This window comes from Muricoccus harenae, from assembly GCF_009848505.1.
GTDB lineage: Bacteria > Pseudomonadota > Alphaproteobacteria > Acetobacterales > Acetobacteraceae > Roseomonas > Roseomonas harenae.
The window spans coordinates 1-106,511 of the sequence record NZ_WWDL01000019.1; the positions used below are offsets into that span (position 1 = coordinate 1).

A 106,511-nucleotide genomic window follows, 5' to 3' on the forward strand; every position below is an offset into this window, starting at 1 on the left:
CGTAGCGCAGGTCCGCGTGGTGTCCAGGGCTGGCGATCAGCCGCAGGACCCGGCCTGCACCATCGGCGCAGGCGTGCAGCTTGGAGCAGAGCCCGCCACGACTGCGGCCAAGCGCCTCGGCCGAAGGCGTGCTTTCCACGGCTCCACTCGCGGCGCGGTGGGCCTTGCAGGTGGTGCTGTCCAGGAGCAGCAGCCCGTCCTCGGGCAGGCTCGGGCGGAGCGCCTCGAAAACCAACTCCCACCAGCCGCGCAGGCACCAGCGCCGCCAGCGGTGGTAGACGCTGGACCAGAGGCCCAGCCCTTCGGGTAGGTCACGCCACGGCGCCCCGGTCCGGCCGATCCAGAGCGCGGCTTCCACAAAGCGGCGCAGCGCTCCTTCGTCATGCTTCCACGCGAGTGGAATCCGCTGCACCACCAGCATCAGCGCCACCCATTGGGCGTCGTCCAGGCTCGTCCTGGTCATGACCGTGCCACCCTGAAAGCCCTGAGAACGTCCAAGCTGGCGCGTCCGCAGACCAGATCAGCGCCGAAAGGGCCTGTCAGGCAGTCCAGTCACAGACCCTAGGTCCCTCTCCCTTCAACCACATCGGTCAGGTGACTTCTTCATCACGGGCGCGTTGGCGCGAGAAGAGGACAACCGATGGAGGGCGAGCATTCCCGATCCTGCCGCACCCGTCCGGGTGAACCGGGCTTCCGTCCTGCCCCTCTGGGCAGCGATCGTAGCAGGGCGCCTGGGGCACCCGCCCGATACCGCCCTAAGCCTCGCGAGCTATGCCGCGGGGACCGCTGCACGCGCTAAAGCCCAACGCCTCGGCATCGCCGAGGACGGCGACGATGCGCAGACGAAGGCTAAGAGGCGTGCGACGAGGAAGCGCGAGACGGTTCGGCTGCTCGGACGGGACATACCACTGGTCCATGACGAGGATGGCGTCGTGCTGGCCGACGGGGGCGATGGCAAGCCGCAGCATCTTGGCCACCGTCTTGGCGTCAATGCCGAACACCCGCGCCGCCTGCCGCTGGCTCATCCCTTCCACATGGCGGGCTCGCCGTACCCGCGCATACAGATCCACGATCTTCATCCCCAAGGCCTTCCGTCAGCCAAACTGCCGAAAGGCTAGGCAGCGCACCTATTTCTCGCCGCCACAGCCAGACTACCCAGCCGCTCCCTGAGGGACTTTCACTCCGACGTTCTCACCTGGACCGGCTCGGCAAGAGCCATGGATGCCTACTCGCCGCCGAAACCAGCTGTGAAGCGCGGAATCTCCACTTGGACGGCGCCCTACTCGTGAGCACTGTAGGAACCGAACGGGCGGGCTTTTTCGACCTAACTTCGACGTGGCGCTCGAAACGTCTCCTCCTGCACGCTGTGCGCATAAAGCCGGCCCCCTCGAGCCAAACCCCTAACCTGCCCCAGGGATCAGCATGCGTCTCTCCCCGCCGCGTTCTATCTTCCCCGGCAGATTGCCCAATGCCGTTCGGGCTCCGCCTCTCCCGCTGGCGACGAAGGAGTTCCCGTTGATGAGGATCCCAATGAGCGCCCTGCTCGCGCTCACGCTAGCCAGCCTCCCGGCCCAGGCGCAGCGGATCGGTCCCGACCAGGACGTGGAGTTCAACATCACGACGAGCAAGGCCTACGACACCTGCATGGAGGCATCGGGCGGTCGAGACTTCGACATGGCGGGCTGCTCGATGGCCGAGACAAGGAGGTGGGACGCCCGGCTGAACGCTGCCTACTCCAAGCTCCGCAACCTCCTCCCGAAGAACGACTTCGCGGCCCTGCAGGCGTTCCAGCGCCTCTGGATGTCCGATCGCGACGCGACCTGCCGCGACGACGGGCGGAGCGGGACCTCCGGCAGCCTCGCGGCGGCTGGATGCGTCCTCCGCATGACGGCCGTCAGGACAGCCGAGCTAGAGATGCGGGCCGCGGCAGCTGAGGAGCGCCGACGGGATTGAGGCTAGGCGCCGCCGGATTGGCGCGCCGTCTCAACCAGCGGCCACGGCAGCAGGTCGCGACGGCGGGGATCCTGGCCCGGCAGGGCCGCGCCAGGAGGTCGATTCCGACCGTCTCAGCGCTGGCCCATAAGTGAGCCTCGGACGGCGCCTTGGAGCGCACTAGCCATCCTCTCCTCCCCCTGCGCTCCAAGGAAGGCGTCGCAGTCCATGGGTGCCGTGTCGCCCGCCGGCAATCTCATCGCACAGTGCGATGGAAGCATCGCAGGTGAGGATTCGCTGGACAGAGGAGCGATCAACTCAGAATATGCCAGGGCCGAGGCGGCTCCGCACTTCTATCGCGGGGCTGTAACAGAGGCAGTGCGCGAGAACGCGCTCCACGAGGGTCCGGCGCCATGCCGGCAGATGGAGGCTGCTCGCGTGACTTCATGTCCTGAAAACGATTCCGAAGCCGCTGACCTCGGCAGCCGCATCCGGCACAACCTCGCGGAAGGCTGCGCGGTCCGCCTGGCAGGGTCGGAGGCACGGACGCGCTCGTCCTACTTCGTCACGTCCTCGGCCATGCTGACTTATGAGGTGCTCCGGGCCTCTGTCGAGGATGGTGAGCCGTCGTCGGCGAAAGCAGCCGCCATCCTCTCCGAGTTCGGCTTGTCCCTGCCAAAGAGCCGAGCCCTGGCCACGAGCCTGGCGAAGGTGGTCATGGGCAAGGGTATCGGCGGCGACCGTTTGCACCGCGCGGCTTATGCCGCCCAGGAGCTTCTGTACCACGGCGGTGCGAACCCAGAAGCCTACCTGCAGGAGAATGGAGGGGCATCCGGATTGTGGGCGCGATGGAAGCGTCGGCTCCAGCCGCAGGCGGATACTGCAGAGCGTGTGGAGCCCGCGCGCGAGGGCGGACCGGCGCACCATATTCTCGTCCGCGTAGGGCGTGGTGTGAGCACCGATGATCAGCGCATCATCGACGAACTGTCGTACCCGGACGCCGGGGATCAGTCGGGCACGGCGCGCATCCTTCCTCTCGGACCCGATCTCATGGCGTTGATCATCGGCAAGGCCGTCACTCCTCTTCGGCAGGCAGCGGATCCCAGGGAGTTGGTGGACGGCCTCGGGGTCGTGGAGAGCCGGAGGGCGCCGACACCGCGCGCCTTTCCTCTTGAGTCGTCCGGCGACTTCCAGCAGGACGGACTTCCCTTTTGAGGGAGGCCTCGTGCCTACTTGGCCGAGCTCATGCGTCCTGACCGGCTTTTGAACATCCCGGCCGCTTCAAGCTCGAGCAACGGATGCCGTCCCGGAGCCCATCCCCCGCTCGGCCGCTTGCGCGGCGGCATCCTGCGAGGACCGCTGAAGCATGTCCTGATCGCGCTCCCATTCTGTCTCGATGGCGTACTCCCGCACGTTTGCCATGACGGAGCGGTCAGCCGGCATCCGGGTCACATCTAATGCCCGCTCGACCCGCGAGTAGAGCGACTTGGCTTCCCGCGGTAGCGATGGAAGCCAGCAGACCACATTCTTAACGCGATGCGCGAGACGGCTGATCGTCAACCTCACAGCCTGTGGGAAGCCCCCCAATGCGGCAGCTCGCTTGACCGCACCGGTGGCGGTCGTCTCTAGGCTTGCAACACCTTCGACAACGGCCGCGTGGAGCCTCATCAGGTCTGGAGTTGTACGGCATAGGGTCGCGAAGAGTTCCTCGCTGAGGCGGGGCTCCCATCTGTCCGCGAGTGCCGCCTTCCTCAGGTGCGGGTGGGCCGCCGCGAGACTATCCACCGCATTGATGACGCGCTCAGCGGCCTCGGTCAGGTGACCCGTGATCTCGGTGAACCCCGCCTCACGCTCCTTCGGGCTCGGCATGGAATGGCCCGTCAGGCTCCTGGCTCGGTCATAGGCATACTCCGCATCTGACCAGAGGGCGTTTACGCGCTCACGCTTCTGGGCAGCCTCAGGGCCCGGTCGGGCAGTTCCGAGGATGGCCATCGCTTCCCGCCCAGGCGGCATAGCCCTGACGTCCAGCAGGGCGGTGGCCTGATCGGCTATAGTGGTGAGGGACCCTGGCTCAGGTGGAATCCAGGCCGTGGCCGCTCGGACCGATGCCTTAATGGCGGAGATTTCCATCCAGTACGGCGGGCTGATGCCACGGTTCTCCTTCGCCACTGTGCAGGCAAGCCTCACCGCAGGTTCAACGCCGGTCATAGCGCACCCAAGCGAGGCCATGGCGTCCGCAACGCCCGGATCCTTACGGCGAAGGCCGTCGAAGGCAGCCACCGCTTCGGCGGTTCGTGCTGCACTGAACTCGAAGACATCGTGCTCCGCTGCCAGGTCCGTCACGCGTTGGCGGAAGAGGGGCGCGGCGTTTGCCAGACGGCCAGCGGCCTCGATAACAGCCTTCGCCGCCGTCTTGATCTCTCGGACGGCGCTGTTGAGGCGAATGGCTCGGATGACGTCCGGGGCGCGCTTCCAATCGTGGGTCCGGGCATGGACCTCGCCGACCAGATCAAGCCCGCGTTGGAGGTGCACCCGTTCCCGAGGATCCTGAGTTGCCTTAAGCGCCGCCAGGGTACTGCGGCAGCGCAGCCGGATCAGACTTCTCGGCTCGGCGAGTAGCTTCTCATGGAGCGCAGTCACGACCGCAGTCGGCTCGTCGGGAGAAAGGCTGACGGCCTTGGACAGGTCCACGGACCCTGACGAGCCACGCGAATGCCGCCTCTCATCTCGGTCGCGCACCGCATGCCCCGTGTCCTCGCGGCTCATGTTCACGAGAATGGGGCGGCTTTCAGCGGCTAGTGATGCAGTTCCGGTCACCTGGGTAGCAGTCGCTGGACCATGCTTTGCGGGCGCGACGATGGGGGCATCCGGCAAGCTCGTTGGTGCGGCCACCGGTGTCGGCGTTGACCCAGTGCGAGGCATAGCCGCATGCGCCGACACACCTCTGACGGCCCGGTCGTCGGTGGGGCAAGCCTCAGACCCAACTACATCAGCTCGGGCCGGCGAGGTGCACTCGGATTGAGAACTCGGCACGGGAAGCGGCAGCGCGCCGCCGGTTCGGTGCCCGCGGTCGATCACGACATCGGCTGCGGCCGGAGGCGCCTTGATATGGTGCGGAACGGTAGCCGAGCGAGCGACGTCATCTGCGCGCGCCGACAATACGGGAGACGGTGAGGTCGACGGGTCGGCGTGGATGTCCGGTGCTCTGGCTTGATTTCCGCTCCCCGGCGCTTTCACCCCTGATGGGGGCGATCCACCTGTCATGCGCGGCGATGCGGTCGCAGGGAATCGAATGATTGTTGCCGCGGTCTCGATCCTGATGCCCGCTTTTGGAGCTGCCGCTTCCGGTTTGATTTCGGCTGGGGGTACCACGTCGTGGCGGCTCTGCTCCGGAGTCTCCGGCGCGGCAGCCTGAACCTTAACTGTGGTCCGATCTGCCAGCTTGATTTCCTGACCTGCCGCACCCGGCAATATCTGCGCAGCGTTGTTCCCCGGTGGGTGGCCCAAGGACGGGGTTGATTCGGGGGTTTCGGCGCTGCTCGGTTCGGACCTGAGTGGCACCACCTCCTTTTTCACAGAGCGGCTTGCCGGGCTGGCTGCAGAAACGGGCGGCGTTGCTGGCCTGATGTCGGCTGGGTCAACCGCCTCCAGCCTGATGGGCCTGCTCCCGTCGTCCTTATCCAACACGACCGGTGATGTTGGAGGCCGCTCGACGAGAATCGGCCGCAGATGGTCGTCCGCCTTGATCTCGTTTTGCCGAGGTTGGTGATTGACGGCCGGTTGCTCCGTGCTCCTCTGAGCCTCCTTCCTCAGGAGGTCATTCACGCGGCTCTGCTCCATCTTCCAAGCCGCAACGCGGTCGTCGCGTCTGGCCTTGATTGCCTCCTCCACTTCATGGTCAGCGTTCCGGCGCCGTCGGGTAAGGGTCTCGCGCTCTGCCAGGGTGTCGATGGCCTCTTCCTTCATGCCCCTGGCCCGGAGGTCGTCTCGGGCGCGCTTGTCGTTGGCTCGGCCAACCGAAGTCGCGACGCCGGTGGCCTCCAGGGCCGCACGTCTGGTCCCGAGATGCTGGCTCGGAACCGCGTCTATGCCGAGGCTCCGGTAGCTGCCGGGCCAATAGCGCTTCTTGAAACCTTCGCGCTCCAGCTCGGTGTTGCACGCCTCGCACCAAGCGGTCCGAAGCGCCAGGATGAAGCCCACATCGTGCGCGGCAAGGCTGGCAGCAGGTGGCGGAGTGGCGGCAGCGCCGGGATTGGCGCTGACCCACTCCGTGACCTGGGCCAGCTGCGCCGTCCAGCTCGACCGGTCGTCCGCAGCGATCACACCGCGCCCAAGCTGCTTCGTCAGGCGCTTGCGCCGACTCTCGGGGCTCTCCGTTCCCCAGGGGAAGCGCTGGCGTGACTTGGTGTTGATGCTGTTGCGCCCGGCTTCGCGCCGCAGGAGGCGCACTTGCTCCTTGATATTGGCGGCCTCCATCCGCTGCGCCTGCCAGACGTGGACGACATCGCTGTCCCGCGACTGCGAAATCTGCTGGTCCAGCCGCTTGATACGGTCCCGCGGCCGTTCAATTCCCCAGGGATAAATCCCGGTCAGAAGGCGGCAATCATCCTCGTTGAACCCGGGTACCTCGGCCTTGAAGACCCAGCTGCCGTCCACGCGCCTTCCTGGACGGCCGTAGAAGAGGATGTGAGCGTGGTAGTTCCGCAGGTCATTCCGAAGATCGGGCTGATGCGCGGAAGCCCAGAAGGGGTAGCCACGTGCGGCGAGTTGGTTAAGGCAGAAATCGGCTTTGATCCGCAGCCTGGCGCCCGCCGAAACCTCGTGGGGAAGCTCCGCGATGATCCGATACTGAAGGATGCCGTCCACTTTCTCGAGCTTCTCAACACCTCGCCAGAAGGCCCGGCGACTCTCTGCTGAAGAGGCAAGGGTCCCGAAGCTGGCCAGTGCCGTTTCGCTCCTCACCTGGACGAAGAAGTTTTCGGCAGGATAAAGGCCCGTTGTGGCGAGCAGCTCCAGGGTGACCTGCTCAACCGCCTCCGGCCTCTCGATGTAGGCTTGCTGAGCGGCCGCCCGGTCACCACTGGACCTTCTCCGGGTGTATCGCTTGAACTCAAAATGAACAGGCTGCAGCCCGTCCTTCGACCGCCGGGTCGGACGAAGCAGCGGTTCGGGCGACGCCGCCGCGGCGCGCACGATCCCCTCCCTCGTCCTCTGTCCTCGGCGTGCCATGGGGAAAGAATAGAGCGAGAGGTCGACCGCGGATCGTCGGACGGCTGAAATCGGTGCCGCATTTGCAGAAAAATGTGGAGTTCACGCTGTCGTGAAAATGGTGGTGCGTGGAGCCTTCAGAGGGGCAGGTCTCGCTTGATTGCGCGCTCTGCTTCGCATCTGTTTGCCAATTGCGCCGACCGAGACTCAGACGGGGAAAACCACTCGCAGGGCATCCAGTTGTTTGGTGGCCGAGCTCATCAGATTGCCTGCCCTTGAATGTCTGGCCTTGGGAATCCGCGGCCCAGACGGGGGTGAGGCTCCGCACGTTGAGTGAAAAAAGAAGAGCTGTCGGGTAGCCCTGCTGCATGCCGCGGACGGACGCCAAGAGTGGTGAGACCGGGTTGCGCGGCGCTGCTGAAGGATGCGGAAGATGGCGTCGAATGTGAAAGACCAGCCGGAGGACAAGAAGCCGGGCGGACATGGTGGCAGGCGACCGGGGGCGGGCCGCCCTCGCGGTAGTTCAAACCGGGTCAAGGACCCGCCCGCGGAGGTGAGCATCGCACCCGCGCAGAACCTGACCCGGCTTACTGCCCGCCTCGACGGGATGGTCGGTGAGGGTGGAGAGAACCTGCCGTTTCTCATGCGCTACTGGATGCGCCCGATCACAGCGGAACTTCTGGAGTTCGCGCGCGAGCTCAAGAGGATGCAGTACCTGCTGTGTGAACACCTGCGTCGCATGGCCAACCAAATCGCCGGCCTTGAGGCTCAGCTGGACGAACAGGCCGAGATGCTGATGGCCGTCCGCGAGGAAGTGGCGGACGCGAGGCGTGCGGGCGACGAACGCGCCGTGGCCCTCCAGGCCCGCATCTCCGCCCTGGAGGCCGAGGTAGCCGGCACGCGCCAAACGATGGAGGCGAACGACAGGAAGATCGATGCCCATTTCCAGCGCGTTGCGGGAACGGTCCGCACGGTGAAGAGCGAGGTTCCTGCCCAGGCGATCAAGGAGGGTGTTCTCGCCGGCACACGGGAAGCGGTTCTGCAGGCCATGCGTGAAGGACTGATACCACCGAGCCTTCGTCCTGACCCATCCAGGACCGACGGCTTTGAGGCGGCCAAGTCCCCCACTCGCCAAGCTCGCGCAGCACCTCGTGTGCCAGGACAGGGGCTCGGCAGTATGGTGCGGCCGCCTCCTCCACCCCCGTTTCCTCCCCGTCCACCGGTACCGCCAAAGGTCCCCGAGCCGAAAGCCAGGCCAGCGGCCGCCCACTAACACGTTTTCAGCCCTGACGACTGGATGACAAGGCCCGGCCCGCCGGGCCTTTTTTTGGGTGGATCTCATCGGGTCTGGGCGGGGCCGAGCCGTGTCCACGCACGCCCCTTAAGCTCAGACCTGGGGCGTAGCGCCCCTCCGCTTTTGTCGTGAGGGATGGAATACAAGGCTCATCGCGTGGAGCGGCCTCCTGTTCGCGGCAGTTTGCCAATTGCGCCGGAGAAGCAAGGCCACCTTCTGGCTCCTCTGGGCAGCGACTTCGAGATCTGAATATCAATATGGCCGATTTCAAAAAGGACGGGTGCGATAGAGCTGAGGCGCGCATCGAACCTTCAGCCGGGTGCAGGACATTCACAGTGAATCATGTGTAGGCCCCGCACCCGATTTGCAGAACGGGCGTGGCGGCCCGTTCACAACCAGCGTCGTCCTTCAAGACCAAGCGCCGCGGAACACGCCAGTCGAAGCCGAAGACCGCAGTTGACCACCACGGTACGGCCGCTTCGCCGAAGGCCCGTTTCACAGCCGCAATCACGGCCGTGAGCCACCGCCGATTCTTGTCTGCCTCCGGCAACTTCACCCCGACCCTGTTGATGATCGCCCGAGCGCGGTCCGGCGCGCAGTGAGGTGGACGTCGGCTTCATGAGTCCTGCTTCAGCTGTCTCCAAATCGCTGTTGATGCGGATCCGCCACAGAGAACCAGGCGCGGCGGCCCCAGGCCGGCGTCTTGCCCGCCTTTTCCCCCCACCCTGGTGGAAGGGGACCTGTGATCAGTGCGGCGTTTCCCAGGAAGGACACCGCCCCTGTGCCGCTGCGGCCTCGGCCGTCCGGCGTGCATAGGCCTGGGCGGCAGCGGACGGCATGCCTCTTGCCCGCTCCCCCGCCAGCAGCACCGAGACGACCTCCACGACCAAAAACCCGCGGCTGACCAAGCGCCGCGCGATTGCGTAGTCGGCTCTCGAGCGGTCGAGCGTCACGCCCGGAGGCAGCGACGCGATCACCCGCTCCAGGCCAGCCGCATGCGCCTCAGCCGGCGGGCGCTGGAGTTGGGCGGAACCCGTGAGGGGCGCGGGATGCGTGAGAGGGCTGGGCGACTTAGCCAAGGCTTCCCTCGCCTCTCTCAGCAAGGCGGCTCCACCCGGGTCGATGATGGGACCATCGTCGCGGAGGAGGAGCGCGTATGGAAAGAGGCCCGTTCCGCCAGCCTGGTGCTTCGGCTTTCGGTTCGTAAAGCCGGCGATGCGGCCCGGCTGAGACGCCCGTGCCGCGCACAGATCTCCGCCGTACCGCGCGGCCAGGATTTTAGCGGCGGCGTCGGCCAGGGCAGGCACAATGGGGGTGTCCGACAGCGTGAGCCAGGCCTGCAGGCTGCCCGGCGAGGAGGAGACCACGGCCGCGGGGCGGTGGTGGCGGCAGAGGGCGGTGAGCGCGTCGGGGTGCAGGTCGTCGACGAGCACGTGGCGCGGGTCGATCGGCCGGCCGACGATGTGATGGCCGGTGGAGTTGAGCCGCCGGAGCCAGGATAGGGCGCCCTCCAGTTCCTGGAGGTTCCAGCACCGCCGGTGGGTGGCGGTACCAACAGATCTGTCGGCGGGAATGGCGGTGATGGCGTACTGCGCGGCGGGAAGGGCGGCGGCCCAGCGCAGGACGGATGAGCGCGTGCGGTCGGCGCCGCGGCCCGGCGGGCCGAGGGTGAGGGGCATGAGGGGAGATCCAGGGAGAGAGGGGAGGGGCGGCCGGAGGTGCCCGGCCGCCGAGATGGTCAGGCTGCGGCCTGGCCAGGGGAGCGTGCGGCCCGGAGCGCGCCGACCCAGCCACCCGGGGGCGGCTCCAGCACCACCGGCTCGCGCGAGCCCGGCGGCATCAACTCGCGGAGAAGGGCGACGCAGCGATCCCTCGATGGGCAGGAGCCAGCCGCGAGTGGCGCGAAGGCGAGGATGACCTCGCGCGGCGGATGGGCGGTGACGAGGGCGGTGAGCGCCTTATCTGCGCCCCGGGACCAACTCCCGCTTGACGCGGCGAAGGTGGTGTTGCGGTGCGCATGCGGTTTGAGGGCGGCCAGGCAGATCGCCTGCACCGGGCCATCAACCAGGACCAGCCGCGGGCGGCAGGGACCGGGAGTGCGGAAGAGCGACCGCGTGCCGCCGGGGGTAAAGGAGAAGCCCCGCTCCCCGGCATGGATGAGCTCGCACCCGGTCTCGCGGCCCTCGCCGTCACGGTGGCTGGCCGAGATGCCGCGCGGCGAGAACGAGACGGCGGCGCCAAAGGGGGTGAGGTCAGAACTAAAGAGCGGGATGTGCTCGAAGCCGCGCAGCAGGGAGGGACGGGAGATAGAGGAGGCCGGCGTGGGCTGGATGCGCTTGGCAGGATCGTAGGTCATGGAGATGTCCGCTTTTTTGGTGCCTCCGCCCCCTTCACCTTCTCCACCCGGCTGGGCGGCGGTGGGGGGCGGCCGCGAGCGGCCCGCCCCCGCCGACGCCAGCCGGGTGGCATGATCAGACCCTCGGGGGCTGTGCCCCCGTCATCCCTGCCGGCGTTGCCGGCGTTCTCTCCTCGAGACCCGTGGTGGTGATCAGGGTAATGGTGGTTCCGGCAGGAAGCGGGTCACGCCCATGGCCCCGCGCCCGCGGGTGAAGCTCACCCCCGCCTCCGACAGTGCTGCCAGGATCCGCTCGATCGTGACGGGCCGGCCGGGAAGGGGCTCCAGCTCGGCGGCCAGCTCCATCGCCTTGATGGTTCGCAGCGACACGCCGGAGGCCTCGGCGAGGTCCGCTTGGCTCCACCCGAGCAGGCCGCGGGCGGCGCGGAGCTGGGCAGGGGTCGGGAATTTACTGACGGCCAAGGCGAAGCCCTCTTGACGGCGGAACGATTGGTTGCACTTATAGTGCATATTTCCGGTGTGCCATAGCCAGCGATTCGCGGCGGCCCACCCCCTTTCCCCCTTCGAACCAAATTCTCTGGAGTACGAGCATGCCCTCCAGCATGGCGCGCATCCCCGTGCGCAACACCGCCCCCGAACTCGCCCTCCGCGCTGCCCTGTCGCGACTGGGCGTGCCATCACCCGAACTCGACGTCGCCCGCCTGCCGGGACGGCCGGACGTTGTCCTGCCGCCGCAGAAGGTCGCGGCCTTCGCGCATGGCTGCTTCTGGCACCACCACGACGGCTGCCGGCACGGGCGCCTTCCGGTCACCGCCTATCCCTGGGCGCGGAAGTTCCAGTGCACCCGCGCCCGCGACCTCTCCGCGCGCTCCGCCCTGAACGCCGCTGGCTGGCGGGTTCTTTGGGTCTGGGAGTGTGCGCTGCTCGGCGCCAGGGCACTGCCGAAACAAGGGCTGGACGAGGCCGTCGCGGCCTTCCTCACTCGGAAGCAGCCCTTCCTGCAGATCGAGGGCAGGGGCATCGCCAGATCCCTAGACCAAGCCAACGCCGCTTGATTCAGGAGGCCGCTGACCGCTCCAGGCGGTCAGCGGCTTTCCCCTGACAACAACGCCCCAGAACAAGGAGCGGCCCCATGGCGCTCGCCATAGACGGACAAAGCCGGGTGCCGATCCCCGCCGACATCGTGGAACAACTCGGGCTGCAGCCCGGCATGGAAATGGACGTCAGGGTTCGCGGCAAGTGTATCATCGTAAGCAGGGCAGGGGACGACGCAGGCTGCGCGCTCACCTGGGACCGCCCGACTGACGGCTTCATCGCCAGCGTTGCCCGGCTTGCCGGCGAGGACCTGGAAGGCCTGGCGACATTGGTAGACCAAGCGGTCAAGCAGTTCACGGCGGGCTTCATCGAGGACCTGCGGCGGGGCCTGGCCGCCCATGCCGACGTTGCCGCCCGGCTTGACCGCGTCATCGCGCTGACACTCAAGAGCTTCCGTGATCCCGAGGTGTCGCGAACCTGGCTGATGCGCCGGCATCCGATGCTGGGGTGGATGTCCCCCCTGGCCATTGCGGTCACGGAGGACGGTGCCCAGGAGGTCGAGGGCGTTCTCTTCAGGCTCAGGTCCGGCGGCGCAGTCTGAAAAATGAGGACACCAGTGCCGGTACCCATCTCCTTGGAGGTGGGTGGGCCGGCTCTGGGCGCGCGCCCAATCTGCGTCGACCTCGCCGTTCCACGGCCAGCAGCCGGCGTAGGCGCGGGCTCATTGGGCTCACCTTCAGCGGCATAATTTGGCCGGGAGCGGACGGGCTGCTTCATCGGCTCGACGATGCAGAAACAGACGTTCGTTGTTCGCCGGACGAACGGCAAGTTCCGGCCCCGTACAATGTTCGCTCTGGCCGGGTAGGCTAACGCGCCACCCGGCCCCAGACGGTCCTTCGCCGTTGGCCAGTGTTGACCCGGAGGACGGGCGCTAAATCCCGGCTCGACCACGGCACGGCGGGGTGGGTTGCCGTGAGTGAAAGAACGGGTCATCGCCTCAGGTTGCCCTGCCGTCGCCAGTGCCGTCTGCCCGTGACTGGGGGCCAGATCGCAGTGCGGCCGGCCCTGCAAAGTGCTGGACGGCGGGTTCCCGGCCTGGTTGATTCTGCAGGGGCAGGTCCAGCTGCTGCCCGCCGCGGCGCCGGTCGAGGGTGGCCATGGTCGGCGTTACCGTCGTGCCGTGCAGGAACACCGAGATGAGGACGACGGTGGTGACCGTTGCCCAGAGGGTTCCGGCGCCCTGGAGCTCCGCGTGCCCCAAGGCGAAGGCCAAGTAGTAAAAGGAGCCGAGGCCACGAATCCCGAAGAAGGCGATGGTTGCCCGCTCCTCGGGTGGACGGCCGGTGCCCCACAGGCCAATCCAACCCGCGAGCGGACGCACAACGAAGATCGCGACGGCCGCGAAGGCGACGACCCGGGCGTCCGCGTCCCGCAGCAGCCCGCCCGCAGCCACGGCACCGCCGAGCAGTACGAGCAGCGCCATCATCAGCAGGCGTTCCAGTTCCTCAGCGAAGTCGTGCAGCTTTCTGTGGTACTCGTGCCCGGGCTCCGAGGCGCGGAGCCCGAGGGCGGCGACAAAGACGGCGAAGAAACCGTAGCCCCCAATGAGTTCTGTGGCCCCGTACACCAGCAGCGTTATGCCCAACGCGACAAATCCCGCTCCGGTGCGGGACAGCTTCGCCCGGTTTGGCATGTGGAACATCGCCCAGGCTAGGCCACGGCCAAGCAGGTAACCAACCACCGTGCCCGCCACAATCTTCCAGACCACGGCGTAGGTGAACCAGCCCCACCAGCCCTCGCCGCCGCGGTCGCCGCCTGCAAGCATCACGGCGAGCAGTACGAAGGGGAAGGCCAGCCCATCGTTCAGCCCAGCCTCTGAGGTCAAGGCGAAGCGGACCTCATCCTCCTCTCCAGAGCGCGGCGGCCCGACCTGAATGTCGCTGGCGAGCACCGGGTCGGTCGGTGCGAGGCACGCGGCCAGGAGAACGGCGGCCGCGGCGCCCAAGCCGAGCAGCAGGTGCGCGGCGATCGCCAGCAGCGCGATGGTCAGCAACATCCCCGGCCCCAGTAGCCGCCAGGTTATCGTCCAACTCCGCAGAGCGAAGGGTCGGTCAATTTTCAGCCCAGCCCCCATGAGGGAGATGACGACGACGAGTTCCGTCAGTCGCTCAGTAAGCGCGCGGTTCTCCACGGGGTCCGGCGGGAGCCCAGGGATCGGCAGCAGCCCAAAGATCGCCGCCCCGACGATCACGCAGACGATGGGCAGCGAGAGCGGGGCCTCCTTCAGCAGCATCGGCAACCAAGCCGTGAGGAGGATAAGGACGCCGAGGCCAGCGAGGACGAGGATGTAGGGTTCCAACGGTGCCTCCCGCGCGGTGGGCTCGGGATGGCCCGCACGACACGCAAGGCGGGGCGCCCGGGCTGTGGTCCTTAACGCAGAGCAGTCCGGATCGGCTGGCCCCAGTGCGTGGTGATCGCGCCCAAGCTCCTTGTCGCTCTTTGTGGCCGCACCGCCTCCAGCAGCGCGTCAAAGGCCGTCGTGAACCGCCCCGGATCTCCGGAGGCCAGTCCGGCCAGGTGCGCGATTATGGCTGCGGATTGCAGGAGCGTGCCGGGCGGTTGCGGTCTCGCCCGGCACCGGGTGTCCCGCTACTTGCGGGCGCGCTTGGCAGGGGTCTTGGCCGGTGCGCCCTCTTGCTCACCCTCCTCTTCTTCTTCCTCCTCCTCCATGGCGGCAGGCAGGATAGCCGAGCGTGTCACCTCGGTAAGCCTCTCGTCCTGTGCCTTTTCCTCGGCCAGGGTTTGGCCCAGCAACTCGGCCACCTCGTTCTCGCCCATCGCCCTGGCCAGTTCCGCCATGGTGCCATAGGCGGCGATCTCGTAGTGTTCCATGCGTTGCTGAGACGCCACGATCACGAGGTCCATGACCGGACCCTTTTCGTCCTGTTCCTCGAGTTCATGCTGAGCTTCCTCGACCAGGCCACGCATGGCCTCACACACCTTGCGGCCAGGCTTAGCGCCTAGCTTCTCGAGCGCCTGCTCTACCCGGGTGCGCTGCTCCTCGCTTTGCGCCACATGCGCTTCCAGCCCTTCGCGAAGTTGCGGCTCAGTGGCCTTCTTCGCGATGCGCTTCATGGCCTGGATTGCTTGCCGCTCGGCGCTGTGTGCGTCCTTGAGCTGGTCGATTAACATTTGTTGCAGCTGGCTCACGTGTCTCTCTCCGAAGGTCCGATGCGGATGCTGCACCCGGGAAAAGCACAAACGGGTGGCGGCGCGGTGCAGTTGCCGCTTCACTTTTCAGGAGGTCGGCAGACACGGATAGGGCACCACCAGTTCCGAGATCGCGGCCGATGGTGGCCCCTTGAGTTGCAGCCAGCCTAGCCGCTCAGCGTTGTTACCAATCTGCGAGGTGCCTTACAGGCCCTTGAGGTGTCACTTCCCGCCATGGTGGTGGGGCTGGCAGTAGCGGGACCTGGGATGCTTGATTTCGCGAGGATAATGCTGCGACAGCAGGTGCTCGCTGACTTCGGTGAGTTCGCCTTGCGATCCCAGGACCTCGACAAGATCCTGGCGGAGGCGTGCCGTCTCGTGGGTGACGCCCTCGGAACGGGGCGCTCCAAGATCCTCGAGATCCAGCACAAGGAAAGGTCACTGCTGGTCCGTGCTGGCGTGGGATGGGATCCCGGCATCGTCGGCCAACTGCGCATGCCCATGGAGGAGCACTCCTCCGAGACCTTCGCGATTGAGGCTGGCGAGCCCGTGGTCACGCAAGACATCAGCAAGGAGGAGCGCTTCGACGTCCCGCCCTTCATGAAGGAGGCCGGGGTGGTGGCCCTGGTGAACGTGCCGATCCTCCTGCCCGGCGGACGGGCCTATGGCCTTCTGCAGGTGGATGACCTAAAGGTGCGAGACTTCGGCGAAGACGAGACGCAGTTTCTGCGGACCTACGCCGCGATCCTGGGTCCGGTGATCGACCGTCTGCTCATGGCCCGTACCCTGTACTCATCCGAGGAGCGCTTCCGCCTCACCGTTGAGGCCGCACTCGACTATGCCATCTTCCTCTCCGACCCGCAGGACCGGATCACCGACTGGCTGCCGGGGGCGCAGGCCGTGTTCGGCTGGACGGCGGAGGAGGCGGTCGGGCAGCCCAGCGCCATCATCTTCACCCCCGAGGACCGAGAGAGGCGCCAGGACCAGTGGGAGATCGAGACGGCCTGTCAGGAGGGTGTTGCACCGAATGTCCGCTGGCACGTCCGGAAGGACGGCAGCCGCGTCTTCATCGAGGGATCCACCCGTGCTCTGCGCGACCCGGACGGCACGCTGCGCGGCTTCCTCAAGATCGGTCAGGACGTGACTGAGCGCCGCAGGTCGGAGGAGCAGTTGCGCGAGAACGCTGCCCGGCTGGAGGTGCTGGTGGCCGAGTTGCAGCACCGCAGCCGCAACCTCCTCGGCGTCATTACCTCGGTTGCCTACAAGACCCTGGGTGAGGAGGGGCCCGCCGCAGGCTTCCTGGCCCGGCTCCAGGCCCTCAGCCGGGCACAGGGCCTGCTCAGCGAGTTCGGCAGCGACACCGCCGAGGTCGGGGCGCTGGTTCGTGCGGAGCTGGAGGCCCACACGGAGATCAGCCCGCCCAAGGTGGCGCTCTCCGGCCCCAGGGTGCTCCTCACGGTTCGCCAGGTGCAGAACTTCTCGCTGGCCATCCACGAGCTGGCGACCAATGCGGTGAAGTACGGGGCGCTTCGGGACGGCACAGGGCAGCTCTCGGTCACTTGGACGGTGAGCCAGGACGAGACGAGCCAGCGCCGCCTGTTCCTCGACTGGACCGAGAGCGGTGTCGATGTGCAGCCCGGTAAGGTAATCCGGCGCGGGTACGGGCGGCAGTTGATCGAGAGGGCGCTCTCCTATGCACTCCACGCAAAAACCGAATTCGTGCTCGGGGAGGATGGCGTCCTGTGCCGCATTCAGCTTCCTCTGGAGTGACCCAGGTTGTGGCGCTCGCCCGAAGGGGCCGCTATGTCCACCTACCCATCTCTGCAGCCTGAGGTCTGATGTCCGAAGCCACTGGGCTCCTGGTCGGCCGCCGTATCCTCCTCGTCGAGGATGAGTTCATGATTGCGGACACAATGGAGGAATGGCTTCGCCGGGCAAGCGCCGAGGTCATTGGACCGGTGCCCAGCGTGAAGCAGGCGCTTGAGCTGATCGAGGGAGAGGCGGAGGCGCTGGACGGGGCCGTTCTGGACGTGAACCTGGGGCGTGGCGAGACAGCCTACCCGATTGCTGACAGGCTGAACGAACTCGGTGTGCCGTACCTGTTCGCGACCGGGGACGTGCGGATCATCGATCGTCCCACGCATCAGGGGCGTCCACGCCTCAACAAACCGATCTCGCGGGCGCAACTGCTGAGGGCGGTCGAGAGCCTGCTGGCCAGCCGCTTGCCGCCTGCTCGGTGAAGCCGAGTACTGGGCAGGAACAGCGGCCAAAAGCTCACCCGCCGCTTCTCTGGCCACGGCCGATGGCCAGGAAGCCTGCGGTTCGCACGATCCGGTCAGCCAGAGCCGGAAGCGCGTTACCCGCTTCTGAGGCGGCGGCAGCGGCTGGCCAATGACCGCCGTCGGCGCCGAGCAGTCGTAGCGTTGATACCCCGGAGGACGTAGCCTGCGGGCCACAAACACAAGAACGTTCGCGGAGGAGACAGGTATGGATCGTCGAACCCTTTTTACCTTTGCCGGCGCGCTTGCGACGCCGAGGATCGCGCGCGCGCAGGGCGGCTATCCCGACCGGCCGGTCCGCCTCATCGCCCCGTTCCCTCCCGGCGGGGGCACCGACATGATTTCGCGCGAGATCGGCACGCGCGTCGCGGCCGCGACCGGCTGGACCGTCGTCGTGGAGAACCGCCCGGGGGCGGGCGGCAACATCGGCCTTGACGCCGTGGCGAAGGCCGCGCCGGACGGCTACACCATCGGCATGGGCCAGACGGCGAACCTCGCCATCAACCCCGCTCTCTACCGCAGCATGCCCTATGACGTGCTGCGCGACTTCACGCCGATCGGGCTGGTCGCGCAGCAGCCCAACCTCATCGTGGTCGCGAAGCAGTCGCCGGTGCGAAGCCTCCCCGATCTTTTCGCAGCGGCACGGGCCCGGCCGGGTCAGCTCTCCGCTGGGCATCCGGGCAACGGCACCGTCGGTCACCTCTCCGGCGAGGTGCTGAACCGCCAAGCCGGCGTGCAGATCGTCCAGGTTCCCTATCGCGGCGCCGGCAACGTGGTCACCGATCTCCTGGCCGGGCGGCTAGATGTTTATTCAGCCAATCCCCTCTCGGTGAAGGGCGTGCTGGAGGCGGGCGACGTCCGCGCCATCGCCGTGACATCGGCAGCGCGCGCCCGCGCGTTCCCAGACGTGCCGACGGTGGCCGAGCAGGGCTTCCCCGGCTTCGAGGCCATGAACTGGACTGGCCTAGTCGCGCCCGCCAAGTTGCCGGAGCCGATCCTCACGCGATGGAACGAGGAGATGCGCCGGGCCCTCTCTGGCCCCGAGATCGGTGCCCGTCTTGCAACGGAGGGCAGCGAGCCGGTCGGATCAACACCTGCCGAGTTCCGCGCCAGGCTCGCGACAGAGATCACAAAGTGGGCGCAGATCGTTCGCGAGGGTCAGTTCAGGCTCGATTGACGCGACCGGGGCGGAGGAGTGGCAACCTGCCTCCGTTCGGCGTCGTCCTCGAAACCGTAGTGACCAAAGCTGGCCGGAAGCGGAATGGCTGCTCTTGAGGGCCACGGGCGCCAAAGCCGCCGCCTCCATCATCGGCAGACCCCGCTTCCGCAGCCGAAGGCATTCAGAACCTCCCCAAGGATCTGGACGCCCCGGGCAATGGTCCGCGGATCGAGACTTGCGTAGCCAAGCACCAGTCCTGCGGCATCGGGCCGGTTCGTTGCCGGAGCAGGGGCATAGAGAGGGGTAACGGGGTACACGCCAAGGCCTACCGCGCGTGCCCTGGCGATCAGGTGTTCCTCCTGGTCTCTTGGCACGCCGTTCAGCCAGACGACCACATGCAGCCCGGCCTCAACACCGATCACCGTCACCGCATTACCTAGTGTGGCCGACAGCGCGGCGAGGAGCGCCGCCCGGCGTTCACCGTTCCGGCGACGGACGCGGCGGACATGCCGCTCGTAGGCACCGCTCTCCATGAACTCGGCAAGAGCCTCCTGCTCCAGGCTCGGCGCGTGCCGGTCGGCCAGCCGCTTGGCCTTGGCAAAGGGAACTGACAGCGCCTCCGGCAGGACGGCGTAGCCAAGCCGCAAGGTTGGCGAGAGCGTCTTGGACACGGTGCCGAGATAGATGACCCGCCCAGCGTCATCCATGGCCTGGAGTGGCGGGATCGGCGCGATGTCGAAGCGGTATTCGCTGTCGTAATCGTCCTCGATGACATAGGCACCGGAGCGCTGCGCCCAGGCAAGGAGTTCCCGCCGACGGCCGACCGACATGACCGCGCCGAGTGGGAACTGGTGGGAGGGCGTGACATAGGCCAGCCTTGCCGCAGGCAGACCTTCCGCCCGCATGCCTTCCCGATCCACGTTGACGGAAATCACCTCCGCTCCGGCCGCGGTGAAGACCTGGCGCGCCAGACTATAGCCCGGTTCTTCCATCACGGCTCGGTCGTCCGGGTCGAGCAGCAGCCGCGCGCAGAGGTCGAGACCCTGCTGCGAGCCGTTCACCACGATGATCCGCTCCGGTTCGCAGCGCAGGCCGCGCGCCCGCCACAGGTAGCCCTGCAACGCAGTCCGCAGACGAAGTGAGCCGCAGGGATCGTCGTACCGGAGACGTGGCTGTCGGCGCAGGATGACGCCGGTGACCGCTTTCCTCCAGGCAAGTGCGGGAAAGTCTGCCGCCGACAAGTCACCATAGCGGAAGTCGGCCACAAGCGAGGGCGAGGTGGTGCTGGAGGGCAGCGGGAACTCGGCCAGTCGCCGTCCGAAGGCTGAGAGGTGGCGGGTGGTCGTCGCGGGAGCGGGGCGGGGCAGTTGGCTGGAGAGGCCAACGCCCCGCGCCACCTCAGCCCGGGCGCCTTGGCGTGTCTCGACGTATCCCTCTGCGATAAGTTGCTCGTAGGCAGCGGTTACTGTTGTCCGGGAGACGCCCCACTCGGCGGCCAGCGAGCGGGTGGAGGGCAGCTTATCGCCAGGCCTGAGCAGCCCAGAGGCTATCTGGGCCTTGATGGTGTCGCAGATCCTCTGGGTGACCCGGGCCTGCGCGGATGCGTCCGACGCCATGCCAGAACTGGCCCTCTACAACGCGTGAAAACTGGACGTTCCTTGTGGGCCAGGCGCCGGGCACCGTCCAGTCCGATCGAGGAGCCCTTCTGATGTACGTCCCGCCGGCCTTCCGTGAGGAGGATATCACTGCCCTGCACGGGACAATGCGCGGCGCACGCTTGGCAAACCTTGTCACAGCCACGGCGGAGGGCCTGCTCGCCACGCCGCTGCCACTCTTCCTCGCGCCCGATGAAGGCCCTTACGGAACGCTCTACGGCCATCTGGCGCGCGCGAACGGTCAATGGAAGCTGCCGCCCATGGGCGATGCCATGGCCCTTTTCATGGGTCCGGACGCCTATGTCAGCCCCGCCTGGTACCCGTCCAAGCAGGAGCACGGGAAGGTGGTGCCGACCTGGAACTACATCGCCGTCCACGCTTATGGCCCTGCGGAGTTCTTCGAGGATTCCGACCGCCTGCTCCAGGTCGTGACGCGGCTGACGAACCTGCACGAGGGACCCCGCCCTGAGCCCTGGGCCGTGACCGACGCTCCCGAGAGCTTCATCCGGGCACAGCTCAGGGGGATCGTCGGCCTTCGCCTGCCCATCACCCGTCTCGATGGCAAGCGGAAGATGAGCCAGAACCGAAGCGTCGAGGACCGGGCGGGGGTAGCCGCCGGGCTTGGAGCGAGTGACCGGCCCTCCGACCGCGCTGCTGCGGCCCTGATTCCGACCTGAGCTTTCCACGCCGTCGTCAAGGTTCCTCATTGTGCCAGACCTGACCCAACTCGCACTCTACTTCGCGGCCGCCCTGCTGCTCGCCGTCACGCCTGGTCCAGGCATTTTCTACGTCGCGGCTCGCACTCTCGCCGGTGGTCGCGCTGAGGGCGTGGCTTCCAGCTTGGGAACGGGGCTCGGTGGCATGGTCCATGTGCTCGCGGGAAGCCTGGGCGTCTCCGCCGTCGTGCTTACGAGCGCAGAGCTGTTCACCGCCCTGAAGCTGGTCGGTGCCGCCTATCTCGTCTGGATTGGGTTCCGCACCATCCAGGCCGCTCGCAAGGACGCATCGGCCGCCGCCACGGGCGGTACCGCCGCCTCGCCGATCGGACCCCGCCGCGCATTCCGTGAGGGTGTGCTGGTTGAGGCGTTGAACCCGAAGACGGCGGCGTTCTTCCTCGCCTTCGTTCCGCAGTTCGTGGAGCCGGCCGCCGGTCCTGTGGCGCTGCAGTTCATGGTGCTTGGCTGCGTGTCAGTCGCCCTCAACACCCTTGCGGATGTCGTGGTTGCCTTTGCGGCGGGCGGCATCCGGGACGGCGCAGCGGCGCGTCCCGCGCTGATCCGCCGCCTCAGGGAGGGGTCGGGGGCAGCGATGATCGCCCTGGGCGTCGGGCTGGCGTTGGCGAAGCGCCCTACAGGCTAACCAATGTCCACTCACCATCCGACCCGACCTTTGGACCTTCGGAGAGCAAGGTCCGCTTGCGGGAAGTCGGGAGACACCGCCTCACGACCGCCATGGGCGCGAAGCTGCCAACCTTGCCATAGCTGAACGCAAGGCCGCCCCGTTCCCGGAACCGGACCTCGGTGGGCCAAAGTTAAGGGTCTGACGAGGATCGAACATGCGATGTACTCGGCGGTGGCAACGCGACTGCCCTGCCGATCGCGCACGCCGGCACTGGACTATCGTGCCTTGCGACCCGCTGCAGGCGCCCGCTGGGCCCGGACTGGTTGGGTTTCTGCCGAGGGCGGTGGCGCACAGGCTTGGTCAACTCGAGGATCGGCTTCTTGTAGAGCGCCCTCCCCGGCTCCCAGGTCGTGCGCAAGGTCGGCGCTGTAGCAGGAGGTTGGATGCCGCCCCACATGGGGCGCGCCGATCAGGATCCCGTCACGTGCCGGTCCACATCCCCTCTTGATCCCTGAAACTCGGGCACCTAGCTCGTTTGCGCCGAGCGCCTGTGAGGGTTCGGCGGAGGGGGTGCTGACCACCCCCGAAGGATCTTGTGTCCATGTTGCTCTCAGGAGGATATGGCTATGAGAACTTACGATTTCTCCCCGTTCGCGCGGTCCAGCATCGGCTTCGACCGTATGTTCCAGGCGCTGGAGGACTCGCTCCGGTCGTCGAACACCGAAAACGCCTGGCCCCCTTACAACATCGCGAGAACCGGGGATGGAGAGTACCGCATCGAGCTAGCGGTCGCGGGTTTCAGCCCGGAGGAACTGTCAATCACGGCACAGCAGAACGTCCTCGTCGTCGAGGGCAAGAGGGCCGCAACGCAAGGTCCCGAGTATCTGCACCGCGGCATAAAGGGCGACACGTTCGTGCAGCGCTTCAACTTGGCCGACTTCGTCAAGGTGCAGGATGCTGACTACGCGCACGGGGTTCTGTCGATCAACCTGGCCCGAGAAGTTCCCGAGGAGGCGAAGCCGCGCCGGATCAGGATTGGCTCGGGTTCGGCGTCTCGCCCCGAAACGCTCGAACATAGAGCAGCATAAACCTTCGGGCGCGCCGGTACCGCCATTGAGACAGCGACGGCGCGCCGCTTTCCCTTACCCTGACCTGACGCCACGGCTCTGAACCCGGGGGCTCTGTCATGATCGAGACAAACAGCCGCTTCTCTAATCTACCCGTCCCCAAAGAAGCCTCGCTGCGCGAGCTGATTAGCGCGGTCAGAAGCAAGCCTCCTACCTCTTCCAGGGACGGGGATGGTCCACCGGAGCCTGAAGATCCCTGTCCTGTGCTGAGCAGTAGGCCTGGGCCTCGCTGGAACGCGGGCGGAGCTGCGGCAATGTTGATCGCTGCGGAGTAGGCCTCGGCCTCTGCTTGATCGCTGGGACCGGGGGCGGATTCCTGTTCTGCATCAGGTCATCGGAACTCGAGCCGGGCCCTGCCGGGGATCATGCATCGCGCCGCGAGATAGCGCACCCTGCACAAAGCTGGCGAGGCCGCTACCCGCTCCGGCTTTTCAAGGTGAGGTGGATGCGAACCCTCTGCACCCTTTCCCGGAGGCATGGTCTGGCCGGGAGCGGACCGGCCGCTTCCGTGCGGTAAAGGGACTGAGACTGACATTGCCGGCAGCCAGGCAGGTCGGCTGCTGTCGGCCATCTGCACACGCCCAGATTTGGACTGGAGGCTCGGCGCTCACCCAAACCTTCTGTTCTCTTCCTGATCCTGTTCAGACGAGGCCTAGCCGCCACTGTGACCGCTCTTTCTGACCTTCAGACCGCGCCATCTCGCGGGACCGGGTGAAGGGCAGGGCCAGGCTGTGGGGTGAGGCATGTGGCGGCAAATTCCGCAATGGCGGCGTCATAGCGTTCGCTGCGCTCGAGGAAACCCGGGTGCCCCGCCGGAGACACCTGGATCAACTGCGCCTGTGGGATGGTCGACGCCATCGTGCGGCTCGCCTCCGGCAAGGTTATCCTGTCCGCGTCGCTCGTGATGATTAGCGTCGGTACATTGATGCGCGGCAGCGTCGCCGTCTCGTCCCAGCGCAGCATTGCCAGAATGCCCTTCGCCAGCACAGCAGGTGACATCTTGGCTGTGAAATATGCGGCGAAGTCGAGCTGCCCTCGGCTTTCATGCCCACTGAAGGAGGTGCTGGATGTCGTCTTGTGGGACGACCCGCTCAGATAGCTCTGCCAGTTCATCAGCCAGACCAGCGGAAACAGCCAGATTGTCAGGTGCAGCAGCGGCTCCAGGATCGGCTTCTGGATCGCGCGAAGCAGCGCTCCGGCCGTGACGGTGTTCAGCGGCTGCGTGTAGGTCGTGTTCACGAGTACAATGCCCGCCACCTCGCGCCCGAGTAGCTCGGGGAACAAGCGACAGAAGGTCAGGATCGTCATGCCCCCGATACTGTGCCCGACCAGCACCACTGGGCGCCCGTCACCGGTCCGGTCCAGCACGGCGCGCAGGTTCTGCGCCATGCGCTCCAGGCTGTAGCGCCCGTCGGCTGGCTGACTCGACTGACCCAGCCCTGGCAGATCCCAAAGAACAAGCCGGAAGCGCTCGGAAAGATTCTTTTTCTCGTAGTACCAAGCGGTAGCGTCGAGGTCCCATCCATGGGTCATCAGAAGCGTGGGCCGTCCTTCCTGCCCATGGATCTCGGCCTGAAGGTCGCTCCCGTCCGGGCCCTTCACGCGCAGTTCCCGGCCGCCGCGTTCTGACCGCGGCTCATCCGCCGCAGGACGCCGCATGAGCAGCACGAGATAGCGACCAAAAACCGAGTAGAGGAGCATAGCCAGGCCCAGCACGAGCCAAGCTGTTGCGATGAGCTCCCCTACATACCAAGCCCAGACGATGTAGGCCCCGCCTCCGAGAATAGCGAGCGACACCAGCCCGGCCAGCCACATCAGAAGGAAAGGAAGTGGCATGGACATCGTGCCTGACTATCTCCGGGCTGATTGGGGCGGTGCGCCTGAAAGAACGCGGCTGCGCCCCGCGTGAACGAGGCATGCCCAGGAAAGTTCCTTGATGAGCCGTGCTGCCGAGTGCGGTCGGCAGCAGGCCAGATAGAGGCGTTAGGCCGTTTCGTGTTCCGAGACGGCGCTCTCATGTCGCGAGGTGGCAAGATGAGGGATCTGAACCAGGTTTTCGAGGAACTCGGGCGATCGACCTTTAGGCGCCGCTTCCTGCTCAGCGGCCGAGACGCGGACTACCTGCGCGGGAGCGGGAGAGACGTGGTCCTGTCACACGCCAGAGGCTTTGTGGCGAAGCGGCTCGCGCCCGCAGTACCCGTTCGGGACGGAAAGCAAACGCCAATGCGCGGGCACCCAGTCTTCGTGGCGCAGCACGCAACCGCTACCTGCTGCCGCGGGTGCCTCGCCAAGTGGCACGGCATTTCGGCCGGACGAGAGCTGTCGGAGGCGGAGCAAGAACACGTTGTCTCGGCACTGGCTCGCTGGCTGGAAGCCCAGCCCTCCATGGCAGCCGCCCAGACCGGATTGCCCTTTCTGGACGCCGAGCGGCCTTCTGAGCCCTGAAGCGGACCATCGAGCCGATAAGGGAACAGCCAGGTTCGGCCGAGAGCGGAACGGCAGCTCTCGAGCGCCCAAGACGGCGAAGCGGACGCGGGGAGTTCAGGTGCGTCCGGCAACTCCGCGCTAGGCGGTGGGATGGGCGCTTCGGATCGCGGCATCCGCCGCCCCGACGTCCAGCTCTGCCTTCCGAAGCGAGAATACTGCCGTGTAGAGGGTCGGGTCTTCGCCATCGGTGCTGAGCGGGGCAAGGGCCTCCCGGTGCCCAGAAAGCGCGTGGCGCAGCGCGGCGGGTGCCGCGGCCTCGATCAGGAGAAGGCCGGGGAAGCCCCCATCCCCGCCGCGCAACGCCTTCTCGCTCGTCGGGACGTCGGAACCCTCCCGGTCGACCTCGAGCAGGCGAGCGGCGCAGACCCGGTCCTCCGCCGCCAGGGCCTCCAGCAGGGGTTCCGTGTCCACAGCCGGCCGGCTGAGGCGAAGCGGCAGAAGGTGCGCGCCACCGCCAGTTCCGCGCACGGCACGCACCCATCCGCCGCCACGGGCAAAATTTTGCAGCGTCGGCATGATCCGTTGCGACCAGGGCGTCGGTGCGTTCAGTCGCTCCAGGTAGGCGGGGCTGGTGAGCACCGAGGGCGCCGCGAGGTCGTAGAGGATGAGATAGCGGCACACCTCCGGCAGATCGGCGCGGAACACGCGCACCGCTTCGAAGCCAGGGATTCCCACCCGCTCCGCCGTGTGCTCGCGTGTCAGCCAGTGCAAGTAGTCCGTCTCCTGCTCCGGCGTCACGTCGCTCCAGATCGCAAGCATCGCGCTGGTCATGAAGCGTTCCTAGCCCTGCCGCCTATTCCATTTTGATGTTGCGGCGGCGGATCAAGTCGCCCCAGCGCCGGGCTTCTTCCGCCTGGTAGAGCGGAAAGGCCTCTGACGTGCCGGCGTAGATGTCAATCGAGGCGGCATCGAGCCGTGACTTGACCTCTGGCATGACGAGGATCTCGCGGGTGGCTACCGAGAGTTGCGCCACGATCGCCGGCGGCGTGCCGGCGGGCGCGAAGAAGCCGAAGTCGTTGGTGGCGCGGTAGCCTGTCAGGCCACACTCGGCGAGGGTCGGCACCTCGGGCATCTGGGGACTGCGCCCGACGCTCGTCACAGCGAGCGCGCGCAGGGCGCCGGACTGGATGTGGGGAATGGCCGTTACGGTGTCTATGAAGCCCATATTCGTCTCGCGCCCGATCACCGCCTGCACCTGCAGCCCGCCGGAGCGGTAGGCGACGTGCAGCATCTCCGCGCGGGACATGTCGAGCATCAGCTCGGGCGCGAGATGGGCGATCGTGCCGGCACCGGCCGAGGCGTAGGTGAGCTTGCCCGGCTGCGCCTTCGCCGCCCCGATCAGATCGGCATAGGTGTTGATGCCGCTGGAGGAGTGGACGCAGACAAACATGGCGTTGCCGGCCAACAGGCTGATAGGCGCGAAGTCCTTGTCGCTGTCATAGGGCAGCTTTTCAAACAGGAACGGCGCGAGGGCGAAGGTGCCCGTGGGCGAGACGCCGAGGGTGTAGCCGTCCGGCCTCGCGCGGGCGACCGCCCCGTGGCCCACTGTGCCGCTGCCGCCGGCGCGGTTCTCCACCACGAAATTGCCGTTCAGCTTGGTCGAGAGGTGCTGCGCCAACAGGCGCGCCACGAAGTCGGTCGAGCCGCCCGGCGCGAAGGGGACGATGATCGCGACCGCCCGGTTCGGATATCCCTGGGCCTGAGCCCGGGCATCGCCTTTCCCGACCAGCGGCAGGGCGCTGATACCGCCCATGCCCGCCAGCAGAGCGCGGCGGCGCAGGGTCATCGTCTTCGCGCCATTCGAGTCCTCTTGCATCGTCTCTCTCCCTCTCGTTGTTCGTTGGTGTTCGTGTGGGCGCGCCGGGTGGCACCGGGCGGCCGGGCCTTCAGTCGAGCAGGTCGCGCATGGAGCGGATGGCCGTGGCGTAGCCGCGGGCGCCGAGCCCCGCGATAACGGCCGTGGCCACTGTGGAGACGAGCGAGCGGTGGTAGATCGCCTCCCGCCGATGAATGTTCGAGATGTGCAGCTCAATGATCGGACGACCGAACATCTTCAGGGCATCCAGCACCGGGATGGAGGTGAAGGTCAGCCCGGCCGGGTTGATGATGATGCCCGCGGCGTTGCCATCGGTGGCCTCGTGGATCCAGTCCACGAGTTGGCCTTCCCAGTTGGTCTGGCGGAAGACGATAGGTATGTCGCCAGCGGCCTCCCGGCACATGGCCTCGACCTCGGCCAAGGTCGTGCGGCCGTAGATCTCCGGCTCGCGCTTGCCCAGCCGGTTAAGGTTAGGGCCGTTGAGGACGTGGATTAGTGCGCTCAAGGCAGGAACTCCGCCACTTTGGTGTGGAGCCCGACACTCGCGCCAGCGCGGCCGATCCGGCCGCACGCCCCTCTTTTCGTGTCCTGCAAGCCTCATCCCCCGGCCGACACGCTCTCGCAGCGCTCGGTACAGGGTCGTCCTAACGTCAGAGAAAAACGAGTGCAACGCCCGATTCGGAAATCATCTGACAAAATGGAAAAAACCAGACGGGGTGAGGTTTGGCGCCGACGGTGTTCTGAGGCACCATGATGTGCAAGTGGAGGCGCTCTCAGCGGTGTACGGGACTTCGGCTTCAGACGGCGGAACGATCGGGGAGGCGGCCTACGGCCGGATCCGCGCCGACATCGTGTTCGGGCGCCTAGCGCCCGGGCAGAAGCTGGGTCTCGACCGGATGCGGGAGACATATGGCGCGGGGATAAGCACGCTGCGCGAGCTGCTGAGCCGGCTCGCCTCGGAGGGGCTCATCGTCGCCGAGGGCCAGAGAGGGTTCGAGGTAGCGCCGGTTTCGGACGACGACTTTCGGGAGGTCACCTCGTTGCGGCTCCTGTTGGAGGCGCACGCGATGGAGGAATCCTTCGCCGCCGGCGGGCTGGACTGGGAAGGCGGGGTGGTGGCCGCGCATCACAAGCTTGCCGCGCTCGAGCACCGACTCCTCGCGCGGGAAGATGTCGATCTGGAGGTTTGGAAGCGCTACGACTGGGAGTTCCACCGCGCGCTGATCGCGGCTTGCGGCTCAAAGCTGCTGCTGCAGACGCACGCGGCCATCTACGACCGGTACCTGCGCTACCAGATGGTGGCGGTGGTGTTCCGCGGCGAGGCGGCGGCCGAGGAGCATCGGCGCCTGCTGGACAGTGCGCTCGCACGTGACAGCGCCGCTGGCCGGCAGGCCCTGGCCGAACATCTCGGCAACTGCGTCCGCCATGTGCTCGAGACCGGCGCGCTCGGGCGATTCGGCAGTGAGGCCCGGCGCAGCCCGGCCGATGCCGTCCCCCCTGCGGGCCCCCGCATTACGCGCGGCGAAAGGGGCGGGAGCAGGACCTCCGCGAGGCCCGACGCTACTGGTCGCTCGCGAGCTCCGCCATCGGGCGGCTGATGACCAAGTAATTGGGGGCGGTCCAGAACGCCGAGCCCTCGTCGTGTTCGATGTCGTGCCGCCGCAGGTGGAGTCCAGGCTGACGCCGCTCGGCCGGTAGTCCATGGATCTGCTCATCGTCGATGTCCGCTATCGGGCACCGGGCAAGTGTTCGCCGGTAACCGCTGTGGGCGCGTTCCAGCCTGAAGAGCCATCTTGGGCGGCTCGGGACAGGGCGCTGCCCCGAGCCGTTCGGAGCGTCCCGCTCAGGTGCTCAGATCTCGATGGCTTCCGACAGGGTGAGGGCATCCTCGGCATCAACCCCCAGGTACCGCACCGTGCTCTCCAGCTTGGCATGGCCGAGCAGGATCTGCACGGCTCGCAGATTGCCGGTTCGCTTGTAGATGAGAGCGACCTTGGTCCGGCGCAGGCTGTGGGTGCCATAGGCTGACCGGCCCAGCCCGATAGCCTCAACCCATCCACCAACGAGGCGGGCATACTGGCGGGTGCTGAGGTGCTGGCCTCTCCTGGATCGGCTCGGGAACACAAAGTCGTCCAGCGTGCCGCCACGGAGTGCCAACCATGCCAGCACGCTGTCGCGGGTCTGGCCGGTGAGTTCAAACTGCACCGGCTGCTCGGTCTTCCGCTGGATGACGGTCGCGCGGTGACGCGCTGTGCCGTTCACGACCAGTTGGCCGATGGTTAGGCGGACCAGGTCGCAGCCCCTGAGCTTGCTGTCGATCGCCAGATCGAACAGGGCCAGGTCGCGAAGCCGCTGTTCCCGCTGGAGGTGAAAGCGGATCGCCCAGACCTGCTTGGGCTTGAGGGGCGGCTTGGGACCGACGAAGCGCCCCTTGTTCCAGGGCATGACGGGCCGCGTATGTGGCAGCGGAACACCCGAAGGATCGCGTTTCATAGCATGCCTCCTGAGCCGCGGGATTGCGGCTCAGGAAAGGAGACCGCGGTGAGGCTGGATGGCCGGGAGCGGACCGACCGCTCCTGAACAACGATGAGAAGAAGAGGTCGTGCAGCAGGTTATTGCTGAGCCGCGGCTTCCGGTCCAACGGCCCCGATCTGCCCGGCAGCGGCCGATTTTGCTCGTTCCTTCATGATTTGCGCCGGGACCCGTGCAAGGCTGCGGGCGGGAGGTCCAGCGTGGACCGACGATCACCGGGAGCCAAATGTGACAACCTCCTCGACCTTCACCGCAACGGACGGAGACGCCTACGAACTGCAAATGGGGCGCTGGAGCCTGCGGCTCGCAGAGCCCTTCTTGGACTTCGCCGGTCCAGTCGGCGCAGACGAGCAGGTGATGGATCTGGGCTGCGGCACTGGCAGCCTGTCGCTCGTGCTGGCCAGTCGGACGGCGGCGAGCCGGATCCAGGGTGTCGACATCTCCGCGGCCTATGTCGATTATGCCCGACACCGGACGAACGATCCTCGCATTGAGTTCCGGGTGGGCGATGCCTGCGCGCTGCCTTTCTCAGCAGCCAGCTTCGACCGGGTGCTGTCGCTGCTCATGCTGCACTTCGTGCCCGATTCCACCGCCGCGGTTGCCGAGATGCGCCGGGTTGCGCGTCCCGGAGCGGTGATAGCGGCTGCGGTCTGGGACGCGCGGGGCGGCTTCGTCGCACAACGGCTGTTCCTCGACACGGCCGCCGCCCTCGACCCCCAAGCCGCTGCCTTGCGCGCCCAAAACTGCACCCGCCCGATGACGCGCCCTGGGGAACTCGGCACCGCTTGGCGCGCCCTCGGGTTGCGGAACATCCACGAAACCGCGCTCACTATCCGCATGGAGTACGCGAATTTCGAGGACTTCTGGGGACCCTATCTTGGTCGGCAAGGGCCAGCCGCGGGCTATGTGGCCGGTCTGGCCTTCGACGCGCTGGACAGGCTGCGCGAGTATGTCCGCAGCGCCTACCTCGACGGCGAGCCCGACGGCCCTCGCTCCTACGCCGCGACGGCATGGGCGGTGCGTGGCACGGTCCCTGAATGAAGCACCCGCTTTGGTTCAGATCGGCCAAGCTTCGGGTATTCGGGCTAGGACTGCATCAGGGCCTTGCCAAGCGCCGACGTAGCCAGGGTGTGGCGAATTCCACAAAGGCGCGGATCTTTGGCGCCACCCGTCGCGCATGAGGATAGACAATCTGGACCGGCACCGGCGCGGGGGCGAAACGCTCCAGCACCGGGACCAGGCGCCCCTCGGCCTGCGCAGGGGCGACCATGTAGGACCAGGCGATTGCAATGCCCTCGTCATGCTCCGCCGCCGAAAGAGCCGCGGGCGCGTCGTTCACTGTCAGCCGCGGCGCGAGCAAGATCGCGGCAGGCCGCCCGTCGTCCGCGACGTGCCGCCACTCGCGACCGGGCATCAGCTCGGTGTGGGCGATCACGTCGTGTTCCTTGAGATCCTCCGGTCGCAAGGGCGTACCGCGCCGCTCCAAATAGCCTGGCGAGGCGACGAGGATCCGGCGTACCTCGCCGACGCGACGTGCCACAAGAGAACTGTCCGGCATCGCGGCGATCCTCAGGGCGACATCGATGCCTTCCTCGACCAGGTTCGCCACCCGATTAAGCAACAGCACAGACGCTGTGACCCTAGGCTCGTCTCGCAGGAAATCCATGACTAACGGTAGGCCGTGCATCCGCCCAAAGGGTACAGGGCAAGTGACCGTGACGTGCCCTACGGGTGCCACAGCCTCGCCGATCACCTCTTGCTCGGCGAGCGCGATCTCGCCGAGCAGGCGGCGCGCATTGTCCAGGTAGCGCGCTCCGGCCTCGGTGAGACTCAGCCGCCGTGTGGTGCGGTTCAGCAGCTGCGTCCCGAGACGATCCTCCAGCGCGGCGACGGTGCGCGTCACGGCAGGGGGCGACATTCGCAAGCGGGCACCGGCCGCAGCGAAGCTACTGGCCTCGGCGACTGCGACAAAAACCTCCATAGCGCGCATGCGGTCCAAGATCGTTCTTCCGATCGCTGCAACAGTCTATTCCACCGAATCCGTATTCTGCCACACGCGACGTGCCGGGCAGGATCCAGACGCCTAGACGGCCATCCAGGTTACGGCCAAGCTCCAAAGGAGGACGCCTGTGTGCTCCCTCGACCGTCGCACGGTACTCGCGCTAGGCATCGCGGGGGTTGATCGCACCCCGCGGTCCGTTCAAGCGCAGGAGACGGCAGTCTATCCCACCCGGCCGGTGCGGCTGCTGGTGGGCTTCGCGCCGGGCGGGTCGCTCGATGTCGTGGCGCGAATGCTAGCCGAGCCCCTCACCCAGCGCCTCGGCCAGCCCTTCCTCGTAGAGAACCGGCTCGGCGCGACCGGCAACCTCGCGGCCGAGGCGGTTGTTCGCGCCTTACCGCCCGACGGGCACCTGTTGCTGATGGGTAACCCCCAGAACCTCACGGTCAACGCCGCACTCCAGCGCAACCTGCCCTTTGACCCAGCCCGCGACCTCGTGCCCGTGGCGCAAGTCGCCACAGTGCCCTACGTGGTCGTCGTTCCCGCCAATCTGCCAGCGCGCTCCTTCGCCGACCTTATTGCGCTCGCGCGGGCGCGTCCGGGCCAGCTCAATGCCGGGACGCCGGGGATCGCCTCGCTGCAGCACCTGGCCCTGGAGCTGATCAAGCTGCGCTCCGGCGGGTTGGATATGACGCACATCCCTTTCCGGGGTGGATCGGAGGTCAACCGCGAACTGCTCGGGGGGAGGCTGCAGGTCGGCATCGACACGCTGGTGAGCTTCGGGCCGGGAATCGACAGTGGCGGTCTCCGCCCGCTCGCGACGCTCCATGCGGACCGCCTTCCGACGCACCCCGCTCTGCCCGCCGTTGCCGAGACGCCGGGCTTCGAAGATATCGAGGTCTCGGGGTTCATCGGCTTCGCGGGTCCCGCAGGCATGCCGCGGCCCGCCATCACACGCCTCGAAGCCGCAGCCCTCAGGGCTGTCAGCGAGACGGACCTGCCCGCGCGCTTCGCCTCGCAGGGCGTGCTGGCGCAACCGGCCGGGGCCGAGCCGTTCGGCGCGATGCTCGCGCGCGATCGCGATAAGTGGGCGCGCGTCGTGCGGCAGGCCGCCATTACTCTGGGCTAGCACGCTGGTTCGGGACATTGGGTGGGCTCACGGCAGCCACGACGGCCGTTCGCTGGTCGCAGGCTGCCGTCCCGGCTTGGTTCGCATCCATAAGCAGCGCGGAGCAACAGGATGTCCGCTTGCGGGTATGTAGGCAGCAGTGTTGGACGTCCGAGATGGGCGCTAAGCCGAACGAGCAGAGCTGGCCGAAAATGGAAGGACCGCTTCCGCGCAGCGAGCAAGAAAAGCCGACATCCGTGCGGCCTGCCTCTTGTCAGTACAGTGCCATGGCACGGTTGAGCAAAAAGCCCCCGCTGGTGCTTCCGGGCGCCGGGGGGGCCTCTACGACCGCGCCCATGCCGCCCGCAGACGGGGCGCGAGGACAACGGCGAAAACCGCGGCCTGCCCCGCCACAGCGAGTAGGGGGATCGTCCAACCGCCGGTCGCCCAAACCACGGCCGAGCAGGCCGCCGCGCCGCCCACGAGGCCGGCGAAGCCGACCAGGACGGTGCCCATCGTCGCCTCCGCCACGCGGTCCGGAGGAGCGAAACGCGCAACCTCCGCGTTGAGGATTCCCGGCCAACTCAACGCCGCGAACCCCACAACGCCGCTCAACAGAAGGAAGAGCGTGGGCGGTGACCCGGCCGGGAGCAGCACCAGCATTACGATGGAAGCCGAGGCGGCGAAGGATTGTACCAGCAGGTCTCGCGTCGCTGTGCCCGTTCGGTCCGCCAGCCAACCGAGCGCCAGTCGGCCCGCGAAGCCGGCGGCTTGCATCGCTGCAAAGGCCGCTCCGGCCTCGGCCAGTGCGAGGCCGCGCGCCTCGACGAGGAAGCTCACCGTCAGGGCGGACAAGGTGCCCATCAGCACGGAGAGGGAGAAGCACAGCACAACCAAGGGAATGAGCAGAGGATGCAGCCCGAGGGCGGCAAAGGGCGCGGTAAGGTTCGCCGGCGCGATAAGCGCGCGCAGACCAACCGCGCGGGAAGGGTCGCGGTCCACGTCAAGGGCGGGGCGCAGCGGCTGGACCGCGAGTGCGGAGGCGACGAGCGCCCCGGCCACGAGGAGCAGCGCGGCACGCCAGCCGAGCGCGGCGGCGAGCGGTGGGACGGCGACGCCGGCCAGCATGCCCCCCAACGGCGCCCCGGCCTGCCTGGCCGAGATGACAAGGGTGCGGTGAGCGGGTGGGGCGGTCCGGGCGAGGATGTGGGTGCCGGCTGGCACGTTCGGTCCGCTGCCGAAGCCGACTAGGAGCGCCCCGGTGAGGAGCGCCACTGGCAGCACGCCCGCGGTTGCAAGCGCAGCCGTGCCGAGAGCGGCGACCAGGGTGCCGAGCTGCAGGGTGCGCACCGGCCCAAGCCGCGCGAGGATTGGTGTCCCGAAGGCCAGAAAGAGCACCGTGCCGAGGAGGCCGAAGCTGTAGACCTGCCCGATGGTCTCGGCCGGTAGGCCGGCATCGCGCATGATGAGCGGCCCGATCGTGGGCAAAGCCGCCAGCGCGAGAGAGGCGACCACCTGGATCAGGACCGTCGCACCGAGCGCGGCGACCCAAGGCGCCGCCGCGGTGTGCGAGGGTAGCTCGCCTGGCTGCTGCTGGGGCATGAGCCGCCCTCCAGTCCACGATGCGTCCGAACCTAGGCGCTGGCGCGCCGTAGAGCCAAGCCCGATAACCGCCGCAGTGGCGGCCTGTTAGATGCCCTTCGGCTGAACAAAACCTGCAACGGGAGCGAAGGGCGGCTTTCCTCCCGCCTCGGTCAGCATCGCCGAACGATGTGATGTCCGTTTTCGGTCGGCTGGGCAATGACGCCGGCCATCCGCTGTGGGCGCATAGCGGCCCTGAGCCGTTTCTAGGCCTTTCCCCAGCGCGAAGGCGTGACCTGGGGCGTGTGATCAGGACGCGCGCCTTCAGGGCGCGCTGGCCCACTTGCGCTCCACACCAAGGTCAGACCGAGACCAAGCCGTCGCCGGACCCATTAGGTCGGACGAGGGGCGCGGCCCGAGTGCCGCAACACCGTAGGCCGATGCAGAGAGGAACAAGCTTAATGGCCGTCGATATCGATCCCTTCCGCCCTCACCATCTCTCACTTCTTGACCGTCACACATCTATGTCACACATTCCCCCACAAGCCGACCTAAGACCCTGAACCAATAAGGGAATCTCGAAGACGAGTTGGGGATCCTGGCGCCCCAACCAGCGAATCAGATTTTCTCTAATTCAGATGCTTGCGTCGGCGGTCCAGCCTTTGGAGGCCGCTCGGCGGCCCGTGTCACACATCGAGGTCACACATCGAGGTCACACAAGAGCGTCACTCAACGGCATGCGCCGGCTGGCGCCGGCGGTGAGGCGAAAGCTCAGGGCTGCGGACGTGACCGACGTGCTGTCCGGCCTGTTCATCCTGCGCGGGGTGCCTGCCCACGTGACGCCCCTCCATGCGGGAGGTGAGGGTCCACCCGCGACCGGCATGGTCCGCACGCTGCAGAGCACGGCCGGCAGCTGGAGGCGGAGGCCGGTCTTGGCGGCGCCTTCGTACCCATACGGCGCACGGAGAGCGATGCGGACCTAGCTGCCAACTGGCAGTACCGCCTGAACCAGGGTGACGTGAGCCAGGGCGGGCCCAGGCAGGAGGGTGGCGCTGAGGGTGAGGCCCGCGGCAGCGGCTTGCTGGAGCATGGCGGTTGCTCCCCTGGAAGGGACCGCCAGTCAGCGCCGTTCGCGCCGGGAAGGCCCAAGGATCAGAAATCAGACCACGATCAATGCGGCTCGCCAGCATTGCCACGCGGCCCATGGAGGGATGCGATCAGAACCGGAACTGCGCCCCGCCATAAACGCTGCGTCCGAAGCCCGGCGCGAACAGCGGCGCATTCGGCGCGGCCGCCGGGAGCATGGCGGTCAGGCGACGCGTGGGGCCTGAGGTTGGGAGCGCTTCCAATTCCACGGCAGGGGCTTGTCGTGCCGTGTGTCGGGTGACCGGCGATACGGGCAAGGGCATCGGTGAGCCATAGGCGGGAGGCGACCTCATGCAGCTTCGCGATGGTGATGAGCGAGTACTCGTCGTCGCACTCGGCGGCGTTTGCGCTGTGGTTGGCCCTGATGTTCCTGACCCGAAAGACCTGCGCCTCGGCCGAACCAGTTCTCCGGTCAGGACCATACTGCGGGCGGGTCTTCAGTGGCACGAGCCTTCAATAACGATAACATCCATCATGCCTTTTCAATAATATCTGCAGAACGCAGCCTGATAAGCAGAAACAAATCAGGAGGAAGTCCGGTGCCAGACCTGCCAGCCAGTGGTTCAACTCGCACATCTCCGCGTTCGATTGCACTGATAGGCCCTCAGGGCAGCGGAAAGTCGGCCTTGTTCGATGCTCTCCTCGCTGTTTCGGGGACCTCTCCTAGCCGCCGCGCTTCGTCGCGTGGGCAGGGCGCGGACCTTCGAATTGCACATTGTGAAATGGCCGGATCGAGCTGGGCCATTCTTGATTGTCCTGGCTCCGTCGAGTTCTCCTACGATGTCGAGTGTGCCCTCGCCGTGGTTGATCTGGCTGTGGTGGTCTGTGAGGCAACTCCCGAGCGGAGTCCGAACCTCGGCCCGTTGTTTCGCCGCTTGGAGGAGACGGGCACCCCAGCCATCATCTTCATCAACAAGATCGATATGCAGGTTGGGACGGTTCGGGAATACCTCACGGCCCTACAAAGACAGGTGCGGCGCAGGCTGGTTCTTCGGCAGGTTCCGATCCGGGAAAATGGGGCTGTCACCGGCTATGTCGATCTGGTGAGCGAGCGCGCCTATCGTTACCGCCGTGGGGAGCCTTCCGAGCGCATCGACCTACCCGACTTTATGCAGGAGCGAAAAAGAGAGGCGCGCGGCGAGCTGCTTGAGTTGCTGGCCGACCACGATGACGCCCTTCTGGAGAAGGTGCTTGAGGATCTGACGCCTGAGCCGGCAGAGATCTATCGGCCGCTGCATGAGGGTGAGGGCAGTGGTGCCGTGGCCAGCGTTCTCCTGGGGGCAGCCGAACGCAGCAATGGCGTCCAGCGTCTCTGGAAAGCGCTCCGCCATGACGTTCCTTCGGCCATGGAATCGGCTGCTCGGCGTGGCATCCCGAATGCGGTTGGACCGGTGGCTCAGGTATTTCGGACGCTTCAGGCAGGACATGCCGGCCGACTGTCATTCGTACGACTCTGGCAAGGTTCGCTGGCGGATGGAGCAGCGCTGAATGGGCAGCGTGTGGGCGGCATCTATCGCTTCCCAGGCGGAGAGACGGAAAAGATACGCCAGGCCGAGGCGGGCGATGTCGTGGCACTGGGGCGCCTGGAGGGGATACGGACCGGGGCCACCCTGGGCGGCCCATCCCTCCCTTTTCCGGAGCCTCCGCCGCCTGTCTATGCGCTGAGCATCGCCCCGGAGGATCGAGGCGACGAAGTGCGCCTCTCAGCCGGCCTGCAACGATTGGCCGAGGAGGATCCGGCGCTGGCAGTGACGCAGGACGCGGAGAGCGGCACGACCGTGCTCGGAGGGCAGGGCGAGATTCATCTGCGCGCGGCTTTGGACCGGCTGACCGCATTGGCCGGTGTGAAGCTGCGCACATCCCAGCCCCAGGTTGCCTTCCGGGAAACGATCCGCCACGCAGTCACCCAGCATGCGCGCCTGAAGCGGCAGACTGGCGGACACGGGCAGTTCGCCGATGTGAAGCTGCAGATCGCACCCCGGCCGCGTGGGTCCGGCTTCCACTTCGATGAGAAGGTCGTGGGCGGAGCGGTCCCGAAGCGCTTCACCCCGGCCGTGGCCCAGGCGGCAGAGGAGGCCACGCGGAAGGGCCCGCTGGGCCACGCCGTGGTTGATGTCGCGGTCACCTTGCTGGATGGCGGCTTCCACACTGTGGACAGCAGCGACATGGCCTTCGCGACCGCCACCCGCATGGCCATGCAGGAAGGGTTGGCCAAGGCCGGTCCGGTGCTTCTGGAACCGGTGGATGAGGTAGTCGTCTCGGTGCCGAGCGACTTCACCTCCACGGTGCAGCGATTGCTGACAGGCAGGCGAGGGCAGATCCTAGGCTTTGCCGCCAAGGAAGGCTGGGAAGGCTGGGACGAGGTTCAGGCGCAGGTACCCGCTTCCGAACTTGGCGATTTCATCATCGAGTTGCGGTCGCAGACCCAGGGTCTCGGGAACTTTGTCCGGCGCTTTGATCATCTGGCGGAAATACGAAATCGCTGAACTTGTTGAGGTTGCTTTCAGAGCCGCCGATGAACATCCCGTTCTTCGTGACGGCGTCTATTGTCGTTGCAGCTGACCATCAAGCCCGAACGATGGGAAATTTCGGCGGGGAAACCTGCACCGAACTGCGGTCCAGGTAACTGCAACTCGAAAAAGATGTCGGACGGTAGTGGTCTGCTTACCGGCCCGCGCGGGGTGATCGTGTTCGGCTCATGGCGCAGGCCATTCTGTATGGTCTGTGCCTGTGGCCATGGCCAATGAGCAGCCGACCCAGAATTTTTGGGCCACGACCAGTGCCAGCCGACGGCGCTCCTTCGATCAGTTAGGCATGATGACAGGCATGCATCAACGCCCCCAGCGGAGCACCAGCGCGCCCGCGCGCTGCGCGATTTCCACCAGCCCGGCGCGGGTGGCAGGGTGCAGTGGCTGCAGCGGCGGGCGAGGCGCGTCACAGCCGATGATCCCGCCCTCCTTCATCAGCGCCTTGGCCGCCAGCAGACCGCATTGGCGGTTCTCGTAGTTGATCAGCGGCAGCCAGTGCTGATAGGCCCGGGCGGCCTCCTCCCGCCGTCCCTCGCGATAGGCGTCCACGATCTGGCGGATGCCATCGGGAAAGCCGCCGCCGGTCATTGCGCCGGTGGCGCCGGCATCGAGATCGGCCATCAGGGTGATGGCCTCCTCTCCGTCCCAGGGGCCCTCCACCGCATGGCCGCCGAGGGCGATCAGCTCCCGCAGCTTCGCGGCCGCGAAGGGCACCTCGACCTTGAAATAAGAGACCTGGTCGATCTCCCGCGCCATCCGGGCGAGGAAGGCGGCGGACAGGGTGGTGCCGCTGACCGGCGCGTCCTGGATCATGATCGGGATGTCGATCGCTTCCGACACGCCCCTGAAGAAGTCGTAGATCCCTGCCTCCGCCACGCGGATCGTTGCGCCGTGATAGGGTGGCATGACCATCACCATGGCGGCACCTGCCGCCTGGGCCTGGCGGGACCGCTCAGCGCAGATACGGGTGGCGAAATGGGTGGTGGTCACGATCACCGGCACGCGCCCGGCCACATGCTCCAGGATGGCCGCCATCAGCACTTCCCGCTCCCAGTCCGAGAGAACGAACTGCTCGGAGAAGTTTGCGAGAATGCAGAGGCCGTTCGAGCCTGCCTCGATCATGAAGTCCACGCAGCGCTTCTGGCCCTCCAGGTCCAGTTCGCCGCGTTCGTCGAAAATGGTCGGGACCACGGGGAAGACGCCCTGGTGGCGCGGACGGGTCTGGCTCATAGGCATTCTCCGGGCGGTTCAGACGGCAGGAACGAGCGTATCGCGGCGCAGCGCCTGCAGCAGCGATCCGTCGAGATCCACCGCCTCCTCCGCGATCAGGCTGCCGCGCGGCACATCGGCGCGCAGGGGCTTGTTGGCCGCAAGATAGAATGGTGCGAGGCCGGCAGCCTCCTTCACGGGAAGGAGGAGCGCGGTGCAATCCTCCATGACATGGTGATGGCCGCCCATGTGCAGCACCTCGCCTGCGCGGAAGTCGCGATCGGCGCGGGCCACCATCACAGCATGCACGCGCTGCGTGTCGCTGCCCGAGGCGCGGCCATGCAGCACGGCGGAGAGCAGGGAGAGCGGCGTCTCCACACCCATCAGGTGATAGGGGAGGAAGATGCAGGCGTGGCGGCCATCGCGCGAGACCACGTGTCCCTTGCCGCGCAGCAGCTCCCAGGTGGCCGCGTCTATGCAGCGGACGATGACGAAGACGCCGCCGCCGAAACTCATCTCATCCGGGCGGCGGAGCAGGTTGAACACGTCCACCACGCCCGTGCGGTCCAGCAGGCCGCCGTTCTCCCGTGGGACGAAGATGTCCGCCAGTTCGGTGATACGGCAGAACGGGTAGTTCAGCGCATCACGCGAGGGGATCAGCCCGGTGGAGTTCGCGACGACGTTCATCTCGCAATAGTCTGGCGTCGCGCTCTGGGGGAGCGCCGCCAGGACCTCGGAGCGGCGTGAGAGGGTGGCGGCCACATCTTCGCCCAGGCTCCAGAGATCCGCGAGGCCGGGCGCGTCGCATTGCCGGTCGGTCCAGGTGACACGGCCCGTGGCGGGATCGAAGACGAAGTCGTACTCGCTGGACTTGCCCGCCGCGACCACCTCGAGCCCGAGCAGCCGCGCCCAGGTGACGAGACCGATGAGGTTGGCAGGCTGGTCGCCATCGGCGGTGGTGTAGACCAGGCCCCGATCGGCCGCGAGGCGGTTCAGATGCGGCCCGACAACCGAATCCACCTCCTTGCTGACCATTGCGACATGGGCGCCCCGCTCGATGGCGTTCAGTGCGATGCGGGCGCCGGTCTCGGGCTGGCCGGTGGCCTCCACCACGATGTCGTGCGGCACTTCCGCCAGCAGCGCGTGGTCGCGCACCACCGCTATCCGCCCCGCGGCAGCGGCGGAGCGCGCCGCCTCCGCGTCCTCGCAGATCACGGCAGCGCCACTGGGGAGGCGCAGTTCCCGCAGCAGGGCCAGAACGCCCTCCGGGTCCAGGTCACAGAGAACAGTGGCTTCCAGCCAGGGAATGGCCGGAACCTGCCCCAGCAGGGTACGGGAGAAGCCTCCCTTGGCCCCCGTCAGGGCAAAGCGGATCCGGCGGTCGCCGAGGTCGCGGAACAGGATCTCGTAGTTCATCGGGGTCCTTGCAGCGGGAGCGGGGTCAGCGGAACCAGGACAGCGGTACGGTGACGACCTGCGGGAAGAGAACCAGCAGGAAGAGCACAGCGAGCTGCGCGGCCAGGAAGGGCATCACGCCGCGCATCACCGGGCCCATTTCCACCCTGGCCACGGCGCAGACCACGTTCAGCACCGACCCGATCGGCGGGGTGAGCAGGCCGATGGCGTTGTTCATGATAAACAGCACGCCGAAATAGACTGGATCGATGCCGGCGGAGCGCACCACCGGCATCAGCACGGGCGTGAGGATCAGGATGGTGGGCACGAAGTCCAGCGCCGTGCCGACGATGACGACCAGCACCATGATGGCGAGCATCAACAGGCGCGGGTCACCGGCAAACGGCTCCAGCAGCGCCTGAACCTCGGAGGGCACGTCGGCGATGGTGATCATGTAGCCGGAGACGGCGGCCGCGGCGACGAGGAACATCACTGCCGCCGAGGTTCGGACCGCGGCCAGCAGCACCTCCGGGACGTCGCGCCAGTGCAGTTCCCGGTACACCGCCATGCCGATGAACAGCGCATACACGGCGGCGACCACCGCCGCCTCGGTTGGGGTGAAAATACCGAAGCGCAGCCCGCCGACGATGATCACCGGCAGCATGAGGGCCAGCAATGCGTCGCGCAGTGCGCGGCCGCGCTCCGCCCAGGAAGCCCGGGGCAGCATGGTCGCCTTCTCGGACCGGGCGCAGAACCACCAGGTGACGGCGAGCGCGAGACCCATCAGCAGGCCTGGGACGATGCCGGCGAGGAAGAGCGCTGTGATCGAGACGTTCGAGGCGACGCCGAAGACGATGTAGCCGATGGACGGCGGAATTACCGGGGCAATGATGCCGCCCGCGGCCATGAGCCCTGCCGCACGGGGCACGTCGTAGCCGGCGCGCCGCATCATCGGGATCAGGATCGCGCCCAGCGCTGCGGTATCCGCCACGGCCGAGCCGGAGACGGAGGCAAGGAAGATCGCCGCTACCACGGCAACGTAGCCAAGCCCGCCACGCACATGGCCCAACAGGGCCATGCCAAGCTGGACCAGGCGGCGGGAGAGGCCGCCCGCGGTCATCGCCTCGCCCGCCAGGATGAAGAAGGGCACGGCCAGCAGGGCGAAGCTGTCCGCGCCGTTGATCATCTGCAGCGCCATGGCCTGCGCGTCGATGCCATCTAGGTGCAGCATCAGCGCGAGGGAGGAGAGCATCAGGGCGAAGGCGATGGGCATGCCGAGCGCCATGGCGCCGAGCAGCACGCCCGCGAAGAGGAGCAGCGTCACGCGCCGGCTTCCCCCATCGGCTCCGCCGGAGCGGCCGGCTCCTCCCCACGCAATGCCAGGACGAGATCCGCCAGCCCAAGCAGGCAGAGCCCGATGCCGGAAAGCAGCGCGGAGGCGTAGGCCCAGCCCAGTGGAAGGCCGGAAACCGGTGAGAGGTTGTCCATGTTGACCTGCACCAGCGGCCAGGCTCCCCAAAGGAAGACGAGGCAGACCAGCAAGGTCAGGGACCCGGACAGCGCCCGGCAGAGCAGCCGGCCGCCATGTGGCAGCGCCTTCACCACGGTGCTGAAGCCGAGATGGCCACCACGCCGCAGCACCACCACGGCCCCGATGAAGGTCAGCCAGAGGAAAAGAAAGCGCGACATCTCCTCGCTGATCATGATGCCGCTGTCGAGCAGATAGCGCATCACGACATTTCCGAAGACCATGACGACCATCGCCGCCATGGCCAGGGCCAGCATCGCTTCCACCACTGCGAAGGCGCGGTCCACCGCCTGCCTCATACCCTCAGACCCTCGACCGCGTGCACCCGCGCCGGGGCCCCGTCCGCGCCCGGGATCTTGATGGGCGCCGCGGAGAGAAGGCAGCGCGGCTCGCGCAGCGCCGAGGTGTTCACGAGGTACTCGATCAGCGTCACGCCCGAACGGAGCAGCACGTCATGGGTCACATGCTGGTCGAAGGGCACTTCGATCTGATCCAGCAGCAGCCGGATTGGGTAATCCTGCGGAAAGTCGAAGGCAACGGCCGACGGCCTGCGGGAGGCGAGCCACTCGGCCGCGGCTCGGTTCAGCCAAGGTGCATGGCGCCAGAACTCGGCCTTGGTGCTGTCACGCTGCCGGTCCCAGCCGGAGGCAAGAAGCAGGATTTCCCCTTCCGTGCCGCCGGGATCCGCGGCAGCGAGACGGTCTGGTCCGATCTCCTCTTCTGGCGCCACACCCTCCAGCCGCAGCACCCGGCAGGCTCCGACGACGCGGTCCAGCGGCGTGGCCTCGATGGTTGGTGCATCTGCGAGGATATGGGCCTGGGCATCCACATGGGTGAAGCCGTGGCAGGTCGTGTCCAGCCGCGAGACGCGGAACTGGTCGCCGGCCGCGATATCGCCCGTGATGGAAAGCTGGGTGCGCCAGCGGAAATGGGGCGCGACAGGCATGCTGAGATCGACGACGCGCATCGCCCGACCCTCAGCCCGCGCTGCCGGCGATCGCGTCCGGAAGGGCTGAGCCGAAGCGCTCGACATAGTCGTGCCGTACCGGCTCGGCCACCAGGGCCGCCAGGCTGTCGCGATTCGGCGCCTCCACCGTGACCATCCCGTGCTTCTTCAAGTCCGCCAGAGCCTCCGCATCTGCCTCCTCGTTCATCTGCCGTTGCTGCGGGCCAATGGCAGCGGCGGCAGCCATCACCGCCTCGCGATGTGCGGGCGAGAGGGATTCGTAGCGCCGCTTGCTCATCGCCAGAATCCCGGCGGTGTAGGCGTGGCGGGTCAGGCTGAGATGCCTCTGCACCTCGTAGAAGCGCGCATTGCGAATCAGCGTGGTCGGGTTCTCCTGCCCGTCCACCGCGCGCGTCTCCATGGCCGTGAACAGCTCGGTGAAGGGCATGGGCAGCGGGTTGGCGCCGAGGAGCTGGAAGGCCTTGATATGGGCGGGATTGGGGGTGGTGCGGATCTTCAGCCCACGCAGGTCGGCCGCCTCGTTCACCGGGCGGCGGGAATTCGTGATGTTGCGGAAGCCGATGTCCCAGAAGCCCAGCCCAACCAGCCCGTGCGGCTCAAGCTCGCCGATCAGGGTCCGGCCGATCTCGCCGTCGAGCACCGCCGCGACGTGGCGGCGATCACGGAAGAGGAAGGGAAGATCGAGCGCGTTCAGCTTTGGCGCCAGACCCGTGAAGAAGGGATTGCCGGTCAGCACGATATCCAGCGTGCCGCCGCGGGCCGCCGAGATGATCGTGGGATCGCTGCCGAGCGCACCGTTGCCAAAGACCTGCACCGTCAGGGCGCCATTGGTGCGATCGCGCAGCTGATCGGCGAAGAGCTTCGCGGCGGCGTTCCAACTGTCCGAATCGGGATGGGGGTGGGCGAAGCGCAGACGGGTCGCCTGGGCCAGCGCCCGGCCCGCGAGGAAGGGCGCGGCGAGCGACGCGCCCAGGAGGGCGCGCCGGTGCAGGGTGAACATGTTCCTTTTCCTTTCCTGGTCGTTTCCGTGACATGCGCCCGTTGTGGGCGCGGCGGCCTTTTCGGCCTTTGGTTAGTCTAGGCAGTTCGTTCAGTGGTTGTCGCGCGCAACGGGCGAGCCGCTGTTGCCGACGAGGAAGTCGAGGTCCACGCCCTTGTCCGCCTGCAGCACGTGCTGGACATACATGCGGGTATAGCCGCGCTCGGCCAGCGGGGTTGGCGGCGGCACCCATGCGGCGCGGCGGGCGGTCAGCTCGGCCTCGTCAACATGCAGGTGCAGGCTGCGCGCTGGAACGTCCAGGGCGATGGTGTCACCGTTCTGCACCAGGGCCAGGTTACCGCCGGCCATAGCCTCCGGCGCCACATGCAGCACGACGGTGCCGTAGGCGGTGCCGGACATGCGGGCGTCGGAGATCCGGATCATGTCGCGCACGCCCTGGCGCAGAAGCTTGGGTGGCAGGGGCATGTTTCCCACCTCCGCCATGCCGGGATAGCCCTTCGGGCCACAATACTTCAGCACCATGATGCAGGTCTCGTCGATGTCGAGATCCTCGTCATTGATGCGGGCGTGCAGGTCCTCGATGCTCTCGAACACCACGGCGCGGCCGGTATGCTGCAGCAGGTGCGGCGAAGCGGCGGAGGGCTTGATCACCGCGCCGTCGGGGCAAAGGTTGCCGCGCAGGATCGCGATGCCAGCCTGCGGCTTGAACGGGGCTTCGTAGGAATGGATGACGTCGCGGTTCCAGCACTGGGCGTCGGCCACGTTCTCGGCGAGCGTCCGGCCGTTGGCGGTGATGACGTCGCGGTGGAGGAGGTTCCGCTCCACCAGGTCCCGCAGCACCACGGGCAGGCCCCCGGCGTAGTAGAAATCTTCCATGAGATGCTCGCCGGAGGGGCGGAGATTCACAAGGCAGTTCACCTCGCTCGCCAGTCGGTCGAAATCCTCCAGCTCGAGCGGGACGCCGAGCCGCCCGGCGATGGCCAGCAGGTGCACCACGGCGTTGGTGGAACCGCCGATGGCGGCCAGCGTGCGGATCGCGTTCTCGAAGGCCTGGCGGGTCAGCAGCCCCGAGAGGCGCAGGTCCTCGCGCACCATCTCCACGATGCGGCGGCCGGCGAGGCGGGCCAGCTCATTGCGGCGGGCATCGGGAGCGGGGATCGCGGCATTGCCGGGCAGGCCGACGCCCAGCGCCTCGACCATCGAAGCCATGGTGGAGGCGGTGCCCATGGTCATGCAGCTGCCGGCGGAGCGCGACATGGCGCCCTCGGCCTCGTGGAACTCGCGCAGCGTGATCTCGCCGGCGCGGAGCTGCTCGCTCATGGAGATGGTGTTGGTGCCGGAGCCGATCTTCTGCCCGCGGTAATGGCCGCTCAGCATCGGCCCGCCCGAAACCCCGATGGTGGGCAGATCGACGCTCGCCGCACCCATCAGCAGGGCGGGTGTGGTCTTGTCGCAGCCCATCAGCAGCACCACGCCGTCCAGCGGGTTGGCGCGCAGCGCCTCCTCGACATCCATGGAGGCGAGATTGCGGTAGAGCATGGCCGTCGGGCGCATCTGCGTCTCGCCCAGGCTCAGCACGGGGAATTCCAAGGGGTAGCCGCCGGCCTCAAGAATGCCGTAGCGCACATGCTCTGCGATGGTGCGGAAATGGCCGTTGCAAGGCGTCAGCTCGGACCAGGTATTGCAGATGCCGATGACCGGGCGGCCATCAAACTGGTCGTTCGGCAGGCCGCGGTTGCGCAGCCAGGATCGGTAGTAGAAGCCCATCTTGTCCTGGCGGGCGAACCAGGCGCGGGAGCGCAGCTCGCCGGGCTTGCGGTAGTCGTTCGCGTCGTCGGTCAAGTCGTCGGTCCTCTTTGCGGGGCGGGTTGCGCTGCTCCGATTCCAGCATCAGGGCGGAACGATCGGGATCGCCGTCAGCCGCGATCAGATCGCGGTGGAGATCCGCATGGAGGTTGCGCGCCATGGGCGCGCCCATCAAGCCGAGAAAGGCGATCTTCATGTACTGGACTCCGCCTGGGCCGCCTTCATGGTCTTGCTGGTCCGGCGCCAGCCGATGACCGCCGAGGCCAAGGGCCAGAGCAGGAAGAGGGGGGCGATGGTGGAGAGCGTTCCGACCAGCGCGTTGGACCAGAGCACATCAAGCGCCGCCGGACATCCGCATGGACTGGCGGAAGGCGTCCTCGGCCTTGTCGCCGATAACCATGGCAAGGACGAGCGGCGCGAGCGGGTAGTCCAGCTTGTTCATCGCGTAGCCCACGGCGCCGAACACCAGCGCCAGCCAGAGATCGAAGGGCGAGCTGGCGACGGTATAGGCCCCGACGAGGCAGACGGTGACGATGATGGGCCCGATGATAGAGAAGGAGACCGAGAGCATCGCCGCGAAGAGCGGAACCGCCGCCAGCGCCAGGATGACGCCGATGACGTTGCCCAGATACATGGATGCGATCACGCCCCAGACGAAGTCGCGCTGCTCGATGAACAGCATGGGGCCGGGATCGAGGCCCCAGATCATCAGCCCGCCCAGCATCACCGCCGAGGTGGCGGAACCGGGAATGCCGAGGGCGAGCATGGGCAGCATGGCGGAGGTGCCGGCGGAGTGGTCGGCCGTCTCGGCGGAACCTGCTCTGCACTGGCGTCACCCGCGGCAAGTGCCCCGTCGTGCTGGCGGGGTAGGAGCGCGCACTCGCCACCGCCGTGACGAACAGGAACGCGTGGCGCAGATCGCCTAAGCGACGCGAGTGGATGGTGATTGCTGCGACCTGCCGCCATTGGTGCACATTGGCGCGGAACGAAGTTGGCCGGGTGCCGACCGGCTTGCAGCGGTAGGGCGCAAGCATGCCGGCACACCGATCGCGCCATCATGGGCTTTGCAACGGGATGCTGTCTCGCTAGTGCTGCGGGTGGCTCCCCTCATTCCGGGCGAGAAGGGCCGCAAAGGGTGGAATATCGCCGTGTCCGCATTCCCGCGCCTGGGCGCCATGCCCAAGGGCGCCACCGGCGGCGTCGCCATGATGCTGCTTGGCGTGCTGCTCTTTGCCGTCAATGACACGCTCGGCAAGTGGCTGGTGGGTGCCTACGCGGTCGGGCAGCTGGTGCTGGTGCGCAGCATCGCCGGGCTCTGCGCCATGGCGCCCTTTATTCGCAGGGCCGGCCCCTACGCCTTTCTTCAGGCGCCACGCCCGGGATTGCAGCTGCTCCGCGTGGTCTTCTCCACGCTGGAGACCTCGCTCTTCTTCTGGGCCCTAACCGAGCTGCCCCTGGCAGAGGTCATAACCTATTACATGGCGGGCCCGATCTACGTGACCGCCCTTTCTCCCTTCCTGCTGGGCGAGCGGGTGGGCTGGCGCCGCTGGACGGCCGTGGCGGTGGGCTTCGGCGGCGTGGTGCTGGCTCTGCATCCCTCGCCCGATTCCCTTTCCTTCGGCGCGGTTTGCGCTCTGGCGGGAAGCTTCAGCTATGCCCTCTTCCTGATCGCCACCCGCAAGCTGGCGGGCACGCCCGGGACGGTGCTGATGACGGCGCAGCTCCTGGCTGCCCTCCTCTTCGGCGGTGCGCTGGTGCTGACCCAAGGCTGGACGCCGCCCGGGGCCCTGGACCTCGTCCTGATGCTCTTTCTCGGCATCGGCTCGCTTGGCGGCAATCTCTGCGTGAACCAGTCGCTGCGGATCGCGCCGGCTTCCGTGGTCGTGCCGTATCAGTACACGCTGATCCTCTGGGGCATGCTCTTCGGCTACCTCTTCTTCGGCGAGGTGATCGGGCCACTGACCATGACCGGTGCCGTCATCATCATCGGCGCGGGTCTCTTCATCTTCCTGCGTGAGCAGCACTTGCGCAGCGAGGCACGCTGACCCGCCATCGGGCCAGGTATCGGTCGCGGACGGAGGTGGTTGTTGCGAAGGCTGCTGGAGAGCATCGGCCAGCCCGCTCCCGTCGAACCTGCCCCTGGCTGCGAGCTCGGCTCCAACAGCGTGATCGGGAACAACTTCCACGCCAAGTTTGAATGCGCCACACCTTTGAGCGGGACGCTGAAGGACGAGGCCTTCTCGCGCAGAGCACCTAGACGGGCGTGTGGGTGGCCGCGACGTGATGTATCACGCCTCACCACTGCCGAGGTGGTTGCGCGACCTCCCGGTTGCGGCGCAGCACAGGCAGATCCAGCAACGCCACTACGCCGGCATGGGGAAGCTGCTGCTGAGCGACCCGGTGACCTGTTTGAAGGTCATCGGGGGCTGACGGGCTCCGGCCGCGTCCCGGCCCGAATCATTGGTTGTCACGGCCTGGGCGGCGGTGGAACACTTCCGGCGAAGATGCATCAAGCATCGCAGGAGGAAGCAATGGTCCAGGTGAGGCGTCGTGCGTTTCTGCAGCTATCCACTTCCTTGGGCCTGGCGGCGCCGGCCCTGGCGAATGCGCGGGACGCATGGCCGAACCAGCCGGTCCGCTTCATCTGCCCCTTCGCGGCCGGCGGGCCGACGGATGTGGCGGCGCGGCTGGTGGCGGATGGATTGTCCAACACCCTGTCGCAGCGCTTCGTCGTCGAGAACCGCACTGGCTCCGGCGTGGTCGTCGGGACCGAGGCCGTCGCGAAATCCGCGAAGGATGGCTACACCTTCCTCTACAGCACCGTGGCGCATTCGGTGCTGCGGCCGCTCTTCAGCAATCTGAGCTTTGATCCGGTCGGCGATTTCCAGCCTGTCGCCCTGGTCGGCGTCATCCCGATGCTGCTGATGGTGAACAACAACGTCCCGGCCAAGTCCCTCAAGGAGCTGATGGAGCTGTTCCGCGCCTCCCCGGGCAAGTACGACTACGGCAGTTCCGGCGCCGGCGGGGCGGTTCACCTGGCCACCGAGCTATTCCTGCACCAGGCGGGCGGCCTCAAGGTCAACCACATCCCCTATCGCGGCTCGGCGCCGGCCATACCGGACCTGCTGAACGGCAATCTGACGATGTTCCTCAACGTCGCTTCTGATGGCGTGGCCAGCGTGCAGCGCGGCACGACCAGGGGGCTGGCCATCAGCTCGGCCCGCCGGATGCCGCAGCTGCCGGATGTCCCCACCTTTGGCGAGGCGGGGCTACCGGGATACGAGGCCTATACCTGGCACATGCTCTTCGCCCCCGCCGGCACGCCCCCGGAAATCGTGCGGATGCTGAATGAGAGCGTGAACAAGGTGATGCGGGAGGATCGCGTCCGGCAGCGCTTCAGCGAGATGACGATCGAGACGCGGTCCGACACGACGCCGGAAACCGCCGCGCGATGGCTTCAGTCGGAAATGGTGAAGTGGGAGCCGCTGGTGAAGGCGGCCGGCATCACGCCGAGCTAGGGCGGATCGCTGCAGGGCGTGGATCCGCTCTGCAAATGTCGATCTGGAGCATTCGCCGTGAGCGCCAGTGAACGGAGAATGCTCCAGCGGCCTTGGGCTGGGGCTATTTCCCCAGCCCTATCCGCGCCGCCGTTGCCAGCTTGTCCGCCCGTTCGTTCATGACGTCACCGGCATGGCCGCGCACCCAGCGCCATTCTACCTGATGCGGCTTGGCGGCAGCCAGAAGACGCTGCCACAGCTCGTAATTCGCCACCGGATCCTTGGCCGCGTTGCGCCAGTTGTTGCGCACCCATCCGTGGACCCAGCGCGTCACGCCGTTGCGGACATACTCGCTGTCCGTATGCAGCACCACGCGGCAGGGCTTTCTCAGCGCTTCGAGCGCCGAGGCGGCGGCGGTCAGCTCCATGCGGTTGTTGGTGGTGGCGGGATCGTAGCCCGACAGCTCCTTCTCATGGCCGCCGAAGCGCAGGATGGCGGACCAGCCGCCGGGGCCGGGATTGGGCTTGCAGCCACCGTCGGTCCAGATCTCGACCAGTCCCTCGGCCGCGGCGCCGTCCTCAGATGCCATAGGCGGAAATCCCTTCGGCGGCGGCGTGGAAGCGCAGGCGGCGCAGATATTCGAGGGGATCCTTGCGGGTCACGAGGGCTCCGGGCGGGGTGTTGGTCCAGTCGTAGAGGCGCGTCAGCAGGAAGCGCAGCGCGGCGCCGCGGCAGAGCACGGGCAGCGCGGCCAGCTCGGCCCCGGACAGGGGGCGGGCGGCGTTGTACCCGGCCAGGAGGGCGCGGGCCTTGGTGACGTTGAAGGACAGGTCCTGCTCGAAGCACCAGGCGTTGAGGCAGATGGCCACGTCATAGGCCAGCGTGTCGGTGCAGGCGAAGTAGAAGTCGATCAGGCCCGAAACCCGCGGCTTCCGGTCCTCGCCGTCAAGGAAGAAGACGTTGTCGGGGAAGAGGTCGGCATGGATCTGGCCGCGCGGCAGATCGCGTGGCCAGTCCCGCAGGATGTCGCCGAGATGCCCATCCAGCTCGGCGCAGAGCCCGGCCTGCACCGTGTCCCCGTTCGGGCGGCAGCGCTCCAGCAGGGGGGACCAGCCATCGGGGCCGAGGGCGTTGGGGCGCTCGGCCGTGAAGCCCTGGCCCGCGGCGTGGAGAGAGGCGAGGGCGGCGCCCAGTGGGCCGCAATGCGCGACCGAGGGGCGACGCGGCCAGACGCCGGGCAGGAAGGTGCAGATGGCGGCGGGGCGGCCGGCGAGTTCCCGCAACGCCTCCCCGTCGCGCCCCGCCACGGGCTCGGGGCAGGCCAGGCCATGCGCCGCCAGGTGCCGCATCAGCCCGAGGAACCAGGGCAGCTCGGCCGGGTCCACGCGCTTCTCGTAGAGGGTCAGGATGAAGTCGCCGCCGGTGGTCTTCAGGGCGTAGTTGCTGTTCTCCACCCCCTCCGCGATGCCGCGGAAGGCGAGAAGCTCGCCCAGCTCGTAGCCGGACAGGAAGGCGCGCAGCGCCTCGTCGGACACCTCGGTATAGACGGCCATGGAACCCCCCCTCCGAAACCCCGGGGGCGGGGGTCCATGCATCAGCCGGGGCGGAACGGCAAGCGCCGGGCCCTTCCCTGGGGTCTATTCCGCGGCGGCGACGGGCCGGCCGGCGGAGGGGGTCCGAAGGGGGCGGGGGAGATTGAAGATGACCGTTTCCTCGGCGACGATGAGGTTCTCGATCCGCACGTCGAAGCGCTCCCGCAGCCGCTCGACAACCTCCTCCACCAGCACCTCCGGCGCGCTCGCGCCGGCCGAGATGCCGACCGTGCCGAGGCCGTCGGCCATGGCGGGATCGAAGTCCCGCCCGCGCTGCACCAGCACGGCGCGTGGGCAGCCGGCGCGCTCCGCCACCTCCCGCAGCCGGACGGAATTGGAGGAATTCGGCGCACCCACCACGACGATGAGGTCACATTGCGCGGCGATCGCCTTCACCGCCGCCTGGCGGTTGGTGGTCGCGTAGCAGATGTCCCCCTTCACCGGGGCCGACATATGCGGGAAGCGGGCGCGCAGCACGTCCAGCACGGCCGTGGTGTCGTCGATGGAAAGGGTGGTCTGGGTGGCATAGGCCAGCGGGCCCTCGGGCGGCTGCACCAGGGCCGCCTGCTCGGCATCCTCCACCAGCGTCACGGCACCTTCGGGCAGCTGGCCCATGGTGCCGATCACCTCGGGATGGCCGGCATGGCCGATCAGCAGGATATGGCTGCCGCCGGAATAATGGCGCTCGGCCTCGCGATGGACCTTGCTGACCAGGGGGCAGGTGGCGTCCAGGAACAGCATCTGGCGGGCCTGGGCAGCGGCGGGAACGGATTTCGGCACCCCATGGGCCGAGAAGATCACGGGCTGGCCATCATCCGGGATCTCGTCCAGCTCCTCGACGAAGATGGCGCCCTTGGCCTCCAGCCCCTCCACCACGAAGCGGTTGTGGACGATCTCATGCCGCACATAGACGGGCGCGCCGAAGCGCTGGATCGCCAGCTCCACGATCTTGATGGCACGGTCCACGCCTGCGCAGAAACCGCGCGGGCCGGCCAGCAGCACCTTGAGAATGGGCTTCACGGCGGCCCCGGGGATGTTTGCGGTCTGGTCCATGGCGTGCCACTTGGTCCTTCGGCGCCGGCGCGTACAGCCCCCGGCCGGACCGTGGGCGGCGCGATCCTAGCTGCCCTGGGCCCGGCCGCACAGGGTGTAGCCGATGACGCCGTTGCAAGACCGTTCACGGGCTCCTGCTTCGCGGGCTCCGGGCGAGGAGTGCTCCCGCGTGACCCGATCGATCCTCCTGGCCTTTGCGGCCCTGCCCCTCCTGGCCGGCTGCGGTGGCGAGGGCAGCGTGCTGCAGCAGCGGCCCCAGGCGCCCTGCCCCCGGGTGGCGCTGCTGGCCGAGGCGGTGGACCTCACCCGGTACCGTCCCGGCGCCACGCCGGACCCGGGCGCATTGGAGGTGGACGCCCGGATGACCGGCTTCCAGGCGCGCTGCGACTATGCCCCCCGCGATACCGGGCTGGACGTGACGCTGGTGGTGCAGGTGGCGGCCGAGCGCGGCCCCGCCGCCTCGGGCCGCGCGGCCGAGCTGCCCTACATGATTGCCGTGACGGATGAGGCCGAGGGCCGCGTCCTCAACAAGGCAACGGACACGCTGCAGGTGACCTTCGCGAATGGGGAGCGGCGCAGCACCGCCCAAGGCGAGCAAATGATGGTCCGCATCCCCGGCAATGTGCAGCGGGCCGCGGAGAGGGCGATCCTGCTCGGCTTCCAGCTGACGCCCGAGCAGTTGGCGGCCAACCGGCGGCGCGGCGTCCGGTGACGGTCGCGCTGGAGGGGCGGGCTGGCAGGCGCGCCGGCGGCCAGGCTGATCGGCGCGCCTTGGTGGTTGCGCCAGACGTCGCATTCGGGCACCACTGCCGCACCCGCTGATACCGCGCGGGAGAGAGGGGCGCCCCGGCCTGCCGGGCTGCCTCCGCCGAAGGCGCAACCGGCCCCCGGAAACGCTCAGGCAGAAGGACCGCGCGGAGAAGGGGCCTCTGGAAAGCCCGTGGCCTGAACAGGCCATGGCACCGACGGAGTAAGGGAAGCCCGCTTCCCGAATCTCTCAGGTTCCGGGACAGAGGGGGGCCACGATCTGAACCGGCTGCCTTCGTGCGGCCCTGGGGGATACGTGGCCGATACCGAAACGCTGTTGGAAACGCCGCTGGCCGACCTGCACCGCGAGTTGGGCGGGCGCATGGTGGGCTTCGCGGGCTACGCCATGCCGGTGCAATACCCGGCGGGCATCATTGCCGAGCACCAGGCCTGCCGGGCCGACGCCGCTTTGTTCGACGTCTCCCATATGGGCCAGGCGGAGCTGCGGGGCGAAGGCGCCGCGGCGGCGCTGGAGCGCGTGACGCCCGCTGAAGTGCAGGCTCTGAAGCCCGGCCGCCAGCGCTACGGCCTGCTGATGACCGAATCGGGCGGGATCATCGACGACTTCATGGTCGCCAACCTGGGCGACCGGCTGTTCCTGGTGCTGAACGCCTCCCGCAAGGCGGTGGACCTCCAGACGATCGGCGCTGCCCTGCCGGCGGGCGTCTCGCTGGTGCCGCGGCCCGATCGCGCGCTGCTGGCGCTGCAAGGGCCGGGGGCGGAAGCGATCCTGGCCGGGCTGGCCGAGGGTGTCGCCGCCATGTCCTTCATGGGCGTGCTGGAAACCCCTGTTGCCGGCGTTCCGGCCCTCGTCACCCGCTCCGGCTATACCGGGGAGGACGGGTACGAAATCGGCATCCCCGCCGAGAGCGCCGATGCCGTGGCCCGGGCGCTGCTGGCGGTGGGCGCGGTCCCGGCCGGGCTTGGCGCGCGGGACAGCCTGCGGCTGGAGGCCGGGCTGCCGCTCTATGGCCAGGATATCGACGAGACGACCTCCCCGGTGGAGGCCGCGCTGACCTTCAGCCTCGGCAAGCGCCGCCGCATGGCCTGGGACTTCCCGGGTGCCGAGCGTGTGCGGGAGGAGCTGGACCACGGCCCGAAGCGCCTGCGCGTCGGCATCCTGCCGGATGGGCGCCAGCCCGCCCGGGCGCATACGCCCATCGCCATCGGCGGCACGACCATCGGCGAGGTGACCAGCGGCGGCTTCGGGCCTTCGCTGAATGCCCCCGTCGCCATGGGGTATGTCGCCCGCGACCATGCCGCCGATGGCACGGCGCTTGAACTGATGGTGCGTGGCCGGACCATTCCCGCGCGCATCGCTTCCACCCCCTTCGTTCCCCATCGCTACAAGCGCGCCGCAGGAGCCACCGCATGAGCCAGACCCGTTTCGCCGCGAGCCATGAATGGGTCCGCCTGGATGGCGACACCGCGACGGTGGGCATTTCCGACCATGCGCAGAACGCGCTGGGCGACGTGGTCTTCGTCGAGCTGCCCGAGCCGGGCCGCGCGGTGGAGGCGGGCGAGGCCGTGGCGGTGGTGGAGAGCGTGAAAGCCGCTTCCGACATCTACGCGCCCGTGGCGGGCACCATCGCCGCGGCGAATAGCGGCTTGGTCGATGATCCGGGGCTGGTGAACCGAGACCCGATGGGCGAGGGCTGGTTCTTCACCATCACCCCGCGCGACGCGGCCGATATCGGCAAGCTGATGGATGCGGACGCCTACGCAAAGCATGCGGAGGAAGGGAATTGAGCGCGCTCGACCAACTCGCGGCGCTGGAGGACACCGCCGCCTTCGCCACCCGACACATTGGGCCCTCCGAGGGCCAGGTCGCCGCCATGCTGCGCGTGGTGGGGGTGGACAGCCTCGAAGCCCTGGCCGGGCGCACCGTGCCGTCGGCCATCCGCGACAGCCATCTGGACGCGCTGCCGCCGCCGGTGGGCGAGGCCGCCGCCATCGCGGAGCTTCGCGCGCTGTCGGAGCGGAATCTGCGCGTGAAGTCGCTGATCGGTTGCGGCTACAACGGTACGCATGTGCCGCCGGTGATCCAGCGCAACGTGCTGGAGAATCCGGGCTGGTACACGGCCTACACCCCTTATCAGGCCGAACTCGCCCAGGGCCGGCTGGAAGCGCTGCTGAACTTCCAGACCATGGTCTGCGACCTGACCGGCCTGCCGGTGGCGAATGCCTCGCTGCTGGACGAGGCGACGGCGGCCGCCGAGGCGATGGCGCTTGCCCTGGCTGCGCACAAGACGAAGTCCATGACGCTGGTGGCGGCGCCGGACCTGCACCCGCAGACATTGGCGGTGCTGCGCACACGCGCGGAGCCGCTGGGCGTCACCATCCATGTGACGGATGACGCGGCGGAGTATGCCGCCCTGAAGCCCTTCGCGGTGGTGCTCTCCTATCCCGGCACCACGGGCGAGGTGCGCGATATCGCCCCCGCCATCGCCGCCGCCCAGGCGGCCGGCGCGCTGGCCATCGTGGCCGCCGACATCCTGGCGCTGACCATCCTGACGCCGCCGGGCGAGATGGGTGCCGATGTGGTGGTGGGCAACACCCAGCGCTTCGGCGTGCCCATGGGCTATGGCGGCCCGCATGCTGCTTACATGGCCGTGAAGGACGGGCTGAAGCGGCTGATGCCGGGGCGCCTGGTTGGCGTGTCCGTCGATGCTGCCGGGCGCCCGGCCATGCGGCTCGCGCTGCAGACGCGCGAGCAGCACATCCGGCGCGAGAAGGCGACGAGCAACATCTGCACTGCCCAGGTGCTGCTGGCCGTGATGGCGAGCATGTATGCCGTGTGGCACGGCCCGGAGGGGCTGACCCGCATCGCCCGCCGCACCCATCTGCTGGCGACCCTGCTGGCCGATGCGGCGGAGCGCGCGGGCTTCAAGCTGCGCCACGAATGCTTCTTCGACACGGTGGCGATCGAGGCCGGCGACAAGGCCGATGCGCTGATGGAGGCCGCGCTGAAGGCCGGCTTCAACCTGCGCCGCGTCGATGCGGGTTGCGTTGCCATTGCGCTGGACGAGACGGTGACGCGGCAGGAGCTGATCGCGCTCGATGTCGCGCTCTGCGCCGCCGCGGGATGCGAGCGCCTGGGGCTGGCCGAGTTGGCCGCGCCGGGGCGCCTGCCGGCCTTGCTCGCGCGCCGCTCATCCTTTCTGACCGCCGCCGTCTTCCGCGCGCATCATGCCGAGCACGCGATGCTGCGCTACCTGAAGCGGCTGGAGGACAAGGACGTCGCGCTGAATCGCAGCATGATCCCGCTGGGGTCCTGCACGATGAAGCTGAACGCCACGGCGGAGATGATTCCGGTCACCTTCCCCGGCTTCTCCGACATCCATCCCTTCGCCCCGGTGGATCAGGCGCGGGGCTATATCGAGATGATCAAGCGTCTCGAAACCTGGCTTTGCGCCTGCACCGGCTTCGCGGCCGTGTCGCTGCAGCCGAATGCGGGAAGCCAGGGCGAATATGCCGGGCTTCTGGCGATCCGCGCCTTCCACAAGGCAAATGGGCAGGGGCATCGCGACATCTGCCTGATCCCGTCCTCCGCCCATGGCACCAATCCGGCCTCGGCCGTGATGGCGGGCATGCGCGTGGTGGTGGTGGGCTGCGACCGCGACGGCAATGTCGATCTCGACGACCTGCGCGCGAAGATCGACCAACATGCGGCGAACCTCTCCGCGCTGATGATCACCTATCCCAGCACGCATGGCGTGTTCGAGGAGGGCATCCGCACGATCTGCGATTCCGTCCATGCGGCGGGCGGGCAGGTCTATATGGACGGCGCGAACATGAACGCGCAGCTGGGCCTGACCAGCCCGGCGGCGATCGGCGCCGATGTGTGCCACCTGAACCTGCACAAAACCTTCTGCATCCCGCATGGGGGCGGCGGGCCGGGCGTGGGGCCGATCGGCGTCGCGGCGCATCTGGCGCCGCATCTGCCGAACCATCCCATGGTGGCCGAGGCTGGGCCGGCGACGGGCTTCGGCCCCGTCTCCGCCGCGCCATTCGGCAGCGCCAGCATCCTGCCGATCTCCTATGCCTATATCCGCATGATGGGCGGCGCGGGGCTGACGCGGGCGACGCAGGTGGCGATCCTCAATGCCAACTACGTCGCCAAGCGCCTCGATGGCCACTTTCCCGTGCTCTATCGCGGCCGCCAGGGCATGGTGGCACATGAATGCATTCTGGATTGCCGCGGCTTCCAGCAGGGTGGCGGCGTGCTGGTCGAGGACATCGCCAAGCGCCTGCAGGATTACGGCTTCCATGCGCCGACCATGTCCTGGCCGGTGGCGGGCACGCTGATGGTGGAGCCCACCGAAAGCGAGCCGCAGGAGGAGCTGGACCGCTTCGTCGATGCCATGATCTCCATCCGCGCCGAAATCCGCGCGGTGGAGCAGGGCAAGTCGGACAAGGCCGACAATCCGCTGAAGAACGCCCCGCACACCGCGGAGGAGGTGACGGCGGAAAGCTGGACGCACCCCTATTCGCGCCAGGAGGCCGCCTTCCCGCTGCCCTGGATCGCGGGCCAGAAGTACTGGCCGCCGGTGAAGCGTGTGGACAATGTGTATGGCGACCGTAATCTCGCCTGCACCTGCGCGCCGCTGGAGGCCTATATGGAAACGCCCAAGGTCGCTGCCGAGTGACCGAAACGCTATGGGAGGTCCTCTCCTCCCGCACCGCGCTGCGCGATCGCTGGATCGACGTGACGGCGGAGGCGGTGCGGGATGCGCGCGGCAACGTGCTCGACCCCTTCTACACCCTCTCCTATCCGGACTGGGTGCATGTGGTGGCGATCACGCCGGCGGATGAGCTGGTGCTGGTGCGCCAGTACCGGCACGGCGTGCGCGCCTGGCTGCTGGAACTTCCGGCCGGTGGTGTCGACAAGGACGATGTGGACCCTTCCATCGCGGGCGCGCGCGAGTTGCGCGAGGAAACCGGCTACACCGCGGCGGAATGGCGCTATGTCGGCGCATTCAGCCCCAATCCGGCCACGCATCGCAACCGCGTGCACACGGTGCTGGCCCTGGGCGCCACGCTGACAGATATCACGCATCATGAGGCCGGAGAGGACATCACGGTGGAGCTCTTGCCCCTCGCGCGCGTGCTCGAAGGGCTGGCCGATGACCTGATGCATCATGGGCTGCACGTCTCCTCCCTGCTCCTGGCGCTGAAGACCGCCGGACGCCTTGATCTCCGCCTGAAGGACGCACCATGAACGAGATTCGCGTCGTTTCCGCCGAGCAGCGCCACCGCGCGGACTGGGATCGCCTCTATGCCGGCTACGCGGAATTCTACCGCGTCACGCAGACGCCGGAGATGCGGGACCGCGTCTGGGCCTGGATCCAGGACCCCACGCATGAAACCCATGGTTTCGTGGCCGAGGATGGGGAAGGCCGCGCCGTCGGCCTCGCGCATTTCCGCGCCTTCGCCCGCCCACTCTCCGCCAGCACCGGTGGCTTCCTGGACGATCTCTTCGTCGATCCCCATATGCGCGGCAAGCGCGTGGCCGACGCGCTGATCGCCGCCATTGCCGAAGAAGGCCGCCGGAAGGGCTGGAGCGTCATTCGTTGGATCACCGCCGAGGACAACCACCGCGCCCGAGCGGTTTACGACCGGGTCGCGAAGCTCACCCCCTGGCGGACCTACGACATCCCCCTGTGAAGCGCCGGGCGCTCCTCGGAGCGCCCGCCCTGCTGCCCTTCCTCGCCGGGCCCGGCTGCGCCGGCACGCCCTCGGCCGCACCACGGCCGATGGAGGCCCGAATCACCGAATCCCGTACCACCTGGCGCGATGCCGCCCGCGCGCGCGACATCCCTGTGCTCATCCGCGAGCCCGCCGGGGCAGGCCCCGCGCCGGCGGTCCTTATTTCCCCCGGCCTCGGCGGCTCGCGCGAAGGGCTGGCCTATCTTGGCGGGGCCCTGGCGGAGGGCGGTTACCTTGCTGTCCATCTCCAGCATCCTGGCTCCGACGACAGTCTTTGGCGCGGCGGTGCCGATCGCATGGTCGGGCTCGCCGCCGGGGCGTTGAACGTGCAGGCGGCGCTCGACCGGTTGCTGGACGTGAAGTTCGCGCTCAACCACCTGCCGCCGCGCGCCGATTCCACGCGCCTTGCCATCGCCGGCCATTCCTTCGGCGCCTGGACCGTGCAGCACATGCTGGGGGAGCGCCTTCCAGGCGGCGACCGCGGCCTCGGCCTGCCCGATCCGCGCCTCAAAGCCGGAGTGGCGCTGTCTCCCATCCCGGCCGTCGGAATGCCGCCACGCCTGGCTTATGGCGGCTATGTGGTGCCGCTGCTGCACATCACCGGCAGCGAGGACCACGGCTATATCGAGGGCATCCGCGCCCCGGCGCGGCGCGTGCCCTTCGAGCAGTCGCGCAATCCCGGGGCGCTGGCCGTGCTGCTCGGCGCGATGCATGCCTCCTTCGCGGATGAGCAGGAGGCGGGCGGGCGCTACGCGGACAGCACCTATCACGCCCGGGCCGCGGCGCTTTCGGTGACCTTCCTGGATGCGGTGCTGCGCGGGGATGCGGCCGCGGCGGCAAGGTTGCGCGGTGGCGCCATTGGCCTGCTGGGCCCCGGCGACGAATTCGTCGTCCGCGATCTCTGACCTCTTCCCCTCACCCTCTTCCAAGGCGATTCTGGCGACACGAGAGGGAGGGATCATGCCCCGTTACGATCTGGCCGGCCGCGCGGCGCTGGTAACCGGCGCCGCCTCGGGAATCGGTCTCGCCACGGCGAAGGAGCTGGCGGCAAATGGCTGCGCCATCGGCCTGAACTTCCTGCCGGACGATCCTCGGGGACCCGAGGCCGCCGCCACCCTGCGCGCCACCGGTGCGACGGTGGTGGAGGCCCCCGGCGCCATTGGCACGGGAACGGAGGCGGCCATGGTGGAGGCCGCGGTGGCGGCGCTCGGGCGGCTGGACCTGCTGGTGAACAACGCAGGCACGCCAGGCGCCAGGCGCAGCATCCCCGGCCATGCGCTGGACGAAATCACGGATGAACTCTGGGACGCGGTGCTGGATACGAATCTGGTCGGCCTCTTCCGCACGACCCGCGCGGCGGTGCCGGCGCTGCGGGCGACGCGAGGAGCAGTGGTGAACATCGCCTCGGTCGCCGGGCTCAGCGGGCGTGGCTCCTCCATGGCCTATGCGGCGAGCAAGGCGGGGGTGATCGCGCTGACCAAGCACCTGGCCCGCGGGCTGGGGCCGGAGATCCGGGTGAACGCCGTGGCGCCGGGCGCCGTGGACAGCACCTGGCAGATCGAATGGACCGAGGCGCAGCGGGCGCAGTCCATCACCAACGCGCCGCTCGGCCGGCGCTGCGTGCCGGAGGATATCGCCGAGGCGATTCTCTTCCTCGGTTGCGCGGGCGCCATGGTCACCGGGCAGACGCTGACGGTGGATGGGGGATTGATTCTCTAGGATGGCCCGCGCCGCCGCCCCTCGTTTGCCGCCGCAGCGGCCCGATTTCTCGCTCGAATCCGCTCATGACGGTGTCGTGGCGGGGGTGGACGAGGCCGGGCGCGGGCCGCTGGCCGGGCCGGTGATGGCGGCGGCCGTGATCTTCCCGGGCCACCCGCCCGAGGCGCTGACCGCCCTGCTGGACGACAGCAAGCGGCTGGACGCGGCGCGGCGCGACGCCGCTTATGACGCACTGATGGCCGCGCGCGCCGATGGCACCGCGCTGATCGGCGTGGGCGCCGCCAGCGCAAGCGAGATCGGGCGGCTGAACATCCTGCGCGCCACCCATCTCGCCATGGCCCGGGCCGTGTCGCGGCTGTCCGTCCCGCCGGTCCTTGCACTCGTCGACGGAAACGCGCCGCCGCGCCTGGCCTGCCCCGTGCGCTGCGTCGTGGGCGGGGACGGGCTGTCGCTGTCCATCGCGGCGGCCTCCATCGTGGCGAAGGTGGTGCGGGACCGGGCGATGGCACGGCTCGGCGCTCGTTGGCCCGGCTACGGCTTCGCGCGGCACGCCGGCTATCCCACACCGGCGCATCGGGAGGCCCTGGCGCGGCTTGGTCCATGTCCGCATCACCGGCGCGGATTCAGCCCGGTCGATCAAGCCATTCTGGCACTTTCTTGACGCGGCGACTCGGGCATGGGCATGGTGAGTCGGGGGCTGGGCCCGGCGCGACGCGGGGTCGTGGCGCCGTGGCCGGTGCTGGCGCGGATGACGAGTCGGGGGATGTGGCGGGCGTGGGAACGGGGCTGGACCTGCCGCTGGACAGCGTGCTGCGCGGAGACTGCATCGAGAGCCTGAAGCGCCTGCCGCCCGCCTCGGTGCATGCGATCTTCGCCGACCCGCCCTATAACCTGCAGCTCAAGACCGAGCTTCGGCGGCCTGACGACAGCCTGGTGGACGGCGTGGACGACGCCTGGGACCGCTTCGACGACCTCGCCACCTATGATCGTTTCACACGCGAGTGGCTGACCGAATGCCGCCGCGTGCTGCGGCGGGACGGCACGATCTGGGTGATGGGCTCCTATCACAACATCTTCCGCCTGGGCGTGGCGCTGCAGGATCTCGGCTTCTGGATCCTGAACGACGTGGTATGGCGCAAGTCCAACCCCATGCCGAACTTCCGCGGCCGCCGCTTCACCAATGCGCATGAGACGCTGATCTGGGCCGCGCGGGGCGAGGAAAGCCGCTACCGCTTCAACTACGCCGCCATGAAGTCGATGAACGACGACAAGCAGATGCGGAGCGACTGGCTCATCCCGCTCTGCACCGGGCATGAGCGGCTGCGCGGCGCCGATGGCAACAAGCTGCACCCGACGCAGAAGCCCGAGGCGCTGCTGCACCGGGTGATCCTCTCCTGCACCTCCCCGGGCGAGGTGGTGCTCGATCCCTTCCTCGGCACCGGCACCACCGCGGCCGTCGCGAAGCGGCTGGGCCGCCGATATATCGGGCTGGAGCGCGATCCGGGCTATGCCGATGCCGCCGAGGCGCGGCTGGCGGCGGTGGAGCCGCTTTCCGAAAGCGTGGCGCTTTCCCTGCCGGCGAAGCGCGAGCAGCCGCGCATTCCCTTCGGCGCGCTGGTCGAGCGCGGCCTCGTGCCGCCCGGCACGAAGCTGTGGGACCGGCACCGCCGCTGGCAGGCCGAGGTCGGCGCGGATGCCACGCTGCGCTGCGGCCGGGTAGCCGGCAGCATCCACCAAGTGGGCGCTGCGGTGCAGGAAGCGCCCTCCTGCAACGGCTGGACCTTCTGGCATATCGAGCGGCGCGATGGCTCGCTGCGGGTGCTGGACGAGTTGCGCGCGGAGCTGATGCCGGGGAGCTGATCCCCGCGCGTCGATGCCGGCGCGCAGTGCCGCACCCTTGGGCCTTTGTAGGTCAATCGGCGGCTGCCGCCGCGATCCGGCCGGGCCCGGCGCAGCGAGCCCTCGAGGCCGCCGGCGCCATTCCCATCCGTGTGCGGAAATGCGCCCGCAGCGTGGCGGCTGAGCCCAGGCCGCTTTCCGCCGCCACCGCCTCCATCCCGAGTGACGTTCCCTCCAGCAGCTCCTTTGCCCGCGCCAGCCGCACCGCGAGGAGCCAGGCGGCCGGGCTTTCGCCCGTGGCGGCGCGGAAGCGGCGGATGAGGCTGCGGCGGCTCATCCCCGCCTCCGTCGCCATGCGGTCCAGGGGCCAGGCCTCACCGGCGCGGGCGCGCATCCGGTCCAGCAAGGGGGAAAGCCGCGAGCCTTCATGGGCGGTCGGCACCGGGCGCTCGATGAACTGCGCCTGCCCGCCTTCGCGATGCGGCGGCACGACCAGCCGGCGCGCGACGGCATTCGCCGCCGCCGGGCCATGGTCCCGCCGGATCAAGTGCAAGCAGAGATCGATCCCCGCCGCCGTGCCCGCTGCCGTCAGCAGCGATCCGCCATCGACATAGAGCACGTCCGGCATGACGGTCACGGCCGGATGGCGTGCGGCCAGCGCCTCCGCGTAGCGCCAATGCGTGGCGGCGCGGGCGCCATCCAGCAGGCCCGTCGCGGCGAGGACGAAGGCGCCGGAGCAGAAGGAGAGCAGCCGGACGCCCCGCGCATGGGCGGCCCGCAGCGCCTCCAGCAGCGCCAGCGGCACGGGCGCATCCACGCCGCGCCAGCCCGGCACGATCACCGTGCCTGCCTGCTCCAGCAGGTCCATCCCGCCATCGGCGAGGACGTGGACGCCGCCCATGGCCCGTAATGGCCCTTCCTCCACCGCCGCCACGGCGAAGCGGTACCAGCCCGGCCCCATCTCCGGCCGTGGCAGGCCGAAGACCTCCACCGCCACGCCGAACTCGAAGGTGCACAGCCCGTCATAGGCGAGGGCGACCACGAGGGGGTTGGCGGGCGGATCGGGGCGCGGGATCTTTGGCACGATCCTGACGGTAATCGGCGCGCGGGCCACTCACCAACATTCCTGCGCCCCGGGCAGGTTCGGAACCGGAAGGAGCCGAACCCATGACCAATGCCGTCACCGAAATTCTGGCCGCGACGCCCGCGGAGGCCGAGGCCCATTTTGCCCGCAGGCTATCGCTGGAAACCGATTGCGCCGATGTGCATGCCGCGATGGCGGCGGACGACCCTGGCTTCGTGCTGCTGGATGTGCGCGGGCCGGGCGCCTTCGCGCGGGGCCATGTGCCAGGGGCGCGCAACCTTCCGCACCGGGAGATGGATGTGGCGCGAATGGCTGGTTGGCCAAAGGACACGCTCTTCGTCGTCTATTGCGCCGGGCCGCATTGCAATGGCGCGGATCGCGCGGGGCTACGGCTGGCGCGGCTCGGGCGGCCGGTGAAGCTGATGGTCGGCGGCCTCGCGGGCTGGCTCGATGAGGGCTTCCAGCTGGTCCGGGGCCCCGAAACGGAAACCGCCCATCCCGCGGCAGCGGAATGGGCGGCCCAACCCTGAACGGAACGGCGGGTCAGCCGCGGCGCAACGCCCGCATCGTGGTGAAGGCCAGCGCGGTCTTCACCATCGTTCCCGGCACGAAGAGCAGGAAGCCGGCCATCCAGGCGCGCTCCCAGCCGACGAAGCTGGCGAGCCAGGCCACGCCCGGGACGAAGACGATGAGATGGGCGGCCGTCAGCACGGCCGCCTGGCGGGCGGCGGTGTGCCCGGCAAGGCCGGCGATCCAGGCCGAGGCGATGAAGCCCAGCAGGAAGCCCGCGGTCGGCCCCATCAGCACCGCCGGACCGGCGGCGCCGGCGGCGAAGACGGGAAGGCCCATCGCGCCCTCGGCGAGGTAGAGCAGCACCGCGGCGGCACCCATGCGCGAGCCGCCCAGGGCGCCGAGAAGCAGGACCGCGAGGGTCTGGAGAGTGGCAGGCACCGGCCACATCGGCAGGCTGACCTGGGCCGAGGCAGCCAGCACGGCCGAGCCCATCAGCGCCAGGGACCAGAAGCGGAGTGCCGGCCGGGCGGCGAGACCCTGGATGGCGGTCATCACGAATTTCCTTTCCTGCGGACGCCGCGCGCCCCGGGCCGCAGGCTTGCCACGGCCCCAACGCCCTCGGCAAGCGGCTCCTCCGCGAGGGTGAGCAGACGCCGGATCGCGGTGGGCAAGGCGAGGCGGGCAGCGGCGGGTTCCATCCAGACCATCCCGGGCGGGGCCGCCGCTTCCGGGGCGGCCGCTTCGGCCAGCCGCATCTCCAGGTCCATATGGGTGAAGCCATGCCGCGCGATGCCGGGACGCAGCTGCCAGGGCAGGGCGGGCAGGGGAGCGTGCGGCAGGGCCTCCTCGAGCGACCAGGGCTCCCCTTCGCGCCAGGGAGCACCGGGGATTTCCAGCATGCCGCCCAGCAGCCCCTCTGGCGGCCGGTGGCGCAGCAAAAGGCGGCCGGCGGGGTCGTGGGCGAGGAAATGCAGGCCATGGCGATGCGACCTCGCCGCCTTCGGCGACTTCACGGGCAGGCTGTCCTGGATCCCCTCGCGCCGGGCGAGGCAGTCGTCGCGCCAGGGGCACAGGGCGCAGGCCGGGCGGCGCGGCGTGCAGATGGTGGCGCCGAGGTCGAACAGCGCCTGCACGAAGTCGCCGGGCCGGGCCCGCGGCCCCGGCTGTTCCATGAAGCGCCCGGCGGCGGGGCCGATCAGGCGGCGGGCGCCGGGCAGGGGATCGCGGATCGCCAGGAGGCGGGCCACCACCCGTTCCACATTGCCGTCCACGGGGACGGTCGGGCGGTTAAAGGCGATGGCGGCCACGGCGGCGGCCGTATAGGTGCCGATCCCGGGGAGTTCGCGCAGGCCTGCCTCGTTATCCGGGAAGCCGCCGCGCGCCGCCACGGCGCGGGCGGCCGCATGCAGGTTCCGGGCGCGGGCGTAGTAGCCAAGCCCGGCCCATTCGGCGGCCACATCCTCCCAGGGGGCGGCGGCCAGGGCCTGCACATCCGGGAAGCGCGCCAGGAAGCGGGCATAACGCGGGCCGACCGCCGCCACGGTGGTCTGTTGGAGCATCACCTCCGAGAGCCAGATGCGGTATGGATCGGCATCGCCCCGCCAGGGCAGGGTCCGGCGGTGGCGGTCATACCAGGCCAGCAGGGGCTCGGCAGGCGGAGGGGTGGGGATGGCGTCAGGCAAAACGCGGGCAGGGGAGGGCGGGACGGGCGCCGAGGCAAGCCCCCCACGCCGCCGTGCCCCGCGGGTGGCGGCATCGCCGGCTGCATCATCGGCCTCGGCGGCGCCCGCGAAGCCGGAGGCCCGCACCCCGCTGGATGATCCACGGCGCCCGGATCTGCGCCCGGATCTGGGCCTTCGCCCGCTCGGCGGCTTCATCCCCCGCCTGACGCGGCCGGCCTTCAAGCGGCGCAGCCCGGCCGGGGCGCTGTTGATGTCTGATTGGGCGGGGATCGTTGGGCCGGCCATCGCCGCCGTTACGGTCCCGAAGCGACTGACGGGTGGAACCCTGACCATCGGCTGCTCCGGACCGGTGGCGATGGAACTGCAGCATCTGGCGCCGCAGCTCATCGGCCGGGTGAATGCCGCGCTGGGAAGCGTGACGGTGGAGGCGCTGCGCTTCGTGCAGCAGGCCCCCGCTGCCGCGCCCACCTCCAAGGCACGCACGGTTGCGCCCCTGCCTGATACGGTTCGTGGCGCGCTGGATACGGTCGGTAGCCCCGAATTGCGTGATGCCCTGGCAAGATTGGCGCGCGGGGTTTATCGAGCCCTCTAGAACCGACCCCCAGACAGCCCAAACAGGACGGGATCCCCGGACCGATGAGCATCGCCCGCCGCAGCCTCCTTCTCGCCGCCCCCTCGGCCGCGCTGGTCCCTTCGCTCGCCCGTGCGCAGGCGGCGGATCCACGCCTCGGTGAGCGTTCGGCTGGCAAGCCGGACGCGCCGGTCACGGTGATCGAGTATTTTTCCCTCACCTGCTCGCATTGCGCGACCTTTCATCTCCAGACCTGGCCGCAGGTGAAGTCGCGGCTGGTGGATACCGGCAAGGTGCGTATGGTTTGGCGCGACTTTCCGCTGGACCAGCTGGCCCTGGCCGCCGCCGTCGTCGCGCGCTCGCTGCCGGCGGAGCGGTATGAGGGCTTCGTCAGCGCCCTGTTTGCCTCGCAGGACCGCTGGGCCTTCGCGCGCGGCGCCGACAACATCGGTGAAATCGCCAAGATCGCGGCCTTGGCCGGGATGAACCGCGCCCAGGTGGATGCCGCCCTGGCCGACCAGGCGCTGCAGCGCGGCATCCTGGAGGCCCGGCTGAAGGGTCAGCAGGAGCACAATGTCACCTCCACCCCGACCTTCGTCTTCGGCAATCGTCCGCAGCCCGGCGCCTTGAGCTACGAGCGCTTCGCGGAGCTGGCAGGCGTCTCCGGCAGCTGATGGAGAACAACCCCGCCGCCATGGCAGGGGCTGAGGCCCTGCAAAGCCCGGCGGGGGAGGCAGAGGCCGACCCCCGGACGGATACGTCCGCGCCGGTTGCGGCTTCGCCTGATGGCGTTGCGCCCGAGGGCGAGGCACAGGATGCGGAAGGCGCAGATGAGGGCGAGGCGGACGGCATCCGCCAGCCGCGCACCGCCACCCTGTCGCGGCTCCGCATCGCCGGCTTCAAGTCCTTCGCCGAGCCAACCACGGTCGAGGTGCTGCCGGGGCTGACTGGCATTGTCGGTCCGAATGGCTGCGGCAAGTCCAATGTCGTCGAGGCGCTGCGCTGGGCGATGGGCGAGTCCAACGCCCGGCACATGCGCGGTGGCGAGATGGACGACGTCATCTTCGCGGGCACCTCCACCCGCGCCGGGCGCAACCAGGCCGAGGTGACGCTGAGCCTGGAGGAGGCGGCCGGGCTGGCCCCGCCGCCGAATTCCGAGGTGGCGGAACTGGAGATCACCCGGCGGATCGAGCGCGGCTCGGGCACGGGATACCGGATCAACGGCAAGGAGACGCGGGGGCGCGACGTCGCTACCCTGTTCGCTGATATCGGTTCGGGCGCGCGGGCCTCAGGCATGGTCAGCCAGGGGCGGGTCGCGGCGCTGATCGGCGCGAAGCCGGAGGAGCGGCGCTCGGTGCTGGAGGAGGCCGCCGGCACCGCCGGGCTGCGCGCCCGGCGCCACGAGGCCGAGCTGAAGCTGCGTCAGGCCGAGACGAACCTGACGCGCGCGGACGACCTGCGCACCCAGCTGGAGACGCAGCGGGAAAGCCTCAAGAAGCAGGCGCGGCAGGCGGCGCGCTACCGCAACCTGTCCGGCCTGACCCGCGCCGCCGAGGCGGAGTGGATGGCCCTGCTGGCCGCCCGCGCCGAGGGGCAGCTGCTGTCCTCCCGCCACGCGCTGGACGCCGCGCGCGCCACCACCAAGGCGGCCGAGGCCGCCGCCGAGGCAGCGGCACGCCGCGCCCATGCCGCCGACATGGCCCTACCCGGCCCGCGTGCCGCCGAGGCCACCGCCCGCACCGCGCTGGAACGCCGGCGCGTTGAGGGCGAGGGACTGGCCGCCGCGGAGGCACGGGCCCGCGCCGCGCTGGATGCCGCCACGAGCCGCCTGGCGCAGATCCAGGCCGACCATGCCCATGCGACGACGGTGGTGCAGGACGCCGAGGCCGCCGAATTGCGTCTTACCACCGAGGCGCAGGAGCTGGCCGCGGCGCTGGCCGCTCTGCCCGCGCGGGTTGAGGCGGCGGTGGAACGCCTCGCTCTGGCCGAGGACGCGGTCCGCGAACGTGAGGCGGATGCCGAGCGTGCCACCGAAGCTGCCTCCGAGGCCGCGCTGGCGCTGGAGCGCCTGCAGGATTCCCGCCGGGCCGCCGAGGCCACCGCCCGCCGGCTGGCCGCTGAGACGGCGCGGCTGGAGGAGGAGCGGGCAAAGGCCCTGGCCGCCAATGTCTCGCCCGAGGCTTTGTCGAGCGCCGCCGCCGAGGTGGAGGCCGCCGATACCGCGCTGGCCCAGGCCCGCACGGGCTTCGAGCGCGCCGAGGCCGCCCGTGCCGCCGCCGCTGCCGCCGAGGCCGAGGCCCGCCGTGCGGCCGCCGCGGCCGAGGCGGATGAGGCCGCTGCCCGCGATGCGGCCCGTGCCGCCACCGAACGCGCCCGCCGGGCAACCGAGGGCCATGAGCGCCTGAAGCGCGAGCATGAGCAGGCCCTGGCCGCCTGCATTCCGGCCGAGCGCCAGGAGGCTGCGCGCCGCGAGGAGGCTGAGGCCACCCGTGCCGCCGAGGCCGCCGCCGATGCCCTGGCCCAGGCCGAGCAGGCCCGCGCCGCCGCGGCCAGTGCCCTGTCCCGCGCCCGCGCCGCGGAATCCGAGGCCGGTGCCACCCGCGCCCGCGCCGCCGCCGAGGCGCAGGGGCTCGCCGCCCTGCTGCGGGCCGGGGAAGGCGGGGATGCCGCGCCGATCCTCGATTCAGTCGCCGTTCCGCCGGGGTTGGAAGCGGCGCTCGGTGCCGCGCTGGGCGAGGGGCTGGATAGTCCAGCCGATGCCCGGGCGCCGCGCCATTGGCGTGCCCTGCCGCCGCTCGAATCTCCCTCCGCGCTGCCTGAGGGCGCCACGCCCCTCGCCGATCTCGTCCAGGCTCCGCCGGAGCTGGCCCGGGCATTGTCGCAGATTGGGCTCATCGAGGATGAGGCCACCGGCCCCGCCCTGCAGGCCACGCTGGCGCAAGGTCAGGCACTGGTCGCCCGCAGCGGCGGCTTCTGGCGCTGGGACGGATATGGCGCCAATCCCGGGGCTCCGAGCGCCGGTGCTGAAAGGCTGCGGCAGCGCAACCGTCTGCGCGCGCGTGAAGCCGCCCGGGACGCTGCCGAGGCCGCCCTGGCCACCGCCCGCGCGGAAGCCGAGGCGGCGAAATCCGCCGAGACCACTGCCTCCGCCGCCGATGCCGCTGCCCGTAATGCGCGCCGCGAGGCGGATGCGCGGCTGGCCCGGGCGCGGCAGGAGGCGGCGCGGCTGGCCGCCGGGGCGGCGCTCGCCGATAGCCGCCTTTCCGCCTTTACTCCGGCACTGGAGCGCGCCGCGACCGAGCGCGCCGAGGCCGAGAAGCTGTTGGAGGCTGCGAAGGCGGCCCAGGCCGCCGTGCCCGATGCTGCCTCCGCCCGAGCCGCGCGCGATGCGGCTTCGGCCGCGCTGCGGCAGGCTGCCCAGGCCGAGGAAGCCGCGCGGAATGCCCGGCGGGGCGCCGAGGGGCGGCTCGATGCCGCCCGGAACACGCAATCCGCGCTGGCTTCCCGCGCCGCTGCCGCCGAGGGACGGTTGGCCGCGCTGGAGCCGCAACTGGTCCGTCTGGCCGAGCAGCGCGCGGAGGCCGAGGCAGCCCGCGCCGCGATCGAAGAGGCGGCGGCCACCGCGCCGGATCTGGAGGCGGCCCGCAACGCTGCCCAGGCAGCACGGGCTGCGCTGGCCGAGGCCCGCCGGGAGGAATCCGAGTCCCGCGCCGCGCGTCTGGCGCTGGATGCGGAGGGGGAGCGTTTCGCGGCCCGCCGCGCTGCGCTGGAGGAGGAAGCCGCCTCCTGGGCCGGCCGCCGTGCCGATGCCGCCGCCCGGCTGATCGAGCTTTCCGGGCGACAGGAAGCCGCCGCCATGGAGGCCGCGGCCGTCGCCGAGGCGCCGGAGGAGGCTGCCGCCCTGCTGGCCAGCGCCGCGCGGATGCTGGCCGAGGTGGAGGCGGCGCATGCGGAGGCTGCCGCCGCCCTGGCCGCCGCCGAGACCGAGGCACGCGATGCCGCCGAGGCGCGGCGCCTGGCCGATGCTGCCTTCGCCGCCGCGCGAGAGGCCCAGGCTCGCGCCGATGGTGCTGCCGCCCGCGCCGAGGATGAGGGCCGCGCCGTTGCCACGCGGATCATGGAGCGCCTCGGCCCCGATGCCGAGCTGCCGGAGCCGCCCGAGGACCTGTCCGATGCCGCCGAGGAGAAGGCGCGGCGCAAGGCGGAGCGGCTGGCGCGCGAGCGCGAGGAGATGGGGCCGGTCAATCTCCGCGCCGAGGTGGAGATGGCGGAGGTGGAGGAGCGCCTCGCCAATCTTGAGCGCGAGCAGGAGGAGATCGGCCATGCCATCGCCAAGCTGCGTGGCTCGATCGGCCATCTGAACCGCGAGGGGCGTGAGCGGCTGCGTGCCGTGTTCGAGCGGGTGGATGCCGAGTTCCGCGCCCTGTTCACGCGGCTGTTCGGCGGTGGCCGGGCGCATCTGGCGCTGGTTGGGTCCGACGACATCCTGGAGGCGGGGCTGGAGATCTATGCGGAGCCGCCGGGCAAGAAGCTGTCCTCGCTTTCGCTGCTTTCGGGCGGGGAGCAGGCACTGACCGCGCTGTCGCTGATCTTCGCCGTGTTCCGCTGCCAGCCTGCTCCCGTCTGCGTGCTGGACGAGGTGGATGCGCCGCTGGACGACGCCAATGTGGAGCGGCTCTGCAACCTGCTGGAGGCGATGACGGAGGGCGGGACGCGCTTCCTTGTCGTCACCCACCATCCGCTGACCATGGCGAAGATGCATCGCCTCTATGGCGTGACGATGCAGGAACGCGGCGTGTCGCGGTTACTCTCTGTCGACCTCGGCCGCGCCGTGGAGCTTGCGGAAGCTGGCGCCGCATAAGCGCCCCCGCAAACTCGAAGAAAAAGATGAGAGGGCCGGGGAGAATTCCTTCTCCCCGGCCTTTTTCCTCAGGCCACCCCGATCCGCAGCAGGTCGTGCAGGTGCAGGATTCCCGCCGGGCGTTCCTCCTCCAGCACGAAGAGGCTGGTGATGCGCCGCTCGTTCATCAGCGACAGGGCTTCCTCGGCCAGGGCATCAGGCCCGATGGTGCGGGGATGGCGGGACATGGCCTCACGCACCGGCCCGTCGATGAAGCCCGCCTGGAAGGCGCGGCGCAGGTCTCCGTCGGTCACCGCCCCGACCAACCGGCCTTCGGCGTCCACCACGGCCGTGATGCCGAAGCGCTTGCCGGTCATTTCCATGATGGCCTGGGAGAGGGTGGCGCCCTCAGGGATGGTCGGCACGGCGTCGCCGGCATGCATCACGTCGTGCACCTTGCGAAGCTGCGAGCCGAGCTTGCCGCCCGGGTGGAATCGGCGGAAATCCTGGGCCGAGAAGCCGCGGCGGGACAGCAGCGCCACGGCCAGCGCGTCGCCCATGGCCATCTGCATGGTGGTGGAGGTGGTCGGCGCCAGGCCGTTTGGGCAGGCCTCCGGCATCGCCGGCAGGATCAAGGGAATATCGGATCCGGCAGCGAGCGCGCTGGTGGCGCGGGAGGTGATGGCGATCAGAGTGACGCTCCAGCGCCTTGTATAGGCGATGACATCCGCCAGCTCCGGCGCCTCCCCCGACCAGGAGAGGGCGAGGACCACATCGTCGTCATGGATCATGCCGAGGTCGCCATGGCTGGCCTCGGCGGGGTGGACGAAATAGGCGGGGGTGCCGGTGGAGGCGAGGGTGGCGGCGATCTTGCGCCCGACATGGCCGGACTTGCCCATGCCCGTGACGATCACCCGGCCGCCGGATTCCCCGATGGCGGCGGCGGCGCGCTCGAAGGCGGCGCCGAGCTCGCCATCGAGCGCGGCACGCAACGCGACCAGCCCCTCGGCCTCGAGCGACAGGGTGCGGCGGGCCGCATCGAGGGCGGCGGGTGGGGTAAGGGGCTGCTGGTCCATGATCTGTCCTCGGGTGTCCTGGCCCAGCGGATGGGTGCAGAGGGGCGCGAGCGCCCAGACGGTATAGAGCTGGCGCATATAACCGTCCGGTGGCAGCCGGGCGACACCTCTCGGGGCGGGGCAGGGCTGCGGCCGCGCGGGCCGCCCTTCGCCGGGCCGGGCTACCGCGCTATGGGATCGCGATGGAACGGCCCCGCCACGGGGCATGGCGGCAAAGGAGCGGCGCGCGACGATGGACCAGATGATCCACCCCCGGCTGACCCTCCTGTCCCACCCGCTGGTGCAGCACAAGCTGACGATCATGCGCCGGCGGGAGACCTCCACCGGCGAGTTCCGGGCGCTTGCGCGCGAGATCAGCCTGCTGATGGCCTATGAGCTGACGCGCGACCTGCCGGTGCAGAACGTGCCCATCGACACGCCGCTGGAGCCGATGATGGCGCCCTCCATCGCGGGCAAGAAGCTCTGCATCGTCTCGATCCTGCGCGCCGGGGACGGGCTGGCCTCGGGGATGCTGGATCTCGTGCCCTCGGCGCGGGTCGGGCATGTCGGGCTGTACCGGGATCCGGTGACGCAGCGGCCGGTGGAATATTATCTGAAGCTGCCGGAGGACGTGGCGGAGCGGCTGGTGATCGTGGTGGACCCGATGCTGGCCACCGGCCATTCGGCCGCGGCCGCGCTGGGCCGGCTGCGTGCCGCCGGCTGCACCAACCTGCGCTTTGCCTGCCTGCTGGCGGCGCCGGAGGGGCTGGCGGTGCTCGCCAAGGCCCATCCGGATGTGCCGGTCTTCACCTGCGCGGTGGACCGGGCGCTGGACGATCATGCCTATATCCGCCCGGGGCTGGGCGATGCCGGGGACCGGCTTTTCGGCACGAAATAGCGCCTGGCTGTCCAGTGCGGCTGCTCGGTGTTCGGTCCAAGCTGCGAGCGATGATGGTCCGGGTTCCTTGCGTGTATCTCTGGCCCTTGGCGGCGCGTCCTGCGACAAGCCCGCTATCGCAATGCGGGAAGAGGGACCGAGATGGGACGCGTGCTTGTCACCGGAGCAGCCGGATTCATCGGCGCGCATCTTTGCCAGGAGCTGCTCCGGCGGGGTGAGGCCGTGGTCGGCCTCGACAACCTCAACCCATATTATGACCCGGCGCTGAAGCACGCGCGGCTTGCGGCGCTGACGGGTAATGCCGCACCCGGCGCCTTCGAGTTCCACCAGATGGATCTGGCCGATGCCGATGCGGTGCTCGGCCTGATGAAGGACCGGCCCGACATCGACCGGGTGGCGCATCTGGGTGCCCAGGCCGGGGTGCGCTGGTCGCTCGAGGCGCCCTTCGCCTACACCGCCGCCAATGTCACCGGGCAGCTTTCGATTCTGGAGGGCGTGCGGCGCAGCGAGGGGCGGATCAAGCACCTCGTCTATGCGTCCACCAGCTCAGTCTATGGCTCGCGCACGGATGGCAGCCAGTTCAAGGAGACGGACCGGGTGGACAAGCCTGTTTCGCTCTACGCTGCCACCAAGCGGGCAGGTGAGTTGATGGGGGTCGTCTACAACGATCTCTACAAGCTGCCGATGACGGGCGTGCGCTTCTTCACCGTCTATGGCCCCTGGGGCCGGCCGGACATGGCCTATTGGCTCTTCACCGACGCCATGCTGAAGGGAAAGCCGATCCGCCTCTTCAATGAAGGGAAGATGCGGCGCGACTTCACCTATGTGGACGATATCGTCAACGGGATCGTGGCGGCGCTGAACAGCCCGCCGGCCGATGGCGGTCACCGGCTTTACAATATCGGGAACAGCAACCCCGAGGAGCTGATGGACATGATCGGCATCCTGGAGGAGCTGCTGGGCGTGGAGGCGAAGAAGGAGCTGTTGCCGATGCAGCCCGGCGACGTTCCGGCCACCTTCGCCGATGTCTCCGCCATGAAGCGCGACTTCGGATGGGAGCCGACGACGAGCCTGCGCACGGGGCTCGGGCATTTCGTGGGCTGGTGGAAGGGGCATTTCGGGATGCCGGGCGACAAGGCCGCCGCCTGATCCATCGATATTTCAGCTTGGTTTCACAAATCCGATCTGTTTGATGAATGTCTTTCGGCGGGCCAGGGTCAGGCCGCCGAAGGATTTTCCACTCGATGACCGTTCCGGACCGTTTGGCCCAATTGCTGCCGGGGCTCCTGCTCTGCATTGGCGTTACTCTCGCGGCCGTGGCCCTGGCCCATCTGGAAGCGGCGGTGTTCGGTCGAGCCTGGGTGGAATCCCTGGTCCTGGCCATCCTGCTCGGCACCGTAGTCCGCACCGCCTGGCAGCCGGGGCCGCGCTGGAAACCCGGGATCGACTTCTCCGCGAAGATGCTGCTGGAAATCGCGGTGGTGCTGCTCGGCGCCTCGCTCAGCGCCGCGACGGTTCTCGCTGTGGGGCCGGCGCTGCTGCTCGGCATCGCGCTGGTCGTGGCGGTGGCGATCTGCATCAGCTACGGGCTGTGCCGGATGTTCGGCCTGCCGGCGCGCATGGCGGTGCTGGTGGCCTGCGGCAATTCCATCTGCGGCAATTCGGCCATCGCGGCGGTGGCGCCGGTGGTGGGGGCGGATGGGAAGGATGTGGCTTCCTCCATCGCCTTCACGGCCGTGCTGGGCGTGGTGGTGGTGCTCAGCCTGCCGCTGCTGGTGCCGGTGCTGGGGCTCAGTCTTGAGCAATACGGGGTGCTGGCGGGGCTGACCGTCTACGCGGTGCCACAGGTATTGGCGGCGACGGCTCCCGTCGGGGCACTGAGCGTGCAGGTGGGCACGCTGGTGAAGCTCGTGCGCGTGCTGATGCTCGGGCCGGTGGTGGTGGTGCTGTCGCTGCTGGCGCCGCGGTTGCGTGAGGCGCCGGTGGCGCCCGGTGACGTGATCGCCGGCGAGCGCCCGAAGCGATCGCCGCTGAGCCGGCTGGTGCCCTGGTTCATCATCGGCTTCCTGGGGCTGGCGCTGCTGCGCTCGGCCGGGCTGGTGCCGGAGATGCTGCTGGGTCCGTTCGCGGTGCTGGCGACGGCGCTGACCATCATCTCCATGGCGGCACTAGGACTGGGGGTGGATGTGCGCACCGTCGCGCGCTCCGGCGTGCGGGTAACGGGGGCGGCGGTGGCCTCCCTGCTGGTGCTGGGGGCAATCAGCCTCGGCTTGATCCGGCTGCTCGGCGTGACTTGATGGCCGGTCCGATGCCGGGCGCGGCGGGGAGGAGGGCGAGCAGCGCCTCCGCCGCGCGGCTGGCCGGGCGGTCCCGGTGGCGCATCACCTGGAAGGCGCGTTCAGGCAGGTCCACCGCCACGCGGTGAAGCAGGCCGGCCTCGATACTAGGGGCCGCGACGGAGGAAGATATGGCCGTGGCTCCGAGCCCGGCCTCCACTGCGCCGCGCACCGACTCGTTGGAGGGCAGTTCCAGCGACACATGCAGGGAGCGTGGGTCCAGCCCTGCTTTCCTCACGGAATCCTCGAAGGCGGAGCGGGTGCCGGAGCCAGGTTCGCGCAGGACCCATTCACCATCCCGCACCAGGGCGGCAAGCTCGGTTGGCGGCTGCGCAGCCCAGGGATGGGTGGGCGCCACGACGACGACGAGCTGGTCCATGGCGACGGTGCGGGCGATGAGGAGCGGATCATCCACCGCGCCCTCGACGAAGCCGAGCTCGGCCGTGCCGGCCTGCACCGCCGCCGCCACCTGCGCCGTGTTGCCGATGGAGAGCGGCACGGTGATTCCGGGATGGGCACGGCGGAAGGCGACGAGGTGGCGTGGCAGCCAGTAGCTGGCGATGGTCTGGCTGGCATGGACGGGCAGCGTGCCGCGCCCGAGGCCGGCGAGTTCCGCAAGCGCCATCTCCGCGGCTTCCGCGCGGGCGAGAACGGCACGGGCTTCCGGCAGGAAGCTCCGGCCTGCGCCGGTGAGTTCGATGCCGCGCCCGACGCGGTCGAACAGGCGTACGCCATTGCGGACCTCGAGCGCCGCGATGGCGGCGCTGGCTGCGGATTGCGTGAGGTTCAGCGCCTCCGCCGCGCGGGTGACATGCTGGCGCTCCGCGACGGCGACGAAGACGCGGAGTTGCTCCAGCGTGATCCGCATTGGGGTGCTCAGCCGAGGGTGGGGCGGATCATCTCGAACATCTCGCCTGCTTCTGCATAGTCGCCGCGATAGCCGCAGCGGCCGATGGGGCGGGCGCTCTTGGTGTCGAAGACGCCGTCCTTCAGATAGGCGCGGTCAATATGCACGCCGACCACCTGGCCGAGGACGAGGTGGGTGTTCACCTCCCGCCCCTCCAGGTCCTTCATGGCGACGATCTGCAGCACGCGGCATTCCAGCGCCGCGGGCGTGTTGGCGACGCGCGGCGGCTTCACAAGGCGGGAGGGCGCGGCCTCGATGCCGGCGAAATCCATTTCCGATTCGCCCTGGGGCAGAGGGGCGCTGCAGCGGTTCATCACCTCGGCCAAAGGGCGGGTGGCGAGGTTGCAGACGAATTCGCCCGTCGCCTCCACATTGCGCAGGCTGTCCTTCCGGCCCTCGCTGGCGAAGCCAACGATCGGAGGGTTGGAGTTGAAGGCGTTGAAGAAGCTGTAGGGGGCAAGGTTCACGCGGCCATCGGCATCCACGGTGGTGATCCAGCCGATGGGGCGGGGAGCAACAATGGCCTTGAACGGGTCATGCGGCAGGCCGTGGCCGAGCCGGGGTTCGTAGAAATGCTGGTCCATCGGTCTGTCCCCGTCCTGTACAGGAAATGGTCACCTGTCCTGCCGGATGCATGCAAGATGGGCGGATCACGGTGCAAATCGTCTAGGATCGCCCGGCTGGACGGCAAGAATCCTCTTCCCGGCCCCTCTTTCATAACTGTACGCTCAGTTAGTTCCAGCGGAAAGGCACAGCCGATGGCCATCAGCGACTTCGACATGATCGAGGCATGGAAGAAGGTTCTCACCCTCTCCCAGCTGAAATCCGGTGAGGTGGTGACGGTCCTGACCGGACCGAGCACGCATCCGCAGACGCTTTCCACCGCCATGGTGGCCGCGCGCGGCATGGGTGCGATCGTGAACCGCCTGGACCTGCCGGCGATGAATGGCGAATCGTCGCTCTCGCGCGATGCGCTGGCTTTCGTGGGCGACACGCCGCTGACGGGGAATCCCGCCGGCATGGCGGCGCTGAAGGCGAGCGACCTGGTGATCGACCTGATGCTGCTGCTTTTTTCGCCCGAGCAGGGCGAGATTCTGGAATCCGGCACGCGCATGCTGCTGGCGGTGGAACCGCCCGAGGTGCTGGCGCGGCTGGTGCCGACCATGGAGGACAAGATCCGGGTGAAGGCCGCGGCGGAGAAGCTGAAGGCGGCGAAGGAGATGCATGTCACCTCGCCCGCCGGCACGGACCTGCGCTGCGCGCTCGGCGAATACCCGCTGCTGGAGGAATACGGCTTCGTCGATGCGCCGGGGCGCTGGGACCATTGGCCGAGCGGCTTCCTCGCCACATGGCCCAACGAGGGCAAGTCGAACGGGACCATCGTGATCGACCGTGGCGACATCCTGCTGCCGCAGAAGTCCTATGTGCAAGAAAAGATCGTGCTCACGGTGAAGGACGGTTTCGTCACCAAGGTCGAGGGCGGGCTCGATGCCGAGCTGCTGCAGGATTACATCCAGTCCTTCAAGGATCCCGAGGCCTATGCGATCTCGCATATCGGCTGGGGCTTGCAGGACCGGGCGCGCTGGTCGGTTCTGTCGCTCTATGACCGGGAGCAGACGATCGGCATGGATGCGCGCGCCTTTGCCGGGAACTTCCTGTTCTCGCTTGGCCCGAACACCGAGGCCGGCGGCACGCGCAACACGCCCTGCCACATCGACATTCCGCTGCGCCACTGCACCGTGCGCCTTGACGGCGTGCCGGTGACCCAGGATGGCAAGGTTCTTGATGAGGTCGCGATGGCGGCCGAGTAACCGCGGGGCCGGACCTCGCGCCCGCCCGTTCTGTCTGTTCCCGCATCACCAGGAGTAGCACCATGCATGTGACACGGCGCCTGATCCTCGGCGCGTCCGGCTCGCTCGCCCTGCCCGGCCTCCTGCGTGCGCAGGGGACGGCGCCGATCCGCATCGGCGAGATCAACAGCTACACCACCAACCCGGCCTTCACTCTGCCCTATCGCAACGCCATGCAGCTGGCGGTGGAGCAGATCAACGGCAAGGGCGGCGTGCTGGGGCGCCAGCTGGAGCTGATCACGCGCGACGACGCCGGCCGCCCGCAGGATGCGGTGCGCCTGGCTGGCGAGATGGTGAACGACCAGAAGGTGGATGTGCTGGCGGGCGCCTATCTTTCCAATGTCGGCCTCGCGCTCGGAGAGTACGCGGCGCAGAACAAGCGCCTTTATATCGGCGGCGAACCGCTGACGGATGCGATGGTGTGGGAGCGCGGCAACCGCTACACCTTCCGCCTGCGCCCCAGCACCTACATGCAGGCCGCGATCCTGGCGGAGGAGGCGGCGAAGCTTCCCGCCAAGCGCTGGGTGACGGTCTCCCCGAACTACGAATTCGGTCAGTCCGGCGTAAAGTGGTTCAAGCAGCTGCTCACGGCCCGGCGCCCGGATGTGCAGTTCGTGGGCGAGCAGTGGCCGGCGCTGGGCCGCGTGGATGCCGGCGCCACCGTGCAGGCGCTGGAGCAGATGAAGCCGGACGGCATCTTCAACGTGCTGTTCGGGCCGGACCTGACCAACTTCGTCCGCCAGGGCAACACGCGCGGGCTGTTCGAGAAGCGCAGCGTCGCCTCCCTGCTGACGGGCGAGCCGGAATACCTGGATCCGCTGGGCGACGAGGCGCCGGAGGGCTGGATCGTCACCGGTTATCCGGGCGAGGCCATCGACACCCCTGCGCACAAGGCCTATGCGGCCGCCTACCGCGCCAAGTTCAACGCGAAGCCGATGTGCGGCTCGCTGGTGGGCTACGCGCTGATCAATTCCATCGCCGCCGGCGTCACCAAGGCCGGCTCGACCGAGATCGAGAAGATGGTGGAGGGCTTCCGCGGCGCCCGCTTCGACACGCCGGTCGGCCCCGCGGAATACCGCGCGATCGACCATCAGGGCACGCTCGGCGTCTTCGTCGGCAAGACCGCCCTTCGGCGCAATGAGGGCGTGATGACCGACTGGCGCTACATCGACGGCAAGGACCTGTTGCCGGGCGACGACTTCGTGCGCGGCCTGCGCCCTGCCAGCGCCAGCTGACGCCTATCCCGGCGAGCCCATGGACAGCATCATTCCGCAGTTGCTGACGGGGCTCGCCGGGGCCTCGTCGCTTTTCCTGGTCGCCTCGGGGCTGACCATCATCTTCGGCGTCACGCGGATCGTGAACTTCTCGCATGGCAGCCTGATGATGCTCGGCGCCTATATCGGCTGGAGCATCCTGACGCGGCTGCCGCGCGAGCCGGAATGGTTTGTGCTGGGGATCATCGCCACGGTGCTGGCCACCGCGGTGATCGGCGTGCTGCTGGAGGTGGTGGTGCTGCGCCGTGTCTATCGCGCGCCGGAACTGTTCCAACTGCTTGCAACCTTCGGCGTGGTGCTGATCCTGCAGGACGTGACGCTGTGGATCTGGGGGCCCGTAGAGCTGCCGCTGTCGCGGCCTCGCTGGCTGCGCACCGCTTTCGACGTGGCGGGCAGCCGTCTCCCCATGGCGGACCTGATCCTGATCATTGTCGGGCCGGTGGTGCTGGGGCTGCTCTGGCTCGTGATGAACCGCACACGCTGGGGCACGCTGGTGCGCGCCGCGACGCTGGATCGTGAGATGGTGGCGGCGCTCGGCGTGGATCAGCGGCTGCTCTTCACCTCCGTTTTCGCGCTCGGTGCCGGGCTCGCCGGCTTCGGCGGCGCCCTGTCGCTCATGAGCGCCTCGGCAAACCTGCATATCGATCTGGCGGTGATCACCGATGCCTTCGTGGTGGTGGTGGTCGGAGGGCTGGGCAGCCTGACGGGCGCCTTCGCGGCCAGCCTGCTGATCGGCATCCTGCAGGCCTTTGGCATCGTGCTGATTCCCAAGAGCACCCTGGTGCTGGTCTTTCTGGTGATGGCCGTGGTGCTGGTCTTCCGTCCAAACGGGCTGATGGGCCGGCCGCAGGCCGATGCGCGGGAGGCGTTGGTGGCCGCGCCCGTCGTGCGCCCTGCGCCGCGGGAGCTTCGCCTGCTGAGCCTGGCCACGCTGCTGCTCGCCATCGTCGCGCCCTTCTTCGTGGGCGACTACTATCTCACCGTTCTAACGGATGCCTGCGTCGCGGTGATCTTTGCGACCAGCCTGCACTTCATGATGGGGCCGGGTGGCATGGCGAGCTTCGGCCATGCGGCCTGGTTCGGCATAGGCGCCTATGCCGCCGGTCTGCTGATGCAGTGGATCGGCGCGCCCATGCCGATCGGGCTGCTGGCAGCGCCCATCGCGGCTGGAATCGTCGCGGCGCTGTTCGGCTGGTTCGTGGTGCGGCTTTCTGGCGTCTATCTCTCCATGCTCACGCTCGCCTTCGCGCAGATCGTCTGGGCGATCTGCTTCCAATGGGTGGAACTGACCGGCGGTGACAACGGGATGCTTGGTCTGGTGCGGCCGGAATGGGCGCGCGACGAGAGGGTTTTCTACTGGGTGGCTCTGGCGCTGACCGTTGCGGTGGCCCTGCTGTTGCGTCGCGCGCTTTACGCGCCCTATGGCTATGCGCTGCGGGCGGTGCGGGATTCGGCCACCAGGGCGCGCGCCATCGGGCTGAATGTGGGCTGGCTGCGGATGGCGGCCATCGTGATCGCCGGCGCGGCCTGCGGGCTGTCGGGTGCGCTGTTCTCCTATGGCAAGGGCAGCATCTTCCCCACCTACATCACCATCTCCCACTCGGTGGAGGCGCTGCTGATGGTGCTGCTGGGTGGGTTGCAGACCATCGCGGGGCCGATCATCGGTGCGCTGGTCTATACCGGCCTGGCCGACATCCTCATGCGCTCCACAGACCTGTGGCGGCTGGTGCTGGGCGCCGTGATCGTGCTGCTGGTCGTCGCCTTCCCGGAAGGCATCGCCGGTGCCGCGCGGCGGCTGTGGCTGCGAGGGCGCGAGGCATGAGCGTCCTCGTCGTGCAGGGGCTGAGCAAGTCCTTCGGCGGCGTGCAGGCGGTGGGGGATGTCTCCTTCGCCGTCGCGCCGGGGGAGATGCTGGCGCTGATTGGGCCAAATGGCGCGGGCAAGTCCACCTGCTTCAACATGGTGGGCGGGCAGATGCCGCCGGATGCCGGTTCCGTCGTGCTGGACGGCAAGCCAATCACCGGCCTCGGGCCACGCGCCATTTCACGGCACGGGGTGGGGCGCACCTTCCAGATCACCGCCACCTTCGGATCGATGACGGTGCGGGAGAATGTGCAGATGGCGCTGCTCTCCCACCGGGGGAAGATCTGGCAGTTCTGGCGGCCCGTGGCGGGGCGCTATGCCGATGAAGCGGATGCGCTGCTGGCCCAGGTGGGGCTGGAGGCGCAGGCGGACCGTGCAACGGGCGTGCTGGCCTATGGCGACTTGAAGCGGCTGGAACTGGCGATCGCGCTCGGCAACGCACCGCGCCTGCTGCTGATGGATGAGCCGACCGCCGGCATGGCGCCTGCGGAACGCGTGGGGCTGATGCAGCTGACGCGCAAGCTGGCGACGGAGCGCGGCGTGGCGGTGCTGTTCACCGAGCATGACATGGATGTGGTCTTCGACGTTTCCGACCGCATCCTGGTGCTGAATCGCGGCACGCTGATCGCCGAAGGGGACGGGGCTTCCATCCGTACCAATCCGGCGGTGCGCGAGATCTATCTCGGCACCGGTGCCACGAGCGGGGGGCATTGAGATGCTGTCCGTCGAGGAACTGAACACGCATTACGGCCGGGCGCATATCCTGCAGGGCATGGCGCTGGAGATTGGCGCGGGCGAGGTGATGGTGCTGCTGGGCCGCAACGGCGCGGGCAAGAGCACCACGATGAAGTCCATCATCGGGCTGGTGCGGCCGAGCAGCGGGCGGATCGTCTTCGACGGGCATGAGATTGCGGGCGAGGAGCCGCACCGGATCGCGCGTCGGGGCCTTGGCTATGTGCCTGAGGATCGGCGGGTCTTCGCCGACCTGACGGTGATGGAGAATCTCGAGGTCGGGAAACAGCCCGCGCGGGGATCGATGCGGCCCTGGACGCCGGAGCGACTGTTCGAGCTGTTTCCGAACCTGGGGCGGATGCGGGACCGGCCGGGTGGACGGATGAGCGGCGGCGAGCAGCAGATGCTGACCATCGCCCGCACGCTGATGGGCAATCCGCGCCTGGTGCTGCTTGATGAGCCGAGTGAAGGGCTGGCGCCGGTGATCGTGGAGCAGATGGCGAATGCCATCCTCGCCCTGAAGGCCGAAGGGCTGACCATCCTGCTGGCCGAGCAGAACCTGCATTTCGCCGGCGGCGTGGCTGACAGTGCGACAGTGGTGGAGAAGGGCCGCGTGGTCTGGTCCGGTACCATGGCGGCGCTTCGAGCCGATGAGGCGGCGCGCACCCAGTATCTGGCGGTGTGATGCCGGCACCGCGGGACATTGCGCTGATGGTGAACGGGCAGCGGCATGTGCTGCAACTCGATCCCTCGGCGCCCCTGCTGCTGGTGCTGCGGAACGACCTGGAGCTGAACGGGCCGAAATATGGCTGCGGTCTGGGGGAATGCGGCGCTTGCACGGTGCTTCTGGACGGGAAGGCAGTGCGGTCCTGTGTGCTGCCCGTTTCGCGTGCCGAGGAGCGGCAGGTGACCACGCTAGAAGGGCTGGGCACGATCGAGGCCCCGCATTCCGTTCAGGCTGCCTTCATCGCGGAGCAGGGCGCGCAATGCGGCTACTGTCTGAACGGCATGATCATGACGACAGTGGCCTTGCTGGAGCGTAACCCGAGCCCGAGCGAGGCGCAGATCCGGGAGGCGCTGGCCTTTAATCTCTGCCGCTGCGGCACGCATATGGAGATTCTGGCCGCAGTGCGCCGGGCCGTGGCGGAGCGCGCGGCATGACGCCCCGCGCGCAGCGGGAGCTTTCGCGGCAGGAGGTGCTGCGCCAGGACGGCGTGCTGGCCATCACCCGCAAGCGTCCGCCGACACCAGGAACGGATCCCGCGGCCAATGAGCGGGACGAGGAGGATGTCTTCGTCGCGGTGTTCGACGACGGCAGCGTCGCCGCCTTCAACGGCCATGTGGATCTCGGCACGGGCATCCGCACGGCGCTGGCGCAGATCGTGGCGGAGGAGCTGGATGTCCGGCTGGATGCCGTGACGATGGTGCTCGGTGACACCGAGCGCGCGCCGGATCAGGGTCCGACCATCGCCAGCGAGACTATCCAGATTTCCGCCGTGCCGCTGCGGCAGGCGGCGGCGGAGGCGCGGTGGGCCTTGCTGGCGCGGGCGGCGGCGCGGCTGGGAAGCGATGCACTGTCCGTTTCCGAGGGCGTTGTCTCGGCGCCGGATGGGCGGGCAGTGTCCTACGGCGAGTTGCTGCAAGGCGCGCGGGAGATCGTGCCGCTGAGCGGCGCCGCGCCACTGAAGCCGGTGGAAGCCTACCGGATCGTCGGCAAGCCCGTGCCGCGTGTGGATATTCCGGCCAAGGCCACGGGCGGGCTGACCTTCGTGCATGACATGCGCGTGCCGGGCATGCTGCATGGGCGTGTCGTGCGGCCGCCTTATTCCGGATTGGATGGCGGTGCCTTCGTGGGCAGCAGCCTGCTTTCGGTGGAGCGGGATTCGGTTTCCCATATCCCTGGCCTGGTGGATGTTGTCGTCATCGGCGACTTCATCGGCGTGGTGGCGGAGCGAGAGGAGGAGGCGGCCCGTGCGGCCCGTGACCTGCGGGTGGCCTGGAAGGCCTTCTCCGCGCCGGCCAGCCTGGATGATGTGGAGCAGGCGCTGCGGCTCAATCCCTCCACGCGGCGCGTGCTGAAGGACACGGGGGATGTGGATGCGGCTCTCGCGGGTTCGGCGAAGCGGCTGACGCGGACCTATTCCTGGCCTTACCAGATGCATGGCTCCATCGGGCCGTCCTGCGCGGTGGCGGATTGCGCGGAGGGGCGGCTGCGGCTGTGGTCGGGCACGCAGAACCCACACATGCTGCGCACGGCGCTGGCGCAGCTCATGAATATGCCGGAAGCTCGCATCCAGATCACGCGCATGGAGGCAGCCGGCTGCTATGGCCGCAACTGTGCGGATGACGTGTGCGGCGATGCGGCGCTGCTCTCCCGCGCCGTGGGCCGGCCGGTTCGGGTGCAGCTGACGCGGGAGCAGGAGCATCTGTGGGAGCCGAAGGGCTCGGCGCAGCTGATCGATGTGGATGGCGGGCTGGATATGGCCGGGGGCGTCGCGGCCTATGACTTCGTGTCGCGCTATCCGTCGAATGATGCGCCGCTGCTCGGGTTGCTGCTGACGGGCGTGGTGCCGCCCGAGCCGGCGGTGCTGCAGATGGGCGACCGCACCGCGATCCCGCCTTATGACTATTCGGCCATGCGCATCGCCGTGGAGGACATGGCGCCGATCGTGCGTGCCTCCTGGATGCGGGGCGTATCCTCGCTGCCCAGCACTTTCGCGCATGAGTCCTATATCGACGAATGCGCGGCGGAGGCGGGCGTCGATCCGGTGGAGTATCGGCTGCGCTACCTGAAGGACCCGCGCGCCATCGACCTCGTGCGTGCGGTGGCGGAGCGTGCCGGGTGGGAGAGGCGCACCGGCCCGCGCATGAAGGGCGAGGGCGACATCCTGCGTGGGCAGGGCTTCGCCTATGCGCTTTACGTCCACAGCAAGTTCCCCGGCTATGGCGCAGCCTGGGCGGCCTGGGTGGCCGAGGTGGAGGTGAACAAGCGCACCGGCGAGGTGACGGCCACGCGCATCGTCACCGGCCATGATGCGGGGCTGATGATCAACCCTGATGGGGTGCGGCACCAGGTCCATGGCAATGTCATCCAGGCCACCAGCCGGGTGCTGAAGGAGCGTGTCTCCTTTGAGAAGGGGCTGGTCGCCAGCCAGGAATGGGGCGGCTATCCAATCCTCGATTTCCGGGAGGTGCCGGAGATCGATGTGATGCTGATGCCGCAGCCGGAGGAGCCGCCGCTGGGCTCGGGTGAGTCTGCTTCTGTGCCGAGCGCGGCAGCCATTGCCAATGCCATCTTCGATGCGACGGGTGTCCGCTTCCGAAGCGTGCCCTTCACGCCCGAGGTGATCCGGGCCGGGTTGCAGCCGGTGGTGCAGGCGGAGGCGAAGCGGGAGCGGCGGCGCTGGTTCGCGGGCTTTGGCGGGTTGGCGGGCGGGATGGTGGTGGCGGCCGGGGCGGCGCTGGGCTGGGCCTCCGCCATGGCGCCCGCGAAGCCGCCGGGGCCGGATGTGTTTTCCGCCACGCAGATCGAGCGGGGGCGGATGCTGGCGGCCGCCGGGGATTGCGCCGTGTGCCATACCGCGCCCGGTGGCGCGCCGAGCACTGGCGGGCTTGCACTGGGCACCCCCTTCGGGACGGTCTGGTCGACGAATCTCACACCGGATGTCGAAACCGGGATCGGTGCCTATTCCTTCGCCGCCTTCGAGCGCGCCATGCGCCAGGGCATTGCGCGGGATGGGCGGCACCTGTACCCGGCCTTCCCCTACACAGCCTATACGAAGATGACGGATGAGGACCTGCTGGCCCTCTACGCCTATCTCATGGCGCAGGCGCCGGTGCGCTCCGTGACGCCGGAGACGAAACTGGCCTTCCCTTACAATATCCGGCCGTTGCTGGCGGGATGGAACCTGCTCTTCCACCGCCCTGGAGCGATGGAGCCGGACCCGGCGCGCTCGGCCGAATGGAACAGGGGCAATTACCTCGTGAATGCGCTGGGGCATTGCGGTGCCTGCCACACGCCGCGCAACGCGCTGGGTGCTGAGAAAGGTGGTGCCGCCACTTTCGCGGGGGCGATGGTGGAGGGATGGGAGGCGCCGGCGCTGAACGCCCTGTCCCGAGCTCCCGTGCCGTGGACAGAGGCGGATTTCTTCGACTACCTGCGCACCGGCCATTCACCCCGGCATGGCGTGGCGGCAGGGTCGATGGCGCCGGTGGTGGCGGATCTGCAGGCCCTGCCGGATTCCGATATCCGTGCCATGGCGCATTACCTCGCCTCGTTGAATCCGGTGGCGGAGAACGCATCGGCCCTGGCGACGCGGTTGGAGCAGGCGGCGGCCATCGCCCCCAGGCAGGGTGCCAGCGAAGGGGCGCGGCTGTTCCAGGGGGCCTGCGGCGCCTGCCATGGCGGCGGGGCACAGGAAGGACCCGAGGTGGTGCTGGCGCTGAACAGCAATGTCCACAGCGACCGGCCGGACAACCTGCTGCGCGTGATCCTGGACGGCATAAAGCCGCCTATCCCGGGTCATGGCGAAATGCCGGGCTTCCGCGACAGCCTCAGCGACCGGCAGATCGAGAGCCTCGTGGGCTTCATCCGCACGAATTTCGCGCCTGGCCGCGCGGCCTGGACCAACCTGCCCGGGAGCATCGCGCGGATACGCAAGGCGTCCGGCCACTGAAGATCGTGCTTTCATCTAACTAAACGTGTAGTTAAATAAGATTCGGCGCGCAGGAGATCGGATCATGAGCAAGCCCCGCATCGCGATCGTCGGAGCCGGCCTGGGCGGTATCGCCGCCGCCTTGCTGCTCCGGCAGGAGGGTTTCGAGTCCACGCTCTATGAGCAGGCGCCCGCCTTCTCCCGACTGGGCGCTGGCATCCATGTCGGGCCCAACGTGATGAAGATCATGCGCCGGCTGGGGCTGGAGCAGCGGATGGAGGTGATGGGCTCGCATCCGGATTTCTGGCACAGCCGCAACTGGAACGACGGCGCGCTGCTGTCGGAGATTCCTCTGGGCGATTATGCCCGCAAGACCTATGGCGCCGCCTATCTCACGGTGCATCGCGGCGATTTCCACCAGCTGATGGTCGATGCCGTACCCTCCGGTGGGATCCAATACGACAAGCGCCTGACGGCAATCGATGACAGCGGGCAGGAGGTGCTGCTGCGCTTCGCCGATGGCACAACGGCCAAGGCCGATATCGTAATCGGCGCCGATGGCGTGAACTCGGTCATGCGCGAGCACATGCTGGGCGCGGAGGCGCCGCGCTACACAGGCTATGTCGCGCATCGGGCGGTGTTCCCGGCCTCCGCCCTGGCCAAATACAACATGGCCTTCGACCCCTGCGTGAAGTGGTGGTCCGAGGACCGGCACATGATGGTGTATTTCGTCACCGAGAAGCAGGACGAATACTACTACGTCACCGGCGTGCCGCAGGCCGAGTGGGACATGAGCAAGGCCTGGGTGCAGAGCAGCCAGGAGGAGATGTACGAGGCCTTCGCCGGCTACCACCCCATGGTGCAGTCTTTGATCGATGCCTGTTCAGACATCACCAAATGGCCGCTGCTGGAGCGCGACCCGCTGCCGCTCTGGAGCCGTGGTCGGCTGGTGATGCTGGGCGATGCCTGCCATCCGATGAAGCCGCATATGGCGCAGGGCGCGGCCATGGCGATCGAGGACGCGGCGATGCTGGCCCGCTGCTTCAAGGAGGTCGGCGCGGAGGATTTCGAGACGACCTTCGCCCTGTACCGCGCCAACCGGATCGAGCGGGCCTCCCGCGTGCAGAAGGTGTCTCACGACAACACCTGGCTGCGCGAGAACGAGGATCCCGGCTGGGTCTTCGGCTATGACGTGTTCAACGTGCCGCTGATCGAGCCTGCCCGCGTGGCGGCCTGACCATGGCCGGCGCCGCGGCGAAGGTCCCGCGCCGCAGGATCGGCCGCCGCCCGGCCGACCCGGACGGCGTTTCGACACAGGATGGCATCCTGAACGTCGCGGCGCAGGTCTTCGCCGCGCACGGCTATGTCGCCGCCTCGCTGCGCGAGATCGCGGAGCAGGCTGATGTGACGCAGGCGCTGATCATCTACTACTTCGGCAGCAAGCAGGGCCTGTTCGAGACGCTGTTCAAACGCCGCGGCCTGGAGGTTTCGCGCGAGCGGCAGGCGCTGCTGGACGTGCTGCTGGCCAAGCCCGATCCCCCGACGGCGCGGGAGTTGATTACGGCCTATCTGACGCCGCAATTCGCGCTGCGCCGGGAAGGGCCGCAGGCCATGGCCTTCGTGCGGATGCAGGCCCGGCTGCACCATGAGCCGGATGAATTGGCGCTGCGGCTGCGCCGCGAGGTCTATGACCATTCCACGCGCAACTACATTGCCGCGCTGGAGAAGGCGGTGCCGGGGCTCGACACCGCGGATGCGCATTGGCGGATGATGTTCGCCGTCGGCACTTATCTCTACATGCTGTCGGGCTTCGACCGGCTTGCCGATGTGTCGGAAGGCCGCTTCACCACCGAAGACACGGAAGAGGTGGTGCGGCGGCTGACGGACTTCCTCGTCGCCGGGATCACCGCGCCGCCGAGCGCCTGATCAGGCGAGCCATTCATCCACGCTGCGCCGCAGAAAGGCGGTGTCGGTGACGTTGTCCACCGGATTGCCGGCACGGTGGCCCCAGATGCTGGGGATGGGGCGAAGTTCCGCCGTCCGCAGGAAGGGCAGCTCGGCTTGGTTATCGGCCACGCGGAAGTAGATGTCGGTCGCGCCCGGCATTAGCAGCACGCGGGCGTTGATGGCACGGAGCGCCGCCTGCAGGTCTCCCCCATGGGTCGGGTTGTCGCTGATGTCGCCCGCATTCCAGCAGCGCATCTGGGCCAGCAGGTTCTCCGCCTTCTTCTGGCTGTACCGGGCCTCCCAGCCGCGCAGATAGGATTCGAGGTCCGGCGTGGCGGGGGTGAGGTGCAGCCCGGCCCGGTAGAAGTCCTGGCTCATCGCATGGCCGGCATAGTTGCGACCGAAGGCGCGGATGGCGGCCATGGGCTGGGCGGAGAAGCGGCCATTGCCGCGATATTCCGGCGCGGCTTCCAGGATGGCCATCTGGGCGCGCAGGAAGACCTGGTTGTGCACGGCCGTGCGGGCGCTGCCGCAGTTGATAAACACCGCCTCCACCGCATCCGGAAGCAGCGCCGCCCAGTGATAGGCCTGCTGCGCGCCCATGGACCAGCCATAGACGGCGCGTAGCCGCTCAATGCCGAACACGTCCCGCAGCAGGCGGCGCTGGGCCTGCACGTTGTCATGCGCGGTGACGAGGGCGGGGTAATCCGGCGTATCGGAAGGGCTGGAGGAGAGACCGTTGCCGAACATGTCGATCTGCACGATGAACCAACGCGTCGGGTCCAGCACGCCATCCGGCCCGATCAGCCATTCCAGTTCCGGCGTCGTCGCGCTGTAGCTGGTGGGATAAAGGATGACGTTGTCGCGCGCCGGCGAGAGGGTACCGTGTGCCTGCCAGTTCAGGGTCGCGCCGGCGATGGTGCCGCCCTTCTGCACGGGCAGGTCACCCAGCGCGTATCGTCCGCTTTCCCTGGCCCATGCGGTCATGATTCGTCTCCGGCGGCTGCCTCGGCAATCCAGCCGATGCAGGCCGCCGCCGCAAGACGGGGGATGGATGAATCCGCCCGTGGCCAGGAGGTTCAGTCCAGCCGCAGCCCGATGCGCTCGACGATGCGCGAGTAGAGCATGAACTCGCGATCCAGGAAGGCGCGGGTGGAGGCGGGGGTGCTGTCCAGCATCGGCGTGGTGCCCGTGCTCTCCAGCCGCTCCCGCACGCGGGGTTCCGCCAGGGCGGCGTTAGCGGCCTTGCTGAGGGCCTGCGCGATGTCGTCCGGCAGGTCCTTGGGGCCTGCCATCACAGTCCAGGTGGTCAGCTCGTAATCGGGCAGGACGGCTTCGGCGACGGTGGGCACGTCGGGGAAGTTCGGGTCGCGCTTACGGGTGGTGACCGCCAGCAGGCGCAGCGCGCCATCACGCACCTGCCCCACCACGGAGCCGAGCTGGTCCACGGCATATAGGGTCTCTCCCTTAATAAGGGATTCGGCCGTCTGCGAGCCGCCGCGATAGGGCACGTGCTGGGCGCTGGTACCCGCCAGATTCGCCAGGTAGTCCGCCCCCAGATGCGACACGCCGCCGACGCCGGAGCTGGCATAGCCGATCCGCCCGGGCTCCGCCCGCAGCTTGTCCACCAGTTGCTGCAGACTGGTGATGCCGGAATTGGCGGGCACCACCACGGCCAGTGGGCTGGTGCCGACGATGGTGATCGGCGTGAAGTCCTTGGTGGGGTGGTAGCGCGCGGCGGCGGCACCGGAGGCCGGAGCGACAGCCATGGTGGAGGCCGAGCCGACCAGGAGCGTGTAGCCATCCGGCCGCGCGCGGCGGACGTAATCCGCGCCCAGGGCGCTGCCCGCGCCGGGCCGGTTCTCCACCAGGGCACGGCCCTCGGGGGTCAGCAGCGGTCCCATTCGGTCGGCGAGCAGGCGACCTGCCAAGTCGTTGGCGCCGCCTGGGGCGAAGGGAACAATGATGGTGATCGGCCGGTCCGGAAAAGCGGCCAGGGCCGGGCGGGCGAGGGAGAGCCCGGCGGCGGAAAGGGCGAGGGTGGCAGTTCGGCCGCCAAGGCCGCGTCGGGTAAGCATGGACCTGTCTCCTGGTCGGCCTCGTTCAGGGCCGGTTCGCCGCAGTTTGCGTCAGGGTGGAGGTTCCGTCACCCGCCGTGCGGCGTTCCGGTGGGATAATCCGGGTTCGCCCGAACTGGCTGACGAGGATGTTACGGCGCGAAGCTCAGGCGTCCCCGACCGTGACCGTCACCATCCCGGTTCCCTCGCAACTGGGGCAGGCCTTGCCCTCCAGCTTTCCGGAGCCGCCGCAGGCCGGGCAGTTGTTCTCCGCGGTCTGCCCTGCTTGAGGCTTGGTTTCATCGCCGGGGCGCGGCGTTCCCGATGCAGGCACGGGAACGGCATTGGGCGCTTGATCGTCTGACATGGGCGTTCTCCCGAGGGGTCTGGCTGGTCTGTGAACGCCAGCGGGCGAGGCGCCGTTGCGGCGCGAGGCTTGGCGCCATATTCCTCCCCCTGCCTATGCAACCGGGCTTGGCGCCCGTTCGGCGTAAACGGCAGCAGCGGATTGAAGAAGATCGCGTTCCCGCCTCGATCTTTAATGAGAGAGGCACCATCTGCCCCAAAATTTTGTCGGTGACCGCATTCATGCTTCAAGGCCGCCCTCATCCCGGAAAGGAGAGTTGATGACTGTCGACGCACAGGACACGCAACCGATCGAGGCCGTGATCTTCGACATGGACGGGCTTCTGCTCGACACCGAAACGCTGGCGATGGATGCGTTGGTCACTGCCGGCGACGCCCTTGGCTATGACATGCCACGCGAGTTCTGCCACCTTATGATTGGCGCACCCGCGGACCGCTGCCGCGCACTGGTCGTGGAGAAGTATGGCGCGGAGTTCCCGCTGGCCCGCTATTTCGAGACGCAGGAGGAACATCTCCGCGCCCTGGTCGATACCGGCAGGATGACGATGAAAAAGGGCGTGGTCGAGTTGCTGGACGATCTCGACAGGCGGGGCATCCGGCGTGCGATCGCCACCTCATCGAGCCGCGCACGCACGGAGCATCATCTCGGCCTCGTCGGCATCGCGCAGCGCTTCGCGCATATTGTGACGCGCGACGACGTTGCGCGCGGGAAGCCGAACCCTGATCCCTTCCTGAAGGCGGCCGAATTGCTCGGCGTCGCGCCCGCGGCCTGCCTGGTGCTCGAGGATTCCTACAATGGTGTCCGGGCCGCACATGCAGCGGGCATGCGGGTCATCATGGTGCCGGACCTGCTGGATCCCACTGAGGAGATGCGCGGGACGGCGCATCGCGTCGTGCAGGACCTACACGACGTGATCCGTTTCCTCGAGGAAAACGCCACGGCGACGGCCTGACGGGCCGCTACCCTGGCTGCCTCTCAGGCCGCCAGGGCAAGGCGCGACCGCACGACGTCGCGCACGGGATGCAGGTGCAGGTCACGCAGCGCCTGGGCAAGCTCCGCGACCACCTCGTCATGATTCGGTAGCTCCGGGCCGAACACCTCCTCGAGGCGAAGGAAAGATACCGCCTGGAGGGCATGGTCCTCACCGGTTTCCTCGCAAAGGTCCTTCATCTGGTCCTTGCTCGGGTCGATCAGATGCACCTGCGTGCCGCTCGTGTCACGCAGCGCGAAGCCGCGGATCCAGGCGGCGATGCCCAGGATCGTGCAGGGGCCGGTGCGCCCCGCCAGCAGGTTCTCGCGAAGTGGCCGCATGAGCCGTGTGGCCAGCTTCACCGAGCCGTTCCGCCCGACCCGCCCCACCTCGTGCCGGATGGCCGGATTGTGTAGCCGCTGCAGGAGTTGAGTGACATAGGCACGCCGCTCGGCGAGGTTGAAATCCACGGTCGGGCCCTGCTCCCGCAGCATGAAGGCCTCGGCGAACTGGCGGAACAGCGGATCCGCCACCGTGTCCGCAATGGTCCTGTAGCCGGCGAGGGCGCCGAGATAGGCCAGCAGCATATGCGTGCCGTTCAGCAGGCGCAGCTTGGCGACTTTAAAGGATTCGACATCGGCGACGAAGCGCGCGCCCGCCTCTTCCCAGAGTGGGCGTGGCCCATCGAACTCCTCGATGACCCATTGCAGGAAGGGCTCCACCGAAACCGGCGCGGCGTCGCGCAGGCCCAGGAGGCGCGCGGCATCACGGCGATCGGCGTCGGTGGTGGCGGGAACGATCCGGTCCACCATCGTGTTCGGGAAACGGACATTATACGCGATCCAGCCGGCAAGCTTGTCGTTTAGCAGGCCGGCGAAATCCAGCACCGCCTGGCGAAGCGTCCGGCCATTCGCGGAGACATTGTCGCAACTCAGGATGACCGGTGGAGGGCCCCCCTGACGCCGCACCCAATCCAGCCCGTAGGCAATGGTGCCGACGGCGCTTCTGGGGCGATCCGGATGGTTCAGGTCGTGCAGGATATCGGCGTGATCCACCTGCAGGCGCCCGCTTGAGGGTTCCAGAAGATGGCCCGCCGCCGTGATGGTGAGGGTGACAATCCGCGTCTCGGGATCCGCGATGCGGGCCGGCAGACCGCGCGGATCGGAAGGTCCATGCAGAACCTCGCGGAGGGAGCCCACGATCTCGGCCTTCAGGCCCGCCTCGCTCCGCTCGATCAGCGTGTAGAGTCCGTCCTGCGGCCGCAACTGGTCCGGCGTGGTCCGGCGCGTCATGCTGGCCGATGCGATGCCCCAGCGGTGTCCGTTCGCACCTTCCGCCTCGATGGCGCGCTGTGTCGCGATGGCCTGATGGCCACGGTGAAACGCGCCGCAGCCGAGATGCAGAATTCCCCGCCCAAGTGAGGCCGGATCAAAGCCCGGCCTTCGCACGCCAGGTGCAATGGCGCGGAGCGTTGCATGCGAAAGCCGGTTGAGCCTGGGTGAAAGATGGAAGTGGGCGATGGGGGAAGTCTGCATCGAATCCAGCACGCTATTCAGTATCTCCTTAACGCTGGGCCAGTGTAACCCTTTGGACTGTGGACGATCCCATGCCGCAACATCTGCCTTATTTTCGCCTAACTTAACGCAAGGTGCCGCGGAGCGCGAGGTGTTGCCGGTTCCACGCATGATGCGGCGCTGCCGCGCGTGGCGGAAACCTGCGGACCAAGACGTCCGACATAGTGCGATCATGCAAGATGATGTGCTGGGTGAAGCGCAGCATCGCCGCGCCTGTCACATCGTGGCATCGCGGCAATTTATCGTGACGCGCACCGTGGCATGCAAGCAAGCACGCATGCTTGCGGCGGCGATGATGAAGGAGCCGCTTCCTCAAGCTTGTTCCATGACCAGCAACGTCTCACCTGCTGCCACCGGATGCCCCTTGCGGCAGCGGATGCTACGGATGGTGCCACTGATGGGAGCCGAGATGCAAAGCTCGGTCTTCATCGCCTCCAGGATCACCACGGCATCTCCAGCCTCGACGGATTGGCCTTCCTCAACCAGCACCTTCCAAACGCTGCCATGAATATCGGCGGCCACTTTCTGCCCGTCCATCTCCACCTGCTCTGGCGCGTCCATCGCTTCGGCGGCAGGCTGCACATCCTCTTCCTTCCAGCGCGCCACCTCCTGCTCGAAGGCGATGGCCTGGCGGGCCTTGAAGGCGGCGATGCTGTCGGCCTCCCTAGCCAGGAAGGCCTCATGCGCGCCGAGGTCGAAAATCTCCTCATCGATCCGGATGGTGGCGCGGCCCTCGCGGAAGTCGTCGCGCAGGCGGTCGAGTTCCACCTCGCTCACCTCATCGAAGCGGACCTGATCGAAGAAGCGCAGCAGCCAGGGCTCGCCAGGCGCGAAGACATCGTTCTTCAGGAACTTGTTCCAGATCGGCAGGGTGCGGCCGACGAGTTGGTAGCCGCCCGGGCTGTCCATGCCATAGATGCACATATAGACGCCGCCGATGCCCACCGTGCCTTCCGCTGTGAAGGTGCGGGCTGGATTGTACTTGCTCGTCAGCAGCCGGTGCCGTGGATCGACGGGCACCGCGCAGGGTGCGCCGAGATAGACGTCGCCGAGGCCGAGCACCATGTAGCTTGCGGAGAAGATCGTGTCCTTCACCGCCTCACGGCTCTCCAGACCGTTGATGCGCTGGATGAAATCCACGTTGTTCGGCAACCAGGGCGCGCTGGGGCGCACTGTCTCGCGGTAGCGGTCCACGGCACCCAGTGTGGCACTGTCCTCGAAGGCCATGGGCAGGTGGATGACGCGGGTCTTCACCTTCATCGCCGCCGCGGGCGGCAGATTCGCTTCAAGGGCGATCAACGCATCGAGCAGGGCGCGCTGATGGAGGACACGGCTGTCGTAGTTGATCTGCAGGGAACGCACACCGGGTGAGAGTTCGAGAATGCCCGGCACCGGATCCGCCTTCAGCGCCTCCATCAGGGCATGCACGCGGAAACGGAAGCGCAGGTCGAGGATCGGCTGTCCGTATTCCAGCAGGATGTACCGGTCGCCGGCCTGGCGATAGGCAACCTCGGGGCGGTCGCCTTCCGGCGGCAGTTCGGCCAGCACGCAAGCGGAGACGGTGTTGGCGGGCTGCAGATCCGGAGCTGGCATCGGCACGGGATCAGGTGCCGTGAGAGAGAGGATGGCGGCGTCCTGCGCCTTCTCCAGTGCGAGGGCGGTGTCGAATGGGATAGGGCTGAAGCGGATACGGTCGCCGGGCTTGGCCTGGCCGACCTTCCACAGCTCTGCCTTGGCGATGGTCACAGGGCAGACGAAGCCGCCAAGGCTGGGGCCGTCGCGCGTCAGGATCACCGGCATGTCGCCGGTGAAGTTCACGCTGCCGAGCGCATACTCGCAGTCATGCACATTGGAAGGATGCAGCCCGGCCTCCCCGCCGTCGCTGCGCGTCCAGGAGGGCTTGGGACCGATCAGGCGAATGCCGAGGCGGTTGGAGTTGTAATGCACCTCCCAGGAGGCGGCGAAGAAGGTCTCGATGGATTCCGGCGTGAAGAAGTCCGGCGCGCCATGCGGGCCGTAGAGGACACCCACCTCCCATTCCGTCGTGTAGGAGGGGACCAGCGCGGCCGGAGCCGCGCCCGGGGCGGGAGCGGTGGCCGCAGGCCGGCCGAGGGGCAGCATGTCCCCCATGCGCAGGGTGCGCCCCGCATGGCCGCCGAACTGGCCCAGCACGAAGGTGGCACGGCTGCCGAGATAAAGCGGCACGTCGAAGCCGCCGCGAACGGCAAGATAGCTGCGGCAGCCCTTGGTGGCGCGGCCAATGGTCAGGACCTGCCCGGCCTTTACCGGCACCGGCTCCCACCAATCCACCTCCTCGCCATCCAGCGTGGCGGGGGCGGGTGCGCCGGTGAGGGCGATCAGCGCGTCCGTGTGGAAGCGCAGGGTGGGACCTGCCAGGGTGCATTCCAGCCCCGCCGCATCCGCGCCATTTCCAACGATGCGGTTGCCCAGGCGAAAGGCGAGATCGTCCATCGGACCGGAGGGCGGCACGCCGACATCCCAATGGCCGATACGACCCGGGCAGTCCTGCACGGTGGTGAAGGTGCCGGGCTCCAGCACCTCGGCCGCCATGGCATGGTAGGCGAAGCGGGAGAGGGCACGGGTGGAGACGTCCCCGGCCGCGAAATCGGGCGAGGCGACGACTTGCCGCAGATAGTCCAAATTCGTGGCGATGCCGCCGAGGCGTGTGGCATCCAGCGCCGCGCGCAGCCTGGCGAGCGCCTCGGGGCGGTTCGCGCCATGAACGATCAGCTTCGCCAGCATCGGGTCGTAGTAGGGGGAAACCTCGGTGCCGGGGGAAATCCAGCCATCCACGCGCGCATCGGTGGGAAAGGAGACCTCGGTCAGCGTGCCGGGGGAAGGCTGGAAGCCATGCGCAGGGTCCTCGGCATACAGGCGAACCTCGATGGAGGCACCTTTCGGCCTGGGCAGCACGTCCAGCGCGGGTGGTTCGCCGGCCGCGGTGCGGATCATCCACTCCACGAGATCGATGCCGAGGACGGCTTCCGTCACCGGATGCTCGACCTGCAGGCGCGTGTTGACCTCGAGGAAGTAGAACTCCTCGCGCGCGCGGTCATAAATGTATTCGACCGTGCCGGCGGAACGGTAGCCGACCACCTGACCAAGTCGCGCGGCGGATTCCAGCAGGTTGGCGCGCACTGCTTCGGGCAGGTTCGGGGCGGGGGTTTCCTCCACCACCTTCTGGTTGCGGCGCTGCAGGGAGCAGTCGCGCTCTCCCAGCGCGACAACCTTGCCGCGCCCATCGCCGAAGATCTGCACTTCGACATGCCGCGCATCGTCGATGCAGCGCTCAAGGAAGACGCCGCTGTCCTTGAAGAAGTTCTGTGCCAGCCGCTGCACAGCCTCCCAGGCTGCCTCCAGCTCCGTCGCATCGGCGCAGCGCGTCAGGCCGATCCCGCCGCCACCCGCCGTGCTCTTGAGCATCACCGGGAATCCGAGGCGCTCCGCCGCTGCCTGGGCTTCCCCGAGGCTACCGAGCAGGCCGGTGCCGGGGGTCAGCGGAACGCCGGCCTTCTCGGCCAGGGCGCGGGCGGCGTGCTTCAGGCCGAAGTCGCGCATCTGCGCCGGGGTCGGGCCGACGAAAGTGACGCCGGCCGCTTCGCAGGCCTCGGCGAAATCGGCGTTCTCGGCCAGGAAGCCATAGCCAGGGATCACCGCCTCCGCACCCTGGGCCTTCGCAGCGGCAATGATGAGATCGCTGCGCAGGTAGGTATCGGCGGCCGAGGCGCCAGGCAGTTCCACCGCCACATCTGCCGCGGCGACATGCGCGCTGTTGCGATCCACCATGGAATGGACGGCCACGCTGCGGATGCCCATGGACTTGAGCGTGCGGGCGATGCGGACGGCGATCTCGCCGCGATTGGCGATCAGGACGGTTTTGAACACGGGCGGCGAGGCTCCAGGCTCTTGGCGCGCTCGGGCCGCCCGTCTCGCGCAGGCCGGCACCCGGGCCGCAACCCGGTGCAGCAAGCCTCATGCCATGAATGGAAAACGCCGGTTCAACTCGTCCCGTGGCGTGACCGGCGCGGGGCTGCCGCATCACCGCACTTGACGCCGCCCTGGTTTTCGTGAGGCTCCTTCCATGAGCGAAGTGATCCATCGGCCGGCGCTGGAGGTCGAGGCGCTGCGGACCGAGTTCCGCATCAATGGTTCCTGGTACCCGGCCGTGGACGGAATTTCCCTCCGCGTGGCCCGGGATGAAACCCTCGCCGTGGTCGGGGAAAGCGGCTGCGGCAAGAGCGTCACGGCCCTGTCCATCATGGGGCTGGTGCAGGGGCCGGGCGGGCGTGTGGCCGGCGGGGCCATCCGGCTCGATGGCACCGATATCGCCGCCCTGCCTGAAGCGGCGAAGGAGAAGCTGCGCGGCGACCGCATCGGCATGGTCTTCCAGGAGCCGATGACCTCGCTGAACCCGGTGATGACGGTGGGTGACCAGGTGGCGGAGGTGCTGCGCATCCATCGCGGCCTGTCGCGCAAGGAGGCGCTGGAGCGTGCCCGGCTGCTTTTCGAGGAGGTGAAGATTCCCTCCGCCGCGCAGCGCCTGCGCGAGTTTCCGCACCAGTTCTCCGGCGGCATGCGGCAGCGGGTGATGATCGCACTGGCCGTGGCCTGCGATCCTGCCGTGCTGCTGGCGGATGAGCCGACCACCGCGCTGGATGTGACCATTCAGGCGCAGGTGCTCGGCCTCATGGATGACCTGAAGCGGCGCCACGGCATGGCCGTGGTCTTCATCACCCACAACATGGGCGTGGTGGCCCAGATCGCGGATCGGGTGGCGGTGATGTATGCGGGGCAGGTGGTGGAGGAGGCGCCGGTGAGGGCCGTCTTCGCCGATCCGGCACATCCCTACACCCGCGCCCTGTTTGCGGCGATTCCCCGGCTGGACCTCGCAGATCAGCATCTAGCCGCCATCCCTGGCCGGGTGCCGCCGCTGGATGCCATGCCGGCCGGTTGCCGCTTCGCGGCGCGCTGCCCCATGCGGCGGGATGGGTGTGAGCAGCCGCAGCATCTTTCATCCATTGCGCCGGGCCACGCTGTGCGCTGCCATGTCACGGCAGCTGCGCGGGCCTGATTGGTCCAGACGTGGAACAAGCCTTGCAGGGGCCAAGACGAAACAAGGGAGACTGGGGATGCGGTTGAGGACAATCCTTCGCGGCAGCCTTCTGGCGGGCGCCTTCGCGCTGGCCTCGGCCACCGTCCTGGCAGGCGGCGCTGCGGCCCAGACGGCCGTGGCCGGTCCGATGCTGCGGGTGGGCATCGCGGCGCAGGACATCGGGCGTATCGATCCGCATTTCGCCGTCTCCACGCCCGATCGCGTGCTGGTCGCCTGGATGTTCAACGGGCTGGTGCGCTTCAAGCCCGGCTCCATCGACCCCGCCGGGATCGAGCCGGATCTGGCCGAAAGCTGGGAGAGCAGCCCGGACGGCAAGACCTGGACCTTCCGCCTGCGAGAAGGCGTGCGCTTCCACGGCAATTACGGCGTGCTGACGGCCGATGACGTCGTCTTCTCGCTGAAGAAGGCGGCGAATGCGCAGAGCTCCGCCTTCTCCGCCGATTTCCGCGCCTTCGAGACGATCGAGGCGGTGGATCCGCGCACCGTGCGGATCATACTGAAGGAGAACGTGCCGAGCATGCTCGGCATCCTCACTGCCTATTCCGGCGGCTATATCGTCAGCAGGAAGGCGGTGGAGGAGCGCGGCGCCGACTTCACGCGGAACCCGATCGGCACCGGTCCCTTTGCCGTCGAGCGCGTGACGCCGAACCAGTCCGCCGAGCTGGTGGCGCATCAGGGCTATTTCCGCGGCACGCCGCAGATCACGCGCATCTCCTACCGCTTCATCCCCTCCGACGCCTCGCGCGACCTCGCCTTCCAGGCCAGGGAGCTGGACCTTAATTACGGCCGCTCCGACCAGACTTGGCTGAACCGCACGCGGCAGATCCCCAACACGGTGGTGGATGTGTTCGAGCCGGCAGAGCTGGCCATCCTCAACCTGAACACATCCATGCCGCCCTTCAACGACATCCGCGTGCGCCAGGCTGTGGCGCATGCCATCAACCGCCCCGAGCTGCGGCGCTGGCGCGGCAATGACGTGAGCCGCGAGGGGCAGAGCCTCGTGCCGCAAGGCTATCTCGGCTTCAGCAGGGATACCGGGCTGCTACAGCATGATGTCGCCCGCGCCCGCGCACTGCTGGCGGAGGCCGGCCACCCCAATGGTATCACCATCAAGGCCATCCATACGCAGCTGCCCGAGATGCTCTCGGCCATGCAGGTGGTGCAGCAGCAGCTCCGCCGCGCCGGCATCACGCTGGACCTGCAGGTGGTGGAGCATGCCACCTTCCATCAGCAGATCCGTCAGAATCTCTCGCCGCTGGTCTATTATGCGGCCGCCCGCTTCCCCGTGGCGGACATCTACCTGACGCAGTTCTACCATGGCCGCTCCATCGTCCAGACGCCGACGGCGGTGACCAACTTCTCCCATTGCAACATGGCGGACAGCCAGATCGACCGCGCCCGCGTCTCCACCGACATGGAGGAGCAGAAGCGGCTCTGGGCCGAGGCGCAGAAGATCCTGGTGAAAAATGTCTGCGGCGTGCCGCTGGTCGAGACGCTGCTGGTCTTCGCCCGGCGCGACAATCTCGACTATGGCTACGAGCTGAAGGGTAGCATGAGCCTCGGCCCGCTGATCACCGAGCAGACGCGGCTGCGCTGATGATCGGCTTCGTGGCGCGCCGCCTCCTGGCTGCGCTGCCCACATTGCTCGCCGTGCTGACGCTGGTGTTCCTGATCGTCCGGGTGATTCCGGGCGATCCGGCGCTGGTGATCCTGGGCGATCAGGCAACACCGGAGGCGGCCGCGGCGCTGCGAGGGCGGCTCGGCCTCGATCGGCCGCTGCTGACGCAGTATCTGGACTTCCTCTACTCCGCGCTGACCGGCGATTTCGGCCGCAGCCTCGTCACCAGCCGCCCGATCCTCGAGGAGGTGACGGCCGTGCTGCCGCATACGCTGGACCTCACCATCGCCTCGATGGTGATTGGGGTGGTGGTGGGCATCCCGGCCGGTATCGCGGCCGCCCTTCACCGCAACGGCTTCATCGACGTGGCCGCCCGGCTGCTTTCGCTGATCGGACTGTCCTTCCCGGTCTTCGTCTCGGGCATCTTCCTGCTTCTGGCCTTCGCACTGCACTGGCGGATCTTCCCGGTGATCGGCAATGCGGATCTGGCGGACCCGCTGGATCGTCTGCACAAGATGGCGCTGCCGGCGGCGACGCTGGGATTGGTGATGGCCGCCTATGTTACCCGCGTGACGCGCAGCGCCATGCTGCAATCCCTCAGCGAGGACTATATCCGCACCGCCCGCGCCAAGGGCGTGCCCTGGCGGCGCGTGGTCTGGGTGCATGGATTGCGCAATGCCTCCATTCCCGTGGTGACGGTGGTGGGGCTCTATGTCGGCATCCTGATCGGCAATTCCGTGCTGACCGAAATTGTCTTCAACCGCCCGGGCCTGGGCAAGATCATCGTCGGCGCGCTGAACCAGCGCGACTACACGATGCTGCAGGGGCTGATGGTGATCTACTGCTTCCTGATCGTGGTGGTGAACCTCGTGACCGACCTGCTCTATGGCGTTCTGGACCCAAGGGTGAAGGCGTGAGCGGCGCTGTTCTCCCGGCCCGGCGGGTCGGCGCCGTTTCCCGCGCCATCCGCAAGGCGCTGGCGAATCCCACGACGCTGATCGGGGCGCTGATCTGCCTTGCCATCGCCCTGGCGGCAATCTTCGCCCCCTGGCTCGCGCCTTTTGATCCGACGGAGCAGAACATCATCGACCGGCTGGCCTCCCCGGGCGGCGACTACCTGCTCGGCACGGACCAGTTCGGGCGTGACGTGCTGTCCCGCCTGCTTTGGGGCGCGCGGATCAGCCTGGTCGTCTCGCTGGGCGCCATCTCGGCCGCCGCGGTGGTGGGCGGCACCATCGGCATGGTCTCGGGCTATATCGGTGGGCGTTTCGACCTGTTCACCATGCAGGTGATGGATGTGCTGCTCTCCTTTCCCAGCCTGATCCTCGGACTGATCGTGGTGGCGCTGCTGGGGCCGGAGCTGGAGAATCTTGTTTTCGCCATCGCGCTCACGGCCGTCGCGCCCTTCGCCCGCATCGCGCGCGCGCCCACCCTGGCGCTGAAGGAAAGGGCCTTCGTCGAGGGCGGGCGGGCGCTCGGCTTCTCCCACACCCGGGTGCTGTTCCGGCATATCCTGCCCAACATCCTGCCGGAGGTGATGGTGATGGCCTCGCTCTGGCTCGCCACAGCCGTTCGGGTGGAGGCGTCGCTCTCCTTCATCGGCCTCGGCGTGAAGCCGCCGACCGCGACCTGGGGTGGCATGACGCGGGATGGGTTCGAGAACATCCTCGATGCTCCCTGGCTGGCCATCGCACCGGGCGTCGCCATCCTGCTGCTGGTGCTGGGGCTGAACATGGTGGGCGACGGGCTGCGCGACGCCACCGACCCGAAGCTGCGCGCCGAATGAGCGAGCCGCTTCTCCAGGTCGAGAACCTGACCAAGCATTTCAGCGTCACCCGCGGCTTCCCGAAGCGCGAGACGGTGACGGTGCGCGCGGTGGACGGCATCTCGTTCTCCATCCGCCCGGGCGAGGCGCTGGGGCTGGTCGGAGAATCCGGCTGCGGAAAATCCACGGCCGCCCGCGCCCTGCTGCGGCTGATCGAGCCTGATTCGGGCCGCGTCCTCTATCGGGGGCAGGACGTGACCGCGGCGAAGGGCACGGAATTGCGCGCCCTGCGCCGGCGCATGCAGATTGTCTTCCAGGACCCCTATTCCTCGCTCGACCCGCGCCAGACCATTGGCTCCGCGCTGATGGAGCCGCTTCGCCTGCACGGCATCGCCCGTGGCGCCGCCGGACGGAATCGCGCCGCCGCGCTGCTGGAAGAGGTGGGGCTGCCGGCCAATGCGCTCGACCGATACCCGCACGAATTCTCGGGCGGACAGCGGCAGCGTATCGGCATCGCACGCGCGCTGACCGTGGAGCCCGAGCTGATCGTGGCAGACGAGCCCGTCTCGGCGCTCGACGTCTCGGTCCAGGCGCAGGTGCTGTTGCTGTTGCGGGACCTGCAGAAGCGGCGCGGCCTTTCCTTCCTTTTCGTCTCGCACGACCTGTCGGTGGTGCGCTGGTTCTGCGACCGGGTGGCGGTGATGTATCTCGGCCGGATCATCGAGGAAGGGCCGGTCGGCCGCGTGCTGGCGGAACCGCTGCATCCCTATGCGCGGGTGCTCCGGGATGCCTCGCCGGTGCCGGACCCGGCACTTCGCGGGGCCTTGCCCCGGATCGTGGGGGAGTTGCCCTCGGCGGCGCGGCCGCCCTCAGGCTGCCATTTCCATCCGCGCTGCCCCGCCGCCCTGCCCCGGTGCCCCACGGTTTATCCGGGCTGGACGGCGATGGCGGAGGGGGGCGTCGCCTGCCATCTGCACAGTCGTTGAAGGCTGCCTTTTTCCCTGCTGCCCCGTTCTTGCATCACTTGGCTGCGGACAGACGGGAGATGAGGCATGGCAAGTGGTGGCAGATCCGACACGCCTCCCGACCTGCTGGCGCTGGCAGCGGCGGTCCGCGCCCAGGGGCGGGGGGATCCCTTCGCCACCCCAGCCCTGGCCATGGCGCTGACGCTGAGCCGCCGGCTGGATGATGGAGAGTTGGACCTGCCCATGCTGCGGGCTGCCCTCCGCCGGATCGGGGACCTTGCCTTTGCCGATCGCGCGGCCCGGCTATCCCGCAATGTCGGCGGCACCGATGCGGATGCCACCGACGCCGCGCTGATCGAGGTCGCCACCCGCACCGCGCGGCCCGATCCTGCCGATAGTCCCGTGCCCTTCGCCGCCTTCCGCGAGACTTGCGAGCGCCCACGGGCGGCGGCGGTGTTCACCGCCCATCCCACCTTCTCCCTGCCGCGTGGAACGAACCGGGCCTTGGCCGAGGCCGCCTGCGGCACGCCTGCGCCTCCCGGCCTGCCGCTCCGCCCCGTGCCCCCCGACCTGGAGGAGGAGTTCACCCAGGCGGCGGCCGCCATCGCGAATGGGCGGGATGCGCTGGACCGGCTGGCGGCTGCCTTCCTCGGCGTCGCGCGCGACACCTGGCCCGACCGGTGGCGCAGCCTGGTGCCCTGTCCGGTGATCCTCTCCTCCTGGGTTGGCTACGACACCGATGGACGCACGGATATCGGCTGGCACGACACGCTGCGGCTGCGGCTGCGCATGAAGGAGCTGGGGCTGGCGCGGCTGGAGGCGCAGATCGCCGCCATGCCATCGGAGGGGGCATCCGGAGGAGCGTCCGGAGTCACCGGGCCGCTGCGCGACCGGCTGGCCCTGGCGCTCGACGCCGTGCGCGCGCAGATCGCCGCCTGCCCGCCGCCGGGCCCGCCGGAGCCGGAGGCGGCGCAGCGTTTCGCGCTTCTTCTCGTGGGCCGGCGCGAGGATGCGCTGACCACGCAGGAGCCGCTGCTGGAGCTGTTCGGCAATGCCATCACCGCCGCGCCGGATGACCGCACGCGCCTCGGGCTTTGCGTCGCGCGGGCTGGGTTGGTGGCGCATGGGCTGTCCCTGGCGCACACCCATGTGCGGCTGAACTCCGCCCAGCTTCACAATGCCGCGCGGCTGCGCGCGCCGGATCTGGGCGGCGCACCGGGCGATGCCGCGCGTCGCCGTGCGCTGTTCGGCGCCATCAATGCCGCACTGGACGATGCCCGGCCGGAACCTGTCGACACGGGCGGGCTGCTGGCCGAATCCGCCAGTGCCATGCGGCTGATGATGACGGTCGCGCAGATCACGAAGCATGTGGATGCCTCCCAGCCCGTGCGCTTCCTCGTGGCGGAGACGGAGAGCGGCTTCACCCTGCTCGTTGCGCTGCTGCTGGCGCGGCTTTGCGGCGTCGAGCGGCATATCGAGATCAGCCCGTTGTTCGAGACGGCCGAGGCGCTGGAGCGGCGTGCCGAGCGGGTGATCGACGAGGCGCTGCGCTCGCCGCACTGGCGTGACTATCTGCGCGGCATCGGGCGCCTCTGCCTGCAGTTCGGTTACTCGGATTCCGGCCGCTATGTCGGCCAGCCGGCAGCGAGCCACCTCATCGAGCGGCTGAAGCTGCGCGTGGCCGACCTGCTGGCCCGCCATGGGCTCGGCGACCTTGAGGTCGTGCTCTTCGACACGCATGGCGAGGGGCTGGGGCGCGGCGGCCATCCGGACGGCCTTGCGGCGCGCTTCGACTATCTCGACCCGCCGGCGGTGCGCGCCGCCTTCGCGGCCCATGGCGTTCCGACGCGGCTGGAGACGAGCTTCCAGGGCGGCGACGGCTACCAGCTTTTCGGCACCCCGGCTCTGGCCCATGCGGTCATCGCGCGGATCGCGGAGCACGCCTTCGCGCCACCACCCGGTGAGGTGACGGACCCGGTCTATGCCGAGGCGGGCTTCGCAGCCGATCTTTTTGCCGGCATGCGCGTGGCCATGGCCGCGCTGGTGGAGGACCCGGGCTATGCCGGGCTGCTCGGCGGCTTCGGTCCCGCCCTGCTGGACCGCACCGGCTCCCGCCCCGCCGCCCGCCAGAGCGACACGGGCGGCCCCGCCACCATCCGCCACCCGCGGGAGTTGCGCGCGATCCCGAACAATGCCGTGCTGCAGCAGCTTGGTTTCCTGGCGAACCTCACCCATGGGTTGGGCGCGGGGGCCTCGCGCGAGCCGGAAGGCTTCGCGGAGCTGCTGCGGAAATCCCCGCGCTTCGCCGGGGCCATGGCCTTCGCCCGGGCCGGCCTGTCGCTCTCGGACCCGGACGTGCTGCGCGGCTATGTCGCCACTGTCGATCCTGGCATGTGGCTGGACCGCGCGGCCAAGGCGCGCAGCGCCGCCAATGCCACCACCCTCACCGCCGTGGCGGCGGCACTGGAGGAGCCCGGGCTGGGCGACCAGGTGCGCCGCGTCTTCCGCCACCTGCTGGCCGACGACAACGCCCTGCGCGCCGCCTGGCCCTCGGATGACGAGAGGCCACAGATGTCGGACCGGCTCTTTGCCGTGCATGCGTTGCGGCTGTTGCTGATCCAGCGGATCTGGATGCGCTCGGTGAACATGCCCGAATTCTCGCCGCGCCACGGGGTGACGCGGGACGGGTTGTTGCGCCGCCTGCTGCGCCTGGACGTGGAGGAAGCCGCGGCATTGCTGGACCAGGTCTTTCCCGCCCATGAGCCGCCCAGCGCCGCGCTGGATTACGGCGAGCCGCCGGCGCCCCGCTATGGCGGCTACGGGCGCGAGCATGCGGAGTTGATGGAGCCGTTGCGCGAACTCTTCGCCATGGTGCGGGAGGCAAGCGCCGTGGTGTCGCTCGAATGCGGGGCACACGGATAGTATTACTGTGTCATTTTACTCGGTCCTTCCTATATGTGGGTCATGGCGAGAGAGATGGAAGGGGCTGCGGGCCTTCGGCGCGGCGAGGCGCGGTTTGCAGCCTACTTGGGTGAGATCTCCGTGGTGTTGCGTCATGCCAGCCGGGCTGCGGCGGCGCGTGCCTACTGTACGGGGCTGCTGCTGCCGGGCGCCCGCAAGAGCGTGGAGCCCATGGCGGCCCGGATCGAGCCGGGACGCGTACAGGCCCGTCACCAGTCGCTCCACCACGTTGTGGCCAAGGCCGAGTGGGACGACGCGGCGCTGCTGGCTGCCGTGCGGCGTTCTGTGCTGCCCGCCCTCGAGCGCCACGGGCCGGTGCGGTACTGGATCATCGACGACACGGGTTTTCCGAAGCAGGGCGAGCACTCGGTCGGCGTCACGCGGCAGTACTGCGGCCAGCTTGGCAAGCAGGATAATTGCCAGGTTGCGGTGAGCCTTTCCGTCGCCAACGACCATGCCAGCCTGCCGATCGCCTATCAGCTCTACCTGCCCGAGACCTGGGCGGAAGACCGCGCACGGCGCGCCCGGGCGGGGGTGCCCGAAGAGATCGGGTTCCAGACCAAGCCCGAGATCGCACTGGCCCAGATCCGCACGGCCCAGGCCGAGGGTGTGCCGCCGGGCGTGGTGCTGGGCGATGCCGGTTACGGCGTCGAGACTGCCTTCCGGGCGGCCATTGCCGAGATGGGCCTGACCTATGTGCTGGGCGTGCAGTCATCGGCGAGCCTCTGGCCACCCGGCGAGGCGCCGCTGCCGGTGCCCTCTTATGGCGGGCGTGGCCGGCCACCCACCCGGGTCCGACGCACGCCAGGGCACCAACCGGCCTCGGCCAGGAAGCTCGCCGAAGGTCTGCCTGCGCGGGCCTGGCGGACCGTCACCTGGCGCGAGGGCAGCAGGACGGAGCTGACCTCCCGCTTTGCCGCACTGCGGGTGCGGCCTGCGCACCGTGATCAGAAGCGAAGCGAGCCCTGGCCGGAGGAGT

91 protein-coding genes, 1 pseudogene and 2 riboswitches are annotated in these 106,511 nt (G+C 68.4%); of the genes and pseudogenes, 53 read left to right on the top strand and 39 right to left on the bottom strand.

All coding sequences use genetic code 11. The features are described 5' to 3' along the window. Both GSE44_RS14405 and GSE44_RS14410 read right to left on the bottom strand, forming a co-directional pair. The coding region (locus tag GSE44_RS14405) for an IS5 family transposase (RefSeq protein ID WP_159349533.1) at window positions 1-463 on the bottom strand (463 nt) is incomplete at its 3' end. A 292-nt stretch (window positions 464-755) separates the two neighbouring features. After that, window positions 756-1,079, bottom strand: coding sequence for a helix-turn-helix domain-containing protein (locus tag GSE44_RS14410; protein ID WP_159349534.1), 324 nt, complete (start codon window positions 1,077-1,079; stop codon window positions 756-758). Between the two features lie 451 nt (window positions 1,080-1,530). Between GSE44_RS14410 and GSE44_RS14415 the strand changes: the two genes are divergently transcribed. Together GSE44_RS14415 and GSE44_RS14420 are read left to right on the top strand one after the other, a co-directional pair. Beyond that, entirely contained in the window at window positions 1,531-1,953 is a 423-nt protein-coding gene (locus GSE44_RS14415) for a lysozyme inhibitor LprI family protein (RefSeq protein WP_159349535.1), read from the top strand. Between the two features lie 207 nt (window positions 1,954-2,160). Further along, entirely contained in the window at window positions 2,161-3,147 is a 987-nt protein-coding gene (locus GSE44_RS14420; protein WP_159349536.1) for a hypothetical protein, read from the top strand. Window positions 3,148-3,213: 66 nt separating this feature from the next. Here the strand turns inward: GSE44_RS14420 and GSE44_RS14425 are convergent, their stop codons facing one another. Further along, the gene (locus GSE44_RS14425) at window positions 3,214-7,125 is read right to left on the bottom strand and encodes a MobA/MobL family protein (RefSeq protein WP_159349537.1); all 3,912 of its coding nucleotides are present in this window, start codon (window positions 7,123-7,125) and stop codon (window positions 3,214-3,216) included. 448 nt (window positions 7,126-7,573) lie between these two features. Between GSE44_RS14425 and GSE44_RS14430 the strand changes: the two genes are divergently transcribed. After that, a complete protein-coding gene (locus tag GSE44_RS14430; RefSeq protein WP_159349538.1) occupies window positions 7,574-8,413 on the top strand; it encodes a hypothetical protein in 840 nt (279 codons plus the stop codon). Between the two features lie 767 nt (window positions 8,414-9,180). Here the strand turns inward: GSE44_RS14430 and GSE44_RS14435 are convergent. The 3 genes from GSE44_RS14435 to GSE44_RS14445 all read right to left on the bottom strand — a co-directional run bounded on the left by GSE44_RS14435 (window position 9,181) and on the right by GSE44_RS14445 (window position 11,252). Further along, window positions 9,181-10,113: a DNA-primase RepB domain-containing protein gene (locus GSE44_RS14435; RefSeq protein WP_159349539.1), complete on the bottom strand. Its 933-nt coding sequence runs from the start codon at window positions 10,111-10,113 to the stop codon at window positions 9,181-9,183. A gap of 59 nt (window positions 10,114-10,172) precedes the next feature. Beyond that, window positions 10,173-10,790, bottom strand: coding sequence for a hypothetical protein (locus tag GSE44_RS14440; protein WP_159349540.1), 618 nt, complete (start codon window positions 10,788-10,790; stop codon window positions 10,173-10,175). 192 nt (window positions 10,791-10,982) lie between these two features. Then, the gene (locus GSE44_RS14445; protein WP_235924817.1) at window positions 10,983-11,252 is read right to left on the bottom strand and encodes a helix-turn-helix domain-containing protein; all 270 of its coding nucleotides are present in this window, start codon (window positions 11,250-11,252) and stop codon (window positions 10,983-10,985) included. Between the two features lie 128 nt (window positions 11,253-11,380). Here GSE44_RS14445 and GSE44_RS14450 point away from each other — a divergent pair, with 128 nt between their 5' ends. Both GSE44_RS14450 and GSE44_RS14455 read left to right on the top strand, forming a co-directional pair. Beyond that, the gene (locus GSE44_RS14450; RefSeq protein WP_159349542.1) at window positions 11,381-11,845 is read left to right on the top strand and encodes a very short patch repair endonuclease; all 465 of its coding nucleotides are present in this window, start codon (window positions 11,381-11,383) and stop codon (window positions 11,843-11,845) included. Between the two features lie 77 nt (window positions 11,846-11,922). Further along, entirely contained in the window at window positions 11,923-12,426 is a 504-nt protein-coding gene (locus GSE44_RS14455) for an antitoxin Xre/MbcA/ParS toxin-binding domain-containing protein (protein ID WP_159349543.1), read from the top strand. A gap of 396 nt (window positions 12,427-12,822) precedes the next feature. Here GSE44_RS14455 and GSE44_RS14460 read toward each other — a convergent pair whose 3' ends face one another. Continuing rightward, complete coding sequence (locus GSE44_RS14460; RefSeq protein ID WP_159349544.1) at window positions 12,823-14,184, bottom strand: cation:proton antiporter; 1,362 nt, start codon at window positions 14,182-14,184, stop codon at window positions 12,823-12,825. 290 nt (window positions 14,185-14,474) lie between these two features. Further along, window positions 14,475-15,035, bottom strand: coding sequence for a YciE/YciF ferroxidase family protein (locus GSE44_RS14465; RefSeq protein WP_159349545.1), 561 nt, complete (start codon window positions 15,033-15,035; stop codon window positions 14,475-14,477). Window positions 15,036-15,254: 219 nt separating this feature from the next. Here GSE44_RS14465 and GSE44_RS14470 point away from each other — a divergent pair, with 219 nt between their 5' ends. The 3 genes from GSE44_RS14470 (at window position 15,255) to GSE44_RS14480 (ending at window position 18,491) form a co-directional block, all read left to right on the top strand. Continuing rightward, window positions 15,255-16,805, top strand: coding sequence for a sensor histidine kinase (locus tag GSE44_RS14470; RefSeq protein ID WP_201306069.1), 1,551 nt, complete (start codon window positions 15,255-15,257; stop codon window positions 16,803-16,805). A 68-nt stretch (window positions 16,806-16,873) separates the two neighbouring features. Continuing rightward, window positions 16,874-17,275: a response regulator gene (locus GSE44_RS14475; RefSeq protein WP_159349546.1), complete on the top strand. Its 402-nt coding sequence runs from the start codon at window positions 16,874-16,876 to the stop codon at window positions 17,273-17,275. Window positions 17,276-17,522: 247 nt separating this feature from the next. Then, window positions 17,523-18,491 (top strand): Bug family tripartite tricarboxylate transporter substrate binding protein, encoded by a 969-nt coding sequence (locus GSE44_RS14480; RefSeq protein ID WP_159349547.1) that lies wholly within the window; start codon window positions 17,523-17,525, stop codon window positions 18,489-18,491. Window positions 18,492-18,619: 128 nt separating this feature from the next. Here GSE44_RS14480 and pdxR read toward each other — a convergent pair whose 3' ends face one another. Beyond that, a complete protein-coding gene (gene pdxR / locus GSE44_RS14485; RefSeq protein ID WP_159349548.1) occupies window positions 18,620-20,089 on the bottom strand; it encodes a MocR-like pyridoxine biosynthesis transcription factor PdxR in 1,470 nt (489 codons plus the stop codon). A gap of 92 nt (window positions 20,090-20,181) precedes the next feature. On the opposite strand from pdxR, the gene GSE44_RS14490 reads away from it, so the two are divergent. The 3 genes from GSE44_RS14490 to GSE44_RS14500 all read left to right on the top strand — a co-directional run bounded on the left by GSE44_RS14490 (window position 20,182) and on the right by GSE44_RS14500 (window position 22,557). Then, window positions 20,182-20,805, top strand: coding sequence for an FMN-binding negative transcriptional regulator (locus tag GSE44_RS14490; protein WP_159349549.1), 624 nt, complete (start codon window positions 20,182-20,184; stop codon window positions 20,803-20,805). A 31-nt stretch (window positions 20,806-20,836) separates the two neighbouring features. Continuing rightward, window positions 20,837-21,487, top strand: a complete 651-nt coding sequence (locus GSE44_RS14495; RefSeq protein ID WP_159349550.1) for a LysE family translocator — start codon at window positions 20,837-20,839, stop codon at window positions 21,485-21,487. A 608-nt stretch (window positions 21,488-22,095) separates the two neighbouring features. Continuing rightward, on the top strand, window positions 22,096-22,557 hold the full coding sequence (locus GSE44_RS14500; protein WP_201306070.1) for an Hsp20 family protein: 462 nt from the start codon (window positions 22,096-22,098) through the stop codon (window positions 22,555-22,557). 723 nt (window positions 22,558-23,280) lie between these two features. Here GSE44_RS14500 and GSE44_RS14505 read toward each other — a convergent pair. Then, window positions 23,281-24,438, bottom strand: a complete 1,158-nt coding sequence (locus GSE44_RS14505) for an alpha/beta fold hydrolase (protein ID WP_235924818.1) — start codon at window positions 24,436-24,438, stop codon at window positions 23,281-23,283. Window positions 24,439-24,630: 192 nt separating this feature from the next. On the opposite strand from GSE44_RS14505, the gene GSE44_RS14510 reads away from it, so the two are divergent. Then, window positions 24,631-25,041 (top strand): DUF4186 domain-containing protein, encoded by a 411-nt coding sequence (locus tag GSE44_RS14510; protein WP_159349553.1) that lies wholly within the window; start codon window positions 24,631-24,633, stop codon window positions 25,039-25,041. 120 nt (window positions 25,042-25,161) lie between these two features. Here the strand turns inward: GSE44_RS14510 and GSE44_RS14515 are convergent, their stop codons facing one another. The 3 genes from GSE44_RS14515 to GSE44_RS14525 all read right to left on the bottom strand — a co-directional run bounded on the left by GSE44_RS14515 (window position 25,162) and on the right by GSE44_RS14525 (window position 27,404). After that, window positions 25,162-25,854: a DUF4286 family protein gene (locus GSE44_RS14515; protein ID WP_159349554.1), complete on the bottom strand. Its 693-nt coding sequence runs from the start codon at window positions 25,852-25,854 to the stop codon at window positions 25,162-25,164. A 22-nt stretch (window positions 25,855-25,876) separates the two neighbouring features. Continuing rightward, complete coding sequence (locus GSE44_RS14520) at window positions 25,877-26,899, bottom strand: Bug family tripartite tricarboxylate transporter substrate binding protein (protein WP_235924820.1); 1,023 nt, start codon at window positions 26,897-26,899, stop codon at window positions 25,877-25,879. 70 nt (window positions 26,900-26,969) lie between these two features. Then, window positions 26,970-27,404, bottom strand: coding sequence for a type II 3-dehydroquinate dehydratase (locus GSE44_RS14525; protein WP_159349555.1), 435 nt, complete (start codon window positions 27,402-27,404; stop codon window positions 26,970-26,972). A 256-nt stretch (window positions 27,405-27,660) separates the two neighbouring features. Between GSE44_RS14525 and GSE44_RS14530 the strand changes: the two genes are divergently transcribed. Then, the gene (locus tag GSE44_RS14530; protein ID WP_235924821.1) at window positions 27,661-28,497 is read left to right on the top strand and encodes a GntR family transcriptional regulator; all 837 of its coding nucleotides are present in this window, start codon (window positions 27,661-27,663) and stop codon (window positions 28,495-28,497) included. Window positions 28,498-28,750: 253 nt separating this feature from the next. Here the strand turns inward: GSE44_RS14530 and GSE44_RS14535 are convergent, their stop codons facing one another. Then, window positions 28,751-29,392, bottom strand: coding sequence for a tyrosine-type recombinase/integrase (locus GSE44_RS14535; RefSeq protein ID WP_235924822.1), 642 nt, complete (start codon window positions 29,390-29,392; stop codon window positions 28,751-28,753). 267 nt (window positions 29,393-29,659) lie between these two features. Here GSE44_RS14535 and GSE44_RS14540 point away from each other — a divergent pair, with 267 nt between their 5' ends. Beyond that, window positions 29,660-30,472, top strand: coding sequence for a class I SAM-dependent methyltransferase (locus tag GSE44_RS14540; protein WP_201306072.1), 813 nt, complete (start codon window positions 29,660-29,662; stop codon window positions 30,470-30,472). Between the two features lie 55 nt (window positions 30,473-30,527). Here the strand turns inward: GSE44_RS14540 and GSE44_RS14545 are convergent, their stop codons facing one another. Continuing rightward, a complete protein-coding gene (locus GSE44_RS14545) occupies window positions 30,528-31,421 on the bottom strand; it encodes a LysR family transcriptional regulator (RefSeq protein ID WP_235924836.1) in 894 nt (297 codons plus the stop codon). A gap of 139 nt (window positions 31,422-31,560) precedes the next feature. Between GSE44_RS14545 and GSE44_RS14550 the strand changes: the two genes are divergently transcribed. Next, entirely contained in the window at window positions 31,561-32,559 is a 999-nt protein-coding gene (locus tag GSE44_RS14550; protein ID WP_159349558.1) for a Bug family tripartite tricarboxylate transporter substrate binding protein, read from the top strand. Window positions 32,560-32,880: 321 nt separating this feature from the next. Here the strand turns inward: GSE44_RS14550 and GSE44_RS14555 are convergent, their stop codons facing one another. Further along, complete coding sequence (locus tag GSE44_RS14555) at window positions 32,881-34,140, bottom strand: MFS transporter (protein ID WP_159349559.1); 1,260 nt, start codon at window positions 34,138-34,140, stop codon at window positions 32,881-32,883. A gap of 680 nt (window positions 34,141-34,820) precedes the next feature. Here GSE44_RS14555 and GSE44_RS26495 point away from each other — a divergent pair. Then, window positions 34,821-34,958 (top strand): annotated as a pseudogene (locus GSE44_RS26495) (IS3 family transposase); the annotation flags it as partial. An 846-nt stretch (window positions 34,959-35,804) separates the two neighbouring features. Further along, a complete protein-coding gene (locus GSE44_RS14565; protein ID WP_235924823.1) occupies window positions 35,805-37,751 on the top strand; it encodes an elongation factor G in 1,947 nt (648 codons plus the stop codon). Between the two features lie 345 nt (window positions 37,752-38,096). On the opposite strand, the gene GSE44_RS14570 is transcribed toward GSE44_RS14565, so the two are convergent. The 9 genes from GSE44_RS14570 to GSE44_RS14605 all read right to left on the bottom strand — a co-directional run bounded on the left by GSE44_RS14570 (window position 38,097) and on the right by GSE44_RS14605 (window position 46,473). Beyond that, a complete protein-coding gene (locus GSE44_RS14570; RefSeq protein ID WP_201306073.1) occupies window positions 38,097-39,029 on the bottom strand; it encodes a dihydrodipicolinate synthase family protein in 933 nt (310 codons plus the stop codon). Between the two features lie 12 nt (window positions 39,030-39,041). Next, entirely contained in the window at window positions 39,042-40,418 is a 1,377-nt protein-coding gene (locus GSE44_RS14575; protein WP_159349562.1) for an NAD(P)H-dependent oxidoreductase, read from the bottom strand. A 25-nt stretch (window positions 40,419-40,443) separates the two neighbouring features. Continuing rightward, on the bottom strand, window positions 40,444-41,721 hold the full coding sequence (locus GSE44_RS14580; RefSeq protein ID WP_159349563.1) for a TRAP transporter large permease: 1,278 nt from the start codon (window positions 41,719-41,721) through the stop codon (window positions 40,444-40,446). After that, on the bottom strand, window positions 41,718-42,224 hold the full coding sequence (locus GSE44_RS14585) for a TRAP transporter small permease (RefSeq protein WP_159349564.1): 507 nt from the start codon (window positions 42,222-42,224) through the stop codon (window positions 41,718-41,720). The genes GSE44_RS14580 and GSE44_RS14585 overlap by 4 nt, the downstream gene beginning before the upstream one ends. Further along, on the bottom strand, window positions 42,221-42,892 hold the full coding sequence (locus GSE44_RS14590) for a cyclase family protein (RefSeq protein ID WP_159349565.1): 672 nt from the start codon (window positions 42,890-42,892) through the stop codon (window positions 42,221-42,223). Before GSE44_RS14590 ends, GSE44_RS14585 begins: the two co-directional genes overlap by 4 nt. A gap of 10 nt (window positions 42,893-42,902) precedes the next feature. Then, window positions 42,903-43,892 carry a TRAP transporter substrate-binding protein gene (locus GSE44_RS14595; RefSeq protein WP_159349566.1) on the bottom strand — a complete coding sequence of 330 codons (990 nt, stop codon included), beginning with the start codon at window positions 43,890-43,892 and terminating at the stop codon, window positions 42,903-42,905. A gap of 90 nt (window positions 43,893-43,982) precedes the next feature. Then, window positions 43,983-45,734, bottom strand: a complete 1,752-nt coding sequence (locus GSE44_RS14600; protein WP_159349567.1) for an IlvD/Edd family dehydratase — start codon at window positions 45,732-45,734, stop codon at window positions 43,983-43,985. 156 nt (window positions 45,735-45,890) lie between these two features. Next, the gene (locus GSE44_RS26780; protein WP_235924824.1) at window positions 45,891-46,031 is read right to left on the bottom strand and encodes a hypothetical protein; all 141 of its coding nucleotides are present in this window, start codon (window positions 46,029-46,031) and stop codon (window positions 45,891-45,893) included. Between the two features lies 1 nt (window position 46,032). Then, on the bottom strand, window positions 46,033-46,473 hold the full coding sequence (locus tag GSE44_RS14605; RefSeq protein ID WP_235924826.1) for a tripartite tricarboxylate transporter permease: 441 nt from the start codon (window positions 46,471-46,473) through the stop codon (window positions 46,033-46,035). A 373-nt stretch (window positions 46,474-46,846) separates the two neighbouring features. Between GSE44_RS14605 and GSE44_RS14610 the strand changes: the two genes are divergently transcribed. Both GSE44_RS14610 and GSE44_RS14615 read left to right on the top strand, forming a co-directional pair. Further along, complete coding sequence (locus GSE44_RS14610; RefSeq protein ID WP_235924828.1) at window positions 46,847-47,743, top strand: DMT family transporter; 897 nt, start codon at window positions 46,847-46,849, stop codon at window positions 47,741-47,743. 486 nt (window positions 47,744-48,229) lie between these two features. Further along, complete coding sequence (locus tag GSE44_RS14615) at window positions 48,230-49,216, top strand: Bug family tripartite tricarboxylate transporter substrate binding protein (protein ID WP_235924829.1); 987 nt, start codon at window positions 48,230-48,232, stop codon at window positions 49,214-49,216. Between the two features lie 103 nt (window positions 49,217-49,319). Here the strand turns inward: GSE44_RS14615 and rnhA are convergent, their stop codons facing one another. From rnhA to ispH, 3 genes are all read right to left on the bottom strand, one after another. After that, complete coding sequence (gene rnhA / locus GSE44_RS14620) at window positions 49,320-49,784, bottom strand: ribonuclease HI (RefSeq protein WP_159349569.1); 465 nt, start codon at window positions 49,782-49,784, stop codon at window positions 49,320-49,322. After that, window positions 49,774-50,748 carry a homoserine kinase gene (locus GSE44_RS14625; RefSeq protein WP_159349570.1) on the bottom strand — a complete coding sequence of 325 codons (975 nt, stop codon included), beginning with the start codon at window positions 50,746-50,748 and terminating at the stop codon, window positions 49,774-49,776. The genes rnhA and GSE44_RS14625 overlap by 11 nt, the downstream gene beginning before the upstream one ends. Before the next feature lie 84 nt (window positions 50,749-50,832). Then, a complete protein-coding gene (gene ispH, locus GSE44_RS14630) occupies window positions 50,833-51,840 on the bottom strand; it encodes a 4-hydroxy-3-methylbut-2-enyl diphosphate reductase (protein WP_159349571.1) in 1,008 nt (335 codons plus the stop codon). Window positions 51,841-52,009: 169 nt separating this feature from the next. Here ispH and GSE44_RS14635 point away from each other — a divergent pair, with 169 nt between their 5' ends. The 10 genes from GSE44_RS14635 to GSE44_RS14680 all read left to right on the top strand — a co-directional run bounded on the left by GSE44_RS14635 (window position 52,010) and on the right by GSE44_RS14680 (window position 61,935). After that, complete coding sequence (locus tag GSE44_RS14635) at window positions 52,010-52,552, top strand: hypothetical protein (protein ID WP_159349572.1); 543 nt, start codon at window positions 52,010-52,012, stop codon at window positions 52,550-52,552. 107 nt (window positions 52,553-52,659) lie between these two features. Continuing rightward, window positions 52,660-52,763: riboswitch (glycine riboswitch) on the top strand. A 3-nt stretch (window positions 52,764-52,766) separates the two neighbouring features. Continuing rightward, window positions 52,767-52,856: riboswitch (glycine riboswitch) on the top strand. A gap of 47 nt (window positions 52,857-52,903) precedes the next feature. Next, entirely contained in the window at window positions 52,904-54,022 is a 1,119-nt protein-coding gene (gene gcvT / locus GSE44_RS14640; RefSeq protein ID WP_235924831.1) for a glycine cleavage system aminomethyltransferase GcvT, read from the top strand. Then, window positions 54,019-54,396: a glycine cleavage system protein GcvH gene (gcvH, locus tag GSE44_RS14645; RefSeq protein ID WP_159349573.1), complete on the top strand. Its 378-nt coding sequence runs from the start codon at window positions 54,019-54,021 to the stop codon at window positions 54,394-54,396. Before gcvT ends, gcvH begins: the two co-directional genes overlap by 4 nt. Next, complete coding sequence (gene gcvP / locus GSE44_RS14650; RefSeq protein ID WP_159349574.1) at window positions 54,393-57,296, top strand: aminomethyl-transferring glycine dehydrogenase; 2,904 nt, start codon at window positions 54,393-54,395, stop codon at window positions 57,294-57,296. Before gcvH ends, gcvP begins: the two co-directional genes overlap by 4 nt. Beyond that, window positions 57,293-57,868, top strand: a complete 576-nt coding sequence (locus tag GSE44_RS14655; protein WP_159349575.1) for an NUDIX hydrolase — start codon at window positions 57,293-57,295, stop codon at window positions 57,866-57,868. Before gcvP ends, GSE44_RS14655 begins: the two co-directional genes overlap by 4 nt. Continuing rightward, a complete protein-coding gene (locus tag GSE44_RS14660) occupies window positions 57,865-58,314 on the top strand; it encodes a GNAT family N-acetyltransferase (RefSeq protein ID WP_159349576.1) in 450 nt (149 codons plus the stop codon). Before GSE44_RS14655 ends, GSE44_RS14660 begins: the two co-directional genes overlap by 4 nt. Next, the gene (locus GSE44_RS14665; RefSeq protein ID WP_201306074.1) at window positions 58,311-59,261 is read left to right on the top strand and encodes an alpha/beta hydrolase family protein; all 951 of its coding nucleotides are present in this window, start codon (window positions 58,311-58,313) and stop codon (window positions 59,259-59,261) included. Before GSE44_RS14660 ends, GSE44_RS14665 begins: the two co-directional genes overlap by 4 nt. Before the next feature lie 55 nt (window positions 59,262-59,316). Then, the gene (locus GSE44_RS14670) at window positions 59,317-60,075 is read left to right on the top strand and encodes an SDR family NAD(P)-dependent oxidoreductase (RefSeq protein ID WP_159349577.1); all 759 of its coding nucleotides are present in this window, start codon (window positions 59,317-59,319) and stop codon (window positions 60,073-60,075) included. A gap of 1 nt (window position 60,076) precedes the next feature. After that, window positions 60,077-60,736, top strand: a complete 660-nt coding sequence (locus GSE44_RS14675) for a ribonuclease HII (protein ID WP_159349578.1) — start codon at window positions 60,077-60,079, stop codon at window positions 60,734-60,736. 113 nt (window positions 60,737-60,849) lie between these two features. Then, entirely contained in the window at window positions 60,850-61,935 is a 1,086-nt protein-coding gene (locus GSE44_RS14680; protein WP_159349613.1) for a site-specific DNA-methyltransferase, read from the top strand. Between the two features lie 52 nt (window positions 61,936-61,987). On the opposite strand, the gene ftrA is transcribed toward GSE44_RS14680, so the two are convergent. Next, a complete protein-coding gene (gene ftrA, locus GSE44_RS14685; protein WP_159349579.1) occupies window positions 61,988-63,028 on the bottom strand; it encodes a transcriptional regulator FtrA in 1,041 nt (346 codons plus the stop codon). A 53-nt stretch (window positions 63,029-63,081) separates the two neighbouring features. On the opposite strand from ftrA, the gene GSE44_RS14690 reads away from it, so the two are divergent. Next, a complete protein-coding gene (locus tag GSE44_RS14690) occupies window positions 63,082-63,528 on the top strand; it encodes a rhodanese-like domain-containing protein (protein ID WP_159349580.1) in 447 nt (148 codons plus the stop codon). A gap of 13 nt (window positions 63,529-63,541) precedes the next feature. On the opposite strand, the gene GSE44_RS14695 is transcribed toward GSE44_RS14690, so the two are convergent. Together GSE44_RS14695 and GSE44_RS14700 are read right to left on the bottom strand one after the other, a co-directional pair. Continuing rightward, window positions 63,542-64,063, bottom strand: a complete 522-nt coding sequence (locus GSE44_RS14695; RefSeq protein ID WP_159349581.1) for a biotin transporter BioY — start codon at window positions 64,061-64,063, stop codon at window positions 63,542-63,544. Further along, on the bottom strand, window positions 64,063-65,193 hold the full coding sequence (locus GSE44_RS14700) for an A/G-specific adenine glycosylase (RefSeq protein ID WP_235924833.1): 1,131 nt from the start codon (window positions 65,191-65,193) through the stop codon (window positions 64,063-64,065). The genes GSE44_RS14695 and GSE44_RS14700 overlap by 1 nt, the downstream gene beginning before the upstream one ends. On the opposite strand from GSE44_RS14700, the gene GSE44_RS14705 reads away from it, so the two are divergent. The 3 genes from GSE44_RS14705 to GSE44_RS14715 are packed head-to-tail and all read left to right on the top strand — an operon-like array spanning window position 65,180 to window position 70,625. Further along, window positions 65,180-65,785: a DUF721 domain-containing protein gene (locus GSE44_RS14705; protein WP_235924834.1), complete on the top strand. Its 606-nt coding sequence runs from the start codon at window positions 65,180-65,182 to the stop codon at window positions 65,783-65,785. The genes GSE44_RS14700 and GSE44_RS14705 overlap by 14 nt on opposite strands. 44 nt (window positions 65,786-65,829) lie before the next feature. Continuing rightward, window positions 65,830-66,438 (top strand): DsbA family protein, encoded by a 609-nt coding sequence (locus tag GSE44_RS14710; RefSeq protein WP_159349583.1) that lies wholly within the window; start codon window positions 65,830-65,832, stop codon window positions 66,436-66,438. Further along, window positions 66,438-70,625, top strand: coding sequence for a chromosome segregation SMC family protein (locus GSE44_RS14715; RefSeq protein WP_235924835.1), 4,188 nt, complete (start codon window positions 66,438-66,440; stop codon window positions 70,623-70,625). Before GSE44_RS14710 ends, GSE44_RS14715 begins: the two co-directional genes overlap by 1 nt. Before the next feature lie 68 nt (window positions 70,626-70,693). On the opposite strand, the gene GSE44_RS14720 is transcribed toward GSE44_RS14715, so the two are convergent. After that, entirely contained in the window at window positions 70,694-71,680 is a 987-nt protein-coding gene (locus GSE44_RS14720) for a KpsF/GutQ family sugar-phosphate isomerase (RefSeq protein WP_159349616.1), read from the bottom strand. A 232-nt stretch (window positions 71,681-71,912) separates the two neighbouring features. On the opposite strand from GSE44_RS14720, the gene upp reads away from it, so the two are divergent. From upp to GSE44_RS14735, 3 genes are all read left to right on the top strand, one after another. Next, entirely contained in the window at window positions 71,913-72,557 is a 645-nt protein-coding gene (upp, locus tag GSE44_RS14725; protein WP_201306075.1) for a uracil phosphoribosyltransferase, read from the top strand. 141 nt (window positions 72,558-72,698) lie between these two features. Beyond that, on the top strand, window positions 72,699-73,706 hold the full coding sequence (locus tag GSE44_RS14730; protein ID WP_159349584.1) for an NAD-dependent epimerase/dehydratase family protein: 1,008 nt from the start codon (window positions 72,699-72,701) through the stop codon (window positions 73,704-73,706). A gap of 95 nt (window positions 73,707-73,801) precedes the next feature. Then, window positions 73,802-74,854, top strand: a complete 1,053-nt coding sequence (locus GSE44_RS14735; protein WP_159349585.1) for a YeiH family protein — start codon at window positions 73,802-73,804, stop codon at window positions 74,852-74,854. On the opposite strand, the gene GSE44_RS14740 is transcribed toward GSE44_RS14735, so the two are convergent. Continuing rightward, on the bottom strand, window positions 74,817-75,761 hold the full coding sequence (locus GSE44_RS14740; protein ID WP_328799082.1) for a LysR family transcriptional regulator: 945 nt from the start codon (window positions 75,759-75,761) through the stop codon (window positions 74,817-74,819). The two genes, GSE44_RS14735 and GSE44_RS14740, sit on opposite strands and share 38 nt — an antisense overlap. Window positions 75,762-75,769: 8 nt before the next feature. Next, window positions 75,770-76,384: a flavin reductase family protein gene (locus tag GSE44_RS14745; protein WP_159349586.1), complete on the bottom strand. Its 615-nt coding sequence runs from the start codon at window positions 76,382-76,384 to the stop codon at window positions 75,770-75,772. Window positions 76,385-76,558: 174 nt separating this feature from the next. Between GSE44_RS14745 and GSE44_RS14750 the strand changes: the two genes are divergently transcribed. From GSE44_RS14750 to GSE44_RS14790, 9 genes are all read left to right on the top strand, one after another. Further along, entirely contained in the window at window positions 76,559-77,611 is a 1,053-nt protein-coding gene (locus GSE44_RS14750) for a M29 family metallopeptidase (RefSeq protein WP_159349587.1), read from the top strand. 62 nt (window positions 77,612-77,673) lie between these two features. After that, on the top strand, window positions 77,674-78,885 hold the full coding sequence (locus tag GSE44_RS14755; protein WP_159349588.1) for an ABC transporter substrate-binding protein: 1,212 nt from the start codon (window positions 77,674-77,676) through the stop codon (window positions 78,883-78,885). Between the two features lie 19 nt (window positions 78,886-78,904). Next, window positions 78,905-80,746: an ABC transporter permease gene (locus GSE44_RS14760; protein ID WP_159349589.1), complete on the top strand. Its 1,842-nt coding sequence runs from the start codon at window positions 78,905-78,907 to the stop codon at window positions 80,744-80,746. Further along, on the top strand, window positions 80,743-81,501 hold the full coding sequence (locus tag GSE44_RS14765; RefSeq protein ID WP_159349590.1) for an ABC transporter ATP-binding protein: 759 nt from the start codon (window positions 80,743-80,745) through the stop codon (window positions 81,499-81,501). Before GSE44_RS14760 ends, GSE44_RS14765 begins: the two co-directional genes overlap by 4 nt. A 1-nt stretch (window position 81,502) precedes the next feature. Beyond that, window positions 81,503-82,204 (top strand): ABC transporter ATP-binding protein, encoded by a 702-nt coding sequence (locus GSE44_RS14770; protein ID WP_159349591.1) that lies wholly within the window; start codon window positions 81,503-81,505, stop codon window positions 82,202-82,204. Then, the gene (locus GSE44_RS14775; RefSeq protein ID WP_159349592.1) at window positions 82,204-82,680 is read left to right on the top strand and encodes a (2Fe-2S)-binding protein; all 477 of its coding nucleotides are present in this window, start codon (window positions 82,204-82,206) and stop codon (window positions 82,678-82,680) included. The genes GSE44_RS14770 and GSE44_RS14775 overlap by 1 nt, the downstream gene beginning before the upstream one ends. Then, window positions 82,677-86,195 (top strand): molybdopterin cofactor-binding domain-containing protein, encoded by a 3,519-nt coding sequence (locus tag GSE44_RS14780; protein WP_159349593.1) that lies wholly within the window; start codon window positions 82,677-82,679, stop codon window positions 86,193-86,195. Before GSE44_RS14775 ends, GSE44_RS14780 begins: the two co-directional genes overlap by 4 nt. Before the next feature lie 64 nt (window positions 86,196-86,259). Continuing rightward, on the top strand, window positions 86,260-87,411 hold the full coding sequence (locus GSE44_RS14785) for an FAD-dependent monooxygenase (RefSeq protein WP_328799083.1): 1,152 nt from the start codon (window positions 86,260-86,262) through the stop codon (window positions 87,409-87,411). Window positions 87,412-87,413: 2 nt separating this feature from the next. Beyond that, window positions 87,414-88,100, top strand: coding sequence for a TetR family transcriptional regulator (locus tag GSE44_RS14790; protein ID WP_159349594.1), 687 nt, complete (start codon window positions 87,414-87,416; stop codon window positions 88,098-88,100). On the opposite strand, the gene GSE44_RS14795 is transcribed toward GSE44_RS14790, so the two are convergent. The 3 genes from GSE44_RS14795 to GSE44_RS14805 all read right to left on the bottom strand — a co-directional run bounded on the left by GSE44_RS14795 (window position 88,101) and on the right by GSE44_RS14805 (window position 90,545). Next, a complete protein-coding gene (locus GSE44_RS14795) occupies window positions 88,101-89,108 on the bottom strand; it encodes an alpha/beta fold hydrolase (protein ID WP_159349595.1) in 1,008 nt (335 codons plus the stop codon). Window positions 89,109-89,200: 92 nt separating this feature from the next. Beyond that, a complete protein-coding gene (locus GSE44_RS14800; RefSeq protein WP_159349596.1) occupies window positions 89,201-90,199 on the bottom strand; it encodes a Bug family tripartite tricarboxylate transporter substrate binding protein in 999 nt (332 codons plus the stop codon). A gap of 145 nt (window positions 90,200-90,344) precedes the next feature. Further along, the gene (locus tag GSE44_RS14805; RefSeq protein WP_159349597.1) at window positions 90,345-90,545 is read right to left on the bottom strand and encodes a hypothetical protein; all 201 of its coding nucleotides are present in this window, start codon (window positions 90,543-90,545) and stop codon (window positions 90,345-90,347) included. Between the two features lie 259 nt (window positions 90,546-90,804). Here GSE44_RS14805 and GSE44_RS14810 point away from each other — a divergent pair, with 259 nt between their 5' ends. After that, a complete protein-coding gene (locus tag GSE44_RS14810; protein WP_159349598.1) occupies window positions 90,805-91,497 on the top strand; it encodes an HAD family hydrolase in 693 nt (230 codons plus the stop codon). A 23-nt stretch (window positions 91,498-91,520) separates the two neighbouring features. Here the strand turns inward: GSE44_RS14810 and GSE44_RS14815 are convergent, their stop codons facing one another. Both GSE44_RS14815 and uca read right to left on the bottom strand, forming a co-directional pair. After that, window positions 91,521-93,050, bottom strand: coding sequence for a mannitol dehydrogenase family protein (locus GSE44_RS14815; protein WP_159349620.1), 1,530 nt, complete (start codon window positions 93,048-93,050; stop codon window positions 91,521-91,523). A 351-nt stretch (window positions 93,051-93,401) separates the two neighbouring features. Continuing rightward, window positions 93,402-96,995: an urea carboxylase gene (gene uca, locus GSE44_RS14820; protein ID WP_159349599.1), complete on the bottom strand. Its 3,594-nt coding sequence runs from the start codon at window positions 96,993-96,995 to the stop codon at window positions 93,402-93,404. A 196-nt stretch (window positions 96,996-97,191) separates the two neighbouring features. On the opposite strand from uca, the gene GSE44_RS14825 reads away from it, so the two are divergent. The 7 genes from GSE44_RS14825 to GSE44_RS14855 all read left to right on the top strand — a co-directional run. Beyond that, window positions 97,192-98,181: an ABC transporter ATP-binding protein gene (locus tag GSE44_RS14825; protein ID WP_201306076.1), complete on the top strand. Its 990-nt coding sequence runs from the start codon at window positions 97,192-97,194 to the stop codon at window positions 98,179-98,181. Between the two features lie 58 nt (window positions 98,182-98,239). After that, window positions 98,240-99,820: an ABC transporter substrate-binding protein gene (locus GSE44_RS14830; RefSeq protein WP_159349600.1), complete on the top strand. Its 1,581-nt coding sequence runs from the start codon at window positions 98,240-98,242 to the stop codon at window positions 99,818-99,820. Beyond that, complete coding sequence (locus GSE44_RS14835) at window positions 99,820-100,758, top strand: ABC transporter permease (RefSeq protein ID WP_159349601.1); 939 nt, start codon at window positions 99,820-99,822, stop codon at window positions 100,756-100,758. The genes GSE44_RS14830 and GSE44_RS14835 overlap by 1 nt, the downstream gene beginning before the upstream one ends. Then, window positions 100,755-101,627 carry an ABC transporter permease gene (locus tag GSE44_RS14840; RefSeq protein ID WP_159349602.1) on the top strand — a complete coding sequence of 291 codons (873 nt, stop codon included), beginning with the start codon at window positions 100,755-100,757 and terminating at the stop codon, window positions 101,625-101,627. The genes GSE44_RS14835 and GSE44_RS14840 overlap by 4 nt, the downstream gene beginning before the upstream one ends. Beyond that, a complete protein-coding gene (locus tag GSE44_RS14845) occupies window positions 101,624-102,592 on the top strand; it encodes an ABC transporter ATP-binding protein (RefSeq protein ID WP_159349603.1) in 969 nt (322 codons plus the stop codon). Before GSE44_RS14840 ends, GSE44_RS14845 begins: the two co-directional genes overlap by 4 nt. Before the next feature lie 66 nt (window positions 102,593-102,658). Further along, entirely contained in the window at window positions 102,659-105,493 is a 2,835-nt protein-coding gene (locus GSE44_RS14850; RefSeq protein ID WP_159349604.1) for a phosphoenolpyruvate carboxylase, read from the top strand. A gap of 54 nt (window positions 105,494-105,547) precedes the next feature. Continuing rightward, the coding region (locus GSE44_RS14855; protein WP_159349605.1) for an IS701 family transposase at window positions 105,548-106,511 on the top strand (964 nt) is incomplete at its 3' end.

Excerpts from the sequence above, each read along its gene's own strand:
- GSE44_RS14555 (WP_159349559.1), bottom strand. The coding sequence starts at position 34,140 with ATGCCCCAGCAGCAGCCAGGCGAGCTACCCTCGCACACCGCGGCGGCG.
- GSE44_RS14845 (WP_159349603.1), top strand. The coding sequence starts at position 101,624 with ATGAGCGAGCCGCTTCTCCAGGTCGAGAACCTGACCAAGCATTTCAGC.
- GSE44_RS14810 (WP_159349598.1), top strand. The coding sequence starts at position 90,805 with ATGACTGTCGACGCACAGGACACGCAACCGATCGAGGCCGTGATCTTC.
- GSE44_RS14750 (WP_159349587.1), top strand. The coding sequence starts at position 76,559 with ATGGCCATCAGCGACTTCGACATGATCGAGGCATGGAAGAAGGTTCTC.
- GSE44_RS14455 (WP_159349543.1), top strand. The coding sequence starts at position 11,923 with ATGGCGCTCGCCATAGACGGACAAAGCCGGGTGCCGATCCCCGCCGAC.
- GSE44_RS14490 (WP_159349549.1), top strand. The coding sequence starts at position 20,182 with ATGTACGTCCCGCCGGCCTTCCGTGAGGAGGATATCACTGCCCTGCAC.
- ispH (WP_159349571.1), bottom strand. The coding sequence starts at position 51,840 with ATGGACCAGACCGCAAACATCCCCGGGGCCGCCGTGAAGCCCATTCTC.
- GSE44_RS14660 (WP_159349576.1), top strand. The coding sequence starts at position 57,865 with ATGAACGAGATTCGCGTCGTTTCCGCCGAGCAGCGCCACCGCGCGGAC.
- GSE44_RS14775 (WP_159349592.1), top strand. The coding sequence starts at position 82,204 with ATGCCGGCACCGCGGGACATTGCGCTGATGGTGAACGGGCAGCGGCAT.
- GSE44_RS14605 (WP_235924826.1), bottom strand. The coding sequence starts at position 46,473 with ATGCTGCCCATGCTCGCCCTCGGCATTCCCGGTTCCGCCACCTCGGCG.
- GSE44_RS14420 (WP_159349536.1), top strand. The coding sequence starts at position 2,161 with ATGGGTGCCGTGTCGCCCGCCGGCAATCTCATCGCACAGTGCGATGGA.
- GSE44_RS14570 (WP_201306073.1), bottom strand. The coding sequence starts at position 39,029 with ATGCCTATGAGCCAGACCCGTCCGCGCCACCAGGGCGTCTTCCCCGTG.
- GSE44_RS14785 (WP_328799083.1), top strand. The coding sequence starts at position 86,260 with ATGAGCAAGCCCCGCATCGCGATCGTCGGAGCCGGCCTGGGCGGTATC.
- GSE44_RS14415 (WP_159349535.1), top strand. The coding sequence starts at position 1,531 with ATGAGCGCCCTGCTCGCGCTCACGCTAGCCAGCCTCCCGGCCCAGGCG.
- GSE44_RS14500 (WP_201306070.1), top strand. The coding sequence starts at position 22,096 with ATGAGAACTTACGATTTCTCCCCGTTCGCGCGGTCCAGCATCGGCTTC.
- GSE44_RS14670 (WP_159349577.1), top strand. The coding sequence starts at position 59,317 with ATGCCCCGTTACGATCTGGCCGGCCGCGCGGCGCTGGTAACCGGCGCC.
- GSE44_RS14440 (WP_159349540.1), bottom strand. The coding sequence starts at position 10,790 with ATGACCTACGATCCTGCCAAGCGCATCCAGCCCACGCCGGCCTCCTCT.
- GSE44_RS14715 (WP_235924835.1), top strand. The coding sequence starts at position 66,438 with ATGGAGAACAACCCCGCCGCCATGGCAGGGGCTGAGGCCCTGCAAAGC.
- gcvH (WP_159349573.1), top strand. The coding sequence starts at position 54,019 with ATGAGCCAGACCCGTTTCGCCGCGAGCCATGAATGGGTCCGCCTGGAT.
- GSE44_RS14800 (WP_159349596.1), bottom strand. The coding sequence starts at position 90,199 with ATGCTTACCCGACGCGGCCTTGGCGGCCGAACTGCCACCCTCGCCCTT.
- GSE44_RS14850 (WP_159349604.1), top strand. The coding sequence starts at position 102,659 with ATGGCAAGTGGTGGCAGATCCGACACGCCTCCCGACCTGCTGGCGCTG.
- GSE44_RS14760 (WP_159349589.1), top strand. The coding sequence starts at position 78,905 with ATGGACAGCATCATTCCGCAGTTGCTGACGGGGCTCGCCGGGGCCTCG.
- GSE44_RS14410 (WP_159349534.1), bottom strand. The coding sequence starts at position 1,079 with ATGAAGATCGTGGATCTGTATGCGCGGGTACGGCGAGCCCGCCATGTG.
- GSE44_RS14720 (WP_159349616.1), bottom strand. The coding sequence starts at position 71,680 with ATGGACCAGCAGCCCCTTACCCCACCCGCCGCCCTCGATGCGGCCCGC.
- GSE44_RS14735 (WP_159349585.1), top strand. The coding sequence starts at position 73,802 with ATGACCGTTCCGGACCGTTTGGCCCAATTGCTGCCGGGGCTCCTGCTC.
- GSE44_RS14675 (WP_159349578.1), top strand. The coding sequence starts at position 60,077 with ATGGCCCGCGCCGCCGCCCCTCGTTTGCCGCCGCAGCGGCCCGATTTC.
- GSE44_RS14585 (WP_159349564.1), bottom strand. The coding sequence starts at position 42,224 with ATGAGGCAGGCGGTGGACCGCGCCTTCGCAGTGGTGGAAGCGATGCTG.
- GSE44_RS14835 (WP_159349601.1), top strand. The coding sequence starts at position 99,820 with ATGATCGGCTTCGTGGCGCGCCGCCTCCTGGCTGCGCTGCCCACATTG.
- GSE44_RS14815 (WP_159349620.1), bottom strand. The coding sequence starts at position 93,050 with ATGCAGACTTCCCCCATCGCCCACTTCCATCTTTCACCCAGGCTCAAC.
- GSE44_RS14790 (WP_159349594.1), top strand. The coding sequence starts at position 87,414 with ATGGCCGGCGCCGCGGCGAAGGTCCCGCGCCGCAGGATCGGCCGCCGC.
- GSE44_RS14705 (WP_235924834.1), top strand. The coding sequence starts at position 65,180 with ATGGCGTCAGGCAAAACGCGGGCAGGGGAGGGCGGGACGGGCGCCGAG.
- GSE44_RS14535 (WP_235924822.1), bottom strand. The coding sequence starts at position 29,392 with ATGAAACGCGATCCTTCGGGTGTTCCGCTGCCACATACGCGGCCCGTC.
- GSE44_RS14755 (WP_159349588.1), top strand. The coding sequence starts at position 77,674 with ATGCATGTGACACGGCGCCTGATCCTCGGCGCGTCCGGCTCGCTCGCC.
- GSE44_RS14690 (WP_159349580.1), top strand. The coding sequence starts at position 63,082 with ATGACCAATGCCGTCACCGAAATTCTGGCCGCGACGCCCGCGGAGGCC.
- GSE44_RS14780 (WP_159349593.1), top strand. The coding sequence starts at position 82,677 with ATGACGCCCCGCGCGCAGCGGGAGCTTTCGCGGCAGGAGGTGCTGCGC.
- GSE44_RS14615 (WP_235924829.1), top strand. The coding sequence starts at position 48,230 with ATGGTCCAGGTGAGGCGTCGTGCGTTTCTGCAGCTATCCACTTCCTTG.
- GSE44_RS14695 (WP_159349581.1), bottom strand. The coding sequence starts at position 64,063 with ATGACCGCCATCCAGGGTCTCGCCGCCCGGCCGGCACTCCGCTTCTGG.
- GSE44_RS14520 (WP_235924820.1), bottom strand. The coding sequence starts at position 26,899 with ATGCAAGAGGACTCGAATGGCGCGAAGACGATGACCCTGCGCCGCCGC.
- GSE44_RS14450 (WP_159349542.1), top strand. The coding sequence starts at position 11,381 with ATGCCCTCCAGCATGGCGCGCATCCCCGTGCGCAACACCGCCCCCGAA.
- GSE44_RS14710 (WP_159349583.1), top strand. The coding sequence starts at position 65,830 with ATGAGCATCGCCCGCCGCAGCCTCCTTCTCGCCGCCCCCTCGGCCGCG.
- GSE44_RS14825 (WP_201306076.1), top strand. The coding sequence starts at position 97,192 with ATGAGCGAAGTGATCCATCGGCCGGCGCTGGAGGTCGAGGCGCTGCGG.
- GSE44_RS14575 (WP_159349562.1), bottom strand. The coding sequence starts at position 40,418 with ATGAACTACGAGATCCTGTTCCGCGACCTCGGCGACCGCCGGATCCGC.
- GSE44_RS14795 (WP_159349595.1), bottom strand. The coding sequence starts at position 89,108 with ATGACCGCATGGGCCAGGGAAAGCGGACGATACGCGCTGGGTGACCTG.
- rnhA (WP_159349569.1), bottom strand. The coding sequence starts at position 49,784 with ATGGCATCTGAGGACGGCGCCGCGGCCGAGGGACTGGTCGAGATCTGG.
- GSE44_RS14770 (WP_159349591.1), top strand. The coding sequence starts at position 81,503 with ATGCTGTCCGTCGAGGAACTGAACACGCATTACGGCCGGGCGCATATC.
- GSE44_RS14805 (WP_159349597.1), bottom strand. The coding sequence starts at position 90,545 with ATGTCAGACGATCAAGCGCCCAATGCCGTTCCCGTGCCTGCATCGGGA.
- GSE44_RS14475 (WP_159349546.1), top strand. The coding sequence starts at position 16,874 with ATGTCCGAAGCCACTGGGCTCCTGGTCGGCCGCCGTATCCTCCTCGTC.
- pdxR (WP_159349548.1), bottom strand. The coding sequence starts at position 20,089 with ATGGCGTCGGACGCATCCGCGCAGGCCCGGGTCACCCAGAGGATCTGC.
- GSE44_RS14625 (WP_159349570.1), bottom strand. The coding sequence starts at position 50,748 with ATGGCCGTCTATACCGAGGTGTCCGACGAGGCGCTGCGCGCCTTCCTG.
- GSE44_RS14480 (WP_159349547.1), top strand. The coding sequence starts at position 17,523 with ATGGATCGTCGAACCCTTTTTACCTTTGCCGGCGCGCTTGCGACGCCG.
- GSE44_RS14505 (WP_235924818.1), bottom strand. The coding sequence starts at position 24,438 with ATGTCCATGCCACTTCCTTTCCTTCTGATGTGGCTGGCCGGGCTGGTG.
- GSE44_RS14510 (WP_159349553.1), top strand. The coding sequence starts at position 24,631 with ATGAGGGATCTGAACCAGGTTTTCGAGGAACTCGGGCGATCGACCTTT.
- GSE44_RS14765 (WP_159349590.1), top strand. The coding sequence starts at position 80,743 with ATGAGCGTCCTCGTCGTGCAGGGGCTGAGCAAGTCCTTCGGCGGCGTG.
- GSE44_RS14595 (WP_159349566.1), bottom strand. The coding sequence starts at position 43,892 with ATGTTCACCCTGCACCGGCGCGCCCTCCTGGGCGCGTCGCTCGCCGCG.
- GSE44_RS14545 (WP_235924836.1), bottom strand. The coding sequence starts at position 31,421 with ATGCGCGCTATGGAGGTTTTTGTCGCAGTCGCCGAGGCCAGTAGCTTC.
- GSE44_RS14740 (WP_328799082.1), bottom strand. The coding sequence starts at position 75,761 with ATGCGGATCACGCTGGAGCAACTCCGCGTCTTCGTCGCCGTCGCGGAG.
- GSE44_RS14730 (WP_159349584.1), top strand. The coding sequence starts at position 72,699 with ATGGGACGCGTGCTTGTCACCGGAGCAGCCGGATTCATCGGCGCGCAT.
- upp (WP_201306075.1), top strand. The coding sequence starts at position 71,913 with ATGGACCAGATGATCCACCCCCGGCTGACCCTCCTGTCCCACCCGCTG.
- GSE44_RS14745 (WP_159349586.1), bottom strand. The coding sequence starts at position 76,384 with ATGGACCAGCATTTCTACGAACCCCGGCTCGGCCACGGCCTGCCGCAT.
- GSE44_RS14430 (WP_159349538.1), top strand. The coding sequence starts at position 7,574 with ATGGCGTCGAATGTGAAAGACCAGCCGGAGGACAAGAAGCCGGGCGGA.
- GSE44_RS14830 (WP_159349600.1), top strand. The coding sequence starts at position 98,240 with ATGCGGTTGAGGACAATCCTTCGCGGCAGCCTTCTGGCGGGCGCCTTC.
- GSE44_RS14435 (WP_159349539.1), bottom strand. The coding sequence starts at position 10,113 with ATGCCCCTCACCCTCGGCCCGCCGGGCCGCGGCGCCGACCGCACGCGC.
- GSE44_RS14590 (WP_159349565.1), bottom strand. The coding sequence starts at position 42,892 with ATGCGCGTCGTCGATCTCAGCATGCCTGTCGCGCCCCATTTCCGCTGG.
- GSE44_RS14515 (WP_159349554.1), bottom strand. The coding sequence starts at position 25,854 with ATGACCAGCGCGATGCTTGCGATCTGGAGCGACGTGACGCCGGAGCAG.